Annotated in this window: 107 protein-coding genes, 4 pseudogenes and 1 riboswitch (2 of these 112 cut by a window edge); of the genes and pseudogenes, 64 read left to right on the top strand and 47 right to left on the bottom strand. The window is 37.7% G+C overall.

Features of this window, described 5'->3' with window-relative positions; genetic code table 11:
• From APS80_RS06350 to APS80_RS06370, 5 genes are all read right to left on the bottom strand, one after another.
• A protein-coding gene (locus APS80_RS06350) for a DUF4242 domain-containing protein (protein WP_059107441.1) crosses the window boundary here: on the bottom strand, positions 1 to 191 show its 5' end (the start). 322 nt of this gene lie to the left of the window's left edge; 191 of the gene's 513 nt are visible here — the first part of the coding sequence; it begins with the start codon at positions 189 to 191; the stop codon falls past the left edge of the window.
• A gap of 214 nt (positions 192 to 405) precedes the next feature.
• Complete coding sequence (lrgB, locus tag APS80_RS06355) at positions 406 to 1107, bottom strand: antiholin-like protein LrgB (RefSeq protein ID WP_059107442.1); 702 nt, start codon at positions 1105 to 1107, stop codon at positions 406 to 408.
• The gene (gene lrgA, locus APS80_RS06360) at positions 1104 to 1565 is read right to left on the bottom strand and encodes an antiholin-like murein hydrolase modulator LrgA (protein WP_059107443.1); all 462 of its coding nucleotides are present in this window, start codon (positions 1563 to 1565) and stop codon (positions 1104 to 1106) included. Before lrgA ends, lrgB begins: the two co-directional genes overlap by 4 nt.
• Positions 1566 to 1683: 118 nt before the next feature.
• Positions 1684 to 2436 carry a response regulator transcription factor LytR gene (locus APS80_RS06365; RefSeq protein WP_059107444.1) on the bottom strand — a complete coding sequence of 251 codons (753 nt, stop codon included), beginning with the start codon at positions 2434 to 2436 and terminating at the stop codon, positions 1684 to 1686.
• Between the two features lies 1 nt (position 2437).
• Positions 2438 to 4192: a sensor histidine kinase gene (locus APS80_RS06370; protein ID WP_059107445.1), complete on the bottom strand. Its 1755-nt coding sequence runs from the start codon at positions 4190 to 4192 to the stop codon at positions 2438 to 2440.
• Positions 4193 to 4704: 512 nt separating this feature from the next.
• On the opposite strand from APS80_RS06370, the gene APS80_RS06375 reads away from it, so the two are divergent.
• Entirely contained in the window at positions 4705 to 6096 is a 1392-nt protein-coding gene (locus APS80_RS06375; protein WP_059107446.1) for an MFS transporter, read from the top strand.
• A 166-nt stretch (positions 6097 to 6262) separates the two neighbouring features.
• Positions 6263 to 7870 (top strand): M20/M25/M40 family metallo-hydrolase, encoded by a 1608-nt coding sequence (locus APS80_RS06380; RefSeq protein WP_059107447.1) that lies wholly within the window; start codon positions 6263 to 6265, stop codon positions 7868 to 7870.
• Positions 7871 to 7957: 87 nt separating this feature from the next.
• On the opposite strand, the gene yidC is transcribed toward APS80_RS06380, so the two are convergent.
• On the bottom strand, positions 7958 to 8788 hold the full coding sequence (gene yidC / locus APS80_RS06385; RefSeq protein WP_059107448.1) for a membrane protein insertase YidC: 831 nt from the start codon (positions 8786 to 8788) through the stop codon (positions 7958 to 7960).
• Between the two features lie 241 nt (positions 8789 to 9029).
• Between yidC and APS80_RS06390 the strand changes: the two genes are divergently transcribed.
• The gene (locus APS80_RS06390) at positions 9030 to 9848 is read left to right on the top strand and encodes a metallophosphoesterase (RefSeq protein WP_059107449.1); all 819 of its coding nucleotides are present in this window, start codon (positions 9030 to 9032) and stop codon (positions 9846 to 9848) included.
• Positions 9849 to 9939: 91 nt separating this feature from the next.
• Here APS80_RS06390 and APS80_RS06395 read toward each other — a convergent pair whose 3' ends face one another.
• From APS80_RS06395 to APS80_RS06405, 3 genes are all read right to left on the bottom strand, one after another.
• Positions 9940 to 10563 carry a C39 family peptidase gene (locus tag APS80_RS06395; RefSeq protein ID WP_059107450.1) on the bottom strand — a complete coding sequence of 208 codons (624 nt, stop codon included), beginning with the start codon at positions 10561 to 10563 and terminating at the stop codon, positions 9940 to 9942.
• 323 nt (positions 10564 to 10886) lie between these two features.
• Positions 10887 to 12098, bottom strand: a complete 1212-nt coding sequence (gene tcaB, locus APS80_RS06400) for a putative multidrug effflux MFS transporter TcaB (protein ID WP_059107624.1) — start codon at positions 12096 to 12098, stop codon at positions 10887 to 10889.
• A 123-nt stretch (positions 12099 to 12221) separates the two neighbouring features.
• A complete protein-coding gene (locus APS80_RS06405) occupies positions 12222 to 13367 on the bottom strand; it encodes a glycerate kinase (RefSeq protein WP_059107451.1) in 1146 nt (381 codons plus the stop codon).
• Positions 13368 to 13547: 180 nt separating this feature from the next.
• On the opposite strand from APS80_RS06405, the gene APS80_RS06410 reads away from it, so the two are divergent.
• The 3 genes from APS80_RS06410 (at position 13548) to APS80_RS06420 (ending at position 15806) form a co-directional block, all read left to right on the top strand.
• On the top strand, positions 13548 to 13931 hold the full coding sequence (locus tag APS80_RS06410; protein ID WP_059107452.1) for a GtrA family protein: 384 nt from the start codon (positions 13548 to 13550) through the stop codon (positions 13929 to 13931).
• 210 nt (positions 13932 to 14141) lie between these two features.
• Positions 14142 to 15014 carry a cation diffusion facilitator family transporter gene (locus APS80_RS06415; protein ID WP_059107453.1) on the top strand — a complete coding sequence of 291 codons (873 nt, stop codon included), beginning with the start codon at positions 14142 to 14144 and terminating at the stop codon, positions 15012 to 15014.
• Positions 15015 to 15119: 105 nt separating this feature from the next.
• A complete protein-coding gene (locus tag APS80_RS06420) occupies positions 15120 to 15806 on the top strand; it encodes a 2,3-diphosphoglycerate-dependent phosphoglycerate mutase (protein WP_059107454.1) in 687 nt (228 codons plus the stop codon).
• Positions 15807 to 16163: 357 nt separating this feature from the next.
• Here APS80_RS06420 and APS80_RS10745 read toward each other — a convergent pair whose 3' ends face one another.
• Entirely contained in the window at positions 16164 to 16268 is a 105-nt protein-coding gene (locus APS80_RS10745) for a putative metal homeostasis protein (RefSeq protein ID WP_103170799.1), read from the bottom strand.
• A gap of 242 nt (positions 16269 to 16510) precedes the next feature.
• On the opposite strand from APS80_RS10745, the gene APS80_RS06425 reads away from it, so the two are divergent.
• The 9 genes and pseudogenes from APS80_RS06425 (at position 16511) to APS80_RS06465 (ending at position 24314) form a co-directional block, all read left to right on the top strand.
• Positions 16511 to 17959 carry an MDR family MFS transporter gene (locus tag APS80_RS06425; RefSeq protein WP_059107455.1) on the top strand — a complete coding sequence of 483 codons (1449 nt, stop codon included), beginning with the start codon at positions 16511 to 16513 and terminating at the stop codon, positions 17957 to 17959.
• 98 nt (positions 17960 to 18057) lie between these two features.
• Positions 18058 to 18462 carry a DUF4467 domain-containing protein gene (locus APS80_RS06430; protein WP_059107456.1) on the top strand — a complete coding sequence of 135 codons (405 nt, stop codon included), beginning with the start codon at positions 18058 to 18060 and terminating at the stop codon, positions 18460 to 18462.
• Positions 18463 to 18497: 35 nt separating this feature from the next.
• Positions 18498 to 19112: a thioredoxin domain-containing protein gene (locus APS80_RS06435; protein WP_059107457.1), complete on the top strand. Its 615-nt coding sequence runs from the start codon at positions 18498 to 18500 to the stop codon at positions 19110 to 19112.
• A 234-nt stretch (positions 19113 to 19346) separates the two neighbouring features.
• A pseudogene (locus tag APS80_RS06440) lies at positions 19347 to 20477 on the top strand (metal ABC transporter solute-binding protein, Zn/Mn family); the annotation flags it as partial.
• A gap of 364 nt (positions 20478 to 20841) precedes the next feature.
• Positions 20842 to 21360, top strand: coding sequence for a YceI family protein (locus APS80_RS06445; protein WP_059107458.1), 519 nt, complete (start codon positions 20842 to 20844; stop codon positions 21358 to 21360).
• Positions 21361 to 21549: 189 nt separating this feature from the next.
• Entirely contained in the window at positions 21550 to 22020 is a 471-nt protein-coding gene (locus tag APS80_RS06450) for an SRPBCC family protein (protein WP_059107459.1), read from the top strand.
• Between the two features lie 266 nt (positions 22021 to 22286).
• Entirely contained in the window at positions 22287 to 23117 is an 831-nt protein-coding gene (locus tag APS80_RS06455) for a formate/nitrite transporter family protein (protein WP_059107460.1), read from the top strand.
• 16 nt (positions 23118 to 23133) lie between these two features.
• Positions 23134 to 23682 (top strand): GNAT family N-acetyltransferase, encoded by a 549-nt coding sequence (locus APS80_RS06460; protein ID WP_059107461.1) that lies wholly within the window; start codon positions 23134 to 23136, stop codon positions 23680 to 23682.
• Between the two features lie 104 nt (positions 23683 to 23786).
• On the top strand, positions 23787 to 24314 hold the full coding sequence (locus APS80_RS06465) for a GNAT family N-acetyltransferase (RefSeq protein WP_059107462.1): 528 nt from the start codon (positions 23787 to 23789) through the stop codon (positions 24312 to 24314).
• A 138-nt stretch (positions 24315 to 24452) separates the two neighbouring features.
• Here the strand turns inward: APS80_RS06465 and APS80_RS06470 are convergent, their stop codons facing one another.
• Positions 24453 to 24887, bottom strand: a complete 435-nt coding sequence (locus APS80_RS06470) for an Hsp20/alpha crystallin family protein (RefSeq protein WP_059107463.1) — start codon at positions 24885 to 24887, stop codon at positions 24453 to 24455.
• Between the two features lie 54 nt (positions 24888 to 24941).
• Entirely contained in the window at positions 24942 to 25319 is a 378-nt protein-coding gene (locus tag APS80_RS06475) for an Hsp20 family protein (RefSeq protein ID WP_059107464.1), read from the bottom strand.
• A 396-nt stretch (positions 25320 to 25715) separates the two neighbouring features.
• Here APS80_RS06475 and APS80_RS06480 point away from each other — a divergent pair, with 396 nt between their 5' ends.
• Positions 25716 to 26075 carry a DUF3139 domain-containing protein gene (locus APS80_RS06480; protein ID WP_059107465.1) on the top strand — a complete coding sequence of 120 codons (360 nt, stop codon included), beginning with the start codon at positions 25716 to 25718 and terminating at the stop codon, positions 26073 to 26075.
• A gap of 75 nt (positions 26076 to 26150) precedes the next feature.
• On the opposite strand, the gene APS80_RS06485 is transcribed toward APS80_RS06480, so the two are convergent.
• Together APS80_RS06485 and rsp are read right to left on the bottom strand one after the other, a co-directional pair.
• The gene (locus APS80_RS06485; RefSeq protein ID WP_059107466.1) at positions 26151 to 26498 is read right to left on the bottom strand and encodes a DUF4889 domain-containing protein; all 348 of its coding nucleotides are present in this window, start codon (positions 26496 to 26498) and stop codon (positions 26151 to 26153) included.
• 132 nt (positions 26499 to 26630) lie between these two features.
• A complete protein-coding gene (gene rsp, locus APS80_RS06490) occupies positions 26631 to 28724 on the bottom strand; it encodes an AraC family transcriptional regulator Rsp (RefSeq protein WP_059107467.1) in 2094 nt (697 codons plus the stop codon).
• A gap of 960 nt (positions 28725 to 29684) precedes the next feature.
• Between rsp and APS80_RS06495 the strand changes: the two are divergent.
• A pseudogene (locus APS80_RS06495) lies at positions 29685 to 31126 on the top strand (sucrose-specific PTS transporter subunit IIBC).
• A 127-nt stretch (positions 31127 to 31253) separates the two neighbouring features.
• Here the strand turns inward: APS80_RS06495 and APS80_RS06500 are convergent.
• Both APS80_RS06500 and APS80_RS06505 read right to left on the bottom strand, forming a co-directional pair.
• Positions 31254 to 32192 carry a magnesium transporter CorA family protein gene (locus APS80_RS06500; protein WP_059107468.1) on the bottom strand — a complete coding sequence of 313 codons (939 nt, stop codon included), beginning with the start codon at positions 32190 to 32192 and terminating at the stop codon, positions 31254 to 31256.
• Positions 32193 to 32256: 64 nt separating this feature from the next.
• A complete protein-coding gene (locus tag APS80_RS06505; protein ID WP_059107469.1) occupies positions 32257 to 32880 on the bottom strand; it encodes a TetR/AcrR family transcriptional regulator in 624 nt (207 codons plus the stop codon).
• A 157-nt stretch (positions 32881 to 33037) separates the two neighbouring features.
• Between APS80_RS06505 and APS80_RS06510 the strand changes: the two genes are divergently transcribed.
• The 5 genes and pseudogenes from APS80_RS06510 to APS80_RS06530 all read left to right on the top strand — a co-directional run bounded on the left by APS80_RS06510 (position 33038) and on the right by APS80_RS06530 (position 38416).
• Positions 33038 to 34327, top strand: coding sequence for a YhgE/Pip domain-containing protein (locus APS80_RS06510; protein ID WP_059107470.1), 1290 nt, complete (start codon positions 33038 to 33040; stop codon positions 34325 to 34327).
• Positions 34328 to 34559: 232 nt separating this feature from the next.
• Positions 34560 to 36226: pseudogene (locus APS80_RS06515) on the top strand (Na/Pi cotransporter family protein).
• A gap of 141 nt (positions 36227 to 36367) precedes the next feature.
• Positions 36368 to 36781, top strand: a complete 414-nt coding sequence (locus APS80_RS06520) for a DUF2871 domain-containing protein (protein ID WP_059107471.1) — start codon at positions 36368 to 36370, stop codon at positions 36779 to 36781.
• 167 nt (positions 36782 to 36948) lie between these two features.
• Positions 36949 to 37980, top strand: a complete 1032-nt coding sequence (locus APS80_RS06525) for an NAD(P)/FAD-dependent oxidoreductase (protein ID WP_059107472.1) — start codon at positions 36949 to 36951, stop codon at positions 37978 to 37980.
• A 34-nt stretch (positions 37981 to 38014) separates the two neighbouring features.
• Complete coding sequence (locus tag APS80_RS06530) at positions 38015 to 38416, top strand: GNAT family N-acetyltransferase (protein WP_059107473.1); 402 nt, start codon at positions 38015 to 38017, stop codon at positions 38414 to 38416.
• A 114-nt stretch (positions 38417 to 38530) separates the two neighbouring features.
• On the opposite strand, the gene glcP is transcribed toward APS80_RS06530, so the two are convergent.
• Together glcP and APS80_RS06540 are read right to left on the bottom strand one after the other, a co-directional pair.
• A complete protein-coding gene (gene glcP / locus APS80_RS06535; protein ID WP_180991905.1) occupies positions 38531 to 39889 on the bottom strand; it encodes a glucose transporter GlcP in 1359 nt (452 codons plus the stop codon).
• Between the two features lie 335 nt (positions 39890 to 40224).
• Complete coding sequence (locus tag APS80_RS06540; protein ID WP_059107474.1) at positions 40225 to 41910, bottom strand: CDP-glycerol glycerophosphotransferase family protein; 1686 nt, start codon at positions 41908 to 41910, stop codon at positions 40225 to 40227.
• 304 nt (positions 41911 to 42214) lie between these two features.
• On the opposite strand from APS80_RS06540, the gene APS80_RS06545 reads away from it, so the two are divergent.
• Positions 42215 to 43816, top strand: coding sequence for an L-lactate permease (locus tag APS80_RS06545; RefSeq protein ID WP_059107475.1), 1602 nt, complete (start codon positions 42215 to 42217; stop codon positions 43814 to 43816).
• Between the two features lie 48 nt (positions 43817 to 43864).
• Here APS80_RS06545 and APS80_RS06550 read toward each other — a convergent pair whose 3' ends face one another.
• Positions 43865 to 45019 (bottom strand): glycosyltransferase family 4 protein, encoded by a 1155-nt coding sequence (locus APS80_RS06550; protein ID WP_059107476.1) that lies wholly within the window; start codon positions 45017 to 45019, stop codon positions 43865 to 43867.
• A gap of 223 nt (positions 45020 to 45242) precedes the next feature.
• Here APS80_RS06550 and mqo point away from each other — a divergent pair, with 223 nt between their 5' ends.
• Positions 45243 to 46784 (top strand): malate dehydrogenase (quinone), encoded by a 1542-nt coding sequence (gene mqo / locus APS80_RS06555; RefSeq protein ID WP_225310001.1) that lies wholly within the window; start codon positions 45243 to 45245, stop codon positions 46782 to 46784.
• Positions 46785 to 46871: 87 nt separating this feature from the next.
• On the opposite strand, the gene APS80_RS06560 is transcribed toward mqo, so the two are convergent.
• Both APS80_RS06560 and APS80_RS06565 read right to left on the bottom strand, forming a co-directional pair.
• Positions 46872 to 48254, bottom strand: coding sequence for a HAMP domain-containing sensor histidine kinase (locus APS80_RS06560; RefSeq protein WP_059107478.1), 1383 nt, complete (start codon positions 48252 to 48254; stop codon positions 46872 to 46874).
• Complete coding sequence (locus APS80_RS06565; RefSeq protein WP_059107479.1) at positions 48247 to 48924, bottom strand: response regulator transcription factor; 678 nt, start codon at positions 48922 to 48924, stop codon at positions 48247 to 48249. Before APS80_RS06565 ends, APS80_RS06560 begins: the two co-directional genes overlap by 8 nt.
• A 154-nt stretch (positions 48925 to 49078) precedes the next feature.
• Here APS80_RS06565 and APS80_RS06570 point away from each other — a divergent pair, with 154 nt between their 5' ends.
• The gene (locus tag APS80_RS06570; protein ID WP_059107480.1) at positions 49079 to 50131 is read left to right on the top strand and encodes an ABC transporter permease; all 1053 of its coding nucleotides are present in this window, start codon (positions 49079 to 49081) and stop codon (positions 50129 to 50131) included.
• Entirely contained in the window at positions 50131 to 50799 is a 669-nt protein-coding gene (locus APS80_RS06575; RefSeq protein WP_059107481.1) for an ABC transporter ATP-binding protein, read from the top strand. The genes APS80_RS06570 and APS80_RS06575 overlap by 1 nt, the downstream gene beginning before the upstream one ends.
• Before the next feature lie 97 nt (positions 50800 to 50896).
• Here APS80_RS06575 and APS80_RS06580 read toward each other — a convergent pair whose 3' ends face one another.
• Positions 50897 to 51874, bottom strand: coding sequence for a YdcF family protein (locus APS80_RS06580; RefSeq protein ID WP_059107482.1), 978 nt, complete (start codon positions 51872 to 51874; stop codon positions 50897 to 50899).
• Between the two features lie 274 nt (positions 51875 to 52148).
• Here APS80_RS06580 and tcaA point away from each other — a divergent pair, with 274 nt between their 5' ends.
• A complete protein-coding gene (tcaA, locus tag APS80_RS06585; RefSeq protein ID WP_142381990.1) occupies positions 52149 to 53543 on the top strand; it encodes a membrane-associated protein TcaA in 1395 nt (464 codons plus the stop codon).
• A 162-nt stretch (positions 53544 to 53705) separates the two neighbouring features.
• On the opposite strand, the gene APS80_RS06590 is transcribed toward tcaA, so the two are convergent.
• The gene (locus APS80_RS06590) at positions 53706 to 54344 is read right to left on the bottom strand and encodes a hypothetical protein (protein WP_373364590.1); all 639 of its coding nucleotides are present in this window, start codon (positions 54342 to 54344) and stop codon (positions 53706 to 53708) included.
• 281 nt (positions 54345 to 54625) lie between these two features.
• Between APS80_RS06590 and APS80_RS06595 the strand changes: the two genes are divergently transcribed.
• A complete protein-coding gene (locus tag APS80_RS06595) occupies positions 54626 to 55528 on the top strand; it encodes an alpha/beta hydrolase fold domain-containing protein (RefSeq protein ID WP_059107484.1) in 903 nt (300 codons plus the stop codon).
• Between the two features lie 99 nt (positions 55529 to 55627).
• Here the strand turns inward: APS80_RS06595 and APS80_RS06600 are convergent, their stop codons facing one another.
• Positions 55628 to 56092 carry a thioesterase family protein gene (locus APS80_RS06600; RefSeq protein WP_059107485.1) on the bottom strand — a complete coding sequence of 155 codons (465 nt, stop codon included), beginning with the start codon at positions 56090 to 56092 and terminating at the stop codon, positions 55628 to 55630.
• Positions 56093 to 56421: 329 nt separating this feature from the next.
• Here APS80_RS06600 and fni point away from each other — a divergent pair, with 329 nt between their 5' ends.
• On the top strand, positions 56422 to 57462 hold the full coding sequence (gene fni, locus APS80_RS06605) for a type 2 isopentenyl-diphosphate Delta-isomerase (RefSeq protein WP_059107486.1): 1041 nt from the start codon (positions 56422 to 56424) through the stop codon (positions 57460 to 57462).
• A gap of 42 nt (positions 57463 to 57504) precedes the next feature.
• On the opposite strand, the gene APS80_RS06610 is transcribed toward fni, so the two are convergent.
• Positions 57505 to 58113: a DNA-3-methyladenine glycosylase gene (locus tag APS80_RS06610; RefSeq protein WP_059107487.1), complete on the bottom strand. Its 609-nt coding sequence runs from the start codon at positions 58111 to 58113 to the stop codon at positions 57505 to 57507.
• 265 nt (positions 58114 to 58378) lie between these two features.
• On the opposite strand from APS80_RS06610, the gene APS80_RS06615 reads away from it, so the two are divergent.
• The 4 genes from APS80_RS06615 to rpiA all read left to right on the top strand — a co-directional run bounded on the left by APS80_RS06615 (position 58379) and on the right by rpiA (position 62634).
• Positions 58379 to 59278 carry an ABC transporter ATP-binding protein gene (locus tag APS80_RS06615; protein ID WP_059107488.1) on the top strand — a complete coding sequence of 300 codons (900 nt, stop codon included), beginning with the start codon at positions 58379 to 58381 and terminating at the stop codon, positions 59276 to 59278.
• Positions 59271 to 60506, top strand: coding sequence for an ABC transporter permease (locus APS80_RS06620; protein ID WP_059107489.1), 1236 nt, complete (start codon positions 59271 to 59273; stop codon positions 60504 to 60506). Before APS80_RS06615 ends, APS80_RS06620 begins: the two co-directional genes overlap by 8 nt.
• Positions 60507 to 60751: 245 nt before the next feature.
• Positions 60752 to 61774, top strand: a complete 1023-nt coding sequence (locus tag APS80_RS06625; RefSeq protein WP_059107490.1) for an aldose epimerase family protein — start codon at positions 60752 to 60754, stop codon at positions 61772 to 61774.
• Between the two features lie 170 nt (positions 61775 to 61944).
• A complete protein-coding gene (gene rpiA / locus APS80_RS06630) occupies positions 61945 to 62634 on the top strand; it encodes a ribose 5-phosphate isomerase A (RefSeq protein ID WP_059107491.1) in 690 nt (229 codons plus the stop codon).
• An 80-nt stretch (positions 62635 to 62714) separates the two neighbouring features.
• Here rpiA and sdpC read toward each other — a convergent pair whose 3' ends face one another.
• On the bottom strand, positions 62715 to 63953 hold the full coding sequence (gene sdpC / locus APS80_RS06635; RefSeq protein WP_059107492.1) for a peptidoglycan release complex CPBP-like subunit SdpC: 1239 nt from the start codon (positions 63951 to 63953) through the stop codon (positions 62715 to 62717).
• A gap of 346 nt (positions 63954 to 64299) precedes the next feature.
• Between sdpC and hutG the strand changes: the two genes are divergently transcribed.
• Positions 64300 to 65232, top strand: coding sequence for a formimidoylglutamase (gene hutG, locus APS80_RS06640; RefSeq protein WP_059107493.1), 933 nt, complete (start codon positions 64300 to 64302; stop codon positions 65230 to 65232).
• On the opposite strand, the gene APS80_RS06645 is transcribed toward hutG, so the two are convergent.
• Complete coding sequence (locus tag APS80_RS06645; RefSeq protein ID WP_059107494.1) at positions 65222 to 66097, bottom strand: LysR family transcriptional regulator; 876 nt, start codon at positions 66095 to 66097, stop codon at positions 65222 to 65224. The genes hutG and APS80_RS06645 overlap by 11 nt on opposite strands.
• A gap of 125 nt (positions 66098 to 66222) precedes the next feature.
• On the opposite strand from APS80_RS06645, the gene APS80_RS06650 reads away from it, so the two are divergent.
• The 8 genes and pseudogenes from APS80_RS06650 to APS80_RS06685 all read left to right on the top strand — a co-directional run bounded on the left by APS80_RS06650 (position 66223) and on the right by APS80_RS06685 (position 75709).
• On the top strand, positions 66223 to 67497 hold the full coding sequence (locus tag APS80_RS06650) for a YjiH family protein (RefSeq protein ID WP_059107495.1): 1275 nt from the start codon (positions 66223 to 66225) through the stop codon (positions 67495 to 67497).
• Between the two features lie 83 nt (positions 67498 to 67580).
• The gene (gene hutU, locus APS80_RS06655; protein ID WP_059107496.1) at positions 67581 to 69242 is read left to right on the top strand and encodes a urocanate hydratase; all 1662 of its coding nucleotides are present in this window, start codon (positions 67581 to 67583) and stop codon (positions 69240 to 69242) included.
• Positions 69242 to 70474: an imidazolonepropionase gene (gene hutI / locus APS80_RS06660; RefSeq protein WP_059107497.1), complete on the top strand. Its 1233-nt coding sequence runs from the start codon at positions 69242 to 69244 to the stop codon at positions 70472 to 70474. The genes hutU and hutI overlap by 1 nt, the downstream gene beginning before the upstream one ends.
• Before the next feature lie 166 nt (positions 70475 to 70640).
• A complete protein-coding gene (locus APS80_RS06665; RefSeq protein ID WP_059107498.1) occupies positions 70641 to 71762 on the top strand; it encodes an amidohydrolase in 1122 nt (373 codons plus the stop codon).
• Positions 71763 to 71840: 78 nt separating this feature from the next.
• A complete protein-coding gene (locus APS80_RS06670) occupies positions 71841 to 72722 on the top strand; it encodes an SDR family oxidoreductase (RefSeq protein ID WP_059107499.1) in 882 nt (293 codons plus the stop codon).
• A 198-nt stretch (positions 72723 to 72920) separates the two neighbouring features.
• Positions 72921 to 73349 (top strand): hypothetical protein, encoded by a 429-nt coding sequence (locus APS80_RS06675; RefSeq protein WP_059107500.1) that lies wholly within the window; start codon positions 72921 to 72923, stop codon positions 73347 to 73349.
• Between the two features lie 208 nt (positions 73350 to 73557).
• A riboswitch (SAM riboswitch) is annotated at positions 73558 to 73657 on the top strand.
• Between the two features lie 55 nt (positions 73658 to 73712).
• A pseudogene (locus tag APS80_RS06680) lies at positions 73713 to 75038 on the top strand (Na+/H+ antiporter NhaC family protein); the annotation flags it as partial.
• A gap of 155 nt (positions 75039 to 75193) precedes the next feature.
• Positions 75194 to 75709: an SRPBCC family protein gene (locus tag APS80_RS06685; protein WP_059107502.1), complete on the top strand. Its 516-nt coding sequence runs from the start codon at positions 75194 to 75196 to the stop codon at positions 75707 to 75709.
• A gap of 81 nt (positions 75710 to 75790) precedes the next feature.
• On the opposite strand, the gene APS80_RS06690 is transcribed toward APS80_RS06685, so the two are convergent.
• On the bottom strand, positions 75791 to 76552 hold the full coding sequence (locus tag APS80_RS06690; RefSeq protein WP_059107503.1) for a MurR/RpiR family transcriptional regulator: 762 nt from the start codon (positions 76550 to 76552) through the stop codon (positions 75791 to 75793).
• A gap of 224 nt (positions 76553 to 76776) precedes the next feature.
• On the opposite strand from APS80_RS06690, the gene APS80_RS06695 reads away from it, so the two are divergent.
• Positions 76777 to 78384 carry an alpha-glucoside-specific PTS transporter subunit IIBC gene (locus APS80_RS06695; RefSeq protein WP_059107504.1) on the top strand — a complete coding sequence of 536 codons (1608 nt, stop codon included), beginning with the start codon at positions 76777 to 76779 and terminating at the stop codon, positions 78382 to 78384.
• A gap of 114 nt (positions 78385 to 78498) precedes the next feature.
• Here the strand turns inward: APS80_RS06695 and APS80_RS06700 are convergent, their stop codons facing one another.
• A complete protein-coding gene (locus APS80_RS06700) occupies positions 78499 to 79029 on the bottom strand; it encodes a hypothetical protein (protein WP_059107505.1) in 531 nt (176 codons plus the stop codon).
• A gap of 251 nt (positions 79030 to 79280) precedes the next feature.
• On the opposite strand from APS80_RS06700, the gene APS80_RS06705 reads away from it, so the two are divergent.
• The 3 genes from APS80_RS06705 to APS80_RS06715 all read left to right on the top strand — a co-directional run bounded on the left by APS80_RS06705 (position 79281) and on the right by APS80_RS06715 (position 81145).
• On the top strand, positions 79281 to 80204 hold the full coding sequence (locus APS80_RS06705; RefSeq protein ID WP_059107506.1) for a bile acid:sodium symporter family protein: 924 nt from the start codon (positions 79281 to 79283) through the stop codon (positions 80202 to 80204).
• Between the two features lie 102 nt (positions 80205 to 80306).
• Complete coding sequence (locus APS80_RS06710; protein WP_059107628.1) at positions 80307 to 80951, top strand: HAD family hydrolase; 645 nt, start codon at positions 80307 to 80309, stop codon at positions 80949 to 80951.
• 2 nt (positions 80952 to 80953) lie between these two features.
• The gene (locus tag APS80_RS06715; protein ID WP_059107507.1) at positions 80954 to 81145 is read left to right on the top strand and encodes a hypothetical protein; all 192 of its coding nucleotides are present in this window, start codon (positions 80954 to 80956) and stop codon (positions 81143 to 81145) included.
• 131 nt (positions 81146 to 81276) lie between these two features.
• On the opposite strand, the gene APS80_RS06720 is transcribed toward APS80_RS06715, so the two are convergent.
• A complete protein-coding gene (locus APS80_RS06720; RefSeq protein ID WP_059107508.1) occupies positions 81277 to 81465 on the bottom strand; it encodes a hypothetical protein in 189 nt (62 codons plus the stop codon).
• The gene (locus APS80_RS06725; RefSeq protein WP_059107509.1) at positions 81462 to 81821 is read right to left on the bottom strand and encodes a hypothetical protein; all 360 of its coding nucleotides are present in this window, start codon (positions 81819 to 81821) and stop codon (positions 81462 to 81464) included. Before APS80_RS06725 ends, APS80_RS06720 begins: the two co-directional genes overlap by 4 nt.
• 430 nt (positions 81822 to 82251) lie before the next feature.
• Here APS80_RS06725 and APS80_RS06730 point away from each other — a divergent pair, with 430 nt between their 5' ends.
• A complete protein-coding gene (locus APS80_RS06730) occupies positions 82252 to 83640 on the top strand; it encodes an amino acid permease (protein ID WP_059107510.1) in 1389 nt (462 codons plus the stop codon).
• Between the two features lie 58 nt (positions 83641 to 83698).
• Here APS80_RS06730 and APS80_RS06735 read toward each other — a convergent pair whose 3' ends face one another.
• From APS80_RS06735 to APS80_RS06755, 5 genes are all read right to left on the bottom strand, one after another.
• The gene (locus APS80_RS06735) at positions 83699 to 84574 is read right to left on the bottom strand and encodes a MurR/RpiR family transcriptional regulator (protein ID WP_059107511.1); all 876 of its coding nucleotides are present in this window, start codon (positions 84572 to 84574) and stop codon (positions 83699 to 83701) included.
• Positions 84571 to 86025, bottom strand: a complete 1455-nt coding sequence (locus tag APS80_RS06740) for a PTS transporter subunit EIIC (RefSeq protein ID WP_059107512.1) — start codon at positions 86023 to 86025, stop codon at positions 84571 to 84573. Before APS80_RS06740 ends, APS80_RS06735 begins: the two co-directional genes overlap by 4 nt.
• Before the next feature lie 35 nt (positions 86026 to 86060).
• The gene (gene murQ / locus APS80_RS06745; protein ID WP_059107513.1) at positions 86061 to 86951 is read right to left on the bottom strand and encodes an N-acetylmuramic acid 6-phosphate etherase; all 891 of its coding nucleotides are present in this window, start codon (positions 86949 to 86951) and stop codon (positions 86061 to 86063) included.
• 3 nt (positions 86952 to 86954) lie between these two features.
• On the bottom strand, positions 86955 to 88019 hold the full coding sequence (locus APS80_RS06750) for a MupG family TIM beta-alpha barrel fold protein (protein ID WP_059107514.1): 1065 nt from the start codon (positions 88017 to 88019) through the stop codon (positions 86955 to 86957).
• A 210-nt stretch (positions 88020 to 88229) separates the two neighbouring features.
• Positions 88230 to 88925 carry a helix-turn-helix transcriptional regulator gene (locus tag APS80_RS06755; RefSeq protein ID WP_059107515.1) on the bottom strand — a complete coding sequence of 232 codons (696 nt, stop codon included), beginning with the start codon at positions 88923 to 88925 and terminating at the stop codon, positions 88230 to 88232.
• Positions 88926 to 89504: 579 nt separating this feature from the next.
• Between APS80_RS06755 and APS80_RS06760 the strand changes: the two genes are divergently transcribed.
• The 7 genes from APS80_RS06760 (at position 89505) to APS80_RS06790 (ending at position 97490) form a co-directional block, all read left to right on the top strand.
• Positions 89505 to 90296: an inositol monophosphatase family protein gene (locus tag APS80_RS06760; RefSeq protein WP_059107516.1), complete on the top strand. Its 792-nt coding sequence runs from the start codon at positions 89505 to 89507 to the stop codon at positions 90294 to 90296.
• Positions 90297 to 90374: 78 nt separating this feature from the next.
• Positions 90375 to 91334 (top strand): LCP family glycopolymer transferase, encoded by a 960-nt coding sequence (locus tag APS80_RS06765; protein WP_059107517.1) that lies wholly within the window; start codon positions 90375 to 90377, stop codon positions 91332 to 91334.
• Between the two features lie 317 nt (positions 91335 to 91651).
• On the top strand, positions 91652 to 94609 hold the full coding sequence (fdhF, locus tag APS80_RS06770) for a formate dehydrogenase subunit alpha (RefSeq protein WP_059107518.1): 2958 nt from the start codon (positions 91652 to 91654) through the stop codon (positions 94607 to 94609).
• Positions 94609 to 95076 (top strand): helical membrane plugin domain-containing protein, encoded by a 468-nt coding sequence (locus tag APS80_RS06775; RefSeq protein ID WP_059107519.1) that lies wholly within the window; start codon positions 94609 to 94611, stop codon positions 95074 to 95076. The genes fdhF and APS80_RS06775 overlap by 1 nt, the downstream gene beginning before the upstream one ends.
• Positions 95077 to 95274: 198 nt before the next feature.
• Positions 95275 to 95493, top strand: a complete 219-nt coding sequence (locus APS80_RS06780) for a hypothetical protein (protein ID WP_059107629.1) — start codon at positions 95275 to 95277, stop codon at positions 95491 to 95493.
• A 30-nt stretch (positions 95494 to 95523) separates the two neighbouring features.
• Positions 95524 to 96300, top strand: a complete 777-nt coding sequence (locus tag APS80_RS06785; protein ID WP_059107520.1) for an N-acetylglucosaminidase — start codon at positions 95524 to 95526, stop codon at positions 96298 to 96300.
• A gap of 65 nt (positions 96301 to 96365) precedes the next feature.
• Positions 96366 to 97490 carry an FAD-dependent monooxygenase gene (locus APS80_RS06790; RefSeq protein WP_059107521.1) on the top strand — a complete coding sequence of 375 codons (1125 nt, stop codon included), beginning with the start codon at positions 96366 to 96368 and terminating at the stop codon, positions 97488 to 97490.
• A gap of 80 nt (positions 97491 to 97570) precedes the next feature.
• On the opposite strand, the gene APS80_RS06795 is transcribed toward APS80_RS06790, so the two are convergent.
• The 4 genes from APS80_RS06795 to APS80_RS06810 form a co-directional block, all read right to left on the bottom strand.
• Positions 97571 to 98530, bottom strand: coding sequence for a 2-hydroxyacid dehydrogenase family protein (locus APS80_RS06795; RefSeq protein ID WP_059107522.1), 960 nt, complete (start codon positions 98528 to 98530; stop codon positions 97571 to 97573).
• A 168-nt stretch (positions 98531 to 98698) separates the two neighbouring features.
• Positions 98699 to 99013, bottom strand: coding sequence for a DMT family transporter (locus APS80_RS06800; protein WP_059107523.1), 315 nt, complete (start codon positions 99011 to 99013; stop codon positions 98699 to 98701).
• Positions 99013 to 99339 (bottom strand): DMT family transporter, encoded by a 327-nt coding sequence (locus APS80_RS06805; protein ID WP_059107524.1) that lies wholly within the window; start codon positions 99337 to 99339, stop codon positions 99013 to 99015. Before APS80_RS06805 ends, APS80_RS06800 begins: the two co-directional genes overlap by 1 nt.
• A gap of 225 nt (positions 99340 to 99564) precedes the next feature.
• Positions 99565 to 99948: a DUF4870 domain-containing protein gene (locus APS80_RS06810; protein WP_059107525.1), complete on the bottom strand. Its 384-nt coding sequence runs from the start codon at positions 99946 to 99948 to the stop codon at positions 99565 to 99567.
• A 209-nt stretch (positions 99949 to 100157) separates the two neighbouring features.
• On the opposite strand from APS80_RS06810, the gene APS80_RS06815 reads away from it, so the two are divergent.
• The 3 genes from APS80_RS06815 (at position 100158) to APS80_RS06825 (ending at position 103430) form a co-directional block, all read left to right on the top strand.
• Positions 100158 to 101228 (top strand): NAD/NADP octopine/nopaline dehydrogenase family protein, encoded by a 1071-nt coding sequence (locus APS80_RS06815; protein ID WP_059107526.1) that lies wholly within the window; start codon positions 100158 to 100160, stop codon positions 101226 to 101228.
• 49 nt (positions 101229 to 101277) lie between these two features.
• Positions 101278 to 102675, top strand: a complete 1398-nt coding sequence (gene nhaC, locus APS80_RS06820) for a Na+/H+ antiporter NhaC (protein WP_059107527.1) — start codon at positions 101278 to 101280, stop codon at positions 102673 to 102675.
• A gap of 269 nt (positions 102676 to 102944) precedes the next feature.
• Entirely contained in the window at positions 102945 to 103430 is a 486-nt protein-coding gene (locus APS80_RS06825; RefSeq protein WP_059107528.1) for a hypothetical protein, read from the top strand.
• A 145-nt stretch (positions 103431 to 103575) separates the two neighbouring features.
• Here the strand turns inward: APS80_RS06825 and APS80_RS06830 are convergent, their stop codons facing one another.
• Entirely contained in the window at positions 103576 to 104292 is a 717-nt protein-coding gene (locus APS80_RS06830) for a CHAP domain-containing protein (RefSeq protein ID WP_059107529.1), read from the bottom strand.
• Between the two features lie 589 nt (positions 104293 to 104881).
• Here APS80_RS06830 and APS80_RS06835 point away from each other — a divergent pair.
• A complete protein-coding gene (locus APS80_RS06835; protein WP_059107530.1) occupies positions 104882 to 105244 on the top strand; it encodes a hypothetical protein in 363 nt (120 codons plus the stop codon).
• A 310-nt stretch (positions 105245 to 105554) separates the two neighbouring features.
• Positions 105555 to 105902 carry a transcriptional regulator, SarA/Rot family gene (locus APS80_RS06840; RefSeq protein ID WP_059107531.1) on the top strand — a complete coding sequence of 116 codons (348 nt, stop codon included), beginning with the start codon at positions 105555 to 105557 and terminating at the stop codon, positions 105900 to 105902.
• A 115-nt stretch (positions 105903 to 106017) separates the two neighbouring features.
• Here the strand turns inward: APS80_RS06840 and APS80_RS06845 are convergent, their stop codons facing one another.
• The 4 genes from APS80_RS06845 to APS80_RS06860 are packed head-to-tail and all read right to left on the bottom strand — an operon-like array spanning position 106018 to position 109020.
• Entirely contained in the window at positions 106018 to 106719 is a 702-nt protein-coding gene (locus tag APS80_RS06845) for an amino acid ABC transporter permease (protein WP_059107532.1), read from the bottom strand.
• Between the two features lie 14 nt (positions 106720 to 106733).
• Positions 106734 to 107417: an amino acid ABC transporter permease gene (locus APS80_RS06850; protein ID WP_059107533.1), complete on the bottom strand. Its 684-nt coding sequence runs from the start codon at positions 107415 to 107417 to the stop codon at positions 106734 to 106736.
• A complete protein-coding gene (locus APS80_RS06855; protein WP_059107534.1) occupies positions 107414 to 108274 on the bottom strand; it encodes a transporter substrate-binding domain-containing protein in 861 nt (286 codons plus the stop codon). The genes APS80_RS06850 and APS80_RS06855 overlap by 4 nt, the downstream gene beginning before the upstream one ends.
• Complete coding sequence (locus APS80_RS06860) at positions 108271 to 109020, bottom strand: amino acid ABC transporter ATP-binding protein (protein WP_059107535.1); 750 nt, start codon at positions 109018 to 109020, stop codon at positions 108271 to 108273. The genes APS80_RS06855 and APS80_RS06860 overlap by 4 nt, the downstream gene beginning before the upstream one ends.
• A 159-nt stretch (positions 109021 to 109179) precedes the next feature.
• On the opposite strand from APS80_RS06860, the gene APS80_RS06865 reads away from it, so the two are divergent.
• The 4 genes from APS80_RS06865 (at position 109180) to APS80_RS06880 (ending at position 113144) form a co-directional block, all read left to right on the top strand.
• Entirely contained in the window at positions 109180 to 110331 is a 1152-nt protein-coding gene (locus APS80_RS06865; protein WP_059107536.1) for an acyl-CoA dehydrogenase family protein, read from the top strand.
• A gap of 270 nt (positions 110332 to 110601) precedes the next feature.
• A complete protein-coding gene (locus tag APS80_RS06870) occupies positions 110602 to 111531 on the top strand; it encodes an ABC transporter substrate-binding protein (protein WP_059107537.1) in 930 nt (309 codons plus the stop codon).
• A 272-nt stretch (positions 111532 to 111803) separates the two neighbouring features.
• On the top strand, positions 111804 to 112355 hold the full coding sequence (locus APS80_RS06875) for a biotin transporter BioY (RefSeq protein WP_059107630.1): 552 nt from the start codon (positions 111804 to 111806) through the stop codon (positions 112353 to 112355).
• A 30-nt stretch (positions 112356 to 112385) separates the two neighbouring features.
• Positions 112386 to 113144, top strand: coding sequence for a GNAT family N-acetyltransferase (locus APS80_RS06880; protein ID WP_083498185.1), 759 nt, complete (start codon positions 112386 to 112388; stop codon positions 113142 to 113144).
• Between the two features lie 12 nt (positions 113145 to 113156).
• Here the strand turns inward: APS80_RS06880 and APS80_RS10850 are convergent, their stop codons facing one another.
• Positions 113157 to 113306, bottom strand: coding sequence for a hypothetical protein (locus tag APS80_RS10850; protein ID WP_169791256.1), 150 nt, complete (start codon positions 113304 to 113306; stop codon positions 113157 to 113159).
• A complete protein-coding gene (gene fdhD, locus APS80_RS06885) occupies positions 113296 to 114099 on the bottom strand; it encodes a formate dehydrogenase accessory sulfurtransferase FdhD (protein ID WP_059107538.1) in 804 nt (267 codons plus the stop codon). The genes APS80_RS10850 and fdhD overlap by 11 nt, the downstream gene beginning before the upstream one ends.
• 230 nt (positions 114100 to 114329) lie before the next feature.
• On the opposite strand from fdhD, the gene APS80_RS06890 reads away from it, so the two are divergent.
• Positions 114330 to 115343, top strand: the 5' portion of a protein-coding gene (locus APS80_RS06890; protein ID WP_059107539.1) for a galactokinase. 159 nt of this gene lie beyond the right edge of the window; the window shows 1014 of its 1173 coding nt (coding positions 1–1014); it begins with the start codon at positions 114330 to 114332; its stop codon lies beyond the right edge, outside the window.

Here is a 115343-nt window from a genome sequence, read left to right on the forward strand (position 1 = left end):
TCTAAAAATTTTTTAGCTGTTGCTTCGTCATCAGCTTCCACGATGAAGTAACCGTGTGTTAAGTTTTCAGTCGCTTGAACTTCTACTAAAGTAGGTGTTTCAGAATGATTTAATGTTTTTGCTTTATCCTCAAGCTCTTGTTTAGATGAAGCAAAAGATAAATCGTTAGATTCTAATAAAAATAATGCCATAAATATAGCCTCCTGTTTCGTTGTATTATCGCTATAATACTATAATTCTTATCAAGTTACAATGGATTAAAAATAAGAATTTACTGAAAATTATCTATAGAATATTACGTGTATTGTATACGAAGGTAATAAGTTGAAATACCCAACAATAAAATGAACGAGACATATCATTTCTGAAAAAGATATGCCTCGTTCAAAGTATGTCCTGTTTGATTTACAGTAGTGCAGCTTGTAAGAATGGAACGATGATGACCACGATGACTCCGACTAACACGAGCGCAATACTAGCCATTGATTCTTCTGTTTCACCAAATTCTTGAGCTGAAGTCACACCTAATGAATGCCCACTTGTACCGAGCGCAAGTCCTCTTGCAACTGGATCGGTAATGTGGAACAGCCGGATCATTTTGGCACCTAAAGCGTAAATGATGACGGCATTCAATATGACAGCGAGTGAGGTTAACTCTTTGATACCGCCAATGTCTTCAGAGACCGGTAAAGCAATCGCTGTCGTTGCACCTTGTGGTAAAAGAGAAGCGATGATCGGTGTTGAAAATTGACACAGTGCTGCGATCATAAATATGAAGAGCAAAGCAATGGTTGTTCCAATTGTCATACCACCGAAGATTTGTAACCAGAATTTTTTCAATACGGCACGTTTTTTATACAGTGGAATCGCAAAACAGATCGTTGCGGGTTCGAGGAAGAAGTTAATGATATCTCCTCCGATTTTGTAATGCTCATAGCTGATACCCGTAATCTTAAGAAAAGCGACACCGACGACCATGCTGACGAACAGTGGCGCAAATAAGAAAAAGCCATTCGTCTTTTTGAATAAATAGGTCGCAATCATAAACGGAATGAGTGACAGTAAAATACCAAAATAGGGCGTGTTAATTCCTAATGCTTCAATCATAATTTATCCTCCATTGTGCTGTGAGAGGGTTTGTGCTCTCTTTTTGTGAGTTTGGTCATGAAAAATTGTGAGACAAAGCCTGTACATAGCAGTAATAAAATCGTTGAAACGATAATCATTAAGATAATGAGAATAGGACTCGTACTCAATGCGTCCAATGAATTAATGACTGATATTCCAGCAGGCACAAAGAGGAAACCGATATTATTTGTCAGTGCGGTGCCGACGGATTCGACTTCACCGAGTTTGACAATACCTGTACACAAAGCGATGAACAATAACACGAGACCGACCACAGATGCAGGCATAGGCACAGGAACGGCGTTTTCTATCATTTTAGAAATGAGTAAAATAATGGCTAATACTAAGACTTGATGAAAGAAATTATATGTTTTACTAGAGGTTGTTTGTTGATTCTTAGAGGATTGCGTTGTATTTGTATCTGAACTATTTCCCATAAGAGGTCCTCCTCAAATTGATCTTGAGGACATTATAATATGAAAATGAGAATTGCATGACGCTTTGTCGGTGAGATACAACATATGAGGCTGAAGTGCATAGATACGCACCTCACTTTCAGGATAAATGAAGTTGTTGTTTAAACGCTTTCATATAAGAGCGACTTACTTGGAATTTAAGCCCCTCTGTCATCGTTAATTGATACGTATAATTAAACCAAGGTTCAATGGTCTGAATATGATTGATATTGACTAACGTTGCACGATGAATGCGTATCAAGTCTTGTTGTTTGAGACGTGATTCATAATGGCTGAGTGGTTCAGTGGTTTCAAAAGTTCTGTCCGTGGTGTAGATCGTCGTCGTACCTTGGTTAACCGTAATAGCAATGATTTCATCGAAGTGAATTAAATGGATGCGCTCATTTTCCTCAACGGGTAAGACGGGAGTTTGCTGGGAAGAAGCGGAGCCGGTCGTTTGCTGAGGTGTTGTAGTGCTATCGGTATGAGTAGGAGTAGCTTGCTGTTCTACTTTTTGTAAGGCTTGTGCAATCCGTTGTTGTTCGAATGGTTTTAATATGTAGTCTGTTGCGTTTAATTCAAATGCTTTTACAGCGAAAGCGTGATGGGCGGTCGCGAAAATGATATGGGGTGGATGATCCATTTGTTTAATTTTGGTCGCTAAATCAAGGCCGCTTTCATCCATCAAATTGATATCGATAAAGACGACATCGAAAGTATGACATAGCAATGCTTCTATGGCAGATTGAATCGAATCTGCTTCGTCAATCGCTTCAAAAGGGCGTATTTCTGATAGTAAAAAGCTAAGTTCATTGCGCGCTAAAGGTTCGTCTTCTACGATTAGAGCTCTCACTTTATTGTTCCTCCTTTAATTGATGATAGGGAAGGGTACAATCAATTCGGGTCCCTTCTATTGTTGAATGAAAATGAAGATGCGCATCTTGACCAAATAATCCAATTAAGCGTCTATTTAAATTTACTAGAGCGCTCCCTGTACCAGATTCAGAAGGTACGACGCTTTGACCGAGTTGACCTAATTGAGATTCAGGAATACCTCGTCCGTTATCAGTTACACCAAGGTAAAGCTTTTGATTTTCGTGATGTGCTACAACTTTGATATGATTATTTGTCTTACGATGTTTGAACGCGTGTTTAATCGCATTTTCAACTAAGATTTGAATCACAAATGGGGGCACTTGTGCCTGTTCACAACTTTCATCAATATCAAATGTCACTTCAAAGCGATCAGGATGTCGGGCTTGTTCTAATGACAGAAACGCTTCTACTTGACGTAATTCTTGCTCCAGGGTAATGATATTATCTCTCGCACCTTGCAGATTAGAACGGAAGAATTGACTGAGTTGCAATAATAATTTTCTCGCTTTCTCGCTATTAATGCGAATGAGTGCAGAAATGGTATTGATCGCATTAAAGAAGAAATGTGGATTGACTTGTGCTTGCAATGATTTAATTTCAGCATCACGTAACAATGCACTCTGCATTTCGGCGTGACCGAGTTCGAGTTGACTTGAAAAGATGTTGGCTAAGCCAGCTGCCAGTTGTTTATCTGCATGGGTGATCGTATTCCCTTCAGTGAAATAGAGTTTTAGTGTACCGACCACAGCATGATGCATATATAACGGCACGACGATAGCGCCTTCGAGGAGACATGTTTCATGATCACATCCGATTTCCGCTTTCGAATGGGCTTCTTTCATCGTACCTGTGCGAATGGCTTCCTTAGACAGATGTGTAATGATTGCCTTTTGAGGTTTGTGATGATCGCTTCCAGCCCCGATATGCGTTAAGATATCATGACGATTTGTGATTGCGACAGCAGACACGTGCATCAAATCACGAATGATGGTAGCAGCTTCCTTTGCAGATTGTTCATTTAACCCTTCTCTAAAATAGGGTAACGTCGCATTCGCTAACTGTAAGACGTCATGTGTTTGAACGGCACGTGCTTGCTCTTCTTGTTTAAGCGTAGATAAAATAATAGATAAAAAGATTGCGGCACCAAGTGAGTTAACACAGATCATAGGTAGGGCAATGAAGCGAACAAGTTCCCAAGCTGCAGAGATGTCTTCTGAAAATATCAGAATGCACAGCATTTGAATGGCTTCACATATAGCACCGATGACGGCCCCTTTTAATACTGTGGGATAACGTCGATTGCGCATCGATTGTGCACCAAAATAGCCAGATAAAAGCCCGATAATGATTGAAGAAATAAGATAAGTATAGGCATCTGCTCCCCCAATATAGACACGGAATAATCCGGAGATGATGGCGACAATGACTCCGACGACAGGGCCCCCAATTAATCCTGCTACACTGATCGACAGCACACGGGTATTTGCCATTGAGGCATCGGGATTTAAGTGTTGATATAAGAAATCACTTAAGATGTGGTTTCCTTTAATTTCTACACCGGTAATATTAGAAACGAGTGCAAAGCACCCGAAGATGACGGTGAGTTGCCACTGCGCTCGGAAGGATTCCCGTTCGTTCATCATTTTTTTGAAATAAGGAATATTCATTAAGATATAAGCTAAGATGATGATTAAACCCACACGTTCTATTAATAATATAAATAAATTTAACATGGTTACACCTTATTTTTATGAGGTTCATTTTTACTTTAGACGTTCCGCACTCGATGAACCGTTACGCTCATTTTTAGAAAGTTGCATGCTAAGTGATGATTTATTTTAGTTCATTTGTGATGCGTCTTTAAATACATTATACATTAAATAAAAGATGTTAATTAAAGATATTTACAAAACAAATGAGATGATTTTAGTAAAATTTAATGACATTTATCAAAAAAGATATAATTTTCACAATTAATATACAGAAAAATATAGCAATATTTAAAAATAAGTGTTAATTTACAGATATAGGTTTTTGAAAAATTTGAAAATTTGTCATGTTTTTTGAAGGGGAGCATGGCATTCACTTACATATTGAATTACGAAAATCGTGATATCGATTTTACAGCATAAACGATTTGAGTTTACTATAGACATTTTAATTGTAAATTTCAGCTGTCATTGAAGGGTGTATAGTAGATTTGAATCTTTATATATAAGAGATTTTATTAGAGGGCAAATTCATCATGGATTCAAGTCAAACCTTCAAAGGAGACAATCGACTCCTTTTAGGTATTTTTTTAGCTGTTATTACTTTTTGGCTATTCTCAAACTCTATTGTCAATATCGTGAATGATGTGCAAACATCATTTAGTAGCAATGTTTCAACGATTGGTACCGCTGTAAGTATAACGTCACTGCTCTGTGGGTTACTCGTTGTAGGCTCTGGAGGTATGGCAGATCGATACGGGCGTGTGAAAATGGTCTATATTGGACTCGTCTTAAATATTATTGGTTCTATTCTCGTTATTTGTTCATCGTTTACAGTGTTATTAATTATAGGACGAAGTGTACAAGGCTTCTCAGCTGCATGTATCATGCCAGCCACGTTAGCGATTATCAACGAATACTATAAAGATAAAGAGCGCCAACGCGCACTGAGCTATTGGTCTATCGCATCATGGGGTGGTACAGGGATTTCAACCTTCTTCGGAGGTATCGTAGCTACCAATTTAGGGTGGCGCTATATTTTTGTATTCTCCATTATTGTTTCTATCGCTTCGATGTTATTGATGAAACATACACCTGAAACGAAAGGGGTCCAAACAGAAGCGTCACGAAAGGCACGTTTTGATATGGTAGGGTTAATCATCCTCGTCATAGCGATGCTCGGTGTCAATTTAGTGATCACACAATCCTCTACACTCGGATTCTTTTCTCCAGTTATTATTGGATTACTCGCGCTATTTATCATAGCAGGGGTGGGCTTTGTTTATTATGAAGATAAAGTTAAAAATCCACTGATTGATCTAAACTTGTTTAAGCATAAAGCTTATGTTGGTGCCACACTTTCTAACTTTTTACTGAATGGGGTGGCTGGTTCTCTCATTATTGCAAACACATACTATCAATCTGGATTGCGTTTTACATCCCAGCAATCCGGTTATATTTCACTCACTTATCTCTTCTCAGTACTCATCATGATCCGTGTTGGCGAGAAGATTCTCCAACATGTGGGACCTAAACGTCCGATGATGATTGGTGCCTTGTTAAATGCGATAGGAGTAATCTTACTGTGTCTCACATTTCTACCGACTCCATGGTATGTGTTGAGTAGTGTAGTTGGTTACTTATTCTATGGTATGGGGCTCGGATTATATGCGACACCATCAACAGATACGGCCGTGGCAGCAGCACCGAGCGATAAAGTAGGTGTTGCTTCAGGAATTTATAAAATGGCGTCTTCTCTAGGTAATTCATTTGGACTCGCATTATCTGTTACGATTTTCACGATGGTTGCGGCGCATTCATCTACAGAAATAGGCGCAATGGTAGGACAAATGTTTAATGCAGCGTTAGGCGTGATTGCTTTGATTCTCATCTTTGTATTCGTACCTAAACACTATATGAATAATTGAGTGATTCTGAATGCATACAATAAAACTTATGGTTGAGCGGATGTTTAAAATCAAGGTCGCTGATTCGCATATGAACCCTTCTTTTCTAAAAAATATTTAAAAATCATTGAAAGCGATTTCTTAAAAAGCTTATAATAAAACAAATGAAGACAAGGGGGATTAACGAATGGATGCTTTATGGCAAACACCTGAAACGCGAGAAACATTATTAAAACGTTTGATTCAACATCATACTGTGACTGACTCAGAGAGTGAGCGCACGTTTCCATCATTTGTGAAATCATTGTTGTTGGAACTCGATTATTTTAATGCACATCAAGACCAACTCCTAATCACTTATGCTAAGGATAAGAAGCCATTGTTATTAGCGCATTATCGCGCAGCGAAAGGATCTAAACGGACAGTCGTATTGATCAGTCATTTTGATACGGTAGGTATTGAAGACTACGGTATGTTTGAAACACACGCGATGTCACCAGATGCGCTATATCAAGCTTATCTTGAACATCCGTCTTATCTGGATTCGCAAGCGCAGATTGATTTAGAAAGCGGCGATTATTTATTTGGTCGTGGTAGTATGGACATGAAGGCAGGACTCATGTTGCATATGTCTCTACTCGAAAAAGCGATCATAGAAGCATGGGACGTCAATTTAATTTTAGTCACTGTACCAGATGAAGAGGTATATTCTTCTGGTATGAGAAAGGTTGTTGAAGCGTTGGCAACCATAAAAGAGAAGGAAGGATTAGATATCCAACTTCATCTAAATAGCGAACCGACGATGCAGGAAGATATGTCTTCTGATGATCATTATGTTTACAGTGGTTCGATTGGTAAAATGATGCCAGGTATCGTGTGCTATGGTAAAGCCACACACGTCGGTAATCCGTTAAGCGGATTGAGTTCGAATTATATGATGAGTTATATTAACCAAGCTATTGAATACAATCGTGCATTCAGAGAAACGTACGATCAAGAAAGTACACCACTACCCGTTTCATTAATGAATAAAGACTTGAAAGCACATTATGATGTCCAAACACCGTTTATTTCAGTCGGTTTGTATAATGTATTTTCATTCAAGCGATCACCAGAAGCGGTCTTTCGCTTATTTAATGATGAAGTGATTGCAGCAGTCGAACGTTGTGAACAAGATTGGTTAACTTTATTAGAAAACGAAGATTTACCATTTGAAGGCAAGATTAACGTCCTTACGTTAGAGCAATTGAAAGGCTATGCGATACAACAGTTTGGGGAAAGCCAAGTTGAAACGTGGATTGATGAAGCGATTGAAGAGATTCCTGAACTTTATTATCAAAATTTACACATCGCTAAACAGTTACTACAACGTTGTAGCGACATTACGCCAGCTGTCGTGACACTCTTTGCAGCACCTTATTATCCAGCAGTCAATGCTTCTGAGGATCCGCTTGCGCAACGTATCGTTAAGACAGTGCAACAGACATTAGAATCACAGTACCAAAGACCAAGTCACCACGTACACTACTTTAATACGATTAGTGATTCGAGCTATGCGCAACATCAAGGAGATCAGACACTGGGTGAAACATTTAAACGTAACTGTGCTAACTTCAATCGCACGTATCACTTACCTTTTGAAAGTATTCAACGTATTAGCGCACCGACAATCTTGTGTGGACCCGTAGGTAAAGATGCCCACAAGATGGGTGAAAGACTACATAAACATAGTGCGTTCGTAGAGTTACCTTATGTATTAGAAACAATTATTACTGAACACTTTATTAAAGAGTGACATGAGAGCAACTGTGTAAAATAAATAGAAATGATAGTAAAAAAAGGCTTGGAACATATCGAATCCAAGCCTTTTACTATGCTAAAGTTAGCTATTTGAAGTCTCTTCATCATCAGACAGTTGAATGTGATGATTTTCTCGTAATTGTTGAGCCTCTTTCACAGCGACTTTATGGTAATGACTGTGCGCAAAATGCATTTGAATGATTAAGAATAACCCACTGAATGTCCAATATAGACCAAGCGCAGAAGTTGAATGAAGGGATGCAAAGGAAATGAAGATGGGTGACGCAACCATCATAAAATAATAGGTACCGCGTTGTGATTTCGGATAGTGCATCGCATTCACTAACGGTTGGATAAAGTACATTACGGCTGCGATCAAGGTGATGGCGAGATCCGGTTCCATTAAGTTAAACCATAGGAAGTGTGGATGCTCAATAATGCCACCTTCTGAAGGGTAGCGTAATGCAGCGACGAGTCCAAGGATAATGGGTATTTGTATAAGTATAGGCAGGCAACCGACTAATCCTTTCCAAGGACTGATACCATATTTACTATATGTTTCAGTGAGGGCACGATTCGCTTGTTGTCTTTCCTCTGGCGTTTTTGCCTCTTTTAGTTTTTGATGCATCTGATCTAATTCAGGTTGAACGACTTTTGTTTTCTCACGTGTAATATGCATGTTTTTAGTTTGAATAAGCATGAAAGGGAGTAAGATGAATCTGACAAGCAGTACCATGATAATGATTGCTAAGCCGTATTGTTCATTGAATAAATGACCAAGTGCATGTATCAGTTGATCGATCGGTTGAACGAAAACATGATAAAAAATGCCAGTGCGATCTTCTTCTCTTGAGTAGTCACAACCTGTTAATATGAAAGATAAAAACAGGATCCCTATGATGAGTTTCTTCATTAATATCGTGCCTCCACTTCAAATTAAGAACACCCATACTGTACCATAATTCATTTCACGCAGTGTTTCGGTGTGCCACACTGTGCGAAAATCATGCCAAAGTGTAGGATTAAAGAGGTGTTTTGTGAAGTGTTGAGGGATAGAACATATGGTAATGAAGTGCGTGTTAAATCGTTTTGACACGATAAAATAAAGCAGTTGTTTTAAGATTATATGTAAGGCAAATGAAAGAAGGATAAATATGAGAATCGGAGCTATCGCAGACTTGCACGTGGATCGTCATGAGTCATTGACACCCAAAGATTATCTCATGAATTTAATAGAAGTCGTTGACGCACAACAACTAGATTTACTGATTATTGCAGGAGATATCTCAAATACGTTCGAGCTCACGCACAATTTTATCACTGAGTTTCAACAAATGTGTCGTATTCCAATACGTTTTATACCCGGGAATCATGATTTTTGGACGTCTGAAGTTCACACATCATCTAAAACAATTCTACAGCGTTATATGGAGATGGATGCCTGCTTAATGAACCGACCTTACATCATCAATGATCGCTGGGCGATTGTAGGTAACCCCGCTTGGTACGACCATCGATATGGGGACCATGAACGATTTTCAGAAGCGCGTATAGATCGCGGGAAATTTAAAGGTGCGACTTGGCAAGACAAAGAAAAAATTAATTGGGATTATAGTGATCGTAGTCTGTCTCAATTAGCAGCAGCACAGGCACGTAAAGACTTAGAAACATTGAGGGATAAACAGATTATCTTAGTAACACATATCGTCACGCATCCTCGTTTTGTCGTACCTACACCTCATCGTATTTTTGACTTTTTTAATGCTTTTATCGGGACACGTGACTTTGATGAACTCTATCAAGATTTCCCGATTCGTTATAGTATTATGGGACACGTTCATTTTCGAAAACAAATCGAAGAAAAAGGTGTTCGTTATATATGTCCATGTCTCGGTTATCCAAGACAATGGCGAACACCACATATTTCCCGAGAAATAAATGATACGCTAGCGATTATAGAAATAGAAGATTAAAGTTTGTGTCGTTGCTAACGCTAACCGTTCAGAGCTACAGTAGTTTGAAGCGGAGCCCAATTAAGCCATAACTAATAACAATTTCGATATTTTAGCGCGGAGATGGCGCATCAATATAAAAGCTCATCCGACCTGCTGCATCGAAACTACGTTGTAATTGCGCTTTTGGAATTCTATTACGTTGAAGTCGTCCTGGAAAGATAGCAGGGACATGGAGCTGATCACAAAGCTGAGCCCATAATGGATCGACATAATAATAGTATGTGTCATCAAACCCAGTGAGTACTGTGATATGAATATTCGATACTAACTGTTCTTGATGGTGATCAATTTTGAAGCGTTGTTTCACCGGACGTTTAGCTCGTGAGGTAGGATAGATTACGACAGGTTGACCTTGTTTGAGCACGTCTTCTAGTTCAGTTAAAGATGTACCAGAACTATCTTTAACCTGTGGGGTGAAACGTTTTAAATATGGTACAAATGCAGTGGGGAAGATGGTTTGATGATGCCCCAATTTGATGATTGATTGATGACCTACGTAACCTTTACGTGGGTTATTTGGATGTTTAGGCCAATGTTTCATGATTTTTGTGGCTTTCACATCGATATGGTTATACTGCAGAATCATGGCTGCAGATACACCTTCACACCCCATTAACATCGGAATTGGGAAGAGTTGACTGATGGGTTTTACAGGTAGTTGAATTGCGCGCATGGCGTCACCTCCAAATCATTACTCGTAGTATATACTGAATGATTCAAAAATGCACGATTAAGCACAGCGTATTGAGTTTATTTTCACTGCGTAGGTTTACCTTTACTTTTCTAAGGTGTTTCACTGCGAGGGATACCTAGTTCTCGCTTTCCCAGAGGACCTACCCAAACCCTATCGACTTTTTACGACCCTAAAATAAAAATCCCAACTTTGATTTTTTCGCAAAAGTTGGGATGAGTCAAACATCTATTCATATACATAGTAAAACACCTCTTATATAGATGAATAATCTACATAAGAGGTGTTGTTTTTAAGTTCTCTAATTATGCAACATACGTATTTGATTTATGAATATTACGTGTTAAGAAGACTTCTAATACAATGATTAAGACAGCTGTGATAGAAATAACGATTAAGTATGGTGTGGCACTTGCTTCCCCTTGTAAACCAACAAGTGGAGAAATCGTACCGCCTAAGATAAATTGGAATAAGCCGAGTAAGCTGGCTGCATTCCCGTTACTACCTGTACGTGCTTCAATCGCAAGTGCGAAGCTTAAAGGTCCAATACCTGTTACCGGACAAACATTAAGTGTGAAGCCGACAGATAATAACCATACTGGTAAATCGGCGACAATCACAGCGATGATTAATGCAACACCTGTTAATTGGACGATAGTGAGTAAGATCATTAGGAAGTTTCGTGGTACGTATTTTACGACGAAGGCCACGAGTTGACTCATTAAAATTAAGCCAATTCCATTAATAGACATTAATACACTAAATTGTTGCGGCGTCATATGATAAATATTTTGCGTGATAAATGGTGCTGCAGATGCAAAACAAAATAGCATTAAATATGTTAAACCTTGTAGCATCATCGGCATTAAGAATCTCGGTGTTTTTAAGAGTAAACCGAAATCTTTAAATACGCTTCTGAAGCTGACACGATCTGATGTATTTGTTTGTGTTTCTTCCATTTTTAAAAGTGAGAAAATAAATATCACTACGCTAATCACTGCGAGGAATATGAAGATCGTTCTCCAGTTTCCTATACTCAAGGCATAACCACCCAGTAACGGTGCTGCTATTGTAATAATACCGTTAACGACGAGTAGTGATGCGAGGGCTCTGGCTAGTGTTCTTCCTGTTTCAGTATCACTGATGCTTGCTTTGGCGATAACAATCGCGCCACCCCCAGTTAAACCTTGGGTGAAACGTAAAGCAAGCAGGAAGCCAAGCCCTGACGTAAATGCGGCAATGGCCGTAGCCACTGTGTAAACAGCGATTAGAATGAGGACAACTTTCTTACGTCCGAATATATCGGATAAAGGTCCAAAGATAAATTGACCGAGCGCTAATCCAATTGTCGCGAATGACATTGTGAGTTGGACACGAGATGTTGTCGTTCCCAAATCGTCTTGTACATTCGGTAATGCGGCACTAAACATATCAATGGTTAGTGGACCGAAAGTCGTCATGACACCGAGTACAATGATGACCATCAGCGACAGATGCTGTTCTGAATGACTGTTCAAATGATGTTGTTCTGAATGACTTTTCAAAAGTGGAACGCTCCTTTCAAATTGAGATACGTCCCATTATAGCACTTTTGTAAGTAATTGTAATTAAAATTTTTTCAAAGATAGTAGCTTTCAGATTTAAAATTTCAAACTCAACAATCGTGCAATATTTTCTGCAGTGTTTTCGATAAATTGTGGTCCGCTTAATAGGGCATCTTTAAGTTCAGTGGGTGCATTTAAGATGCTAAACACACTATCTATGCCATGCTGATAAACGGCTTCGTAACCTGTTCCGATACTGCCACAAATTGCGATCACTGGGCAGTGGAAAGGTTGAGCACTTTTCGCTACGCCAATCGGTGTTTTGCCAAAAATAGTTTGTGAGTCAATACGCCCTTCACCTGTAATAACGAGGTCAGCTTTAGCGACATGGTGTACGAATTGTGTTTCTTCTAATACGAGCTCAATTCCATTGGAAAGAGTCGCATCAAGGAAGGCGAGTAACGCGGTGCCCGTACCTCCTGCTGCGCCTGCACCTGGTCGGTCTTTCACGGAGATATGTAATTGTTGTTCAATGATGTCATGATAGTGACTGAGCGCATCTTCTAAGCGTGTAAAGTCTTGCGCGTTTAACCCTTTTTGAGGGCCGTAAACTGCAGTGGCTCCGCGTTCACCTAATAGAGGATTGGATACATCACTAGCGACGGTAATTTCAACATCGGCTAAACGTGGATCCATCAATGTTGTGTCTATCGTCGCAAGTTCAGATAAGTGTACCCCACCCAAAGGTAGTGGCTTGTTCTGTGCATCAAGGAAACGTACGTCTAATGCTTGCAACATACCGACACCGCCATCATTTGTAGCACTCCCGCCAAGTCCGAGAATGATACGTTTCACATCGTGATTTAATGCATCTAGAATCAGTTGGCCAGTTCCAAAAGTGGTAGTGTGACGCGGATCACGTTCGCTTTCTGTGAGTAAATCAAGTCCAGACGCCGCAGCTAATTCGATGACAGCAGTTTGTTTCGACGTTGATAAGCCATACTGCGCTTTGATTAATCGATTTAACGGATCCTTGACTTCAACAGTTTGCAGTGATGCACTTAAAGCTTCTATTAAAACGTCTGTAGTTCCTTCACCACCATCTGCCATCGGTATAATCGTATACTGAGCTGGCTGTTTAAACCCTTTTTCAAAGCCACGTTGAATCGCTTCAGCAGCTTGACGGGCTGACATACTTTCTTTAAACGAATCGGGTGCAATGATAATATTAAATGGCTTCATCTTTTCTTCATCCTCTCGTTAGATGATACAATTGATTGATTTTGATCTCTGTTTAATTGTAGTATAATTGCTCAAGTAAAAATATAGAAAACGATTATGAGAAGCGGCTCATATTAAGAAAAATGACAGTTATCATGAATGAAAATTATTGAAGATTGGACATAGAGGAGTCAACGCGTAATGAAATTAACCAAAACGCATTTTGAAATCATTAAATTTGTTATTGTAGGCGGCATTAATACATTAGTACATTATAGTGCTTATTTATTACTACTCAAGGTGATTGGTATACACTACATGGTGAGTTACATTATTGGATTTCTCATCAGTTTTGTTATTTCTTACTTCTTAAATTGTTATTTCGTATATAACGTTAAACCGACGTTACGTAAATTCATACAGTTTCCAATTACACAAGTGGTTAACATGGGATTACAAACGGCCTTACTGTACGTATTTGTAAATTGGTTCCACATTTCACCGGTTATCGCACCATTTATTGGTATTGTAGTTTCTATTCCAATCACATTCGCACTCTCTAAATATATCTTGCGAGATAGATAAGGTAAGGGTGTGCTTCAAAGTTTCCTATTAAATCTGCTTTAAAAATGTCAGGTTTAATAGGATTTTTTATGTCTAATTTTCGGATTAGGGGTAGCTAAAAATAAGTTTGGAGTATATTTATTTAATAATTTTGTTATATTAAAATATTGTAATTGAGTTTCGTATGGTTCATAATAGTATTCCAAACTAAAAAAAAGGTGGGTGTAAATGATGGACCAAACAGCAAAATTAAAACTCGCGCAACGTGGGGCATATGTCAGCTTAATCACATATATATTGCTTTCAATCATGAAATATAGTGTCGGTTTTATTTTTGATTCAGCAGCTATGCGTGCAGATGGTTTGAACAATATGACTGATATTATTGTGTCTCTTGCTGTCATTATCGGACTCAAGATTTCAATCATCCCTGCAGATAAAAACCATCCTTACGGCCATTTGAAATCAGAAAATATTTCTACATTAGTCGTTTCGTTCATCATTATGTTTGTTGGAATACAAGTTGTGATAGAAAACGTACCCAGACTCTTCACCCATGAGACGCACGTACCAAGTGCAATCACAATATATACGAGTATTTTAAGTGGGATTGTCATGTTACTTGTTTACATTTATAACAAACGGCTTGCAGCCAAAACAAAAAGCAGTTCCCTCAGTTCAGCAGCAAAAGATAATTTGTCAGATGGTCTGGTCAGTATTGGTACTGCGGTAGGGTTGATTTTTACACAATTTGGCCTACCTATCATTGATACGATTTTAGCAGTCGGTTTAGGTCTACTTATCGTTTACACAGGTTTCGGTATTTTTAAAGAATCTATATTCACATTGAGTGATGGTTTTAATAAACAAGAACTTGAAGCATATAAAGAAGAAGTGGCTCAAGTTGAAGGGGGCATCAGAGTGCAAAGTATCAAAGGACGTTACCACGGGAGTAGCGTCTTTGTCGACGTCTCTATTATTGTTAAAGCTGATATCACGTTAGAAACAGCACATCAAATCTGTGATCAAGTTGAACGTCACATGCATAAAATAGGCGTAACTTCGATCTACGTTCATCCTGAGCCGGATTCCATGTTAGAATAAGAACAGACTTCATATCGCTAGCTATTTCCGTGCGATTTATCGTAAAGTAACGATAGGGACATTGCATATTTAAATTGAATAGAGTAAATAGAAAGAAGGTATAATATGCCAAGACTTATTCTTTGTAGACATGGTCAAAGTGATTGGAATGCGAAAAATTTATTTACGGGTTGGGCTGACGTCGACCTTTCAGATCAAGGTCGTGAAGAGGCGATTCAATCAGGACAAAAATTAAAAGCACAACATATTGATATTGATGTCGTTTTCACATCACTATTACAACGTGCGATTAAAACAACGTATCACTTACTTGCAGAGTCTGATCAATTATTTTTACCTATTCATAAATCATGGCGTTTAAACGAACGTCACTATGGCGGCTTACAAGGGTTAAACAAAGATGATGCGCGTGAACAATATGGGGAAGATCAAGTACATGAATGGCGTAGATCATACGATACGAAACCACCTGCTCAAAGTGATGAACAGCGTGAAAGTTATTTAAACGATCGTAAATATGCGCACCTTGATCGACGCATTTTACCAGAAGGTGAGAGCCTCAAAGACACACTAGAGCGTGTGATACCGTATTGGAATGACCAAATTTCACAACAACTACTTGATGGTCGTACAGTATTAGTTTCCGCACATGGTAATTCATTACGTGCACTTATTAAGTATTTGGAAGACGTATCTGATGAAGATATTGTTGGATATGAAATTAAAACAGGTGCACCGTTAATTTACGAATTAGACGATGCGTTACAAGTTAAAGATAAATACTATCTATAAATGGAAGAAAGTCGCACGAATGATTGAAATTCAATGACGTGCATATATAAAAACAGAGGTTGAGACATTTTCGTCCCAACCTCTTCTTTTTATGTTAATATATGTAGATACGCTTATGCGAAAGGTTGTATCATTTTTAATTGTAAAACATAAAAAAATACACCTGACCTTAGACTATCAGGTGTATGAAATCATTTTAATAGGATCAGTGCTGTTGTGGACATCAGTAAAGATACAACACGTTTATTAAAATGAATAAGGAAAGTAAGACTAATTAAGCTATTTGCTTTAAAGTTGTATGTAAATAGCTAGTGACAAACAAAAGTAAAAATGATTGTTGATACAAAGTGCGTTAGGTTATTTATTTTTTTTATGTTGTTTAATGATCTTTAATGCGCGCTTACGCGTTTTAATGTTAGGGCTATTTAAATTGCGGCGCGCTGTTGGTAAATCGTTCTTCATAAATATACCTCCTTTGTATCCTAAAACGTATTATGCACTAAAAGTGATGATTTGTAAATAGGAATGACTACGATTTATTAAACTTTTTTTATCGACCTGAGTTGATTAAGTGTAAGTTATTTAAGGTAAATGTATAATGTATCATTGCTCAGTTAGTGGTTTGACCGTTTCGAACGCGTATAATGCTATGTTGCACTGAGATAGTTTAATCGATAAAACTTAAGAGGAAAGGATAAGTAATTATGACATTGAAGACGAAATTAATCATGATCGTAACAATGCTTCTAGGTGGCTTCTTTGGATTGTTAAATGAAACCCTCTTAACTACCGCTCTACCTAGCATTATGAAAGATTTTAATATTGATTTTACCCAAGTACAGTGGTTGACAACAGCCTTTCTATTAACGAATGGCGTAATCATTCCTTTATCAGCGATGGTCATTCAACGCTTTTCAACCCGCCAATTGTTTCTGTTTGCCATATTCATTTTCTTCATCGGAACATTAATCGGCGGTTTCAGTCCTAACTTTACGGTGTTATTGCTAGCCCGTATTGTACAAGCGATGGGATCAGGTATTATGATGCCGCTTATGATGACAACAATTTTAGATATTTTCGACCCAGATGAACGTGGTAAATATATGGGGATGTTCGGACTAGTCATCAGTCTCGCACCGGCCATTGGACCAACGTTATCTGGTTATTTAGTTGAGTACATTAACTGGCGTGCATTATTCCATGTCGTAGCTCCGATTGCAGCACTGACATTCTTAGCATCCTTCATCTTTGTGAAAAATGTAGGAGTGAATAAAAAAGAACCTATTGATTTAATTTCGGTCGTATTGTCCGTACTCGGATTTGGTAGTTTACTTTATGGTACAAGTTCGATTACAAGAGATGGCTGGAATGACCCGATTGTGCTAATAACCATTATCGGTGGGGTGATTTTAATCACTTTATTTGTCATTAGACAAACGCGTTTAACTTCACCGTTGTTAGATTTTAGTGTGTTTAAAAATGGTCAATTCAGTATTGGTCTGATTGTGATGTCACTCGTAATGATCTCGCTCATCGGTTCAGAGACGATTCTTCCTATGTTTGTGCAGACAATTATGGGTGAATCTGCATTGAATTCTGGCTTGATTTTATTACCTGGTGCGATTGTCATGGGCTTTATGTCTGTCATCTCTGGTTTCTTATTTGACCGTTATGGTGCTAAAATCTTAGCCATCATTGGTATGTTTGTTGTTGTCGTAACGACGTCTTACTTTATCTTCATGGGAAAAGACACCTCTACCACAGTGCTTACGACGGTATATGCGATACTTATGATTGGTTTAGCACTCGGTCTGATGCCATTAATGACACATACGATGAACCAATTAACGCCTGAAATGAATGCGCACGGTTCTTCAATGGTCAATACCGCACAACAAATCTCTGCTTCTATTGGAACAGCGATTTTAATTACGATTATGAGTCATGCGACCCGAACATTTACACCTACCATGAGTGATTACGAAGGTATGAGTAAACAAGTGATGACAGCTCAGATTAAACAGGATGCGTTGATAAATGGATATCATGCTGCATTTTGGTTTACGGTCATCATTGCGATAGTCGGTTTTGCATGCGTGTTCATGCTATATAATAAGAAAAAAGCCGACAAAACATTTAAAGTTTACGGATAAGATAATGAGAAGAAAAGTTAAAAACATTTTGACTTGTAAAGTACCATTAGTGCTATAATTTATAATAAGTATGATTGATTAGTTTAGGAGAGATACGTGTGAAGAAATTATTGTTCATCATCATTGCAGTATCTATAGTGATGGTGGGTTGCAGTAGCAGTAAATACGCAGATCAAATTGATAAAGCTGTAGATAAACAAGAAAGCTATCAAAAACAATATGCGAAAGAACACCAAGGTGATGTGGATAAATCATTCGATAAAAAAGACGCAAATATCTATGTTTTTGAAGAAGGTAAATACGTCATCATTGCATATAAACCGTTTAAAGACGATGAAGAAATCCATTATTACACTTACCATTTCAAAGATGATAAACCCGAATACGTCAAAGATTTCAACACACGCGGTTATGTTCAAGAACACGAACCAGATTATAAAGAAGAAAATATGAAAGATGGTAACGATTCATCGAAAGATTCGCCTATCTCTAATCAATGTTAAATGAATGGAACGATACATTGAGACAAGGAGATTTTATGAAAAAATTAATAGCCTTTTTAATGATGATAAGTATGACGGTATTATTGTCAGCATGTGGTGACACCTCAGATTCCGAACAGCAAGCAGAGAAGGGGACAAACGGTAAACCTAAGATCGTAGAATACGGTGATTTTAAATGTCCTTATTGTAAAAAAGTAGAAGACCAAGTGCTTCCACAGTTAAAAAAAGACTATCTCGATCAAGACAAAGCCGAATATGAGTTTGTAAACATGGCTTTTTTAGGCAAAGATTCTATCATTGGTAGTCGTGCGGGTCACGCAGTTAAAGAAGAAACACCTGAACAATACTTAACATTTCAACACTTGATGTTTGAACAACAACCAGATAACGAAAAGCCTTGGATTACAGAAAAAATAGTAGACGCACAAATTGATGAACTCGAGATATCTTCGGATTCTAAAGCACGTATAAAAGAAAATTATAAGACCAAGGATAGCAAAGCGTGGAAAGCTGCCAAACAAGATCAACAGCGTGCTGAAGATCAAGGTATCAAGAAGGCACCTACAGTGATCATTGAAGGAGAAACCCTTGATGATCCATATCACTATAAAGCGTACCAAGAACAGTTAGATGAAATACTAGAAAAATAATTTGATGATTAAAGATCGAAATCACTATTTGGATTAGATATGTATGAATGATGTGTTCGACTTGTAGAGCATAGTCAGTTAAAGATGACATATCACAAAATCCAATGTGTTTCGATCTTTTCTTATTTTATTGCGTTGTAAAGAATTTTTAAAAATAATAAAAAGGTATTGTAATTTCGGGAGAACATCTGTATAATTTTAAATCGTAATAATTACGGATGGAGGTCGAATGAAATGAAAAAAATATTTTCAGTGATTGCACTTACGCTCGCAATGCTTTTCTTATTTACTGCATGTGGTAATGGCGACTCAGATGAAGGCACTAAAAGCGACAGCGGCAGCGATAGCAATGACAAATTAACAGTGAATACAACTGTTTATCCTTTAAAATCATTTACAGAACAAATTGGTGGTAAACACGTAGATGTGAAATCTATTTATCCAGCAGGGACAGATTTACATACTTATGATCCATCACAAAAAGATATTGTAAACGCTAGTAAAGCAGACTTATTTATCTACACTGGTGACGACTTAGATCCAGTTGCTAAAAAAGTAGCAGATACAATCGACAATGATGATAAAAAATTATCATTACAAGCTGGACTTGATAAAAAAGATTTATTAAAAGATGAACATCATCACGACCATGAACATGGTGACGACGAACACGGCCATGATCACCATGAAGACGCAGACGAAGAACATAATCACGACCATCATGAAGATGCAGACGAAGAACACGATCATGACCACCACGAAGATGCAGATGAAGAACATGATCACGAACACGAAGATGGCGAAGGTGAAGAAGAACATCACCACCACCACGGTTTATATGACCCACACGTTTGGTTAGATCCTAAATTAGACCAACAATTCGCTAAAAACATCAAAGATGAATTAGTTGAAAAAGATCCTGACAACAAAGACTACTACGAAGACAACTACAAAAAATTAGATAAAGATCTTAAAGACATCGATAAAAAATTAAAAGATGTAACTGACGGTAAAGAGGACAGCAAAGTTTACATCTCACATGAATCTATAGGTTATTTAGCAGATCGTTATGGTTTTGAACAAAAAGGTATTCAAAACATGAATGCTGAAGATCCATCTCAAAAAGAATTAACAGACATTGTTAAACAAATTAAAGATGAAGATGCTAAATATATCTTGTTCGAAGATAACGTAGAAAACAAAGTGACAGACGTCATTCGCGACGAAACTGATGCTGAACCATTGAAATTCTACAACATGGAATCATTAACGAAAGAACAAGAAAATGACGATGATCTTTCATTCCAAAAATTAATGAACAAAGATATCGAAGCACTTGAAAAAGCTTTAAGCGGCGACAATAAATAATTAGTGAGCTACTGAAAATGTAGTTTAAAGTGTACATTAAGCGAGGATGACTTCTCAGGTTATGAAATGAACTTGAAAGTCTCCTCGCTTTTTGTTTTAATTCACTCTTCTTATTATTTTGTGGCCTCCTTTAGGCTCAATTCAAAATACACAAAAATCATCATTTATTTGTCTAGCGTATGTTTAAGCGGGTATGTCTTAAAGTGAAAGATAGATAGAAGTATGTCGATTGAGACAAATCGATTTTAAAGTTTTGTCGCTCGCATTTTAGAGATTGAAGAAGCAGCTTAAGCACAAAAATTGATATAATCATTTAACCTGGTATAATAAATATATCAAATAATTCGAGGAGGTCTTGATTATGACTCAATTTAATTTTGATCAAGCACATTCATCTGTAGATTTTTCTATCAAACACTTAATGATTTCTAACGTAAAAGGTAGATTTGAAGACTTCGATGGTCAATTCGAAGGAGATATCAATGACTTATCAACAATTAAAGGTACATTCACTATTAAAGTGAACTCTATTGATACACGTGATCAAAATCGTGATGAACATTTATTAACTGATGATTTCTTCTCAGCAGAACAATATCCAGAAATTAAATTTGAAATTGAAAAAGTAGAAGAAAATTCAGTAACTGGCCAACTTACGATTAAAGGTGAAACACATGAAGAAACATTTGATGGCCAATTTGAAGGTGTCAGCAAAAACCCTATGAACGGTGAACAAACAGCTGGTTATACTGTTAATGGTAGGATCGATCGTGAAAAATATGGTATGACATTTAACCAAGCACTTGAAACAGGTGGCGTCATGCTTGGGAAAGAAGTTAAATTCGAAGTGAGCGTTGAAGCGGCATTAGAAGACGAATAAGCTAGAAGTATAATTCAATTTAATAACGTATGAGAAAGGGAACAGGTGCATATCACCTGTTCTTTTTTAGTTAAAATAAACTATTTTGACAACATAACCACATCCAAACTTTAAATATTGGTGTTCAAGCGTGATTCATGTGAAAATAATGAACAACATACATTATTTCAAGAATGGGAGCGTAGAAGTATGGCAATCGAACAACAACACAATAAAATCGTTTTTACTAGAACGTTTGAAGCACCTGTACAAGCAGTCTATCAAGCGTATACTGACCGTACACAATTTGAACAGTGGTTCCACCCAGAAGGGGCTACGACAGAAGTTTATCAATTTGACGTTAAACCAGGCGGCAGAGCATTTTTCGCTATTAAAGCACCTCAAGGTACGAGTTATACCGTCATGAAATATAACAAAGTCGTGCCACATCAATGCATTGACTATTATGATTATTTTGCAGATGAAAAAGGCAACGTAGATAAAAATATGATTGGCATGCATAATATAATCGAATTAAAGGACTTATCAGATCGTACAGAGTTAACTTCAACTGCGGTATTACCAACAGAAACAGCTGCAAAAAAACTACTTGAAATGGGTGTGGAAGCAGGCATGGAAAGCACATTTGATCATCTTGAACAGTTACTTGCACGTAACTAAACTTACAGCTTAAGTACATCTTTTAACCTGTATAACAAAGGCAATGGACGTTTCTTTCGCGTATAGAAAGAGTGCCCTTATAATTCTGAGTAAAAAAGTATGAATAAATGTCGAAACGATATTGTCACAGTGACAGAGATATAATATACTATCTTTAACTATATTATACCTATCATTTAACTAGGAATTAAACAGCCTACATCAACGTAAAATCCTTTCTAGTTACTTGTGGTATGCCAATGATAAAAGTTAAAGGGGGTGTGTATATGAAAGTCACGAATCATAAGCAAGTAGAAGATACATATATGACGAAAGGGGTCGTCTCACAAATCCTCTCACAAGTCCAAATGAAAGATGTGATGTATAAACACACACCTGGAAGGGCAGTGTTAAAAGCCATCATGTCAGGTTTCTTTATCGGTATCATGACTGTTTTCATGTTAGTTGTAAAGACACAGTTAACAGGACTTAATGAAGGGGTCGTAAACTTGATTGGTGCGATTTCATTCAGCTTAGCGCTGGTATTAATCGTATTAACGAATGCAGAATTGCTGACGAGTAATTTCAGCTTTTTAACCATGGGATATTATTATAAAGCAATCAGTTTAGCACAGATTTTGAAGATAGTTGTGTACTGCCTCGTGTTCAATCTCGTCGGAGCAATTATCGTTTTTGGCTTAATGACATTCACACCGATCATTAATTCAAATGTGGTTGATGCGATTACGAAAGTGGTAACCGCGAAAACAGTCGACTCAACATGGTATCATATTCTTGTAAAAGGTATTTTCTGTAATTTTTACATTAATATTGGTATATTGATGTCACTACAATTTAAAGATGGTTTAGCTAAAGCCTTCTTCTTAATGAGTGGTGTAACGATATTTGTATTCATGGGTTACGACCACATTGTTTTCAATACTGGTTTATTTGCAGGCATGTTATTCTATAATGCTGGCGGTGCCGATTTGTTACACATTTTTAAAAACCTCGTGTTTTCATTTATCGGTAACTATATCGGTGGCGGTATTTTTGTAGGTTTAGTTTATGCGTATTTAAATGGTAAACGTGATCAATATGTAACCGAAAATAAATAAAAGGAGGTCACGGACAATGTCATTTCGCATTCGAGTAGCCGAGCCCAAAGATGCGGAAGCACTACATGCATTGATGCACGAAGCATTTACCCCATTGAGAGAAATGGGGATTGATTGGTCCTCAGTGAACGCGGATTTAGATATGGTGAGACGAAATATGGAAAAAGGAACGGTTTTCGTATTAGAACAAGAAGGAAAAATCATTTCTACAATAACAGTACGCTATCCATGGATTGGACAACGTCGTAATTCGATATATCCTTTTCTATGGTGGTTCGCGACAGATCCTGAATACGGCGGCCAAGGCTATGGAAGTGAATTACTGACGTTTGTTGAAGAGACATATCTAAGAGATACACTCAAAGTACCTGCAGTGACGTTAGGTACCTCAGCTAAAACACATCCATGGTTGCTTAAAATTTATCAACATCGCGGCTATGTCGTCTATCATGAACGTGAGCGTGATGATGGGGATATCAATGCATTTATGTATAAAGTGTTGATTCCAGATCGTTTTGATAAAGAGGTACTCGGCACACCACCTCCTAAAAAAAGAAAGTCGTAATATAGAATCAAATCAATTGACTGAAGCGGATGTAAACAATAAGGTTATGATTGTAATTGACTCTGACTGTCTATGATAAAGAGAATCTTAGGGGGCGTGAAATGATGTCTGATATCCATATTCGAGTTGCGAATCAAGATGACGCAGTAGAAATACAACAGTTAATGTACGAGGCCTTTACACCATTAAGAGAAATGGGCATTCAATGGCCATCTGTCAATGCGACAGTTGAGATGGTAGAAGATAATATTGAAACGGGAACTGCATTTGTATTAGAAAATGAGCAAGAAATTATATCTACGATTACTGTACGTTATCCATGGGAAAGTGAAGATCGAGTTTCTATTTATCCATTTGTATGGTGGTTTGCGACAAAACCTTCTTATGGAGGTCAAGGCATGGGAAGTCGACTCCTCACTTATGTAGAAGAGACATTTTTAAGAGATACATTGAAAGCGCCCGCAGTGACGTTAGGTACCTCAGCACGTAAACATCCATGGTTGTTAGATATTTATCAACACCGTGGTTATGAGGTTTATAAAGAACATGAGAGCGATGATGATGTAGGGGTATTAATGCGTAAAGTATTGATCCCAGATCGTTTCGATGAAAAAGTACTTGAAGAACGTTAGTTTATCATTGTTTATCTTTTTAGGAAAATGAGGCCGTTTTTCATTTAACCGTTATAAAATACAAAAATAGCCGACAAAGTTTTGAACTTTGTCGGCTTTCTTAAGGGATAAAATGAATAAATTATGATTTTGCTTTAATTAGTCGATTTGAATGTTGTGATTAGTACGTTTGTCTGCTTCGATTTTAGGAAGTGTAATGTTTAACATGCCGTTTTCGTAAGAAGCAGAAATGTTATCTTGGTCTACATCATCGAATGAGAATTGACGGCTCACGTTGCTAAAGCTACGTTCTCTATGGATGACACGGCCATTTTCATCTTCTTCTTTATTGTCTACTTCTTGTTTACCTTCGATGGTTAAAACATTATCTTCAAAGTTTAAGCTGATATTTTCTTTAGACATACCTGGTAATTCTGCTTCTACAACATATTTATCATCTAATTCAGTTATGTCTGTTTTGATAGATTGGTTACCTGGAAATTGTCCAGCAAGTTGACGTCCAAAATCTTTAAAAAAGTCGTTAGGATTAATATCGAAAAATGAATTGTTAAAAGGTCTCATTTCAAAGCCCATGATATCTCTCTCCTTTATTAATAATAGATAAGTTTATTGAGTTACATTTTATGATTAGTCTATATTGATTTGTGTTTTAGTTTGTTTTTTAGGAAGTGTGACAGTTAATATACCATTGTTAAATGTTGCACTAATATCTGCTTGATCTACGTTTTTGAAAATAAATTGTCTTTTTCGTGCGACATTTTTACGTTCTTTTAATATATATTGTTCTGCTGTTTCATTAGAGATTTCTTTCGCTTCGTTTCTAATAGTTAATACATTTTCATCAAAATCGATGTTTACTTGATCTTTGTCGATACCTGGAAGTTCAGCTTCTACTTGGTATGCTTGATCTGTTTCGAATACATCAGCTTTAAACTGACGATCAGTTGTAAATAATTCGTCTAATAAATCAAATGGAAGATTGCGATTTAAAGTATTTTCAGTCATTGCTGATCACCTCTCCTTTAACGTTACAATTACATTATATAACGAAGGTCAAAGAAAGTCAATATCAAAATTTGATTATTTTTGACTTTTTGATCTGAAATACGTAAAACCTTGCTATGACAGTGTTTAAAATGGTAAAATTCGTCAAAGGTCAAATCAAATGATTGTCATTTGTAGTCTTTAATAGTCAAAGTTTAGCTTGAATAACGTCTTATTTATTACATTAACGCTGACATAGAAGTTAAACATTATAGGTAAGGTATCAGCTCACGTCTTAATCTAGCGACTATTTTGTTACAAACAATGAATTACACTTTAATAATTGGGTTTCATCCGTCATAATAGAATGCATGTGATTAACTCAAAGTACGTAGAGCGGTAAAAGGAGAAATAGAATTGAAAACATTTTTAAAAGTATTAGGTATCCTGTTTGTATCATTAATCATAGCAGTGCTCTTTTTCTTTGGAATGCGTACGTATCAAGGGCACAAAAATTTAGAACTTGTTGATAAATATCTCGCAGAACAACATTTATCAGATCAAGTTGAAGCTGAAGAACAAAAATACAGTGCTAAAAAAGGACTATTTTATAAAGAGATTAAATTTAAAGACGATCCAGATAAAACCTATGTTGTTCAACCTGTAGCAACGTACGAAGGTATTGTTGTCCAAGGCTTTGACGATGAAACAAATAAAAATGTCAAAAAAGCCAAACATAATAAATTCGATCCAGACTATAAACCAAAAGATGATTAAGAAATAGCCTCTCCCTTAAACCTATGATGAAATAGGAAAGGGAGAGGCTTTTTATTCACATACTATTTTTATCGATTAATGAGAGTCATGACCATGCATGTCATGAATTTTTATCATGAGACCATGAGGCACGTCATCGTGTTCAACGACTTCCATTTTCTTAAATTCAGAATCGTTTTCTGTTTTCACTAATTTTACGAAATCACCTTGTTTCGGTGAGAAATCATCTTCTGTCGGTAATTTCACATTTTCTTCGATTTCGTGACTTTCTTCGCTGATCACTTTATCAGCGGTTGTACTGTTTTTCATATATCCATAATAGGTTTCTTGTCTTCCACCTGTAATCATCATAATGACAAGTACAATCGAAACAATGAGCATGACTCCGATGAGTACTGCTGCTAGTCCTTTACCTTTTTTCATTTTAGATAGCTCCTTTTTGTATACTATCTCGTTTATAAATGATTTTTCCTCAGAAAGCAATGAAAATCTGTCTAATGATCCTAACAAATACATATATGTGACAACTTATTGACGCTGTAAATTTAACTCAAACTACGATTCAATCGCACTGACCCGTACATATTTAAGTGCAGCTTGCTCTAGGACGATATCAAACGAAAGTTGATTTTGTGGCACGACAGTCACTTCCGCTTTCGGTCGATTGGCTTGTTTTAAATACGTTAATATTTCCTTTTCAATTGCGTGAAGATTTAAATGGTCGGGTAGGGTGTGTTCGATTGTGCCATATGATGCATTCAGTGTTTGGATGAACAGCATCAGACTGTGGTCACTCGCTGGATAAATTTTAAAACGATGTAATTGATTCGGTTTTAAATGCTTTTCATCGTCGTTAAACAGTAATAAATGATACATATGATTCTCGTAGGCAATCATATACTGCTTGTGCACTGCAATCGGCTTATCATAAAAGGGGCGCAATAAACTATAGACATGTCTCAGCGGATGATATAAACCATAGTGATTGACCAATGCAACGTCTTCCGCATGATGTGAATAGAGTGCATAGCCAAGATTAATGTCTGACATAATAAATTGTAAGAATGGGCGCATCATTGTGGGTAACGCATTCTTTTGCCCTGACTTATGATCATTTAAGTCTTGTTGTGTCATATCGATGTAGGCAATGCGGGCGGGTGATAATTTCAAAGATGAAATCAACGTGCTTATTTTATCAAAAGCAATTTGAGATGAGGTTGATTCTATAGAAAGTTGGTGTAAAAAAGGGCTATCGATAAAATAGTAGTCCATTTTTAAGCGGTTTAATATCAAACGTGCTTGAGCCATGTTTGATGTTTGGGACAGGATGCCATTTAACGTTACATCAAATTCAATCGCAGGGTATTTTTGTTTCAGCTTAGTATAAGATAGATGGATGTCCTTTTGTGTCATGTGTTCCGTATCGAAGAGTAACATAAATTTTACTTTAGTTTTGCGAGTTAAGTAACTCGGTTTATATTTTAGAAATTGGACGATTAAGTTTTCAATCAGTTCAAAATCTTCGACTGAGTGGATGGTGATCGTCAGGCCGAATTGTTTGTTGAATAACTGATCAATCGCATCATTAATCATGACAAAGTGAATACTATCTTGGGTTAATCCTTCCGTATGATGAATTAACAGGTAAGGGTTGGGCAACATCGATGTTTCGATTGTTTCTAACGCATTGATATTTTGTTGATAGAGTGAAATGAAGTTATTTAATGTGATAAATGTCTTAGTAGTAGGTATGCGTTCAGCTAATGTTTGTGTGGTTAATTCTATATTGATGTGTTGATAATGGATTGGGTTACTGTAAGATTTAGACTGAATTAACTCCAGATAAGGTGTGATATCTTTATTGCGTAATTCGATATGGTATTTAAGTCGTCCTTCATACTGTGCTCGATAAGCGGTAGGCGTTAAGCCAACATATGATTTAAAGTGCTTTAAAAAGCTTGCATTACTGGAAAAACCAGAGCATTCAGCTACCGTGTGGACAGCTTGGTGCTGCTGAATGAGTAAAGGGATCGATGCAGCAATTTTCAAGCTTGATAGGTATTGTTTAAAATTCATGCCGATATGGTTCTTGAATAATATCGAGATATAAGATGAAGAAATATAAAAATGTTGGGCGACTTCAGTTGATGTAATCTTTTGATGGTGGTGTGCTGAAATATAATCTGTGATGCGTGTTAAGACATCACCCTCTGATTGATAAGTGGCGACATAGTTAGAATTTTGACTAATAAATGCTTCTTCAAACAGTAACAGGACGATATCTTTAAATAATGTATCATTGTTTTGACTGGTGGATTTTTTGTTTTGGATGAGCGTTAATATCGTATCTTGTAAATAATCGACGGAATGTATAAGAGAAGCATCAAAATAGCCCTCAAAGATATCAGGATGTGTCTTGTACAAAGTCGATAATGTGATATTAAGCTCGATGACATGTGTCCCTTGGTGGATTTGATACATATCACTGTGATTAATGATGACCATTTCGTTAGAGAGTGCGTGATGTTTGCCGTTGATCGAAAGGTCTAACGAAAGATCTAAACTAAATAATAATTTGATATGTCCGATACATCGTTTCGTATGCGTTTGTAAATGATCATGAATTTGTATATTATCTATTAATTTCATTGTTACGGTAAATCCTCAATTGCATTGTAAATATATTGTTAAGATTAGATAGTATTATACAACAAATTTTGAAGAATTATAATGCCTAAAATATTAAAATTAAAATTATGAAAAAAGGGAAACCGAGAGTAATTTAATATTGTACACTATTAAGTGAGCATAAATTATAATTTTTGGAGACATATCGTAAAAATTGCGTACTGTGCAAAATGTGAAATTTGGCAATAATATAGGTAGATTTTGATGATACTCAGCGTAAGTGTTTAGGCCGTATATAATTGTTTGAGTGAAGTAGATTTTTAATTCAGTGAGTAACGTTAAAATCTATAGAATCGTGTTGAAGATGAATATAAGACAGCTCTTTTATATATGGCTACAACACTGTTTAGTATATTGAATTGATGCATATCCCCTGAGCGAATCAAAATGATTGATAATCAACGCTCATCTCCAATGTCTTAAAACCCGTCAAACTCATCAAAGCTATGGTATACGTAGATAGAAAGTCACCACGTATGGGCATAAAAGTATGTGCAGCTACTCATAAAGCAAAGGCACATACATTTAAAATGAGGTTGTCTTTTAAAACATTGTGAAATCCACGCCAATCCAAGCCATTCTTCCACAGAGCAACTGTTTTAACAACCATCATACCCATTTATTTATGGAGATAGTGGTTAGGCTATAAACAACCAAGAAATGTATACTCCTATAATTAAAGATACGTTAGCCATGCGCAATTCAAGTTATACTAAAGGTGGTCACGTAGCATAACCTAAACACTTACAATTTAATTGAATATATTCGGAAATGATTGATGAACAAATACGCGCTAATCTAAATCATAACGTGAACTTTGTTTGACGTGCATGAATTCACTATTGCGTTCTTGAGTGGAACCGGTTACAATTATGTTAAAGTATTTTGGAACCGGTTCTATAGTATAGAGGAGGCAACCCGATGAACTATAAGAAGTCAGCAGAAGAGATACTACAAGCCATTGGTGGTAAGGAAAATATCCACTCTATGACGCATTGTGCAACACGACTTAGACTCGTGTTAAATGATGAAAGTCAGGTGGATGAAGCGGCATTATCCGAGATGGAAGTCGTAAAGGGCACATTTTCTACAGGTGGCCAATACCAAATCATCATTGGCTCAGGGACAGTAAACAAAGTATATAATGAGCTTGAAAAGGTAGGAGGTAAAGCAGATACGTCACACGAATCCGAAGAAGAACCACAACGCAAACAACACATGAACCCGATACAACGTTTTGTGAAATTACTTTCTGATATCTTCGTTCCTATCATCCCAGCGATCGTAGCTGGCGGTTTATTAATGGGATTGAATAATATCTTAACGGCACCGGGTTTATTTTACGATAAACAATCTTTAATTGAAGTCCATGATCAATTTGCGGGCTTAGCTGGCATGATTAATACCTTTGCGAACGCGCCGTTCACACTCTTACCGATACTCATCGGTTTTAGTGCAGCCAAACGCTTTGGTGGTAATGCATTCTTAGGTGCGGCACTCGGTATGATTCTCGTACATCCTGATTTGATGAACGCATATGAATATCCAAAAGCACTCGAAGCTGGTAAGGCTATACCACATTGGAATTTATTTGGATTGAAGATCAACCAAGTCGGTTATCAAGGTCAAGTCTTACCGATGCTCGTTGCTGCATACATTTTAGCTAAAATAGAACGTGGTTTACGTAAAATCACGCCGACAGTTTTAGATAATCTCTTAACGCCGTTATTGTCTATTTTTGTCACAGCGTTCTTAACGTTCCTATTTGTTGGACCGATCACAAGAACAATCGGTTACTGGATTTCAGATGGTCTAACTTGGTTATATGATATCGGTGGTGCCATCGGTGGTTTAATCTTTGGCTTACTTTATGCACCGATCGTAATCACAGGTATGCATCACAGTTTCATTGCGATTGAGACGCAATTAATTGCCGACAGTAGTTCAACGGGCGGTTCATTTATCTTCCCAATTGCGACGATGTCTAACGTGGCACAAGGGGCAGCTGCACTTGCCGCATTCTTTATAGTGAAAGAAAATAAAAACTCAAAGGGGTTGCTTCAGCTGCAGGTATCTCAGCACTCCTTGGTATCACTGAACCAGCTATGTTCGGGGTTAACTTGAAACTACGCTATCCATTTATCGGAGCGATTATCGGTTCAGGTATTGGAGCAGCTTACATTTCATTCTTTAAAGTGAAAGCCATTGCCTTAGGTACAGCAGGTATCCCAGGATTTATTTCTATCAGCGCAACGAATGGCGGTTGGTTACATTATGGAATTGGAATGGTTATCGCATTTGTGATCGCCTTTATCGTAACTTACGCCTTGTCATATCGTTCTACTTATAAAAATGAAGCATAAAAAATCATATAAATGAAAGAGACACACTGTTGTTAAGTGAGTGAGAACTCATAAACAGTGTGTCTCTTTTTTGAATTAGTATTAGTGTGTGTTATCGAATGAGTTATCGATCATGTGTGTTCGAGATTCAAAATTTCTTTTTACGCCAGAGCACTAATCCGACTGCTGAAATCAATGTGACGGAAATGGCGATGATGATTACCCAGGAAATATAACTGTGGTCATCTATCGGTAATGGGACGTTCATACCGAAAAAGCTAAAGACGAGTGTCGGTAGGGTGAGCAATACGGTAAATAACGTCAGTGTTTTCATCGTATTGTTCATCTCATTAGATAATAATGAAGCATACGAAGAAGTGATACTTTCTAAGATGTTGGTATACAGTTCTGTCGTTTCTATTGCTTGGTTGTTTTCGATAATGAGATCTTCAATGAGCTCTTCATCTTCATCAAACCGCTTGATGGAAGGCAAACGGAATAGTTTCTTTATGACGTTATCATTACCCTTCAGAGCATCTAAGAAATACACCAAACTTTTTTCAACTTCCATCAGATTATAGAGTTGTTTATTGGTAATATTGTTTTTTAACGAACGTTCGATACGTAAGCGCGTTCTATTTAATAAACGCAAATTTCGATTAAAGTGATTGGCAATTGTAAGTAAAATCGTTAACGCGAACTGACTGCGATAGTTCAAGTTAATATTTTGTCGTGCGTAAAATTCTAGAAAGTCATTTTCTTCACTACATACGGTCATGATTTTTTTATTACCGATGATGATACCCAATGGAATCGTAATAAACGATAATACCTTTTGATTGGTTTGATTGACGATTGGTAAGTCGATAATGATAAGAGAATAACCTGTGTCATCATCAAATTCGATACGGGCGCTTTCTTCAGTGTCTAATGGATCGCGTAGAAAATCTTCTGGAATATCGTATAGACCTATTAATGTTTCAATTTCTTCTCGTTCAGGATCCACAATATTGAGCCAAGCGACGTCTTGATCGAGTCTCGTTTCCTTAATCTCAAGTGAATTTTCATGTTTGTAAGCAGTTATCATCCTCATCGCTACCTTTCTCAGAAATCTTTCTTATCTTACCTGAAACCCTCAATGATGACAATAACTATTTAATCGTGCTATTTAAATGTTCATTGGCAACAAGACGTAATAGACCATGGAATATAATTTTAAAGAGATAGGTGGTAATGACATCGATATTTTCTCTGTTAGGGTCATTCACCCAATGCTTAATAAATGAAATCATCGCGCCGGAAACATAACTGTGAAAGTAATCCACCGGTATATTCGAAATATGTTGATTAAAGGCGACGTGTCTTGACATATTATCATAGAGTAGTTGACTGACTTTCTCTTCAATTTGTGTTTTACGGTCTAAGTTCATAATGACACTGTAAAACGCGAGATTATCTTGTATATGAAGCAACACGCTTCTTAGAATGTGCTTTGTAAAATCTTTGGCAAAGGTTTCAATGTCCGTATCTTTAGAAAGCTTTTCGAAATAACCGTAATCCAATCTCTCAGATAGAGATTGAATATATTCATCCTCTATGCGTTCAAGTAGAATATATTTATCGTCATAGTGTAGATAGAAAGTGCCACGATTAATATCTGCAGTTTCTGCGATGTCTTGAACTGTGATCTTATCGAGGTCTTTTTCTTTTAATAATGTAACAAATGCATCTTTAATTGCATTTTTTGTTTTGCGTATTCTGCGATCTTCAGCCATCATTTTTCTCCTTTTCTAAACAAATATATTGAATCCGTTGATTAGCGGACAAAATGCTAAAAATTTGTCATTGAGATTTATTTCTTAACGCTATTATAATAGACGATGCACTGATTAATCAACACAATGTCCAAAAACAGAAAAAGGAGATGTAAGCATGAATATTTTAAAAAATAAATTACTCTGGATTGCACCTATAGCAGTCCTCATTATATTAGCACTTTTTGCATTAGCTTTTTATCCAGCTTTTAACCCTAAACCTAAAGAAATCCCCATTGCAGTCGTGAATAACGATCAAGGTACTGATATTCAGGACAATCATTTAAATATAGGGAAAAAGATCTCTGATAATTTATTAGATAGTGATTCTGATACAATCGCTTGGAAACAAGTAGATTCAGAATCAGCGGCACGAAAAGGTATTGAAGATGGAAAATATTTTGGTGTAGCAATTTTTGATAAAAACTTTTCAAAAGACGCCATGAGTCAGACACAAAAAGTCATCATAGATGCGAAAAAAGAGGAAATGAAAGACAAAGTGAAATCTGGAGAGATTCCTCCAGCTCAAGCAAAACAAATGCAACAAAAAATGGCTCAATCTGGAGCTGATAGTGATATCGATGTCACTCAAGCGAAACTGAAAACGATCGTGAATAGTGGGGCATCTATGCAAGCTGCTCAAGTTTCAACCAACGTACTCAGTGGCATGAGTGATCGTATTAATAATCAAATTACGAAACAAAGCATCGAGACATTAGAAAAACAAGATGTGAAAGTGGATGCGAGTGACATTAATGGCATCAACACACCAGTGAAAGCAGATAACGAAAAAATTCATGAAGTAAAAGATCATCAAGCAGGTGGTAATGTACCATTCTTAATGTTCATGCCAGTTTGGATTGGTTCTATTGTTGTCTCTGTGCTACTTTTATATGCATTTAGATCAAGTAATAATATCACACGCCCACAACGTTTAACTGCGGCAGGTATACAAATGGCAATCGCTGTAGTGACTTCATTTGTCGGAGCTTTCAGTTATGTGCATTTCATGGGCGGCGTTCTCGGATTCCACTTTGATGAACCGAACAAGATTGCATTATTTATCGCTATCGCAATGATTGGGTTTATCGGTTTAATCGTAGGTACAATGACATGGATCGGTCTACCTGCATTACCTATATTCTTAATTGCCATGTTCTTTAGCATGCAACTGGTCACTTATCCGAAAGAAATGTTACCGGATTTCTATCAAAAATATATCGTCGGTTGGAATCCATTTACGCATTATGCGAATAGCTTAAGAGAACTCATCTATATGAATCACAGCATTCAATTAGATAGCACAATGTGGATGTTTATCGGCTTTATGATCTTTGGTGTGATCGCGATTGTGACTGCATCACTTATTAGAAAACATAGCGATAAAAGTTATCAAGTTCCATCATAATCTCGGTTTTAAAGAGGGGAATAACCAATACCCTTGTATAGACGGACCGGTACCTGAGTAAAATTAAGTAAACATCTAAGGTATAACGGCTTAGTTATATCAAGGATATCCATCATGCACCTCGCTTTAAAAAGTGTCACAGACCCCGAATTTTAATCTTAAATTTACATTAGCTTAACAAACTTTAGTTAGAATTGTTGTTGGTCAGAATTTTATTTTGTGAGGTGCAGATATGGATGCTTCGGTTATGGAAATTATCTTTACCTTTATTGGTGGTTTAGGTATTTTCCTCTATGGGATTAAGCAAATGGGTGATGGTTTACAAGAGGCAGCAGGTGACAGATTAAGAAGAATCTTAAACACATTCACAAGTAACCCGATTATGGGTGTACTTACTGGTATGCTTGTTACCATCTTGATTCAAAGTAGTTCTGGGACAACGGTTATTACGATAGGCCTTGTAACAGCCGGCTTTATGACAATGCGTCAAGCGATCGGTGTTGTAATGGGGCTAACATCGGTACAACAGTTACAGCATTTATCATTGGGATTAACGTCGGAGATTATGCATTACCAATCTTAGCTATTGGTGCATTTTTAATCTTCTTTGTACAAAAACGCATGGTTAAAAACATCGGTATGATTCTCTTTGGTTTTGGTGCACTCTTCCTCGGTCTTGAATTAATGAGTAGCGCAGTTGAACCATTAGCAGATCTTAAAGGATTTAACCAATTCATGTTAAATATGTCTAGCAACCCTATCTATGGTGTCATTGCTGGTACATTACTAACATTAATTGTACAAAGTTCTAGTGCCACAATTGGTATTTTACAAGGATTCTTTGAAAATGATCTTGTATCATTACATGGTGCGTTACCAATCTTACTAGGTGATAACATCGGTACAACAATCACGGCTGTATTAGCAAGTTTAGCTGGTACACTTGCAGCAAAACGTGTTGCATTAGCGCACGTTACATTTAACGTTATCGGTGCGACCATCTTCTTGATTGGTTTACCAGTCTTTGAATTCTTAATGGAAAGACTTCAAGAAGCAATTAACTTACAACCTAAAATGGTTATCGCTTTCGCACACGGTACATTCAACGTAACGAATACAATCATTCAATTACCATTTATTTTCGTCATTGCTTGGATTGTTACGAAAATTATTCCTGGTGAAGACATCAGTGAAAAATACAGACCTAAACCAGTGGATAAAAACTTGATCAATCGTGCACCAAGTCTTGCATTACAAGAAGTGCAAGAAGATATCCAAAACATTGGTCGCATGACTTTAGACATGTTGAAACAAGTTAATTCAACAGATCAAAAAGTAGCTAAAGAAATTGAACAAAAACAAATGGCAGTTGAAAACTTAAGCGACAACGCAAGAGAGTATCTCAATAAGATTTCTGAGAAAAACTTATCGAGAGACGACGCGGAACGACTTTCAGTACTGTTAGATATGAACCGCACATTAGCTAAAATTGCTGGTTTAACTCAGTCTTACAGTGAAGACTTGCAACAAGAAGAACGCGATAACATCAAAATTTCTTCTAAAGCACAACAAAGTATTGATACCTTATATCAATACGTCACAACTTCTTTCGAAAAAACAATCGATACAATCAATGTTTACGATAGAGTTGAAAAACTAGAAATTATTGAACGTAGTCAAGAATCTTACAAACTAGAACATGATTTACGTAAGAAACATATTAAACGTCTACGTTCAGGTGAATGTTCAATGCAAGGTGGATTACTCTACATCGATATGATTGGTATCCTAGAACGTATTGGTTATCATTCACGTAATATTTCTGAAGCAATGCTTACACTTGGTGAAGATGAAGGTACGATTTCATCAGAATCAAATCCAGAATGGTCTTATCAATAAGATTCATTTAAGTTCATGTGATAGACATAACCCCGATAGTGGACCTCGTAAGGTTCTGCTATCGGGGTTTGTTTTTGTTTGCGATATTGTCATTTTTATTTCGTGCAAAATATCCTATAATAACATCGAGGAGGACAATGTATGCGACGAATTTTATATGCGTTTTTATTTTATACGATTGTTGGATTATTGAGCGGCTTTTATTACCGTGAATTGACAGTAGCATATCATTTCACAGGTGATTCACAACTGGTCGTCGTGCACACCCACGCCTTAATCTTGGGTATGTTCATGCACCTCATTTTAATTGTGCTCGAAAAAGTATTGCATTTAAGTCAATATTATTTATTCAACTGGTTCTTTATTATTTATAATTTAGGTGTTGTCATCACGGTGGGCATGATGTTTATGAAAGGGACGTTCCAAGTCATGGGTAAAACGGTTCCCGAATCATTTGCTGGATTTGCAGGCATAGGTCATATGACCATCACAGTTGGCTTCATTCTACTCTTTTTCTTATTGAGAAAAGCATTGATCACAAATCCAAAAGCATAAAAGTCATTTTAAAAAGGAATGTCGGGGTGAACATATTCATAGATGTTTGCGTCGACGTTTTTCATATTATAAAGACAATATCATATTCAAATACTAGGATATTATTGATAATCCTTCTCACTTAATGCATAATTGGATTAACGACATAATACGTGGGAGGCAATCTAATGAAAGACATTACAATTATTGGTGGAGGCCCTGCAGGATTATTCGCGAGCTTTTACGCTGGATTAAGAGGGATGGATGTTCAATTGCTCGACGTTCAAGATAAACTAGGGGGTAAAATGCACGTCTATCCTGAAAAGATTATTTGGGATATTGGAGGAGTGGCGCCCAAACCTTGTTATGAAGTGATTTCAGATATCATTGATCAAGGGCTTCATTTTAATCCAGAAGTGCATTTAAAAGAACGTGTCATTGATATAAATAAAGTAGCTGAACAACATTTTGAAGTGAAGACGGAAGCGGGTCATACTTATGAATCTAAAGCGGTCATCATTGCGATTGGCGGTGGGATTATTAACCCTAAACAGTTAGAAGTGAAGGATGCAGATCGTTATCACTTAACAAACTTACACTATGTCGTGCAATCGTTGAAAAAATTCAAAGATAGAGATGTGTTGATTTCTGGATCTGGTAATTCAGCGTTAGATTGGGCGCATGATTTATCAGGTTATGCGAAATCAGTGACATTAGTTTATCGCAAAGCAGAAGTGCGAGGTTATGAGGCGTTAAGTCAAAAATTAGATGAACTCGATGTAACCAAATTGCCGAATACACAAATTAAACAATTAATTGGTGATGAAACGGAACATCATATTGCAGAAGTGGTACTTGAACATGTGAAGACCGGTGAAACGACGACTCGTTCTGTAGATGATGTGATTATCAGTCATGGTTTTGATCATGAAAGTAAGTTATTAGAGGAAGCGACGACTGAGATTGAAATGTACGATCAGTACCGTATTAGAGGTTATGGCAATACTTCGACGAATGTGGATGGTATCTTTGCATGTGGTGATATCATTCATCATGAAGCAAAAGTCCACTTGATAGCAAGTGCTTTTAGTGATGCGGGTAATGCAGCGAATTTAGCTAAACAATATATTGAACCTAATGCTGCCCCTGAAGGCTATGTTTCAAGTCATAACGATATCTTTAAAGCTTCGAATAAGGAAGTCATGCAACGTTATTTATAACTTTATGCTATGATGCTTTTAAAGGAGGAATGTCATGGTTGAGATCACTTATCGTATACCTACGCCAGAAGACTACTGTAACTTACGACTCGAAGCAGGGATGAGTGCGCGGTCTTTAGCAGCTGCAAAAAAAGGATTGGCCCACGCTTGCTTCACGGTAACCTTATATGAAGATGAACGATTAATTGGTATGGGACGTGTCATTGGTGATGGCGGCACAGCTTTTCAAATCGTCGACATCGCAGTGACGCCAAGCTATCAGGGTTATGGATATGGTAAAAGGATTATGAAAGAAATCATGACTTATCTCGAAAGTGTCGCAGAAGCGGGCACTTATGTAAGCTTAATTGCAGATTATCCTGCAGATCAACTCTATCAACAATTTGGTTTTCAAAATACTGAGCCTGAATCAGGCGGTATGTACAAGCGTTTTTAAATCGTGATCGTTAAAATAGGATAAATAAAAAAAGCGTCGATTGAACAGTTATACGTTCAACCGGCGCTTTTCTTTTGGGAAACATGGACGTTTAATACCATGTTGTTTTCGTGATTATTTATTAATGTTTGCTTCATTCGCATTCCTTTTAGAACGTAACTCAGCTTCAATTTGTTCTAAACTGCGTCCGCGTGTCTCTGGTAAGAATTTGATGACGAATAACATCGCAAAAATACCGATCACAGCGAAGATTAAGAATACGTAATGAATTGGCAATGCTTCAGATAACATTGGGAAGAATTTAGCTACGAGTAAACTACCAATAGATACAACGAGTGCAGCTAAACCTGTTGCAGCACCACGTGCACGCATTGGGAAGAGTTCTGGTAACATAACCCAGAAGACAGGGCCCCAAGTGAATCCGAAGAATAAGATAAAGATGGTTAAGCATAGGATGATGATCCATGCGGCTGAACCGACACCTAAAAGTGCGATTAAGATAGCCATGATTAACAGTGAACCAATCATACCAATGTTACCTACGATGAGTAGGCGTTTACGGTCAAATTTATCAATGATCATAATCGCAAAGATTGTTACGAGCACATTTACTGTACCGATACCCACTGTACCTAGAATTGAAGAAGATTTGGCAAGTCCTGCTTGTTCTAGGATAGAAGGTGCGTAATAGATGATGGCATTGATACCAATGATTTGTTGGAAGAGACCGAATACACAACCAATGATGATTGTTGGTAGTAGCCAAGGAGATGTAATGACATTCCACGTGCTTTCAGATACTTTGTTAATTTCACGCATTTCATTGATTTCTTGGTTGATTTCATCAGCTGGGAATGTGTATTGCATCACATCACGCGCAGCTTTTTCACTTCTATTTTCAAGCAACCAACGGGGACTTTCTGGCATGAAGGCAACCCCAATAAGTAAGATGAATGATGGTACAACAGCTAGCCCTAACATCCATCTCCAACCTTCAATAGGTGCAAATGCATAGTTAACTAAGTATGAAGCAAGAATACCGATTGTAATCATCAATTGGTTTAATGAACTAAGTGAGCCACGTTGTTCGGTAGGCGCCATTTCTGACAGATATACTGGCACAATGGCTGTAGAACCCCCTACAGCGAGACCTATTACGAGTCGGCCGATGATTAAAACGGCTACGGATGGTGCGAAGGCTAAAATAAGCGCACCTAAGATATAAACAATTGCAATCACGAATACAACGCGACGACGTCCCCATTTATCGGAGAACGGACCACTTGCGGCTGAACCGAAAATGGCACCGATTAACATGGCAGCAACGATGGTTCCTTCTACAGAACTACTAATTTGCATATCATCCTTGATGAATAATAATGCTCCGGAAATGACACCCATATCATAACCGTAGAGTAAACCACCGAGTGCCCCTAAGAAGAAAATTAACTTCTTATTGACTTTTATTCCCATAAAATTTTACCTCCTGAATTTTTTTACACATCGTAAGTATACGCTTTCATAAAATAAATGTAAATATTATTAATTTTCCGTGAGGACAATTTTAATAAGGAATAGTTGTAAAAGGTAAATTTATCTGTATTGGATATATCCACATAGGGGATAAGAGTGGAAGTCGCTATTCTTTGTGAAGGTTAAATATAAGAAAATCAGTTATAAAGCATAGATATTGTATGTAAAAAAAGTGGGAGCACCATCTAGTATCTTGAACTGATTGGATGTTCCCACTTTGGATTTCGTGTTTGAAAGCGATATGACTTCTTCTATTTATTTGTCAGTTTCAATCATTAAGACTTAGCTGCTTTTTGAATGAGATGTGCGATCGTTTCAAAAGCACGGTTATCTTGATTGATGAACGCATTCGATTTAATCGATGACATTTGGTAACTGATTAAATCATTGAGTAAAGCTTTGGCATCACTGTAACGTACCATCGCTAGTGCTTGCATGACATTTTCATAGACGCCACGTTCTTCAAGATAGGCATCATGATGCGGTGTATATTGTGAGATTGTTTTATTAACAGTTAACGCATCAAAGATAATAGATGAGTAATCAGTAAGGACCACATCAGCGACTAAGATTAAATCTTGTGTTTCTAAATTAGCTGGCGCATGAATGACATTTTCTGGAATATAGTCATTATGAGATTCTGTATGTGCTTTATAAATGACATTGTATTTGTTGAGTAATGCATCACTGATTGGTAATAAGTCATCTTCATCTTGGTTAGATTTCCATGTCGGTGCATAGAGCAACGTTGGTTTTTCTGGATCGAGTTGTAATTCCTTACGAATAAATTCAATGTAAGGTTTATCGTTGAGTTTATCGATTAAATAACGAACTCTTGGATAGCCGCAACCAATAATGTGTAAGTTATGGTTAGGGAATGCACTATTAAAATAAGGAATGCTATCATCTGAATCACAAATTAAATAATCTTGTTGTAACCATTTATTGTATTTACGTGCACGGTAGTTATAAATATTTAAATTTTGATGGGGTTCATGACTGTCTAGGAATAATTTTTTAATCGGTGTACCGTGCCATAACTGTACGATGGTTCCATTCGGTTTTAAATCATCAGGAATGTAACTTTCGAGTACGACAACTTTAGCAGTTTCGATCAGCGATTTCGTATCAGGGTCGTCTGGTTTTACAAAATTTGGTCCTTTTACGTCTTCAGTGACAAAATAAATCGGCGTACGTGTAGAATGTTTTGCTAAGTGATTAAACAAATAACGTGAATTGCCTCTAAAACCATAATCAAAGCCTAAAAATACGATATGATTTTCTACTTTGCTAGGATCTTTTTCATAGATATAACTTTGTTTTTCATGTTTTGTTTGTAAGTGTGACTTCACAGGTTGATATAACCAATGCGGCGTGAAAAAGCGACTGTATTTTAATAATTTATCCGTAAAACGGAGGTGTTTCGGCGCTGTTGTTTCACTTCGTTTAAATGGTAATTTATGACGATGTTCATAGGCTAATTTATTCAGATTAAAGTTGGTCGTTTTTGATAACTGACGCTCAGCAACTTGGTCCCACAATTGTTGTGAAGTTTCAAATGTGCGTTGGAAATCAAATACGACATGGCTGTCTACTTTTATTTGTGAATTAAGTAAAGAAAGCACGGCAAGATCGAATAGGTTTTCAACATTATATTGGTCTAAGATTGTCATCACAGTCCCTATATGGAAAATCACATTTGGATAGAGGTTAATGTTTTCTATCCATTCATTGAATGTGACATACTCGTGACCAAAGTAGCGACAGTCATTGAGATATTGATGATTGATGGTGTAATCAACGACGATCGTTTGATCTTCTAATGAAACTGCCGCAAGCATGTCGGGATAAACACTGATTTCATCAGATACGATGGTAAAATGTGTGAACCCTTGTTGAATTGCATTATGAAGTTGTGATTTTAAAGATGACCAATCATTCAGTTCGATTTGTTTTATCATAATAGACATCCTTCTATTCGCTTAATAATACCTTTATTTTACCATGTTTGTACGTTCATATTAAACTTTCGATATATTTAACATGAAGATTGTTAGAGAATAAGGACCCAAAGTTGAAATATAATATTCCACTTATAACACCAAAAGTAAAATTTTGAAATTAAATTTTAACTAGGACAAAGATAGATAAAAAAGAGTAAATATGCCTTAAAAATATGATTGTAATTCGCAAAGAAGGGTGGTATATTAATAATGTGAAAAAATTCACAAATAAAATCAACAGCGAAAGAAGAAGTGAAGCAACATGTTAGTAGAGAGTTTCAACCCCTTTAATCATATTTTATTATCGAGTTTAGTGGCAGCGACGCCTATTATTCTCTTTTTGCTATGTTTGACGGTGTTTAAAATGAAAGGAATCTATGCGGCAATGATTACGGTTGTCGTTACCTTACTCATCGCAGTATTCATCTTCCATCTCCCGAGAGGTATGGCATCAGGTGCTGTGCTAGAAGGTTTCTTTCAAGGTATCATCCCGATAGGTTACATCGTGATCATGGCAGTGTTATTGTATAAAATCACCGTTGAAACAGGTCAGTTTAACGTGATTCAAGACAGTATCACGAGCATTTCACAAGACCAACGAATTCAATTATTACTTATTGGTTTTGCGTTTAATGCCTTTTTAGAAGGAGCTGCAGGGTTTGGTGTACCTATTGCGATTTGTGCATTATTGTTAACGCAGCTCGGTTTTGGACCATTACAAGCAGCGATGCTATGTCTCATTGCCAACGCAGCTTCAGGCGCATTTGGGGCGGTCGGTTTACCTGTAGGTGTGATCGATACATTAAACCTACCAGGGCACATTTCAGCGATGGATGTCTCACAAATATCTGTGTTCACACTTGCGATTATGAATCTCTGTGTTCCATTTTTATTAATATGGATTATTGATGGTTTTAGAGGTATCAAAGAGACCCTCCCAGCCATCCTAGTAGTCAGTTTTACATTTGCGATTAGCCAAGCATTCATTACGTATTTTATGGGCCCAGAATTAGCAGACATTTTACCACCGCTCATGGCTATGCTCGCATTGGCATTATACTCTAAATCACATCAACCGAAGCATATTTTCCGCATTCAACAAGATGCTGAAGTATCGACGCCTGCACGCCATAGCGGTAAAGCGATTCTTTACGCGTGGAGTCCATTTATCATTCTCACTGGAATTGTCATGGTATGGAGTGCAGCCTCATTTAAAAAACTATTCTTACCTGGTGGCGCCTTACATCATTTAGTGATGAACTTTACGATTCCAGGGACTTATAGTGAATCAGCAAATAAATCAATTGTGTTAACATTGAATATTATTGGTCAGACTGGGACAGCCATTTTACTTGCGATTATTATCACTGTGCTCATGTCTCGTCAGATTGGTTTTGGAGATATGGGACGTTTATTAGGTGTAACGGTCAAAGAATTATGGATTTCGATTTTAACGATTTGCTTTATTCTTGCCGTATCGAAACTTACGACGTATGCAGGCTTAGCAAGTGCCATGGGAGAAGGAATCGCAAAAGCGGGTGGTATCTTCCCACTGTTATCACCGATTCTCGGTTGGATTGGTGTGTTTATGACTGGATCTGTAACGAACAACAATTCATTATTTGCGCCAATTCAAGCTTCAGTCGCGCAAAATATAGGCACGAACGGGGCATTGCTCGTTTCTGCCAACACAGCGGGTGGGGTTGCTGCTAAGATGATTTCACCTCAATCGATCGCTATTGCTACAGCAGCTGTTAAACAAGTAGGTAAAGAGTCAGAATTATTAAAAATGACGTTACGTTATAGTGTTGTGATGTTGCTCTTTATCTGTATCTGGACTTTAATATTAAATACATTGTTATAATCATCAAAAAGAGCTGAGACCATTCGTGTCTCAGCTCTTTTTCATGTATTAAGATTTATCATTGATAGCCGTGCGAAATGCTTGGTACACTTGTTCAGGTTTATATAAATCAACGGTTTTACGGGCTTCATCAATGATTGGATTGTTCTTAAGTTCTTGATTCATTAAGCGACGTATTTTATAACCTAACGCTTCGCTGTTGCCATGTTCAACGAGATATCCATTAATATTATTATCAATGATTGATTCTGGACCTGTATTTTGGTCAAAACTAATGACAATACTGCCTTGATTCATCGCCTCGAGAATGACCATACCAAAGCCTTCATTTCGCGAAGGCACGATGGTCATTTCACTCTGTGCTAACTTTTCAGCTAACTGACGTGTATGAGGATGAAGCGTAATACAATCGTTGAGCTCATACTGGTCAATGAGTTGCTGTAAATGTTCACGTTCTGTGCCTTCACCATAAATAGAGAGGGTGTAGTTCAATTGACGCATGCTCTGTTGGATGACCCGAATACTTTCGATTAATAAATCGAAGCCCTTTTCATATTCAAGTCGTCCAGCTGCCACGATGCGCTGCGCTTTCGCCAGATTTAAGGTAGGTTCATCTAAAATATTAGGGACAATGTAGACAGGTGTCTTCACATATCTTTGATAACGCTTTTGATCGCTTGACGTTAAGGTTGTAATACGATCTAAATCTTGATAGGCATTCACAATTTCTTTGCGATATTCAACGGGATAAGCACCTAGGTTCATATGTTCCATTCCTACTTTTTCAATGTTGACCGCACCGTGTTTAGAGATGAGGATGTTATAGCTTGCGCGCGTGCCGACCAATACATCAGTGTTCGTGGAACGAATGGCTTTAATGATTTTTTTCTCAACGTGGTGGTTGAATTGTGATAAACCAGGTTCGTGCGAAGATAACCATTTTGTTTTCGAAAAACCAGTGTATTTATGGAGACGGTTTATGAAAATGTCTTTAAAGTTGCGCGGATCAGGTCGATAATCAGTGAGGTTTCTAATCTGAATGCGTGGATCGAGTTCAAAATAAGGTTGTTTGCTTCCTCTAAAAACTGAAATGATGGTCACTGCATGGCCTTTTTCAGCTAGTGTGTTTGCGAGCTGGGTGACAGACTTGACTGTACCGCCCATCGCGTAGATATTGTGCATTAAAAATGTAATGGATTTCATCGTGAACCTCCCGTGCAGTGTGTTGATGTCATTATATCAAAAAAATACGTAAGATCCTGTGAAATCCAATTACAAATGATAGGTTCTTTGATAAAATAAAAGAAAGCGGTTTCCGGTAATATAATAAAGTAGTTTTTTGCGAAACATAGCTCTATAGAGTTTGATCAAAAATCGCTAAAGATTCTTTTGCATAATCAAAGTATGACAATGGTTAAGGTCAGTTATTTTAAAATCGTATCACTGTCATTGTCTAACCGAAGTTGAAGGGAGTATTAATGTGATGCAAACACGACATAACAAGACGGATGTCATCTTGATCGGTGGCGGAATTATGAGTGCCACATTAGGTACATTGCTACAAAAATTAGCACCAGAGAAAGAAATTCGTATTTACGAACGTTTATCAAAGGTAGCTGAAGAAAGTTCAAATGCGTGGAACAACGCAGGCACAGGACACTCAGCGCTGTGTGAATTAAACTATACGAAAGAACAAAGTGACGGTTCCATTGATATTACGAAAGCAGTGAAAATCAATGAACAATTCCAAGTGTCGAAACAGTTTTGGAACTTTTTAGTTAAACGAGGTGAAATTGAAGCACCTGAAAACTTTATTAGACCTGTACCGCACATGAGTTTTGTTCATGGTGTTAAAAATGTACAATTCTTAAAAAAACGTGTCGAAGCGTTGCGCAACAATATTTTATTCCAAAATATGGAACTTACAGATGATAAGGCTCAGTTTGAAAAATGGGCACCTCTTATGATTGAAGGGCAACGTGAATATAACATTCCGATGGCGCTAAGTTACGATCAAACAGGTACCGATGTAAACTTCAGTGCGCTTACACAGAAATTATTCTCAAATTTAACTGAAAAACCGAATGTATATCCTAAATTTAACCATGAAGTACAAGACTTAACACAACAATCAGATGGCTCTTGGGACGTTAAAGTAAAAGATTTAACGACAGGTGACGTCGATACCATCAACAGTGAGTTCGTCTTTATTGGTGCAGGGGGTGCAAGCTTACCGTTATTACAAAAAACAGGTATTGAGGCGTCGAAACATATTGGTGGATTCCCTGTCAGTGGCCTCTTCTTGAACTGTACAAATGAAGATATCGTGAAACAGCACTGGGGTAAAGTATACGGCAAAGCTTCTGTAGGTGCACCACCGATGTCTGTGCCACATTTAGATACACGTTATATTGATGGTAAACGTATCCTCTTATTCGGACCCTTTGCAGGCTTTTCACCTAAGTTCTTGAAAACAGGTTCAAACTTAGATCTGATTAAATCTGTTAAACCGAATAACCTTGTAACGATGTTATCTGCAGGGATTAAAGAAATGAATTTAACTAAATATTTAATTTCTCAACTCATGTTGTCTCATGAACAACGTATCGAATCATTAAGAGAATTTATGCCGACTGCTAAAGCTGATGATTGGGAAGTGGTCGTAGCAGGGCAACGTGTGCAAGTCATTAAAGATACTGATGATAGTAGAGGTACGTTACAATTTGGTACTGAAGTGATCACGTCAGAAGATGGCTCACTATCTGCATTACTCGGTGCTTCACCAGGTGCGTCAACGGCAGTAGATATCATGTTAGATCTACTACAACGTTGCTTTAAAGATGAATTTCCTCGATGGGAAGCCCAAGTGAAAGAGATGATTCCATCATTCGGTCAAAAACTCTCTGATAATGAAGCGTTATATCAAGAAGTGAACGAAGAAATTAAACAGAATTTGAAATTAAATTAACGATAAACGCATATATATTTAAAGCAGTGGTTCTAAAATAGAGAACCACTGCTTTTTTGATTGGGATATGGGATAAATCATGTTCTATTATGCGTTGGGAGTAGGTGGTAATGGTAGTTCAATTGTAAAGGTTGTCCCTTCACCTATGGTACTCTCTACATGAATTCGACCTGCGTGTAATTCGATGATGGTTTTAGCGATCGCAAGGCCGAGTCCATTGCTGTTATCATGTCGACTTACTTTGTAAAAACGCTCAAAGAGACGTTGTTGTGTTTCTGTAGTCATTCCTTTGCCATTATCTGAAATACGACATGTAACGGTTTGTGCGTTCTGACCGAGTTCGACAGAAATCCAACCTTCATGTGGCGAATATTTAATCGCGTTCGTGATAAAGTTTTGTAGTGCTTGATGTAACAAGCGTAAATTACCTTGGTAACGGACGGGCTCCAAATCAGAGAGAACAACGATGTCTTTCTGATCTGCTGCGAATTGATTGTGTCGAATGATTTGAGTGAGTAACTGATCGAGTTGGACCTCATCTTCAAATTTTAAATGGTTCGCATTATCTAATTCGGCAAGTAATAGCAATTCTTTCGTTAAATCGCTCAGTTGAGATGTGACTTGGTATATTTCGTCGATATACTGCTCTCTTTTTGCTTGAGAAGTCGTGCGTTTTAACTCATTAAGCAAGTGATGAATATGGGTGAGCGGAGTCTTGATTTCATGAGAGACATTTTGCACAAAGTGTTGACGCATATCATCGAGTTGTTTCAATGACACACGCATAATGTCGAAATGGCGTTGTAAGATTCCTAATTCATCTTGTCTTGTGACACGAATTGGTGTGTCAAAATCACCTTCCATTAAATGTTCCGTTGCTTTCTTGAGTTGTTGCACTGGTTTAATAATGGCGTAGGTTGATGCGATGACAAGGATGATGGAAATCGTGAGTAACAGTATCAATAAGACGGCTAAGAATATACGAAATTCGCTAAAGGTTTGGCCTATGTCAGGCCGCATAAAGACTGCGATAGTTTTGCCATTGTCATAAAATGGCACACCTACTGTATTAGAAGTCACATTATCAAAGAAACCTGTAATAAATGGTTCATAGGGCTGGTTTTTTATCCCGTGATAATCGTGGCCGTCCAAGACTTGATGGATCGCTTCTGGCTTGATGTTGTCCTCTCTAAAATGTTCACCATAAAACTTTTTATCTCCATCTTCAGATACTGTGAGAAGTTGGTAATTCATTTCTCCGAGATGTTCAAAATAATGTGTGAGTGATGGGATGTCATTTTGCTCCTGATATTGCTTAGCTTCCTGTAATGTGCGGATGATTTTGCTATCATTCGAAGGCTTCAAATTAAAGTGATAATAAACGTTGGTTGCTAAAAAGCTGATGAGCGCACTGAGGAACATCACGGTAATCGTGTAGACTGCAATACGACTGTAGAGTGATTTAAACATGATGGATTTCCACCTTATATCCTAAGCCTCTACATGTATCAATCGTAATATGCGCCCCTAGTTGCTTGAGACGTTGTCGTAAACGTTTGATATGTACATCGACGGTGCGTTCATCTCCCTCATAATCAAAGCCCCATACTTTTTCAATTAATGATTCACGACTGTATATTTGTTTTGGATGTGACGCCATTAAGAATAACAGTTGAAATTCTTTATTAGGAAGGTTCATCGTTTTATGACCGACACTCATTTCAAGGTAAGCTTGATTTAATTGGACATTTCCAATATTAAGCGCGTCATTCGCATTGATCTGATAACGTCTTAACACTGCTCTGATACGGAAAATTAACTCTTCGACTTCAAACGGCTTAGTCAGATAATCATCTGTTCCTGTAATGAAAGCCTGAGATTTATCGCTTAACGCATCACGTGCAGTTAACATGATGACAGGTAAATCGAAGTCTTCTTTTAATATGCGGCAAAGTTCAAAGCCATCTATCCCTTCCATCATAATATCGATAACCGCAATATCAATTTGGTGTGTTTCTAAATAGTTTAAGGCTGCTTCACCACTAGATTGCGTCACGGGATGGAGATGGTGCTTTTCTAAGTGGTCAGCGACATAGTGTAATATTTTTGGATCATCATCAACGACTAAACAGGTTGGCATAACGTTTCCTCCTCATTGTCTATTTATTATATACACATGCAGCGACTCAGCTCAAATTATCATTTTAAAATTTTATCGTCTTGTTCATATTCAGTTCACATTTCCTTTCTACACTGTGATTAACAAATGATAGGAAAGGGAGGACAGAACCACAATGAAATTAGCGATAAAAGAAATGATGTTTTATAAGTTGAGATATCTATTAATCATGTTCATCATTTTACTACTAGGGGTGATGGTCTTATTCATCAGCGCATTAGCGCAAGGTCTTGCACGTGAAAATGTCTCACTGCTTCATGATTTGAATGCAGATCAGTATATTTTACAACAGAGTAAGCAACCCCAACTCCAAACGTCACAATTATCTCATGAGCAACAACAAGCTATCTCAGAAGTCACTGGAACGGAAGGGGCGCAACTCTCGTCTCAAGTATTATTAACGAAAGATAAAGAAGAAGATGTATTAATGATGCATACGGCGAAAGACCATCGACCTACGTTGAGTGAAGGGCATTATCCTACTCAGACAAATGAAGTAGCGGTCAATGAAAAATTAACCGGTGATGGGTTAGCAGTCGGAGATACGATGAAATTGAAGGGCGGTAAATCATTCAAAATTACGGGCATCTTGGATGACGCCATGTATGCCCATAGTTCAGTCGTTATGACGACGGAACAAGGTTTTGAGTCAGCATCTAAAGCAAGTGCTACTTTTTATCCAGTTTCGCAACTGAGTACGGACCAACAAACGAAATTGAATCAAATCGACGGTGTGAAAGTTTACGACGAATCAGAAATTACGGATGAAATTCCAAGTTATCAAGCTGAACAAGCACCACTGAATATGATGATCGTCAGTTTATTTGTCATCTCAGCTATTGTGTTAAGTGCATTTTTCTATGTCATCACGATTCAAAAAATGTCACAGATTGGTATTTTGAAAGCAATTGGTATAAAGACGAAACATCTCCTGTTTTCACTTGTCGCACAGATATTAATGGCTACGTTAGTTAGTATCGCAGTAGCCATCGCATTGATTTATAGTCTGTCAATGCTGATTCCGGTATCGATGCCATTCCATTTATCGCTATCCAATGTATTCATCGTAGTCATTGTATTCGTTATTGTAGCGTTAATCGGATCTGCATTGTCATTGATTAAATTATTTAAGGTAGATCCAATAGAAGCGATCGGAGGTTCAATGTAATGACTTTAACAGTTAACCATATTTATAAAAGTTTCGGAAAAGGCAGTTCCAAAACCCATGTGTTAAATGATGTGAACTTGAATGTTGAAGACGGGGAGTTTGTCATTTTAAATGGTGCTTCAGGTTCCGGTAAAACGACATTATTAACGATATTAGGTGGCTTGTTATCTCAAGATAAAGGAAATATTTTCTATCAAGATCAACCATTATATGAAGCTACAGGTCAAGTTGCAGCGACTAGATTGAATGAGATTGGCTTTATCTTCCAGTCAGCACATCTTGTCCCATATTTGACGGTGACTGAACAGTTAACAACAGTAGGTAAAGAAGCGGGAATGAAACGTCAAGAAGCAGAAACACGTGCGACACAATTATTATCACAAATGGGTTTATCCCATCGAATGAAAGCATATCCTCATATGTTATCAGGAGGCGAACAACAACGGGTTGCCATTGCCAGAGCGTTTATGAATGAGCCTCAAATTATTTTGGCAGATGAACCCACTGCAAGTTTAGATGCCGATAGAGCTACAGAAGTTGTAGAAATGATTCGAGGACGGATTAAATCTTCGAATCGCATCGGTATCATGATTACGCACGACCGACGTTTATTTGATTATGCGGATCGCGTGATTGAATTAGCAGAAGGACAAATAGTGAGTGCTTAATCTGGATGAAAGAATTTCTAATCGTCAGTAAATAAAAACGCTATTGAAAGTGACCCTAAGTGGTTGCCATCAATAGCGTTTATTTTATCGTATGAAATTATTGGAGAAAAGGCACGATGAGCAAGCTGTAAATACTTCCTGCAAAAAGTAATCCGAAGTAAAATGTGAGTAATAGTTTATATTCGTACATCAGCGCTAAAAAGTCACGCAGAAGTGAGATTTCAAGAAAATGGTAAGGTGTGTGACTTCCGATTCCTTCCATTGAGACATTTTCCATTTGGGTATAGCGTAACGCACGTAAGATGTGAAATTGACTCGTAATACATAGAATGTTGGGTTTTGTTTGATACTGGCGTTGAATGATGCGATGACTAAATTTTAAATTCTCATGGGTGCTGACAGAATTGGGCTCTCTCGTAATATGTGAGGATGGTACACCCTGTTCAATTAAATAATGTTGCATCGCTCTTGCTTCTGAGATTGGTTCATCTGGACCTTGTCCTCCTGAAACGAGGAGGTGTAACTCAGGGTTTTTCTCATATAACGCGACTGCGATATCTAAGCGTCGAGCGAGTAAAGGTGTCACACGTTCTGAAAAAATGCCGGCACCAAGTATGAGTAACAGGTCAAAGTCAAAGGCATTTCGCTGATGGATGAATCCTGAGCACCAGATACAGAAGCTGATAAAGCTAAACAACATTGTAAACGTGATGGCACTCATCCATAAACCGGCCACGTTGATAATCATCGGTCCATATGCGATGTAGAGTCCTGAAATGGTTAATAGAACCATGATGTATACCATGTGATATAATCGTTTCAAAAATGACCGACCGTCTTGATCATTTAGGATATCACGATGTTTCAATTGGAGTAACACGACACCAATGAGCGATACACCGATCAATTCATAAGGAATAGAGCGGTCAATAAGATGATAAAGTATGATGATGAAGCCGAGTATGATATGTATCAAAAATACGTTGATGTTGAGAAGATAAGTTTGTTTGAAAAGGACGCCTAAAAATAATACGACCATCAACACACTTATAATAATGAATAATATTTGCATCATGGGTTCTGTAAATTCCTTCCTAGTTCATTTTGGGTGTATACATTTGGATAGTTGCGTGTTCATCGCTCATTAAACCGAGCACGTTTTCGTAAAATAAGACGATCAGTTATGAAATGACATGATCGTCTATATTGAGATACAATAAATCTAATTTAGGACCAAATAAGTATATCTTTACGTTTAACGTCCTATTATAATGAAACTATATCATAGGTTTAACACAATTGAGTAATTTAGTGGGTAATGATATAGCGAGAGATAAAGAGGTGAGATCATGCAGAGACGTTCTAACAAGAAGGAGAAGGACACAATATCTGAAAATCGACAACAGCCCCACGAAGCTAGACAGCACAACGTGACTTCTCATTCACCAGAAAGTACTCACTCTGACACAGAAGCAACGCAGCAACGATCTAATATATATCGAATTATCCCAATTGGTATCGCATTATTTATTATCATTTTACTATTACTGATTTTCTTTTTATTACGTAATTTTAATTCACCTGAAGGGCAAAGTAAATTATTAATCAATGCAATTGATAATAACGATACACAAAAGTTATCCAGTGTACTTAGTACGAAAAATAATACAGTGGGTAAAGATGAAGCGGCTGCCTATATTAACTATATAAAAAAAGAGATAGGAATGAAGTCATTTCAGCAGGATGTGTATGACGAAATTGAACAGCTCAATAATCATTCATCGAGCGTAAATGGTTATATCAAAGAGAAAAACGGTGACAATATATTAAAAATCATAAAAAATGGGACACGGTATCTCTTTTTTGACAATATGAACTTTACCGCACCGACCAAAGAAGCGATTATTAAGCCAGGTATGACAGCAACGTACGAGTACAAAGCAGATGATCAGAAAAAACAAGTAAAAGCTGAAAAAAATCATACTACTTCTTTAGGGCGTTTTATTCCTGGTAATTATGAATTGAATGCGACAAAAGAAACGGCCAACGGTACCTTTACAGGTCATATCAATTTCGATTTTGCAGAGAGTAATAAAGAAACTGTTGATGTAAAGGAACATTTTAATGAAGCGTATGTCACTGTGAAATTAGAAGGCGATCGTCATGTTGATCGCGATTCGGTTAAAGTGAAAATCAACGGTAAGACATATGATTATCAAAAAGGGAAAGCATATGGCCCTTATCCTGATACACAAAACATCAATGTTTCTGCAACAGGTCAGGCGAAGAAAAAAACATTCGACACCAATGAAACGACGCTGAAAACAGATAATATTAAAGAAGACACCGAAGCCATGTTACATTTTGATGATAAAGAAATTGATGATTATGTAGCGAAAAAAGAGAAAGAAGAAAATAGCTTAAAAAATAAAGTGACACAATTCTTCAGCAAGTATACGTCAGCCATCAATTTAGCCCAAAGTAATGACGATTTCAATCTCGTTGCTGATTTTTTGAAGGAAGACAGTAGCCAATATAAAGATGTGAAACAAGATATAGAACAAGATGGTTTCACATGGATGCAGCCACCGGTTGTGACAGAGATTATTCGGCAGGGCCATCGATACGATATCACTGCTGAAGGATTCAAGGCGAATGGTGAATATGGCGAGTTAAACTACCAATTGGAAGATGATGGTACATCAGCAAATGATTTAGTGTTAGTCCATGCAGAAGAACAATAATTGATGCGAAAACGATGACTCATGCGAAACCCGGATGGGTTCATTGTATAGATAACGCATCAGTAATCAAAAATATGATCCCCTTACATCGATGGTTAACAACCGCTGTGTAAGGGGATTTCGTGTGATATGAATATAAAATTTTCAACATAATCTGACCGCTTATTCAACGCGACGGCGTCTATTTCTAAAGAACAAGCTGATGAACAGTAATGCAATGCTACAACCGAGTAAGATGAGTGAATTGTGGATGGCATCTGCTTCAGTCAATATCTGTTCAGGTTTAATCGTAATATAATAATTTGTCAGCTCGTTAGAAATATGTGAACTGATGCGTTGGATAATCATAGAAAAGAAAAATGTGATGACGAGCATAATCGCAAGCGCAAAGATATTCAACGCTTTTAACGCTGTTCGATTAAAAATGGCAGTCAACACAGTGAATATCAGACTAATGATACAAGCGATAAAGAACACATAAAACACGATGATTAAACGATCGATGCTTGTTTGTAACTGATCTATATCACTGAGATTAAAGTTTAACTCAGACGCTTGATTAATCGTATCTTGGAGTTTAGTGAGCTCTGTAAAATTAATAGGCTGATCTGCAAACACGAGATTAACAATCGGTTCGCGATACATGCTGTAACCGGTAATTGCGACGAGCACAAAGACGATGATTTGTATAATCAAACTGATCCAAGAGCGTTTTTTCTTGCCTGTACGATTGCTCCGATACATGCGTTCTTGTTGAAATTGTTGTTCAAATTGGGGTGAAGGTTGCTGATTATTCATAATACTCCTTTCTATAGTTGCAAATATCAATAGTGCGCATCTCAATTAAGTATAGACACATCCTGATTTAAAGCGACTAAATGATGATTTTTAAGTTGGGTCTGTTATAATGTGTATGAAAATGACTTAATGATAGGGATGTTTAATTAATAATAAATTGCAAGTATAGACATCGTTAATTGATAGATTTACCTTTATTATAACATATTGATAAGACTTACGATGAGACAACTTGATAGGTAGCTACATGATGGACACAGAATTACGATAGGTGGGTGAATCAAATGAGGGAAAAATTATTAGGCAAATTTTTAGATCGTTATATTTTACCAAGTCGAACAATGAATTTTAAAGATGAACAACGGTTCAATACTTTTGTAGATAAACAAGCAACTAAAAATGACAAGAAACATAAACAACCTGAATCATTGAACGTTAAATCTAATTTAGAAAAAGAAGAATTGGATGGCATGCAGGTGTTTCGTTTTAATTTTAGACATAGTACAGCTAAGAAAATTTTATATATTCATGGTGGTTATAATATTCTCCAACCTTCCGTCTTTCACTGGCGTTTTATGGACAAGCTCGCATTGAGCATGCTTCATGAAATTGTGATGCCTATTTATCCGAAAACACCTACATATCATGTCGCAGATACATATGAGGCGTTAAATAAAATATATCAACAATTATTGAGTGAAGTGGAACATTCAGAAGATATCGTATTGATGGGTGATGGCTCAGGTGCTGCGCTCGCATTAAGTTTCACTCAGCAACTCGTTGAGCAAGATCAACCGTTACCACGTCAGCTATATTTAATTTCGCCACTGCTAGATGCGACGTTATCTAATGAGTTGATTACGACAGAGCTTAAAAAACAAGACATTTTAGTGAATACACATTATACGACGAAAGTGATGGAAATATGGGCAGATGAATTATCATTAGACGATCCAAAAGTGTCTCCACTTAATGGGCACATGATTGGCTTACCGCCGATTTTCATATTTGGAGGCAGTCGAGAAATTTACAATCCAGATATGCAAGTGCTTGCGGATATGTTAAAAGCGAAGTCGCTGGATGTACAGTTCTTCGAATATAAGAAAATGATTCATAATTTCCCATTGTTTCCGATTCGAGAATCTCATAAAGCATTGAATCAAATTCTGTATTATTTAAATCATTAATGTTGGCAGACATTTTGCATACAAGCCAAAAGACTTTGAACCTTTAACCGTTGATTGCGTTAAGTTCAAAGTCTTCTTTATATTGAGTGAATATACGTTTTATGACACGCTGATGCGATGTCCAAGTTGTTTAGGCCAGTCGACTTGTGGTTGAGCGTGATGGGCCTGTTCAAGTTGTGAGAAAAAGGATGCTGGAAATGGTGCGGTTTGATTCGTTGAGCGGTCAATACCAATCATCATAACTTCATTGGTTGCTGCTAGGGTGTCATCATCTTTATACAGCATGAGGAAAAAGTGGATACGTTTTTTATCATAATCATAGATATAGACATGAATATTAAAGTGGTCATCTTTTGCTAACTCAGACAGATAACTCGTATGTACTTTTGCTGTAAACACTGTATAATTGAGTTGGTCTCGCGCAGCTAACGACAGGCCATGCTGATAGTGAAATTCATTAATCGCTTTACTGAATACGATGTTGTAATCTGAATCGTGCATATGACCGTTATGATCAATCATATCTTCTGTGACTTGATGGTGTGTGATAAATGGATACTGCATGGGTTCGACCTCCAATGTCTCATATTTGTAGATATCATAGCATATTCCATTCTTTTTTATGATAAAATAGAATCGTTGCACATTAAATGGCTTGAATGAATGCGCATTGATGTATCAGGTATCTCAATGTGTCATAGTTGAGTTTCATCTATGACAACACGTTATGCTATAATAACTGACGTGAAATCGTTCGAGTCATGCATTGTCGTATAAAGCGCAATATATCTCATGTAAGCATGAGTTTTAATATTAAGGAAGAAAAAGAGTAATTGAACCGCGTCAATCAGTATCTATGACGCGTATGAAACAGTAATGAAAGTAGGAACAATATGAGTGATGAAATAAGAGAACGACGTAAAAACGAGCACGTAGAAATAGCGATGGCTCAACAAGATGCAAAGATCTCAGATTTTGATCGATTACGCTTTGTCCACTATTCTATGCCTTCCATCGATGTCTCAGATGTACAATTAAAAAGTGAACTCGATGATTTTACGTTGTCATCACCAATTTATATCAATGCGATGACAGGAGGGAGCGACTGGACGAAGCAAATTAATGAAAAGTTAGCAGTGATTGCAAGAGAAGCAGGCTTAGCTATGGCAGTCGGTTCTACTCACGCTGCATTGCGCAACCCGAATCAGCGCGATTCATTCAAGGTCGTCCGTGAAACCCATCCTGAAGGCATCATCTTTAGTAATGTTGGCGCAGACGTGCCTGTAGATAAGGCAGTAGAAGCAGTAGAGTTACTCGATGCACAGGCGCTTCAAGTTCATGTGAATGCACCCCAAGAATTGGTGATGCCAGAAGGAAATCGTACATTTTCTGCTTGGAAATCCAATCTGGAAAAAATTGTTAAACAAGTCCACGTGCCTGTCATCGTAAAAGAAGTCGGTTTTGGTATGAGCCAAGCCTTTATCGATGATTTATATGAATTAGGTGTGAAGTATGTTGACGTCAGCGGACGTGGAGGTACGAACTTTGTCGATATTGAAAATGAGCGCCGTTCATTAAAAGATATGTCTTATCTTTCACAATGGGGCCAAAGCACGGTAGAGTCTTTATTAGAAAGTAAGCACGCTCAATCCTATATGACGGTCTTTGCAAGTGGGGGCGTCCGTACACCTCTAGATGCTATCAAATGTTTAGCGTTAGGCGCTAAAGCAGTTGGCATGTCACGTCCATTCCTAAATCAATTAGAAAATAAAGGGATTACGGCGACGCTCGAATATGTAGAACAGTTTCATGAGCAACTGACACATATTATGACGATGTTGAATGCGAAAACTATCGCTGAGTTGCCTGAGGTACCTGTCATATTTGACCTACAATTACAGAATTGGATTGCACAGCGTCATTTAGACATATAAGAATGAAAAAGGTTCGAACTTATCATGAGTTCGAACCTCTTTTTATTGCCAGGTAGATGAAGCATCTTGCATTTCTGATTTACGCATGTGAGAGACATAAGGATTGCCTTTAACCGTAAAACGTAACGGTTTCTCAGTCCATTCGCCTTTATTAGGAATCCCTATACGCGGACTTTCTTCGATTGATTTAGGATATTTGCGATGCTTCGTATCAATTTGTAAAGGAGCACTTGTTAAGTGCTTGCCATTAATGTCCCGGGGAATATGAAATGCTTTGGTCCATTTACCTGGTCCATTTGTCACTTCAATTCCCGTTTTATTTCTATTTTGTTCCATATATTCGATACCTTCTTCTGGTTCTATGCCGCGGATTAAAACACCTTCAGGTACATCCTCTTCTTGTGTAACGAAATTAACTAACAGTTGTGTGTGTATCGAATGACCATAGATAGTACCTCCGCGTTGATATAAAGATTCTACGCTCGGAGTTCTTCTATGATTATAGCCATGAGCAGCACGATCGCTTGCACCAAGGTAAGCTTCCGTTTCGACAATATAGCCACTATAAGTGATGTTACCCTCTTGATATATCACCCGTACACCGAGTAAATCTTTTGCAATATCTGTAGTTTGACGATTTAAAAAGTCCATCAATCTGTTAGCCCCCCATTCAATAATACGCTCATCAGTTCATGTAGATGGTTCGATTACTTACATATTATAAAGTAAATGACAGCGCGCGTCGATGATAGCCAAATGAGTGTCATCACATGTTAATTGAGCGTATATATGTCATTTAATTATGTGGTAAGTAAATTAACTTTAAAGTTAATTTTTTGATTTATGAAATAGTTAAAAATACGAAGTAGAAGTATGCTATAGTAAAGGTACCAAATAAGAGGATAGGAGAGAATCTATGACTTTAAGCATCGATCACGTAACGAAACGTTACAATACGAAAGTAGCTGTAAATGATATTTCTCTAGAGTTAGATCAAGGGAAAATGCTAGGGTTCTTAGGACGAAATGGTGCAGGGAAGACCACGACTTTTCGCATGATTTTAGGCCTAACCCCTATGAGTGAAGGACGTATTACATATAATGGTGAGAAGATTGGTCCCCATATGTATAACAGAATTGGTTATCTTCCTGAAGAACGCGGTTTACATCCGAAAATGAAGGTCGAAGAAGAACTGCGTTATCTAGCAACGCTGAAAGGCATGAAATCTAAAGCCATATCTGAAGCGTTAGATTACTGGCTTGAGAGATTTAATATAACTGAAAATCGCAACAAAAAAATAGAGAAGTTATCTAAAGGGAATCAACAGAAAATTCAATTGCTTGCGAGCATGCTTCATGAACCCGAATTGTTGATTCTAGATGAACCATTAAGTGGACTCGATCCAGTGAACGTAGAGCTCTTAAAATCTGCAGTGTTAGATTTAAACAGCAAAGGGGCAACGATTATTTATAGCTCACATAGAATGGAACATATTGAAGCACTTTGTGATGACGTGTGTATATTGAATAAAGGTGAAATGATTGTCTCAGGGACACTACAAGATGTGAAAGCAAATCATGGGAATAAACGGATCGTGATAGAAACAGAACATCCGATGCCTGAGATAGATGAATTGCCAGGCGTGTTAAACGTTGATAGAGAGAAAAATGAACTCCAAGTTTCAATTGAAGATGAGTCTGTTGCAGAATCCGTCTATCAAGTCGTGACCCAATATGGTTTTGTTAGACGTTTCCAATTGATGGAGCCAACGTTAAATGAAATCTTTATTGATAAGGTGGGTGAGCTTGATGGATAAATTTTTAGCAACGTTTATGTTGACATACAAGAATAAAGTGAAAGCAAAATCATTTATTATCTTTACAACTGTCGTTGTTCTTTTGATAGTATTACTCGCTAATGTGAATAAGATTATTGAATTCTTTGATGATGGAGAAGATAAGATTGGTGTGGCTGCACCTACAACGGAATTATATGAAGCGGTGAAATCACAAAACAAACAGTTCGGTGATGATGTGCAGTTTGTAAAAATTTCTGAAAAAGATGCTAAATCCCAAATCAGAGATGAAAAGATTGATGACGCATTTGTGATTAAAGAAGGACAAGATCAACAGTTAGAAGGTAAAATTTTAAGTCATTCGACCGTTTCTGCTGAAGATGAACAACTATTGCAAACGGTGCTCTCGCAAATTCAATCGCAAATGAGAGCAGCTCAAATGGATTTAACACCGAAGCAATTAGCAGATTTACAAGCACAAAGTAAAGTTTCTAGTGAAGTCGTATCCACAAGTTCAGATGGTTCATCATTGAGTCCATCACAACAAGCGTTGAATAGTATCATTATTAATGGCGGCGTCTTTTTAATGTTTTTCATCATCATTAATTACAGCAGCCAAGTCGGCATGGAAATTGCTACTGAGAAAACATCCCGTGTCATTGAAATGATTATTACGAGTGTCAAACCCGTCACGCATATCACAGCTAAGATTTGTGGTATTCTTGCCGTCGCGTTTACGCAAGTGTTTATTTTCGTCGCTACTGCCGTGATTTGTTTCTTCGTATTTGATGTCAGTGATTTATTAGATGGATTTGAATTTGAAACTAATCCAGAGACAACGCGGTTAATTGTTGTAGGTATCATTTTCTTAATTCTTGGGATTATCTCATACGTACTACTTTCAGCCTTGCTTGGTTCAATCACAGCTCGTATTGAAGACATCAACCAAACTTTCATGCCTGTGACATTGATCTCTATTGTCGGGCTCTACATTGGTATATTTAGTTTTATTAAACCGGAAAATATGCTGGAAAAAGTAACGAGCTTTATTCCACTATTATCACCATTTATCATGTTTATTCGATCAAGTACACCAGATGTATCATGGATTGAGATTTTCATTAGCATGGGATTATCAGTTATCGCTATCGTATTGCTCGCTTGGTTAACATTGAGAAGTTACAAAGACAGTGTCTTACGTTTCGATAAAGGATTGATTCAAAGTTTCAAACGGTTATTTAAACAATAAAATGCGTCTTGTGCTGTAAATTTAGTTGATATTACGCAAAGGCGGTTCTATAATTGGGAATAACGTGTAATCTAAGGGAGATCACGCAGTAAGTTATAAATAAAGGGAAGTAAGATGGTTAAAAAGGTTGGGACTCGTCGCTTAGCTTTTTGAAGGTGTTCAGATAGTGATGCGAAAGCTTCTAGAATAATGGTACTCAACCTTTTGCCTTAAAGTGGATCGTACGGAAAGGATTTATATTGAATATGTTTACAAAAGTCGAACACCAAAGTAATGGTTTTGATTTAATTAAGATTAACAACGACGAAACGACAATTGTGTTTACGAATTATGGGGCCCGTATTGTTTCATGGAAATACAACGATAACAATATCGTTTTAGGAAATGTAGTTGAAGCAGACGAATTTTATCTCGACAATCCGTTTAACTTTGGCGCAACAATTGGACGTTATGGTGGTCGTATTGCAGATGCTACGTTTGAGTTAGAAGGACAAACGTATCAATTAGAAGCAAATGATGACCCACACCATATACATGGCGGCTCAAATGGATTAGATACGACATTTTTTGACTACGAAATCGTAGAACAAGTGAATCAAACGAAGATTATTTTCACAACGGAACTGACAGAAGCACAAGACGGATATCCTGGTGATATACGTATACAGGTGACCCATACGTATGATATCAACTATTGTTGGACGGTTGAATACGAAGCGACCTCTACGAAGACCACATTATTTAATCCGATGAATCACGTGTATTTCAATTTAAACCGTGATAATAACGTCGTAGACAATCATGTGTTATCGAGTGAAGAGCTGAAATTGTATCCTCTCAATAAACAGCATCTTGTCGATACTGAGGAATCGATTGATTTGGTTGAGATGTTAGGCAAAGATAAGATTGCATTAGCAGAGTTATTCCAAAGTGATGCGCCTCAATTAGCTGAACAGATGGCACAATGTGGTGGGTTAGATCATCCTATTGAAGTGTCACAAGGTCAGTTACAATTATGCAATGATCAGTTTGTATTAGATGTTGAAACGGATATGCCGTATGTCGTCATATTCACGTTCAATGATCCTTCAAGCTGGGACAGTGATTTTAATATTTACAAAGCACACTCTGGCGTGACATTAGAAACGCAATGCATGCCAAATGATATCAATCCATATGGTGAAGATGCTTGTTCCGTTTTAGAACCGCATCAGCCATTCTATTCGAAAACGACGTATAAGATTTCAGTGAAAAATGAAGATGAATAACCATATTTGAACGATAAAGCAGTTCATGATGCAAGAGATGTCATGAATTGCTTTTTTATTCGCGATAAACCGCTTATAATTTAAGTAAGAGAGATACATAAGATAGAGCTATAGATTTCATGCATGTTCTTGTACAATAATAATTAGAAAACGTGACGTAAAGGGGCAACATAATGGATATGAATGAGTTAAAAGCGCTAACCTTTGATGATGCAATCAAGCAAATTGAAGACGGGATGATCGTAGGTATTGGTTCAGGTTCTACGATAGAACTATTAATTCCAGCACTTGCGAAACAATTAAGAAATCAACAAAAGCACATTACAAGTGTCTGTACATCTAAAAAGACCGCGATGCTCGTAGAAAATGAAGGCATTCCAGTCATGGATGTTAATGAGGTAGAACAGATTCATCTTGCGATCGATGGTGCAGATGAAGTTGACCCTGAACTCAATCTCATCAAAGGTGGGGGCGGTGCCTTGTTTAGAGAAAAGGTCATTGATGCGAAAGCGGATCGATTCATTGTACTGATTGATGAATCCAAGCAAGTTGAATATCTTGGTGCTTCGTTCAAACTACCTGTGGAAGTAGATCAATTCAATTGGATTATGTTATCCAAACAATTAGAAAAAGATTTATCATCTCATGTCGAACGCCGTATGATGGATGACGAACCATTTGTGACGGACAATGGGAATTATATTTTAGATATTCAGCTTGAAAAACCGATGAATGTCTATGATTTACATGAATATTTGATTCATTTGGTAGGCGTGCTAGAAACTGGATTGTTTTTAGATGTAACCGACCAAGTTATCGTTGGTACGCAACAGGGAGTTAAAGTTTTAAACCGTGAATAAAATAATTAACAGATTAAAAAGAACCCCTTCACATCAATGTGAAGGGGTTTGTTTATGTTTGAAACGTCATCTTAAATGGCTTAACGGCGGTGAGAGTGACGATGCGCAGCGTTAATTTCTGATTGAATGGCGTCGTTATCGTCATCGTTGTCCGTTACTGTTTCTTCTGTAGTTTCATTATCAGTTACATCTGTTGGTTGCGTTTCTGCTTCATTTGGAACGTCGGTCTCTGTTTGATCTGTTGTAGATTGAACGGTGCTCTCTGTTTCAGTATGATCTGTATCTACAGTTTCATTTGATTCTGTTTCTGTTGATTGTTCATTTTGATCACGAGATGAGTTAGGTGTTTCGTTTGTTGCTTCGTTCGTTGGTGTGGCATCTGTTTCTTGTGAAGTGTTTTGTGCTTCGGTTGTTGCGTATGTAGATGTTGCATTTAATGCATCGTCATTGTCGCTTTCAAGTGTACTTTCATTATCACTGCGATCATTGACGTGATCTAAGTAATTATTTTCTTCTACTTCATCTAATGAACGTTTCGTTGTTAAATATATGATTAATCGAATGATTAGACTCAATGCAATGTATACAACAGTCACACCTGTAGTTGCAAGTGCAATGACTTTCATCGCAAACACATTTCCTAGTTCTTCATTAAATAGGAAAACAAGTGGTATAGACATTGCTGCATGGAAGATGGTTGCAATATAAATTGTACGTCCTTCTGTGTTTCTAATTAATTCTCCAACTAATAGAGAGAATGTGAAGGAATAAAGTACGTTATACATTGTATATTCCATTGAGAACGACATGTTAATATTCCATATTGCAAAGAGCACACCTACAACGATTGAAGCGAAGAATGTGTTCATCTTCATTTCAATAATTTGTTGTAAATAACTACGGAAACCAAATTCAACAATGAATGCCATCACAATTTGTCCAATAATAATCGAACTGATTGAGACAGATAAGTCATTTGGTTGAAGTAAGATAAAACTATCAGCATACGTATTAAACGCAGTCATGCAAATAATTAAGATGATGATAGGTAAGATAAGCGCGAGAAGTATGCGCTCTACAACTTTAAGATCTATAGTGAATTTTAGCCCTTGGAGTTGTAAATCTCTGTGTTTAAAAACGAGAATACAGAAGATTGCAGCTACAAATGGTGCGAGATAGCTCAAATCAAAAACAAATGTTTTGAATGGTGTACTGCCCTGAAGATCTTTGAGGATAATTGGTAATAACAGCTGTGCAATTACTATGAACACAAAGATCATCATTGCCCATTGGAATTTTGAAATACGTTTATTGTCCATTGCTAACCTCCAATAAGGTTTATAAAAAATCATTTATGGTTCATTATACAAGTTAAAGTTCTAAAAATAAATTATTCCGTGATAAATATCTTCGAAATGTAGTAGTTGTAACATGATATGGGTATATTTGAAAGAGGTTGTATTACAAAATATGAATTTTTACAGATAAAACAAATAAAATGAATGATGCTGGCCGGGTTCTATCATTGTGTCACCATATTGAGCTCATTTTTTCGAAATCCGACGTCATTGCTTAAATGGTTGGTTCATTATAGAATTGTATATGTGAAATCGCTAACTAACACGCGTGATATTTGGTAATTCTAATAAGAGAGGGGACAAACCAATGTATCAATTAGCCAACACTGATCTATGGAAGGGTAGAGTGGATAGTGAGACAGACGAAAGTCAATTTCGCTTGTTTCAAACGGTCAACTTTAAAGATTTAACAGAATCAGCTGATTCAAAAGGACAAGAAGGTATTGGTATTCTAGGTTATGCTGTAGATAAAGGTGTAGAGTTAAACAAAGGACGTGTCGGTGCTAAAGAGGGACCAGATGCGATTCGTAAAGCTTTTGCAGGGTTACCGAAGCAAAAAGCAACCTCTGTAACGGATTATGGTAATGTGATCCATGATGCAGACCAATTAGAAGAGACTCAAGAGGCTTTTGCAGATCTCGTTAACGCATCGATTCAACGTCATAAACAAACCTTCTTATTTGGTGGCGGACATGACATTGCTTATGCGCAGTATTTAGGACTACGCAAAGCTTATCCTGATGCGTCTATCGGTGTGATTAATATCGATGCACATTTTGATACAAGACAAGCGGATTATTCCACATCTGGAACAAGTTTCCGTCAAATTCTAGACCAAGACGATAATGCGGATTATTTTGTACTAGGTATTCAACATGGCGGTAATACACAAAATTTATTTGATTACGCTGAAGCGAAAGATATCAGCTATGTATATGCTGATGAATTATTTTACCAAGTGGCGCCACCGGTAAAAGATAAAGTAGAACGTTTCATTCATGATCACGATGTCATCATGTTTACAATCTGTATGGATGTGATTGATAGTGCTTATGCACCAGGTGTGAGTGCCTCATGCGTCCTCGGATTAAGTCCACAGATTGTGCTAGAAATCGCGAAACGTATTATTCCAAATGATAAAGTCTCTACAATTAGCATTGCAGAGACAAATCCAACTTATGATATTGATTCACGCACAGCCAAATTGGCAGCGACATTCTTCTATCATTTCATGTCTTAAAATTCCAATACTGTAAACATTGATCGATGAGCGAAAGGACCTGAGTCGGGTGCTTTCGCTTTTTTAAATAGTTGATGTAAATTGTACGTGACAGCTTAGGTCTAATTTGTACAGCCTCGAGTCCTGTCGTATTAAATGATTGATAATAAATTTGTGGAATGACGGCGTAACCGATCCCTTTATGCACGAGGTTCACAGCCGTTTCAAAACGATCAGTTTCAGCAGTGATGTTGGGATGGAATGTCATGCGATTAAAGTAGTCATCTAAGTGCTTTCTCACTTGTGAGCCTTTGTTCGGAACGATGAGGGGCATATCTTTCAGCGACGTTGATTTTTGGTTCGTAAAGTTTCCTTCAGGTGCAATCAAGATATAGGATTCCTTGTACAAACGTTTAGACATGATATCTTTATGCTTGATTTTATCATTGGTTAACGCAATATCTACGTGATAGTTAAGTAGTTGAGACGTTGATAAACTTTGATCATGCGTTTCGACAATTTGATAACGCGGTGTTTCATGTGTGGTTGCATGTTGTTGAATCATCGTAGATAACCATTGCGTAGTAGATTCTAGCACAGAAATTTTAAGTTTCGGTTGTTGATTCGTATTGAGATCAAACATTTTCTCCATTGTTTGATGATATTCGTTTACGAGCGGCACGGCGTACTGATAAAATTGAATTCCTTTTTCAGTGATTTTGATATCTTTGGTTGTACGTGTTAACAGCTGATAACCTAGTTGATCTTCCATTTTCTTGATCATAGCCGTGAGTGAAGGTTGACTAATATGTAAGTATTGAGCTGCCTTAGTAAAACTGTTAAAACGCACGATGGCTATGAAATATTCAAGGTGAAGAATTTTCATAGGATCACCCCTTTTATAGCTTTAAGTTATATATAATTAGTTTATTTATATTTGTTACCTATATAGTAACATAGTACAATATGCTTCAGAAGGGGTTCGTACTTTCTGTAAGGGGAGGAAAGTCTATGTGGAGGTTTTTTGTATATAGTTTAATCGGTATTTTATTTTTCTTTGTACCTGTAACCATTCGAGGAAAGTCGACGATATTAATTGATCATGTCGTACAATGGGTCAGTGGCATTGCGCAACCGGTTTTACCATACTATGCATTGTTATTAATTGTCATTGGCGCACTTTATCCATGGTATAAAGGAACCTGGCGGCAGTCGAAAACAGACTTTATTTTTTCAATTTTCAAACTAGTCGGTATTATCATTGGTGTAATGGTCGTGTTTAATATCGGACCAAAGTTTATTTTAAATCCCGATATGGCACCGTTTTTATTCAATAAGCTTGCCATTCCATTGAGTGTGCTGATTCCAATTGGAGCGGTATTTTTATCATTGCTCGTTGGATATGGGTTACTCGAATTTATCGGGGTTATCTGTCGACCTATTATGCGACCGATTTTTAAGACACCTGGAAAGTCAGCTGTCGATGCGGTTGCTTCCTTTGTGGGTAGTTATTCGATCGGCTTACTGATTACCAACAAAGTGTACAAAAATGGTCAGTATACACATAAAGAAGCAGTCATTATAGCGACAGGATTTTCAACAGTGTCAGCTACATTCATGATTATTGTCGCAAATACATTAGGCATCATCGAACATTGGAACCTATATTTTTGGTTTACACTCATAGCAACATTTACCGTAACAGCGATTACGGTACAAATCCCTCCTATTAGAACAGAACCTAATACAACATATGAGCAACAACCTTACCAAGAAGAAGTTAAGCGCGACATGCCTATTCTTAAAGAGGCCTGGTATGAAGCGAGGCAAGCGTTAGCACAAGCCCATACGCTATGGGAAAATGTGAAATTAAACGTTAAAGATGGCGTGAAAATGACGATGGCTATCGTACCGTCGATTATGTCGATTGGGCTACTTGGCTTGTTAATTACAGAATATACACCAATTATTCAAATTATTTCGTATATTTTCTATCCATTTATCGCAATTTTCCCTGTAGAAAATGTGGGGTTGCTTGCAGAAGCATCTACCGTCTCAATCATAGAAATGTTGTTGCCAGCAGCAGTGGTCGGTGATGCAGATATCGTCACACGTTTTGTCGTTGGGGTGGTCAGTGTCGGCGCGATTATCTTCTTTTCAAGTGTGGTGCCAGTCATTTTATCTACTGATATTAAAATTTCAGTAGGAAAGCTTGTCATCATATGGTTTGAAAGAGTTGTACTCTTATTATTAATTACGATTCCGTTTGCGCTCTTCATTTTCTAATGAAGTGTGCTGGAACACAAGTTTTAACAGTAAAATGATGGATGAAATTGACTAACTATTTAAAAAATAAGGAGCGAAGGGTAATGCGAAACATTAAAGCGAAAAAAGGTTATGAATTAGAATGTAAAGGTTGGGAACAAGAAGCAGTACTACGCATGTTATATAACAACTTAGATCCAGAAGTGGCTGAACGTCCTGAAGATTTAGTGGTTTATGGAGGTATTGGTAAAGCAGCACGTAACTGGGAAGCATTCGAAGCAATCGAACGTACGTTGAGAGAGTTAGAAGCAGATGAAACGATGCTCGTGCAATCCGGTAAACCTGTAGCCGTATTTAAAACACACGAAGAAGCACCACGTGTGTTAATTTCAAATTCAGTTCTTGTACCAGAATGGGCCAATTGGGATCATTTTAACGAACTCGATAAAAAAGGGTTAATGATGTATGGACAAATGACAGCAGGTAGCTGGATTTATATCGGTTCTCAAGGGATTGTACAAGGCACGTTCGAAACGTTTGCTGAATTAGCCAACCAACATTTTGATGGGAAATTAAACGGCACAGTCACACTCACAGCAGGTCTCGGTGGTATGGGTGGTGCACAACCGCTCGCAGTCACGATGAACGGTGGGGTAGTCATTGGTGTCGATGTGGATGAATCACGTATCGATAAACGTATCGAAACAAGCTATTGTGATGTGAAAACACATGATTTAGATGAAGCATTACGTTTAGCTGGAGAAGCTCGTGATAAAGGTGAACCTTTATCAATTGGACTTGTAGGTAATGCGGTTGATACGCACCGTGCGATCATTGACAAAGGATTCAAAATTGATATCGTTACTGATCAAACAAGTGCGCATGACCCATTAAACGGTTATGTACCAGTAGGTTATAGTGTCGAAGAAGCTAAAGCATTCCGTGAAAGCGATCCAGCGCAATATGTAAAAGAATCCGAAGCTTCAATGGCGAAACATGTCGAATTAATGCTTGAGTTACAACAGTTAGGTGCTGTGGCATTTGACTACGGTAACAACATCCGCCAAGTTGCGTATAATAATGGTGTTGAAAATGCATTTGATTTCCCTGGTTTCGTACCGGCTTATATTCGACCATTATTCTGTGAAGGTAAAGGTCCATTCCGTTTTGCAGCGTTAAGTGGTGATCCGAAAGATATTCAACGTGCAGATGAAGAAATGAGAAAATTATTCCCAGAAAATGAAAAACTAAATCGTTGGCTTGATTTAGCTGAAGAAAAAATCGCATTCCAAGGTTTACCATCTCGTATTGCATGGCTCGGCTATGGCGAAAGAGAAAAAATGGGATTAGCGTTAAATCGTCTCGTACGTGAAGGTGAAATTTCAGCACCTATCGTGATTGGACGTGACCATTTAGATTCAGGTTCAGTTGCGAGTCCTAACCGTGAAACTGAAGGTATGAAAGACGGCTCTGATGCAGTAGGAGACTGGGCCGTATTAAACGCATTGATAAATACTGCAGCAGGTGGTTCATGGATTTCATTCCACCATGGTGGCGGTGTAGGTATGGGTTATTCACTTCATGCTGGTATGGTCGTCGTCGCAGATGGTTCTGAACGTGCAGATCGACGTCTTGGAAGAGTATTAACGACAGATCCGGGTATGGGTGTAGTAAGACATGCGGATGCAGGTTACGAATCAGCCATTAAAGTGGCAAAAGAAAAAGGTATTAAAATTCCAATGATTACAGAGAAAGGTGATAAATAATGAACGATTTAATCATTCAAAATATCGGACAACTGCTTCTACCTAAAGCGACAGATAAACCGTTAAAAGGAAAAGAATTAGATGAACTCAACATCGTAGAAAATGGTACTGTTGTCATTAATGATGGCAAGATCGTTTATGCTGGACCTTACACAGATGAATATGAAGCACAATCTGTCATTGATGGTTATGGAAAAGTCGTATCACCTTCACTGATAGATGCGCATACGCACCTCGTATTCGGTGGATCAAGAGAACACGAAATGGCTTTAAAACGACAAGGTGCCGATTATTTAGAAGTTCTTGAAGGGGGTGGCGGTATCTTATCTACTGTTGAAGCTACACGCCAAGCGTCAGAAGAAGCGCTCTTTAACCAAGCAGCGAAAAACTTAACAACGATGATTCAACACGGCGTCCTTGCGGTGGAAAGTAAAAGTGGCTATGGACTCAACCACGAAAATGAACTTAAACAGCTCCGCGTATCACGCCGTCTCGCAGATCGCTTTAACTTAGATATGAAACATACATTCTTAGGACCGCATGCAGTGCCTAAAGAAGCGGAATCTAATGAAGCCTTCTTGCAGCAAATGATCGATTTATTACCAGAAATGAAAGATTATGCTGATTTCGCAGACATCTTTTGTGAAACAGGCGTCTTCTCTGTAGAAGAGTCTAAACGTTACATGCAAGCAGCGAAAGAACAAGGCTTTAAAGTGAAAATACATGCAGATGAAATCGATCCTTTAGGTGGTCTTGGTTTAGCGATTGATGAAGGTGCAATTACAGGGGATCACCTCGTCGCTTCAAGCGAAGAAGATAAAGCTAAATTGAGCGACAGTGATACGATTGCAGTGTTGTTACCAGGCACAACTTTCTACTTAGGCAAAGAAGATTACGCAGATGCACGGGGTATGTTAGACAACAATGGTGCGATTGTGATTGCGACTGACTTTAACCCAGGTAGTTGTGTGACGAATAACCTTCAACTCGTGATGTCTATCGCTTCATTAAAATTAAAACTTTCAGCGAATGAAGTATGGAACGCAGTCACAGTAAACGCTGCAAAAGCGATGGATATCGATGGTGGTACATTAAATGAAGGCGATAAAGCCAATCTCGTATTATGGGATGCGCCAAATCATGAATATATTTTATATCATTACGGTGTGAACCATGCTGAAAAAGTCATCCATCATGGACAAGTTCGTGTAGATAATCATTTAGAACTTTAATTTAAGATAGTAAATGAGTGAACACCGAAACGCTCTGACTGCGTGAGCTTCTTTGAATAGAAGCCGAGTAGTCGGAGTGTTTTTATACATAATAAACAACTTAGTTGTTGCCACCCATTAGCTTGTCGTGCATATAATAGGGTGAGTGTTAGAAAGGATGTTGGATATGGTTCAAACAGAAGATTTAGTGAAATGGAGACGGATATTTCATCAATATCCAGAATTGTCCGAACATGAATTTGAAACCACGAAGCGCATTAAAGAAATTCTCGAATTATATGATATACACATATTAGATTTACCTCTCAAGACGGGTCTCGTAGCTGAAATAGGGCGAGGCGATGAGTTTGTAGCAGTGTGTTCAGATATTGATGCACTACCCATTCGTGAGCAAGTGACACACGCGTTCACCTCCCAACAGGACGGTGTCATGCACGCATGTGGACATGATATTCACATGGCAAGCATTCTTGGTACAGCGATTAAATTGAAACAAATCGAAGACCAATTACCTGGGCGTGTACGCTTTATTTTTCAACCTGCTGAAGAATTAGGTTATGGCGCAAGCTATATTACTGAAACAGGTGCTGTTGACGGTGCGAAAGCAGTCGTCGGCTTTCATAATTTACCTTCATTGAATGTAGGAGAATTTGCGATTAAATCAGGACCGATAACTGCAGCAGTCGATCGATTTGAATTTAACATTAGAGGAAAAGGTGCTCATGCTGCAAAACCAGAACAAGGAAATGATCCAGTCATTGTATTAGGGCAATTGATCACAAGCATACAATCTATCGTGAGTCGAAATATCTCTGCCTTTGATTCAGCAGTCGTGACGATTGGTGAAGCACGTTCAGGGAATACATGGAATGTCATCGCGGATGAAGGTTACGTGCAAGGAACGGTTCGTAGCTTTGATGAAACGATACGTCAACGTGTTGAAACACGATTACAACAGATCGCAGATGGATTATCTGCTACATTTGATGTTGAAATTGAGTTGAATTATGAACGTTTGCCTGGTGCAGTGAAGAATGATGAAGCATTAACTGAAGAAGCAATCAAAGCAGCAAAACAAGTGGGATATAAAGTGACGGAGTTAGATCAAACGCTCACGATTGGCGAAGACTTTTCGGGTTATTCTGACTTGTATCCAAGTGTCTTTGCACTGATAGGTTCACAAAGTACGCATGATTTACATCATCCAAGGTTCGATCCAGATGAACAAATTTTAGACAAAGTACCAGATTATTTTGTCACATTGGTTCAACAGCTATTAGCAAAATAAATTTTTCATCCTATGTATATGACCACAGTATTATTGGGTATGTCTAAACTATAAACAGTTTAAATAGGAGTGATCAATATGGGTAATCAAGATCCAAGAACAAAATATTCAAGTGAAGATATTCCTGAACAAGAACAACCGGTACCTGGATTACAAAGTAAATTAGATCCTCAACCTGATTGTGGTGAGACTTCATATAAAGGCAATGGACGTTTAACAGATTATAAAATGCTCGTAACAGGTGGCGATTCAGCTATCGGTCGTGCTGCAGCGATTGGTTATGCGAAAGAAGGCGCAGATGTTGCGATTAACTATTTACCTGCAGAACAAGAAGACGCAGAAGATGTGAAAAAAGTGATTGAAGCTGCGGGTCGAAAAGCAGTGCTCATCCCTGGTGATTTACGCGATGAACAATTCAATTACGACTTAGTAGAACAAGCGTACAATGAACTTGGTGGTTTAGATAACGTCACTATGGTTGCAGGACATCAACAATATCACGATGATATTCATGGTTTTGATACAGATTCATTTAAAGAAACATTCGAAACAAATGTTTATCCTATCTTCTGGACTGTTCAAAAAGCATTAGAATATCTACAACCGGGCGCAACAATTACAACAACTTCATCTGTACAAGGTTTCTTACCTAAACCATTACTTCATGACTATGCAGCTTCAAAAGCAGCCATTGTTTCACTTACTAAAAGTTTAGCAACAGAATTAAGTGAAAAAGGTATTCGCGTGAACTGCATCGCCCCAGGTCCATTCTGGTCACCACTACAAATTTCTGGTGGACAACCAACAAGTAAAATTCCTAAATTCGGTCAAAACTCACAAATCGGCCGTCCAGGTCAGCCAGTAGAATTAATTGGTGCTTATGTGCACTTAGCAAGTGAAGAATCTAGCTTCACAACAGGCCAAGTATACGGTGTAACAGGTGGTTCACAAATCAACTAAGTGTTAGTGAACATCTAATAAAAGTGATTTGAATAGATCAGCTGCATCTCTGTATAGAGGTGCATTTTTTTAATGTTTAAATTTCTTAAATTGTTATGTTCATTTTTTAATTAAAAAATTAATTATTATAAAGCTAAAGAGGAAAGCATGGTATAATATAAGGAAAATAAAGCTGCATGAAAGCGAGGAGTTATGTTTGTGAAGCACAAAAATCATAAAATAATACTGTTTATTATATTGATTGCTGTTATTTTAATCATGTCTGTGGTAAGACCTCTTTGGATACAAATAGTGTTAAATATAACGCTTTGGTTAGTCTATAGTGCAATAGAATTCAGTGATTTACGTCAGCAAATTAAATCGAATGATATAAAATTGTCTCCTCTATTATCCGTAATTATTTTTGGAACGAGTCGTTTAATCGGTGGCGTGGCTATTGTGATGTTAACGATGACTGCAAGTATCGACTCTGGTTATCAAGATACGTGGGTTCCTTGGATAGGTTTTTTATGTATGTTCATCTTTCTACTCATAAATACTTATTTTGTAAGTAAGAACACTGATAACGAAATAGCTTCAGAGCAACGTTCAATATCTAAAAAACGCATAACTCAATTTATATCATAGCCCTTGTTGTACTTATTCCATCCGTGATTCTTACTCTAACAGGTGTAACAATATCAAGTCATTTTCTTTTAGTAAGTGGGATCGCCTTACTTATAATAGAGGTGATTGGTTTTATCATCCTTGAACGTTATTTTGTAGTGGTAAAAGATAATGAATAGTCATTGACCCATAATGAAATATGTTGTAACGTTATTACAAACAATTTTATAACTTATCAAGAGAAGTGGAGGGACTGGCCCAATGAAACTTCGGCAACATGGTTAAGCGTGTGCCAATTCCAGAAGCATGTCAGTGCTTGAAGATAAGAATGAAGCGGAATAGTTAACTCTTTTCTTCAGTTATCGATGACGAAGAAAAGAGTTTTTTAATTTATATAGGAAAGTTGGCGAAACTATGGAGGAGACAAAGAAAAGTAATGCATGGGCGCTATTTCCCTTACTCGCTTTTGTGTTGCTGTTTTTAGGTATTGGGATCGTCACAGGCGATTTCTCGACTATGCCGTTAAATGTAGCGATTACCATTGCCGTCATTATCGGCTTATTACTTAATCGAAAAGAAAAATTTGTACATAAGGTTGAGGTGTTTACGCGTGGTGCAGGTGAATCGAACATCATATTAATGGTGTTGATCTTCTTACTCGCCGGAGCATTTTCACAAACGACAGAAGACATGGGTGGCGTGACTTCGACAGTTAATTTAGGTCTATCACTCATTCCACAGAATTTACTTATCGTCGGTCTCTTTGTCATTTGTATGTTTGTGTCTATCTCTATGGGTACATCTGTCGGAACGGTCGCAGCGATTGCACCGGTAGGCTTTGGACTTAGTGAAGCGACTGATGTTTCTGCTGCCATTACGATGGCAACTGTTGTTGGTGGTTCCATGTTCGGTGATAATCTCTCTATGATATCTGATACGACCATCGCTGCAGTACGGACACAAAAAACGAAAATGAGTGATAAATTTAAAGTCAACTTTCGTATTGTTTTACCAGGGGCGCTCATCTCTATTATCGTCATTTGGCTGTTGACTCATAGTGCCCACGTCGATCATACGAAGAGCTATGATTTTAACTTTATTAAAGTTATTCCGTATCTCTTTGTGCTCATCTTAGCTATCGTCGGAATTAACGTCATTATCGTACTTTTAGGTGGAACATTATTATCAGGAATCATCGGTTTAATCGATGGTTCATTTAACTGGAAAGAACTGTTGCAATCTATATCAGAAGGAATCATCGGCATGGAAGACATTGCCATTATAGCCATCCTCATCGGTGGTTTAGTTTCACTGATTCAACATAATGGCGGAATCAATTGGCTGCTTAATTTTGTACGGAGTAAAGTGAAATCCAAACGCGGGGCAGAGTTCGGTATTGCGAGCTTAGTCAGTGTGGCAGATATTTCAACAGCGAATAATACGATTTCTATCTTGATGTCAGGTCCATTAGCGAAGGATATCTCAGATGAGTATAAGATTGACCCAAGAAAATCAGCCAGTTTACTCGATATCTTTGGTGGCTGTTTCCAAGGTTTATTACCTTATAGTCCACAACTGATTGCGGCAGCTGGCGTCGCAAGCATTTCTCCATTTGAACTCGTACCTTATAGTATTTATCCGATCGTTCTTGGTCTATCTGGTATCGTTGCGATTCTGTTCGGTTTACCGCGTTTAAAACCACGTAAATAAGTGTTAGTCTTTAAAAACAAAGCGAGCCAACTTTTTGTCATAGTCGGATCGTATGCCTATGTTCACTTTATCTACTTGTTAAAAGTAAATACTTATAGTTTAGCAACAGCTTATAATGCGTTAAAATAGAACTAATATGAAAGTAGGTGACATACGTGGCAAAATATAATATAGAAGACGAAAATATCGAAATTAATTTAGAACGCCTGTTCAAACAACCATCCGAAGACGTATATCGTGCATGGACAGAAGAAGCGTTTTTAAAACAATGGTTCATGACAACAGAAAGAACCAATCAATCGATCAAATTAGATATCGACGATAATGGATCGTATGAAATTGTCGATCAAATTAACGGTAAACGCAATCTCGTTAAAGGTCAATTTTTAACATTATCACCATTTGAATATATAGAAATGACTGTAGGCATGCCTGAAATTAGTGATGATGAAGATAAAATTGAAGTGGAAATTTTTGAAAGAGAACCTGGCGTAACGCAAATGAATGTCACATATATCGCGTTATTACCAAAAGAACGCCGCCTATCAACATTAGAATATAAACAGAAGAAAAAAGAATATCATGATTCCACGAAACACGGATTTGAAATCATGTTTGATCGCATGCAACAAGCGTTGATCGACGAAGAACAAGAGGACGATTTCTCTTAAGCTTGGTTAATGTGATTCTATATACTTAAAGCCTTATCATTACGGACTGCCGCTCTATTGGCGTTCGAATGGTAAGGCTTTTTATTGTAGTTCTCCATTTTCAATGCGTCGATTATAATGACGCAATACGGTTTCAAAGAAGATGTGGTAATTGATAAAACTAGAATAGTCCGTTCCATCATTTAAATAGAATGTATTACTAGAGACGTAAATATTATAGTCTGCTTTTTGCGCGAGCGTATTGTCTTTCAAAGTTGTGATCGACATAAAGTATTTTTGGCGTAATTGGAGCAAGTTTGTTATTTCAGGGAGTTGTGGTGATTCCCCTGAAAGAGAAATAACGAAAAATAAATCCTGGTCTGTCGCTTTATTTAAAACCATTTTAAGTTCGTGTACGTCATGTAGCACGATGATGTTTTTATGCATCGTTAACAAGATCCGTTGCGCTTCTTCTGCGACATTCATCTGTGCTAAGCCTGTTCCATAGAGATAAACCGTTTCAGCTTCGTGTATTTTATCTGTCACGAGATCATAGTCTACGCGATCTAAATAGTTAAATGTATTTTCAATTTCTTGTTTAAAACTTTCTATTAAATCTGTGGACTGTTCATGCTGATGCGCACTTTCAAATTTGAGGTACGATTTAAAGTCGCTGAAACCATCAAATCCCAGTTTACGTGTAAAGCGATGAATGGATGCATTTGACGTGTGGGTCTGTCTAGCTAATTCTTGAATCTTCATCGATTTACAAGCTTCAAGATGCGTATTGATAAAATGAGCGATATGTAAGTCATTTTCATTTAACGCATTAAAATGTGTGTTTACACGTTGATCTAGTATCATGGTGCCACCTCCTCAGTGTTGTTGAAAATATTTTCAACATTTGAAAATATAATCTAATTATACAAAAGGTTTCTGAATGGCGTCAAACAGTTGTAGTAATGTAAACGCTTACGGTAGCATGATAGTTAAATGATGCGTTGTCAATGACACACTGTCATCTTGTTTTACCGAAGAGGATGGCATTGTGGTTAAAGAGGGAAGACGCTGAGGAGGAGAAAACGGAAATGAATGCGATTAAACGATTTGGGAGTGCAATGATTGTTCCCGTACTCATGTTTGCATTTTTTGGGATTGTATTAGGGTTTGCGACTTTATTTAAGAACCCATCAATCATGGGCAGCATTGCGAATGAAGGCACAACATGGTTCAAAGTATGGTCAGTCATAGAGAGTGGTGGCTGGACCATCTTCACACGTATGGAAGTAGTGTTTGCGGTTGGATTGCCTCTATCTTTAGCTAAAAAAGCACCAGGACATGCTGCATTAGCTGCTTTAATGGGCTACCTCATGTTCAACACGTTTGTAAATGCGATTTTGACACAATGGCCACACACATTTGGGGCGAACCTCGAAAAAGGGGTAGAAAACGTCACAGGTCTAAAAGCTATTGCGGGTATCGAAACATTAGATACGAATATTCTCGGAGCAATTATTATATCTGGTATTGTGACGTGGATACATAATCGATTTTACAGTAAGAAGTTACCTGAAATGCTAGGCGTATTTTCAGGCCTTACATTCGTCGTGACGATCTCATTCTTTGTGATGTTAGTATTAGCGGTCATCACTTGTATGATTTGGCCGACGATTCAAAATGGGATTTCATCTTTACAAGGCTTTATCATCGGTTCAGGTTATGTCGGCGTGTGGTTATACCACTTCTTAGAACGTGTATTGATCCCGACAGGCTTACATCACTTTATTTATGCACCGATCGAGGTTGGCCCTGTCATTGTGAACCATGGCCTAAAAGCAGAGTGGTTTAAGCATATTAACGAATTCGCAAGTAGCGCGAAAGCGTTAAAAGAACAATTCCCTTATGGCTTCATGTTACAAGGTAACGGGAAAGTATTTGGTGCAATAGGGATCGCATTAGCGATGTATGCGACGACACCAAGTGAAAATAAAAAGAAAATTGCAGCACTTTTGATACCTGCGACGTTAACAGCTGTCGTCGTTGGGATCACGGAACCATTAGAATTTACGTTCCTATTTATCGCACCTTACCTATTTGTTATTCATGCTTTACTTGCAGCGACAATGGATACCTTGATGTACGGTTTTGGACTCGTGGGTAACTTTGGGGGTGGACTGTTAGACTTCATCGCTACGAACTGGATTCCGCTCGGTCAAAATCACTGGCTCACATACGTGATTCAAGTTGGTATTGGTTTAGCGTTCACAGTCATTTACTTCTTCTTATTTAGATTTTTAATTGTGAAGTTTGATATTCCACTGCCTGGTCGTAAAAAAGATACCGAAGACGTTAAATTATTTAATAAAAATGACTATAAAACGAAAAAAGGACAACAAGATCAAGATAAAAATGCTCAAGCAACGACTGGCAATGAGTACGAAGATAAAGCGCAATATTATTTAGCGGGTTTAGGCGGTAAAGATAATATCGTCGACGTGACGAACTGTACGACACGTTTACGTTTAACCGTGAACGATATCGATCAAGTTGAAGAGAGTGATTATTTCACGAGAGATCAAATGGCACACGGACTTGTTAAAAGCGGTAAAAATGTACAAGTCGTTGTGGGTATGAGTGTACCTCAGGTAAGAGAAGCATTTGAAGCGCTCGTGAATGAGGAAGAAGATAAAGAGTAACTGTTGTTTAAAATACACGATATAAAAAGCTGAGACATGAAGTTGTCTCAGCTTTTATTAATTGCATATATGGATTAATCGATAGCCCAACTTGACGCAAAGGCAACCTCATTTCTATGAAATATGCGCTTTACTCAATACACTGCAGCAATGATAAGCAGCTAAAATATCGATATGATGTGTAGCAAGGCAGCGAATTAAAGTCGCAAAAGTAGATGGCGTACAAGTGACATCCATTCTATTTTTGTGGAATATGTAGTTGAGCTCTTCTCGATGCTCGATCATATTTACGATATCGATGATTTTATCTTTGATAAATAAATCATTGAGTCCGTCAATACGTATAGAAAAATGTTTAGAAGATTGACTTAACTGTTCTGGATCAATGATGGTATTGTTACGTGTAGTATCAAGAATTTGGTAAATTGTATAGTTATGGAAGCTTAAAAAGCTAATGATATAAGGTAATTCTCGCTTAGGAATGGTAATCTCCAACACATAGATGTTATTTATATTTCGTATGGCTGCTTGAACCGGATCACAAAATTCAATCTGTTTACATAATTTGGATAGGCGTTTACGTGTCGCACGTTTATTTAAATGAGCCATGTTTAACTGATATGTCTCTGTTTTATCTATAAACATCTTATACCTCCTAAGTCTAAAAAATGGAACACGTGTGGATTTTCGTATGTGACTTGCATGATATTTTTACACGTTTTAAGTTCAATTAAATTGTACCATGCTTTCACCGACATTTCACTAGGTCTATGGAATGAAGTTGAAAAAATATTGAATCAATCAAAAGAAAAATGTGAATTATTTGAATAGTGTTATTGTTTATATACTATAAATATGCTAGCTTATTATTAATATCAATTGAAAGGAGTGACATGATGTTATCTAGAATCAGTCAATTTGCAACGAATACCTTCTTAGTATGGATGCTTGTCGCTGCTTTGTTAGGTTTTTTATTTCCAAGTCTATTATCTCAATTAGGTGGATGGGTGCCATATTTACTTGGTATCGTAATGTTAGGGATGGGGCTCTCCATTAAACCCGAAGATTTCAAAATCGTCGTCCAAGCACCAAGGGCAGTATTGATCGGCGTGATATTACAATATACGATTATGCCAATTACCGCGTTTTTATTAGCTATCATTTTTCAACTGCCAGATAAATTAGCTGTCGGTGTGATACTTGTTGGTTGTTGTCCAGGTGGAACATCGAGTAACGTGATGAGTTATCTCGCAAAAGCAAATGTCGCTCTATCTGTTGCGATCACAACAGTTTCTACATTGTTGGCGCCAATATTAACACCATTACTTATTTTTGTGTTTGCACATCAATGGTTACAAGTGTCATTTATCGATATGTTATTGTCAGTCGTGAAAGTGATTTTAGTGCCAATCTTGCTCGGGCTGATCATTCAAAAAGTGGCACGACCCGTAGCTGAGAAGTCTGCTGAAGCGTTACCGATTGTTTCGGTCATTGCCATTTCACTCATTTTAGCTGCTGTCGTAGCAGGTAGTAAAACAGTGATTTTAACATCTGGGTTATTAATATTCCTCATCGTCATTTTACATAATGTAACGGGTTATAGTTTAGGTTATCTATGTGCGAAAATATTGAGATTAAACTATTCTGATAAGAAAGCCGTTTCTATAGAAGTAGGCATGCAAAATTCCGGACTCGCCGTTTCTTTAGCTACAGCGCATATTAGTCCATTTGCCGCATTACCTGGCGCAGTATTCAGCTTTATTCATAATATTTCGGGACCTATATTGGCGCGCTATTGGGCAGGAAAAGAAGGCAGATAAGATAGGCGCATTCTCATCTATATGTTACACTGAGCACAATGTTCGTAATGAGAAATATATCGACAATCGATGAACAACATAACAGAGAAAGAAGGTGAAGCAATGTATCGAGCAGTCATTTTCTACTTCGATGGCACACTGATTGATAGTGAAACACACTTATTTGAGGTCATGAATAAACAGTTAATCAAATACGGGGCAGAACCTGTGTCGAAAGCATTTTACCAACGTTCCATTGGCGGAGCAGCAGAAGAGCTTCAAGATTACTTGACGCAAGCGTTAGGAGAAGAGAAAAAAGCTGAAATATATGATATTCACCATAAAACGATGGATGAATTACCGCTTAGAACGGGTATAGAAAAGTTGTTGCAACAGTTAAAACAACACCATATCCCTATGGCGATTGCGACGAGTAGTTATGCGAAGGATATTGAAGCGGCTTATCGATCATTAGGGCTAGACCAATACATAGATGTAATGATTGGAAGAGAAGCTGTTTCAGAAGTTAAACCCAATCCTGAGCCCTATTTAACAGCGGTTCAAGCACTTCATTTCAGTCCTGAACATTGTTTGGCACTCGAAGATTCAATCAATGGAGCGACGGCCGCTATGCGAGCGGGACTTGATGTGATTGTAAACACGAACCTGATTACTGAGAGTCAAGACTTTAGTGACATCACGTATTTAGCAAAAGAAGTACCAGCTTCAGACATATTTGAAAAATATATCCGACAAGGGAAGGAATAAAGATGAATGGTTATATCATACTCTTTTTTCTAGCGGGACCTATTATTTTAGCAGTGAGTAATTTAGTACTCGGTCCTTTATCCAAAAAAGGGATTCCGTTTCGCATTCATTTTCGCGCATTTATGATCAGTTCAGTGATTTATTTATTATGCGCGGGCTTACTTTATTACTTTGTATTACGCCATCAATTTTGAATAGCGAAGGAATCGAAGCAGTAAAAGGGGATTCTATTAATTTTATTTAAAATAACGCATTAAAAGTGGGACAGAAACGTTCGTGTTTCTGTCCCACTTGTATGTAAATGAGCTTGTGTAGCATCATTGCATTAATGTTGAACAATGTTAAAAATCAACGTCACAACAATGAGCACGAGTAAAATCGCATCTACACCAAACATCAATTTCGCACGTTTATTATTTTCACCATTTGCTTGTGCTTCTTTCATCACTTTATAATTTGGAATCATGCTTAGTAGAAGTAACACAAGAATGATTAAACCGATAACGATCGTCATTTGTTATCCTCTCCTCGTTTAGATTTAACGATCCATTCCCATATATATCCAGCTATTATACCGACGATTAAACCGACAATAATGCCGGTTTTCATAAAATCAAATATTGCACCTACGATCATGCCAATCAGTAATGCTACAGGAATCGCAATTCCCATACGTATTTTACGTTCTGGCGTATTCATCATAGAAAATAATGTGAAATACAATAAGCCAAAAACGACCATCGCTAAAATTGATTTTCCGAAAACTGGCCAAAACGCTGCATCATCTTGCGTAAAGTAGTTCAGCAAGAAGAACAGGATACCGATAATGATTGATAGTACAACGGTGCGTGACAATAAATGTTTTTGCATATAATCTTCCTTTAATGTAGCTTATTAAAATTATATCATATCTCACAAGTGCGGCGACAATCAAACCCATAAGTTCATGATGTACAGACTTTCAGCCTTGCCACAGCACCATAGTGTTATTTTTCAATAAAAGAATCGTAAGCTTATTATGCTTACTTACAATAAAGCAATAAGTGAAGTTATAAGTAAAAGTGCACTAAATTTACTTTGCATTTTGCCTGCGAATAACATACAATTGAAAACAGTTATGAAAGCCTTTACATATAGTTTTAAAACTAATTATTTCAATTTTTCGAAAACGTCGTATCATAACTTATAAATTATTAAACAAAGATGGGGAGAAATGGGCTTCAATTCTCATGTGTGACATGAACGACAACTAATAAGAGGATTTCATAGAATTATCATGATGAGAGAAAGGGTTTGAATTATGAGTGAGAATAACGAATTAAAAAGGGGATTAAGTGCGCGTCAGATGCGTATGATTGCGCTCGGAGGAACAATCGGTGTTGGATTGTTTATGGGTGCGACAAGTACGATTAAGTGGACAGGACCGTCAGTTATTTTTGCGTATTTAATCGCAGGACTATTTATCTTCTTGGTCATGCGTGCGATGGGTGAAATGGTTTATGTGCATCCAACGACAGGTTCTTTTGCTTCATTTGCTAGCGACTATATCCACCCTGTAGCAGGATACTTAACAGCATGGAGTAATATATTCCAATGGATTGTTGTAGGGATGAGTGAAGTCATTGCCGTAGGTGAGTATATGAATTACTGGTTCCCTGATTTACCTCAGTGGATTCCAGGTGTCATTGTCGTCTTACTCTTACTCGCAGCGAACTTAACTTCCGTTAAAGCATTCGGGGAATTTGAATTTTGGTTTGCGATGATTAAAGTCGTAACGATCATCTTAATGATCATCGCAGGATTTGGATTAATCTTCTTCGGCCTCGGTAATGGTGGAGAAGCGATTGGTCTCTCTAACTTATGGGAGCACGGTGGTTTCTTACCTAATGGCTGGATAGGTTTCTTCTTTGCACTTTCAATCGTTATCGGATCTTATCAAGGTGTGGAATTAATCGGTATCACTGCGGGTGAAACGAAAGATCCACATAAAAACATCAAATCAGCAGTCAATGGTGTAATTTGGCGTATCCTAATTTTCTACATCGGTGCAATCTTTGTCATCGTAACGGTTTATCCTTGGGATGAGCTCGGTAGCATTGGTAGCCCGTTTGTTGCGACATTTGCGAAAGTCGGTATTACGTTTGCTGCAGGTTTCATTAACTTCGTTGTGTTAACAGCAGCGATGTCAGGATGTAACTCAGGTATCTTTAGTGCGAGTCGTATGACATATACGTTAGCGAACTATGGCCAATTACCTAAATTCTTCACACGTGTGATGAAAAATGGTGTACCGTTTTATGCTGTATTAGCTATCGGTACGGGTATCTTAATCGGTGCATTATTAAATGTGATCTTACCGTTATTCATTGAAGGTGCTGAGAGCGTCTTTGTATACGTCTATAGTGCATCAATCTTACCTGGTATGGTGCCATGGTTTATGATTTTAATTAGTCATTTGAAATTCAGAAAAAATCATCCAGAAGAAGTGGAGGGCCATCCATTTAAAATGCCAGGTGGCGCATTCACAAACTATCTCACAATGGCATTCTTTATCATGGTATTAATCGGCATGTTATTTAATAAGGAAACAGTTGTTTCTGTAGTGATTGGCTTTATCTTCCTAGGCTTTATGACTGCATTTTATTTCTTAAAAGGCTATCACAAATTAGATGATAAAAAACAAATATAAACTAAAAAACCGCTATGTAAGGTAAGGCACCTTGCATAGCGGTTTTTATGTTGATTGATTAGTGTTTGTAGTAAATATTAGATAAATGTTTGTGGTAATTTCCGAGTGATAGTTTAGATTGTGTAATCGTATCGAGTGCAGTCCGGAAATTCAGCGCGATGTAGCGATAGAATAACACGTCGATGATGAACAGTTGCGCAAACATGGATGTTGTCGCAGCCATACGAAAGTCATTTTCATCTGTAGGGCCGTGTACTAATGTCACATCTGACAACTCTGCAATAGGATTTTCATCGTTGCTAGAGATTGTCACCATCGGAATATGGTGGTCATTTGCGACACGCGCCATAGATAGTAATTCACTGTGTTCTCCTCGATTTGTAATAAAGATGATACAGTCACGTGCATCATGAGATGACAACGTCACTGTAAATAGATGTGTTTCTGTGATGAGTCGCACATTAATGCCTAAACGCGTTAATTTTTGGTATAAATCTGTCGCAACAATTGCTGAAGAACCATATCCAAATAAGAAGATGGTTCTGGAAGCCTTGATCATGTCGTAGATATAATCCACTTTGAGGGGATCCACGTATTCAGACACCGTGTCGACGGTCCGTTTCACACGAGAAACCATTTTCGAAGTGAGTGATTCCACCGATTCATTGCTCGAGATTTCTAAGCGGTTGTTTTGTGTGGCATGCTCAGGAATATAGTGAGAAATCGAATTTTGTAATTCGCGATAACCGCCATCTGTTACTTTTTTAAGAAAACGAGCGATCGAAGTAGGACTCGTATCTGTCGCTTTTGATAAGTCGATCGCTGTCATATTAATCACACGGTGTGGTGCGTTTAAGATATAATCTGCAATTTTCTGCTCACTATGCGTAAAATTGTTATATTCTTGACCTATAGTATAAAGTATATTTTTCATGATTGACCGCCTAGCGTATCAGATTGTCGCATTGCTTTCGTCGTGCCAAAGAAATAGGTGAATAAGAAGCCGCCTGCATAAGCCGCTAGTAATCCAGCGATGTAACCTAAATATTGATGATGTGCAATTAATGGTAATAAAGAAACACCACTCGGGCCAATGGCAATCGCACCAATATGACCAATACCAGCGATAACCGCACCACCGATACCGCCCCCGATACATGCGGTAATGAATGGGCGTCCTAACGGTAAAGTGACTCCGTAAATAAGTGGTTCACCAATACCGAGTATGCCGACTGGAAGTGCACCTTTAAGGATTTCACGCAACGTCGTATTTTTACGACAGCGTACCCATAATGCTAATGCGGCACCGACTTGTCCAGCACCTGCCATCGCAGCAATAGGTAATAAATAAGTTGCGCCTGTTTGGTTGATCATTTCGACGTGAATTGGTGTGAAGATATGATGCAATCCTAACATGACGAGTGGTAGGAAGAATGCACCAATAATAAAGCCGCTGAAGACGCCACCAATATCGATGACCCAGTTCACTACATAGACGAGTCCGTCAGAGACGAAACCTGCTAAAGGCATGATAATAAATATAGTTAATAAACCAATACACAATAATGAAATCGTCGGTGTAACGATAATGTCAATCGCATTGGGTACGACTTTATGTAATCGTTTTTCAACTAAGCTTAATAACCAAACTGCAAAGATGACGCCGATGATACCACCTTGACCAGGTTGTAATGCATCGCCGGTGAAAATGTTCATGATGACATTTTTATCATCGACACCGGTGAGTAAGGTTGTACCGCCGATGACCCCACCTAAACCTGGTGTAGCACCGAATTCTTTAGCGGCATTAATACCAGTAAAGATTGCTAAATATGCGAGCATTCCATCTTTAATGACGTTTAATACGGTTACCAGTTGGGTCACCCAATCTGCCGTGATGACTTGCGCTGATAACATGTTGTCTAATATGGCACCAATACCCCCAATCAATCCAGCACCGATAAATGCAGGGATTAACGGGATGAAAATGTTTGCGATACTACGCAAAACGCGACTCACTGGGCCACGTTTATGTTTTTGTTGGAACTTTTCTTTTTGAGTTTGTGCATGTGCTTCGGCTGTGGCTTTATAGTCGTGTTGTTTGGTCATCTGTTCAGGTATTTCTTCACCGAGTGGGGCACCGCTCTCTTCAGTGATAGCATTTGCGACCTTTGTCACGACCCCAGGACCTAAAACGATTTGAAGTTGTTCGTCCTCAACAACGCCTAACACACCTTTAATTTGTCTCAACGTTTGATAGTCTACTAAGGATTGATCTTTAACTTTGATTCGAATGCGTGTCAAACAATTGATGACACTGTCCATGTTATTTACACCACCGACAGCATCGATAATTTGATGCGCAAGGGTTTGTTCTTTCGTCATAAAATGCCTCCTCGACATATGTTCTGTTACACGATTTAGTTGTCTTTGAGCGCTGCTTTGATTTTTCCATGATGCGCTGTGAGACGCTGTCTAGCCTCATTGGCAGAACAGTCACGCATATGCATCACAATCGCAACTTTTAAATCATGGTTTGCAGCTTCATATAAATCTTGAGCTTCTGTTTGTGAGACCTCACATATTTCTTCAATAATATGAACGGCACGTTGTACCAATTTTTGATTCGTAGGCTTAACGTCGACCATCAAATTATCATAGACTTTTCCAGCACCCACCATAGTTAACGTTGAAATCATGTTTAAGATCATCTTCTGTGCAGAACCTGCTTTTAAGCGTGTGGAACCTGTTAGAACTTCTGGCCCTACAGGTATTTCCAATGGATATTGCGCAAGCTTGCCTATAGAAGTATCTTGATTACATGCAATCGCAACTGTGTAAGCGCCTACATCATTAGCAAAGTTTAATCCACCGACAACATATGGCGTCTGACCACTCGCAGCAATACCTATGACGACGTCTTCAGGTTCTAAGTGAAGGTCTTTTAAATCAGCAGCGCCTTGTGATGGGTCATCTTCAGCACCTTCGACAGCTTCTTTCATGGCTGAAGGTCCGCCTGCGATGAGACCAATAACCTGGTCATGGCTGACATTAAAGGTAGGTACGCATTCCACAGCATCAAGTACACCTAAACGACCACTTGTACCAGCCCCCATATAGATAATGCGACCGCCAGCATTAAATTGTTGTGTGGTCATTTTAATGATTTCAGTCAGTGTCTGTAAGTGTTCAGAGATTAAACTGGGTACTAATTGGTCTTCAAGATTCATCACTTTCAATGCGTCGTAGATTGACATTTCATCTAGATGCATCGTTGCACGATTTCTCGCTTCTGTTGTTAATTTTTTCATTATTCATTCCCCCATTGCTTGTATTAAACGAAACGTATCATTCGGACGTAAACAGTCGATTATATCAAGTTCATGGGGTTGGATGCGACCGACAACATTGATGTGAGAATGGGCAGGTAAGTCTGATTTGATGAGTTGTAACTCTCCTTCATAACGCCCATTGCGCACGTTGTCGATCGTAATGTCTCCCTTCTTACGTAATGTTGTATGAGAAGGGGTAATGTGGTGTGAACAAAAGCGACGTGCTTCTGCTGAACGAATGACTTTAGCAGCAAGATCTGGTCTTACTGTGTGCATTGGTTCTAATATCGAACGAATCGATGTTTCTATTTCATCTAATGCGTTAAGTTCGATGTGGAGATCGAAATGGCGTTGTTGTAACACCGCGCTTAATTGCTTTGCTTGGTGTCGTGCTAATTCTGAATCTCCAATTAAAATATGTGTGGTATCACAATCTTGTAGCCGTTGTGCGGCAACAATTGGATGTACATATCGCACGCTTTCCAGTGAAGGTAATCCTTTAAAAAGCGGTCCACGATATGTCGTGCCAGGTATAAAGCCAAAGATTTGTGCGTCACTATTGAAAGATCGAATCAATTGATTCTGAGCTGACATGTGGGATTCACTGATCCCTGTGTCAGGACGAGGATAGTAATTATGACAATAAATAAGATGTTGAAAATCTTTTGTATGTTGTACTAACGCTTGTAATAATGACGCGTCGATTGTACTTGCATTTAAACAGCATGAAAAGCCTGCTTCTAAAATACGATTGACGACTTGAACAGAGGTATCATTATCGATGCGTAAGACATATCGTAAGTTTGAATCATTGTTAAATAAACTGTAAAAACGTTGATTAAGTAGGGAAGGGTTAACGTCTAGAATGACTGTTACATCGGAATCATTGCATAGATTTAATAACGTTTCTAACCGATCATAAACCTCAGTCGCATCTTCTTCTGGAATTTGTAATGAGGTGAATATCGTGGTGAACCCTAAATCAATCATCTCCCTTATATATGACTGATTTAAAGTCGTACCTAAATAGACGGAAAATCCATGCATCTAACTCCTCCTTCGCATACTATAATCGCTTACATTATACAATATATTTAATTGTTTTACAATTTAATATAAAGTGCTAAAACCATGTAAAACACTATATTAGAAGCGCTTACAATTTCGCTTAAATTATTTTGAAAAATGAAAATTTTAAATAGATAGTGTGGATGAGGCTAACAGGAGAGGGAAAGACAAATTAAAAAGCCCTCTGCATTATTCGGTATCAGAAGGGCTTAAAAATTCGTGATAATTATGGATGTTAATATCTTGTGTTTTGATGGTCTTTTTGAATGAATATGCAATGTCTTGAATGATGTCTATTGGGATGACTTTCGTACAACCGGAACCAATTTCGAAGATGACCACATACCAGATGGCATCGTCACAAATGAGACCGATGAAGATGACATTATCTGTTTCAATGGTATGCTCATTTAAATATTCTAGCGCCATCACATTGCGTTCTGCGCAATAGATGAGGATATCGGAAAACAATGAAGGTAATTGAGGTGCGCGCGACGTTTCGAACTTAATGTAATGATCTAATGATCTTAGCGTATTACGTAATTTTGTGTGAGATAAGGATAAACATTGTTTCAGTATGTGTTTGATTTCGTCTTTGTAAGGTAATGCTGAAGTGGCTTCACTTTCCTTTAACGTTAAAAATAAAGCCGACAGTTGCTTCTCATTTAACTTCAGTGTGTATTCATGATGTTGGGATTGAATTTGATAGCCGCCATGCTTACCGTGATGTGCGATTAATTGCACGCCCTGCTCTTCTAACTCTTTAATGTCTCGTGTAATTGTGCGTTTAGATACGTTTAAGGCTCTGGCTAACGCTGCGGTAGATTGAATGTCTTGGTTCCGAATCACTTCAACTAACTGTTGCTGACGTTCACGTTTTTTCATTCGAAAGTCACCTCCATAAAAAGGTAGTACATAGTCTTAAGTGTATTATATCATATCTCGTACTATGACAACATTTAGGCGATATTTAGTTTGTGTTTAAGAAACGGTTGTGAAAGGTGTGATGAATTATCATTTTGATCATACTATAACCACAAGGTTTATAAGGCTAACTTCACCATTTACCGAGAAAAATAAATTTATTTTTAGAAAACGCTTACATTTATAATAGCTTTGTGTTATCATTGAATTAGTAACAAGGGGATAGCGAATTGAGTTGTACGACGGGCCCTCATTCATGGGTTTTGAACACAGCTGTCGATTCGCAGGGTTACTATATATAACATCTTCAATATTTATTACTTACTTTCCTTTCTGTTTTGAGGCTGGGACATTCACGTGTCTCAGCCTCTTAATATTGCTATAAACTATTTCCATCATTTTAACAATGATAAAACTGTCTTGAGAAAAATGAAATCATTTTTGATAGTGGAAGTGCGAGGCATCACGTCAGGCGAGGCATTCCCTAACAAAGTATGAATGTGATAAAATACAGGAAAATACATGAACGAGGTGTCTGAGATGGATAAACAACAATTGTTTGATATAGATGTAGCGGTAAGATCATGGTTTTCTACTTTGAATGTAACGATTCCCCGTTTAATCGAACATATGGAAACCGATACGAAACAAAATCGCTTTGATTTAGTGACAAATGTCGATCGTGACATTCAACAAAACTTTGAACAGTTCCTCCAACATTTTTATCCGTCACACCAATTGCTCGCTGAGGAAAAATCGAATCAGCAGATTGATGCCTATCACGGACATGTTTGGGTGATGGATCCCATTGATGGCACGATGAACTTAGTTAAACAACAAACCGATTATTGTGTCATCTTAGCTTATTTTGTGGATAGTGAGCCGATGTTGTCCTACATTTATGACTATCCAAACGGTATCCTTTATAAAGCGATTAAAGGTGAGGGGGCCTATGCGAATGACCAACCATTAAAGCCACCGCATACGATGGATATAAAAGATGCGATTTTATCATTTAATGCGCAAGTCTTAAATTTAGAAACTGTTAAAGCGCTATTTGATGCGTCATTTAGCTATCGCATTATCGGGTCTTGTGGCTTAGATTCGATGAGAGTAATTAAAGGCCAATTTGGTGCGCATGTGAATACCAATCCTAAACCATGGGATATCGGCGCACAATTCCTCTTCGCTTCAGAGCTTGGGCTTAAAATGACAACGCTCAACAATGAATCTGTTGATTTTGCGGAAGGTGGACCGTTCATCATCAGCAATAAAGGTTGCCACCAACAAGTGCTCGATATATTAAACGACGGCGACGGTTATCAAAAATAAGACTTTAGTACAATGTATAAAATCAAAATATCGCTATAATTAAATCAAATGCAACAGAAGAGATAGGATGTGCTAACGTTGAAGCGTTCAGAATATAGAACAAGATCAAAGATGAGCTTGCCTGCAAAAATATTATTGTGGATGGTAGCGCTCATCCTAGTTATAGCGATTGTCGCTGTCGCTTATTTTTCTTATAAAGTATTTGTAGTTGGAGATTCGATTCATAATCCTTTAGATCGCAATCACTCTGAGTTGAGGGATAAAGAAGTCAATTTATCCAAGGGAGATCCATTTACGATTGCGCTATTTGGTGTAGACTCTGATTCAGAGCGAACAGCAAACGGTGGCGGAGAACGCAGTGATACCATCATGGTGCTTGCCGTAAATCCTGAGCGTAAAACGACCGAAATGATCAGTATTCCTCGGGATACACAAGCAGAAATGGTCGGTAGAGGTACGACTGAGAAGATTAATCATGCCTATGCATACGGTGGACCGGACATGGCGGTTAAATCTCTTGAACAGTTATTGAATGTCCCGATTGATCATTATGCGACAGTGAATATGGATGGCATGAAAGAAATGATTGATACTGTCGGTGGTATAGATGTGACAAGTAATGCCTCATTTTCATACAATGGACAAACCTTTAATGAAGGTGAACAAGTTCATTTAAATGGGGAAGCGGCGATGGACTTTATACGTAGCCGAAAAGAAGCGGGTGCTGGCGGTGACTTCGGTAGACAATACAGACAACAACTCGTCATCCAAAGCTTGGCAGATGAACTCACAAGTGTGAAATCACTCACGCACTTTAATGGCTTGATGAATCACGTGCAAGATCACATTCAAACGGATTTATCTATCGGTGAGTTAAGAAAGATTGCTTCTCATTACAGAGATGCGAATGAAACCGTGAATAAATACCAGTTAGAAGGTCAAGGCGGTATTCAAAGTGACGGACTCTATTACTTCGTGCCTAATGATGACGCCTTACAACAGGTAGAATCACGCATTAAAGAAAATATTAATTTATAAATGAGAATGAAATGGGATATAACCGTTGTGAAGTGTCTACGGTGATATCCCATTGTTGTTTATATATGAAGCAAACATAATCAGATAAAATTGTTACAGATATATTACAAATGATGATATAGTGCGCGATTATAAAAGTTATTATAAATTTTGATGTAATCCCTTAACATTATAATGATTACAGTATAGAATAGTATTAACATTGTTCTGAAAAGTGTGGGGCTTTTTAGAATGAGTGTAAATGAATCATGTAACTAAACGAAAATCATAGATCTACCATGCGGGTATGGTGAATTAATATATTAAGGGGTGGTTGGATGCAACAGCATTTGATTGTCACGTTAGATGGCAAAGATTATCTTGTTGAGCCAGGAACAAATTTACTAGAGTTCATCAAATCACGAGATACGTTTGTCCCTTCCATTTGTTATAACGAATCGTTAGGGCCAATCCAAACTTGTGATACATGTACTGTAGAAATAGATGGTCGTATTGAACGTGCGTGTAGCACAACAATAGATCGACCAATGGTAGTGAATACACAAAACGATCGAGTACAAACAAGCCAAAAAGAAGCATTAGATCGTATATTAGAAAAACACCAATTGTACTGTACAGTGTGTGACTACAATAATGGTGACTGTGAAATACATAATACGATGGATCAATGGGGCTTACAACACCAAACATATGAATATAAAGAAAAACCATATGAAAAAGATTACGGCCCATTTTATCGCTATGATCCTAACCAATGTATTCTTTGCGGTCGTTGCGTAGAAGTTTGTCAGGACGTTCAAGTTAATGAAACATTAACCATCGATTGGGAACGTCAACAACCTCGTGTAATCTGGGATAACGATACATCTATTAACGATTCATCATGTGTCGGATGCGGACAATGTGCTACCGTTTGTCCTTGTAACGCAATGATGGAAGTGAACATGGAAGGTAACGCAGGTTACATGACAGACTTAGAACCTGGATCATTAGCTGCAATGATTGATTTAACTAAAAAAGCAGAACCAGGTTACGGTCCGTTATTCGCAGTTTCAGACTCAGAAGCAGCGATGCGTGAAGAAAGAATTGAAAAAACAAAAACCGTTTGTACATATTGCGGCGTAGGTTGCTCATTTGATGTATGGACGAAAGATAGAGAAGTACTTAAAGTACAACCTCAACCCGAATCACCTGCTAACCACATTTCAACTTGTGTCAAAGGTAAATTCGGTTGGGACTATGTCGATTCAGACGAACGCTTAACGCAACCACTTGTACGTAAAGGTAATGAATTCGTAGAAGTAGGATGGGAAGAAGCAATCAACGTCATCGCAGACAACTTCAAAGATATTCGCGACAATAAAGGTTCAGACCACCTCGCATTTATTTCTTCTTCAAAAGCGACAAATGAAGAATCTTACTTGATGCAAAAACTTGCACGCCAAGTTATCGGTACAAATAACGTCGACAACTGTTCACGTTACTGTCAAGCACCGGCGACAAAAGGACTCTTTAGAACAGTAGGTCATGGCGGTGACTCAGGATCAATCGACGACTTAGAAAAAGCAGATATGGTCGTACTCATTGGTACAAATACAGCTGAAGCACACCCTGTTATCGCTTCACGTATCAAACGCGGTCATAAACTTTATAACAACACATTAAACGTCTTTGATATCCGTAAACACGAAATGGCACAACGTGCGGATAACTTCTATCAACCAAAACCAGGTACCGACTTAGTTTGGTTATCTGCTGTAGCGAAATACATTATCGATCACGATAAACACGACAAAGCGTTTATCGACGAATGGGTTGATGACTTCGATGAATACTACAGCACACTAGAAACATTCACAATGGACTATGCTGAAGAAACAACAGGTATTCCTAAAGAAGATCTCATCGACTTCGCTGAACAAATGGCAGCAGCCAATGCCGTTTCAATTTGTTGGGCAATGGGTGTTACACAACAAGATATCGGTAGTGATACATCAACAGCAATTTCAAACTTACTCTTAGTCACTGGTAACTACAGACGACCAGGTACAGGTGCTTATCCATTACGTGGTCACAACAACGTACAAGGTTGCAGTGACATGGGTAGTATGCCAGACAAATTCACTGGTTACCAAAATGTAACAGACGATGAAGTTCGTGCTAAATTTGAACGTGCGTACGGTACGACATTACCTAGTGAAGTCGGTAAAGATAACCATCAAATGATGGAAGGTATTCACGCAAATGAAATCAATAGCTTGTACTTATACGGTGAAGATACAGGTATCGTTGATTCAAATATCAACTTTGTTCAATCTGCATTAGAAAAAGTTGATTTCTTAGTTGTTCAAGATGCATTCTTTACTTACACAGCATCATTCGCAGATGTGGTATTACCTGCAAGTCCTTCACTTGAAAAATCAGGTACCTTCACAAATACAGAACGCCGTATCCAACGCTTATATCAAGCGTTAGATCCAAAAGGCAACTCTAAACCTGACTGGCAAATCATCCAAGCGATTGCTAAAGCATTAGATCATGATTGGGGTTACACAGATCCTTCAGAAATCATGGATGAAATCGCAAGCTTAACACCGTTATATTCTGGTGTGAACTACGATCGCTTAGAAGGATACAACAGCTTACAATGGCCAGTAGCACCTGATGGTTCAGACGAACCGACATTATACATGAATGGTTTCAATTTCGATAACGGTAAAGCGAAATTATATCCATTAACATTTGATAACTTCTTCAAACAAGATGATGTCTATGACTTACATGTGAATAACGGTCGTTTATTAGAACACTTCCACGAAGGTAACATGACATATCGTGTGCCTGGTATTTCTTACAAAGTTCCAAATGCTTTCGTTGAAATTTCACCAGAACTCGCTGAAGATCGTGACATTCACGAAGGTGCAGAAGTTAAATTGATTTCTGACACAGGTGAAGCGGAACTTACAGTCCATGTAACAGATCGTGTTAAAGGTAAAGAAATTTATATTCCATTGAACAGTAACTCATCACTCATCGGTGAACAAGCAGGTGCGATTAACTTACTTACAAACAGTGATGTAGATAAAGATTCAGATACACCGTCATACAAACGTACTTCATGTCGTATGGAAGTGAAAACACGTAGAGGTAAATCACCACTTAACCCTACAAACTTCCGTGTAGATAAACAACGCAAACCACAATACAGTGTTCGTGTACAAGATAAATGGGAACGTGGCGATTACATTTTCCCAGGAAATCAGGTGAATAAATAATGGCAGAAAGAATTACTAATATTAAACGTTATGAAAAGACGCCAGAAGAAATCAAACAAGACAACATCAACGAAGTGATGGATGCCATCAGCGAAAATAAAGACGCCATTTTAAAAGCCATCAATCTCATCACGGTATTAGATAATAAGAAAATGCTTGATGCGACAGCGGGTATGGTCAACAGCTTAGGTACAATCGCGAATAAATTCTCTGTTGAGTTGAATAAAGAACAATATAATGGTCTCGTTACTAACATGTCATCACTTGTGTTCTTACTCGGTGATTTAAATGTCGACGACTTAAGCCATCTATTAAATAAAGTCAACAAAGGTTTACGTGTTGCGAACCAAGCAAGTCCAAATCAGAAAACGTCGATTACCGGCTTAATGGGTATCTTGCGTGACGATGAAATGAACCGTAGTTTAACTTATATGTTAAACATGTTACGAGGTATGTCTAGAGACTAAAGCCACCTTGTTTTAAGCACTTCATTAAAGGTACGATGCAGTGATTGCATCTACCTTGGTGAAGTGCTTTTTTAATTGTAGTCGTACATGAATTCAAACTGGGATAAATATGGTACAATTTGATTGATACATAAAATGGACATGTAAGAGTTAGGTAGGAAGGAGTGAGCAACTATCAATCCGAAAATGATCAAGCTTATGGCGCTCATTTCAAATGTCTTTTTAGTGATCGGTATAATTAGTTTATTTTTCCTTAATCTAATCTTAGCGATCATTATGTTTGCGATCTCTTTAGCGATTAGTTTAGTGATTTTTAATACGATGTTTAGAGATCGAACTGGCATGAAGATCGTGATTAACGTATCATTCGCTATCGTCCTTATCGCGATTATATTTGCTTTCATGAAGTTATCTTAATCTTAAAGACGTTGAGGAGCAATTTGTGTTATGGATAAAAAACAAAAGAAACAATTTTCTATTGGTATCGTCATTTTGCTGGTTGTCATCTTTGCTGTTCTGTTGATTATTAATGAAACGTCGTTATTTAATGGTAGGGAAAAGCATCCTTTTAACGAGGCCTATGAACAACAAATCGGGACTGATGTAATCAATACAAAAGAAGAAGACGATGCATTCGTAAAAGCGAGTGATGATGAGGTTAAAGCAGCGATGAAGATTGACCACGAACATCATAACCTACACTATATGGATATTTCACAAAAGGTATCTATATCTGAAGATGAAGCGAATGCTTTACTGAAGGACAAGGGTATTCTGAGTGGTAAAGGCAAAACCTTTTTAAAAGCCCAAGATAAATATAAGGTGAACGTCATTTATCTCATTAGCCATGCCCTTGTAGAAACTGGCAATGGCCATTCTAACCTTGCAGATGGGATTAATGATGGCACCCAAACCTATTATAATTTCTTTGGTATCGGCGCGTTTGATGAAGATGCTTTACAACATGGCACAAGCTATGCAAAAGAGCAAGATTGGACGACACCTGAGAAGGCCATTATGGGTGGCGCGAAGTTTGTACGTCATCAATATTTCGACAACAATCAACGGACATTATATGAAATGCGTTGGAACCCTGAACATCCTGGTACAAACCAATATGCGAGTGATATCGATTGGGATCATCACATCGCTTCCTTTATGGATACATTCTATCAAGACTTGGGCATTAAAAAAGATGATATCGAAAAAGATTTATATCGATAAGAATAAGATATAAAGTAGACTCATAATCAATGACATGAAGATGAAAATGTGAGGTGGAGAGATTAATGAAGATTGCGATTGTTGGGGCAGGTATCGGTGGCTTAACTGCTGCTGCATTACTCTATGAACAAGGACATGAAGTGAAAGTATTTGAAAAGAACCCTCAAATTAAAGCGATAGGTGCGGGCATCGGCATTGGTAACAATGTGTTAGAAAAACTTGGGAATCATGATTTGGCAAAAGGGATTAAAAACGTCGGTCAACTCGTGAGAGAACTAGAAATACGTGATCATAAAGATACGCTACTTTCAGGTATACAATTCAAGAAAAATACTGTGAATTTAACAATGAAACGACAAGATCTCATCGAAGTAATTCAATCCTATGTTCCGGATGATGCGATTTACCTAAATCATTTAGTGACACAGGTAGACAATGGAGATATGAAGGTGACGTTACATTTTTCTGCTCAAGAAAGTGAGACATTTGATCTATGTTTGGGTGCCGACGGACTCCATTCTGAAGTTCGAAATCAAGTGACGAAAGATGCTAAAGTACAATATCAAGGTTATACCGTCTTCAGAGGTATGGTAGAAGATATGCCGTTTAAAGCAGACCAAGTAGCCACAGAGTACTGGGGTAGTAAAGGCAGAGTAGGGATAGTTCCACTACTGAATAATCAAGCTTATTGGTTTATTGCGATCAATACCAAAGAACGTGATTTAACGGTACAATCATATGGGAAACCCCATCTTCAAGCGCGTTTCAATCACTATCCCGACCGAGTAAGAGCTGTCTTAGATAAACAGAGTGAAACAGATATTTTACACCATGATATGTATGATTTAAAACCGTTAAAAACATTTGTATATCAACGAACAATCTTGCTAGGTGATGCCGCACATGCGACGACACCGAACATGGGTCAAGGTGCTGGCCAAGCGATGGAAGATGCGATTGTCCTCAATCAGTGTTTAGCTTCCTATGATTTTCAACAGGCACTTGAGCGTTATGATAAACTTCGAGTAAAACATACGGCTAAGGTTATCAAGCGTTCACGTCGTATCGGTAAAATCGCACAAATGCGCAACGGATTAATGGTAGGGGCACGTAATACAATTGCTAAACGTATTCCTCAGTTCATGCTAAATCGACAAGTTAACTTTTTATATAAATCTAAATTAAAATAAAACAAAGTCTCAATCTTACTGAAGATGGTTATATCATTCAGTGTAGATTGAGACTTTTTTACTATAACAGTATCAAATAGCTATTGATTTACGATATATTTCGGATCTTCGCCGTTCATTTTACGAATCGTATCTTCAGCGACAATACGTGCCATCATATCTCGAGATTCATATGTGGCATTTCCGATGTGTGGTGTGATGACCACATTGTCCATGGATTTGAGTTCGTCATTGATTTCAGGTTCAAATTCGAATTCATCGAGTGCAGCACCTTCGAGTTCTTTCGCTTTTAAAGCATCAACGAGTGATTGCTCATTAACGATCGGGCCACGTGATGCATTGATTAAATAGCTCGTCGGTTTCATTAATTTGAACTGAGGTGTATCGATTTGGTGATGTAAGTCAGGATTGTAAGCAGCGTTGATTGTTACAAAGTCTGCTTCTTTTAATAAAGTTTCTAAATCAACATATTTCGCATCGAGCACTTTTTCTTTATCTGGTTTTTGATGGGGACCTGTATATAAAATGTCCATATCAAACGCTTTTGAACGTTTAGCAACAGCTGTACCGATTTCACCTAAACCAATGATACCGATTGTTTTACCGGATACTTCACGACCTCTGAAGAAAAGGGGTGCCCAACCATCGAATCCTTTCGTACGGCATAATTGATCGCCTTCAGGAATGCGACGTGCTACAGCGAGTACGAGCGCAAATGTAAGCTCTGCAGTAGAAGCTGTAGAAGCTTTAGGTGTATTCGTCACGTCGATGTCTTTTTGACGTGCATAATCGACATCTACGTTGTTAAAACCCGCGCCGTAATTTGTGATTACTTTAAGGTTAGGTGCAGCATCGATGACTTCTTGATCGACTGTAGTTGAAAGCAAGCGAATTAAAGCATCTGCATCTTTGACACCTGCTTTAAGTGTCTCTTTATCTACGAGTCCTGAACCGTCATACATTTCAATGTCGTAGTTTTGTTCTTTGAGTAAGTCGAGCCCAACTTGAGGGATTGCACCTGCGATATAAACTTTTACCATATCATCACTCCTTTTTGTTAAGTATATAAAATAAAGTTAATTCTAACAATAGAAAGTAATTGTACCCGTGTTAAATGTGGGGAATATAAAAAAGTGATATGTGCTTCATAAATTTTTTATGATAGCCATATCACGTGAAAAATGAGATTTTATTTTTACATGTAAATCCTATTCTAAGAGTCGCAAACCGATGACAGCTACGATAATTAATGCGATAAAGAAAATACGTTTGGCACTGTGTGATTCGTTATAAAACAGCATGCCTACGAGCGTGCCACCTGCTGTACCGATACCTGTCCATATCGCGTAAGCTGTACCCATAGGAATATCCATCATAGCAAGTCGTAGTGCACTGAAACTACAGATGAAGCCAAGACCTAATAAGACGATGAGGCTTGTGTTTTGTCTACGTGTATATTCATTAAGAAGCACGACACCTGCGACTTCAAAGCCTCCAGCAAGTAATAGAAAGAACCAAGCCATTAGTTAGTCTCCTCCTCTGTAGATAATTTGAGTCCAATAATACCGCCAATCAATGCGACGATTAAAATAATCTTAAGGATGTTCGTTGATGCGCCGAAGAATATCATATCGACAAGTACAGTACCTGCTGCACCGATACCGGTAAATACCGCATAAACTGTGCCGACAGGTAAGTGTTTAGACGTGTTAATGACGAGATAAAAGCTCAATCCAATTAAGATGAAGGTGATGGCCCACATGATCCAATTCGTTGAATGTGTGAGTCCCACAACCCATAGGATTTCACAAATACCTGCAAGGACAACCTTCAACCATTGCCACTGCATTGCGCATGCCTCCCTTTATAATACAACTCTAATATTATCTCAAATGAAAATGATTCACGCAATTAAGGCAGTTTCACGTATTGCGCTATGAACTTCCTGTCTTAATGCAATTAAAAAAGCTCAAACATCTATATCGATATAGACGCTCGAGCTATTAAATACTTGAGTCAATTAAACGACGTATCCCAAACCCACGCTTTACCGTGAGAACAACTATGCCTTTCCTCATTTGAAGAATGGGATTGATAGAGGGATAAGATAATCCTTACCTTTATAGGCTTTCACAGCTGCCACAATTCTAAAGATAAAATCTAAGATTGCGATGACAGGTAATGCGATAAAGCCGATAAGTACGAACAGTAAGATACCACTTAAAATATACCAAATCACATAAGAAATGAAGAAATTAAAGTAGTTTTTACCTGCACGATCTACGAACTCTGATGTATCACGTTTAATCAACCAAATGATTAATGGTGCAATAATAGAAGTGAAGAAGCTTAATACATAGATAAGCACGACCATTAATCTTTCTTCAGACGTGGGTTCTGTCGTCGGTGTGGAAGCGCTGTTTTGATTCACTGTCGTATTTTCTTGTTCTGATGTCATCAGGCATGCACACTCCTTTCTGTGATGTTTTAAATATAACAAATTTTTAAGAAATGTCTAAAAATTTTTAAATTATTTGTCGTATGCAACTATTATGGAACTCATTAGCAAAACGATTTTCGTGTTTATAAATGGTGAGATACGGCTATATCAATAGGTGTATGAATTATATATGACGCTGATTTATTGTTAGGAAAGAGGGGATATGTATGAAGATCGCAATTGTAGGTTCAGGTAACGGTGCTGTTACCGCAGCTGTAGACATGTATAAACAAGGGCATGATGTCCGTTTGTATTGTCGTAATCAATCGATACACAAGTTTGATCAAGCCTTAAAAGAAGGTGGCTTTCACTACAATGAGGAAGGTGACGAAGAGTTCGTACCTTTCACAAATATTAGTGATGATATGGGTTATGTGCTCGATGGGGCAGAAGTCATTCAACTTATTATTCCATCCTCATTTATTGAGCATTATGCGAGTACGATGGCTGACTTTGTAGAAGATGGACAACTCATCCTCTTTAATATGGCAGCAGCTATGGGGTCTATCCGTTTCATGAATGTGTTGGAAGATAAGCATATTAAGAAAGACCTTAAATACGCAGAACTCAATACACTCACTTATGGGACACGTGTGAACTTCGATGAGGCGCAAGTGGATTGTTCATTGAAAGTGAAGAAAGTATATTTTTCAACTTATGATAAACAATATTTGAGTGAAAGCTTTGAGAAAGTGGAACAGTTTTACCCTTACATTGTAAAAGAAGAAAGCTTATTAAAAACGAATCTCGAAAATGGTAATCCAGAAGTCCATCCAGGACCCACATTATTAAATGTAGGTCGTATCGACTATAGTAGTGATTTCGCTCTATACGAAGAAGGGATTACTTCTCATACTGTACGATTGTTACACGCTGTAGAATTAGAACGCTTAACACTCGGACGTAAGTTAGGCTTTGAATTATCTACGGCGAAAGAAGCGCGCATCGAACGCGGTTATCTCGAACGTAAAAATGAAGATGAACCACTCAATCGCTTGTTTAATACAAGTCCAGTCTTCACGCAAATTCGAGGACCTCACAGTGTGAACGTTCGTTATTTAACTGAAGATATTGCTTATGGTCTCGTGTTCTGGTCTAGTTTAGGTCGTTTGATAGGGGTGCAAACACCGAACACAGATGCTATCATTACTATTGCTTCTACTATTCTTGAAAGAGATTTCTTTGAAGAAGGTCTAACAGTCGAAAAATTAGGGGTCGAAAAGTTAGGTTTAGACTAAGTGAAGCACAGAATAAACAATGAATCATTAAATAAAAGGAGGGCGTTTTATGAAAAGAAAACCAACTTTGCTGGAAGCGTTATCGACTATTATTGTAATGATAATTATTGTCATAACTGGCTTTACTATATTTGAAATACCAATTCAAGCATTGTTGATCTTAGCTTCTGCCTATGCTGCATTTATCGCAAAACGCGTAGGATTGAGCTGGAAAGATTTAGAAGAGGGGATTACGAAACGGCTCGCGACAGCGATGCCAGCGATATTTATTATTCTAGCTGTCGGTATCATCGTTGGTACATGGACGTATTCAGGTACAGTGCCAGCACTCATCTATTACGGGTTAGAATTTTTAAATCCTACATTCTTCTTAGTTTCTGCATTTATTATTTGTGCAATCACTTCTGTAGCCACAGGTACTGCTTGGGGTTCAGCATCAACAGCAGGGATTGCCTTAATGGCGATTAGTACGAACTTAGGATTGAATCCAGGTATGACTGCTGGTGCGATTATTGCTGGAGCAGTATTCGGTGATAAAATGTCACCACTTTCAGATACGACAAACTTAGCAGCACTCGTAACGAAAGTGAATGTTTTCTCACACATTCGTGCGATGTTATGGACAACGATTCCAGCCTCACTCGTCGGTATTGTCGTTTGGCTCATTGCAGGGACACAAGCGAGTGGTAATACAGATGAAAAGCAAATTAATGGTTTGATGGGAGAAATCGCATCTATTTATAACATTAATTTCTTAACATGGGTTCCGGTTATTGTCATTGTCGCTTGTCTTTTATTCAAAATATCAACCGTGCCATCCATGCTTGCTTCTGGCTTGAGTGCCATTATCGTAGGTGCCATCAACAACGGCTTTTCAATCGTCGATGGTTTCCAAGCTTCATTCGACGGATTTAAACCTAAATACATACCAAACCATGGCGACCTTTCAGATAGAGCCACTGATCTCGTGACTCAAGGTGGTATGATGAGCATGACCGAAATTATCGTGACCATCTTTTGTGGTTACGCCTTTGCCGGTATTATCGAACGCTCTGGTTGTCTAGAGGTCATTTTACGTAGAATTGCAGCTAATATACACACCGTTGGACAACTCATATTAGCTACTGTAATTTGCGGCTTAATGATGGTATTAGCAGCAGGTGTAGCCTCTGTTGTCATCATCATTGTGGGTGTACTCATGCTTGAAATGTACGATAAAATGGATCTCGACAGAACCAACTTATCACGTACACTCGAGGACTCTGGTACTATGATTATTCCTTTAATCCCTTGGGGTACTTCAGGTATTTATTATACACAACAACTCGGAGTAGCATTTGATCAATTCTTTATTTGGACCGTACCATGTTATCTCTGTGTCGTATTCGCATTGATTTACGGCTTTACAGGTATCGGTATTAAGAAAAAACCATCATCTTCAAAATAAAATACAGCACACTTAGATTGTGAGTGGAACAAATAGGCTGGGACATCGACATGTCTCAGCCTTCTTTTATATCGGTTTAGCATCAATCGCGCTTCGTCCATCTTTGAGTTCACGTGAAAGGGGTATAATAATAAGATGCTTCACAGATTGACACGATCATTTCCTCTATGAATAAGGATGATGTTATAAAATGAGTTTTTGGACGTGTTGTGTTTTAGGTTTTAAAATAGGTTTTAGTGATAAACAAATAGTAGATAGAGGTGAAGCCAATGATTTATATATTAACGCTGATTGCTGCTATTGGTGTATCCATCGCAGTAGATCAATATTTTAATAATAAAACGCCATTTAATGCAATTACGATTACTTCAGGACTCATTGGTTTAGTGTTTTATGTATTAAGTTTTATTTTTGTTCAAATGACATGGGTGGACAACACGAATGCGCTTCATGAAAGCATATTAGTAACGCTATTTGTCTTTGCATTGTTTTGGGTGTTATCACATCGGAATTCAACGTATGACACGATATTTTATACGATAGCTATCGTGTTATTGACGATTGCACTTGCGGTGATTAACGTAACGCAACCTTCATTATCGATGTTGATTGTAAGAATTATCTTCACAGTCATCTTTTTAGGCCAAGGAATTTACGTTGTCTACAAACAAGTTAAAGATAAAGTCTCTGAAAGTTTCCCATTACTTTATTTACTCGCATTTGTATATTGGGTTTCAGTGGCTTATGGCTTTTAAGTAGCAAGTTAGAATGAAAGTCTATTTAAGCATAAAAAAATGAGGTAGGGATGACTTCTCCATGCCAGTTATGCATGACTGAGAAGATTGAATCCTTACCTCATTTTTAATATGTGAATATGAGTTCACGTTATTTTAATTTATATTAGTGAATGTAGTTGTAAGAAGCAGCTTCACCTGCTGAGATTGTACGTGAAGATACAACACCAGGACCGTGACCGAAGTTCATTTCAGACACGCGGATTGAACCGTCGCTGTTTACACTTTCAACGTATGCAACGTGACCATAAGCACCTGCAGTTGATTGCATAACCGCACCAGCTTTAGGTGAGTTATTTACTGTGTAACCTTCTGAAGCTGCTGCGTTAGCCCAGTTGTTTGCGTTACCCCAAGTTGAACCAACTTTACCGCCTGTACGATCAAATACGTAGTAAGTACATTGACCAGCTGTGTAAAGGTTGTTTGCTGAACCTGAGTTGTTAGCGATTGAGTTTGAACTGCTTGATGGTGCAGCTTGTGTAGTTACTTGGTAGCTACGGTCTGAAGTAGTTGAAGTTGGTGCTGCGCCTCTACCACCTGTTGAGTTAGCTTGGTAAGATTGAGTGTTTGCTGAGTAGTTGCTGTAACCACTGTTGTAGTTGTCGTAGTTATTGTATTGGTAAGCTTGGTCTGGACTCCAATTACCTTGCCAAGTGTAGTGATAGTTACCTTGTTGATCGATTGTGTAAGTATAGCTGTAAGAAGTAGGATCGTTAGGGTTGTATCCACCTTGGTTGTTTTCTGCTGCATCTGCATCGTTATGAGCAAATGCTAAAGTAGCGATTCCTGCAGTAGCGATAGTAGCTGTAGCGATTTTTTTCATTGTAAAAAGTCCTCCTATTATTTACATCGATAATCATTCGTTTTTTGTTAGTCCCAAGTTACTAGCGTCACGACATTATTTTTTCCTCGTTATTTAACGACAAGCAATACTTTAACAGAAAAATCATGGCTTGTGTGGGATGTTACCGTTTTGTAATTTAGTTCTAATATTTATGTTTATCATGTAATAACAGTGAATTGTACGGAAAGGGGGGCTTAGCTTGTAGCTGTGCTGTTTTTGCTTATATTTTTACGAAAATCATGACACGTTTATTACAGCGTTGTAAAAATATAGAAATATAAATGACTCCTGTGAAGGCGTTTCAAAGAGGTTGGCTATGTTCAACCCTTAATCTGTGTCATTTTGATACAAAAGGTTAAATCTGTGGCAAAAACCAGCTATTATAATGAAAAAAGCAGGCACATTAGATTAAATTAACAGTCTAAAAGTAGCTTGTTAAGCATACGTTCTATAAGAAGAATGTCGATTAAAGTGATAAGAAATTAAGTTATCAAAGTTTAAACAAGCCTTCTAAATGGTAAGTATATATGTATAAGATTAATATCATAAACGAAGGAGTGTATTGATTATGATTTTACGTTATGCGACAAACTTACGCGTAGCTAAAGATTTATATGAAGCTGCGAAACCTAAATTACAAGGTGATGAAAATGTCATCGATAACTTTGTAAACGAATTTGACTTACCACAAAAAGCAGTACCTTTAGCAGGAATAATTGAAGCACTTGCTGCTGGAAGCTTTGCACTTAGCTTCTTAAACAAAAATGTATCACGCTTAGGTTCAATATTTACATTATCTGTACTTAGCGTAGCTGCATTAAAACACTTCCAAGCTGGTCACGGTAAAGAAGGCGCAGACCATGCGTTAAGATTAATGGGCTTAGCTTCATTAAGCTTCGCTGATACATTTTGTGAAAAAAACAATAAATAAAATAAGTGAATCGTGGTAACGTTGACGTATGTATAGTTGCATACCGCGTTATGCAGAAATCACATCTAATATCAGAGTATGTGTGGAGAGAAGTTATTCTTGTTGCTACACTGCTCTGATTTTTTTATTTTTCCTCATTATAAAGAAGGCAAAATGACTGAAATCAACACACAACAGTAGCGCACGATAACATGTCTAAAAATTCAAACAATTTACTAAAAAACTATTGCAAAAATGTTAAGCTTTAGTATAAAATAAAAATGTTAATTCTAGAAGTACAGCTAGGGTAGGCAGCAGGAGGAAAAGTATCATGGAAAAAATTGAGATTAAAAAAATCGATGATGTGTTGGTAGTAAGTCAGTATGTGAAACGGTTTTACAGAGAGGTTAAAAAAGAACTTAAACTTTCATATGAAGAAGTTATCATTTTAAATTATTTGTATAATGCAGATTCAAATGAAGTTTCTGCACGTGAAATTAGTCGCGCTTCAGGTTTGGAACCTTATTTTCTCACTAAAGCAATGCAACGCTTAAGAGAAAAAGGCTACATTAGTAAAAAACGTAATACTGTAGATGAAAGAACCGTAATCATTGAGGTCGATGAAGCACAACGCCTTAAAGTTAACGAAATGATTGATCGTGTGAATCAATTTATTTAAATGCACAATATACTTAGCTAAGACTTCTCAGTATTTATATAAAATAAATGGGAGTAAGTATCTGGACTTTGATTAAAAGTGTGGGTACTTACTCCCTTTCTATTATTTAAACGTATTATCGCGCTTGGCTAGAGTCTAAGTAACGGCTTGTATGCGCTTCTGTTTTGTGGAATATCATTTCGAGTACGATGGCGAGTAACCAGTATAATACAGCAGCGACGGTATAGACTGGAATAAATTGATAACTTTCGTTTGCGATCGTTGTACTTCTCGCCATAATTTCAGTGACTTGGATGACAAACGCAAGAGATGTCCCTTTCAGTAACATGATAAATTGGTTTTCAATATTGGGTAACGCATAGCCTAATGCTTGAGGTAATACAATGCGTCGATACGTATTCCATTTAGATAAACCGATGGATTCTGCTGCTTCAATTTGAGTCGTTTCTACGGATTGAAGGCCGCCACGCATGCTTTCAGATAAATAAGCAATCGCGTGTAATGAAAAGGCGATTAAAGCAATGGCGAGCAGTGAGAATACATCTGGATCGAAGCCCAAGCTAAACGTATCATTCAGTAATAAAATAAAGGCTGGAATACCGTAGTAAAACATCAACAGTTGAACGATTAATGGCGTACTTCTAAAAAAGGAATTATAGACCACGATGAGTTGTGAGAGTACAGGAATATGATTCAAACGAATGATCGCAAATAACGTTCCAACCAGTAATCCTACAATCATCGCGACAATCGCAATCACTAGAGTAGAAGGCACGCCTTTCATTACTTCGATAATAATATGTAATAAATGATTCATAACTTCTACACTCCTTAAACTTGATACGGTCTTTCTGCACGTTTGTAAATGACTGTGAAGAAACCTTGCACGATCAATGCGAGTGCCCAGTAGATAACCGCAATGACGACGTATACTTGGAACATACCAAGGCCGTAATTATTACCGATAATTAATTGAACTTGGCCCATGATGTCAATAATGCCTATCGTAAAGGCGAGTGACGTATCTTTGATTAATTCGATGATTTGCGTCGTCACATTCGGAATACTATTACGCAGCGCTTGTGGTATCACGATATCCTTAAGAATGCGTGGATATGATAATCCAACTGACAGACCCGCTTCGATTTGCGCATACGGCACAGAAAGGTAACCTGCCCGCATGATTTCACATAGGTAAGCAGCTGAGTGTAATGAAAATGCGAGAATGACAAAGAATAATCGACTGAAGTGATTGATATCAATATGCACAAACAACAACAGCTGAGGTAGCGCAAAGTAGACTAAGAATAACTGTAATACGAGTGGCGTACTCCGCATAAATGAGATATACAGACGAACGAGAGGTGCTAAAACCTTTGTCTGCTTAATGCGAATCACTGCTAGAAAAAAGCCTAGGATGAATGCGAAGATCAATGACAACACAATCATCACTAAAGTGAGTGGTAACTGTTGTAAGACTTGTTGAAATAGATCAATCCAGTTTGTATGCGTCATGAGGCCACCTCCAATTTCGATTTGTCTTTGTTAATTTGGTCTAAATCTTCAAATACATTGATATCAAAGTACTTTTCAGAGAGCTTTTGTAATTCGCCCTCATCAATGAGTTCTTGCGTTGCTTTATCAATATCATCATGTAGTTGTTGGTTTTGTTTGTTATAAACGATGTGAAGCGGTTCTTTTTTAACAATGCCGCCGATTTTCACATCTGCGTGGAGCGCTTCTTGAATCGCTTTATAGGTATTCCAGTTTAAAAACATAGCATCTCTTCTGCCTTGACTTACCATTTTCAAGTTATCGCCGTTAGAAGGAGCCTGAATCAAATCAAGATCAATTTCTGGTGAATGTGTGTCATTATAATGAGATAAGATAGAGTACAGACCGCCACTTGGTGCTACTGGTGTTAGACGTTTGCCCGGTAAATCACTCAACGCGTGAATGTCATCGGTATCTTCATGTACTGCTAACATTGGCAAGGCATAACTATAGGGAACATCTTGATATAGAAATTGCTTTTCACGTTCAGGTGTCTTAAAGAACCAATTAATTGCCATGTCGAACTTTTGAGCACCTAATCCGACGAGGTTTGATTCCTCTTCACCTAGTTCGTACTCAAATTGATACTGTGGTAATTTTTGTTCGAGTTTTTTCATATAGTCCATATCTAAGCCAATAAATTCATTGTCTTTATTCGTGTAAAGATAGGGTGGGTTAATTTCAGCAGATAATGCGACTTTTATGACTTTTTTGTCATCTTTTTTGGAATTCGCTTCATTTGATTGCTGGCAGCTCGCGAGTGTTGTGACTGACAGTAATAGAATCAATGTTAAAAATAGTGCGCGTCTCCATCTCATTCACGATCACGCTCCATTTCCATCTGACTTAAGAAGCGTTGGATGCGTTCTGACTCACTTTCTTCTAAAACTTCAGTAGGTGTACCGCGTTGGATGATACGACCCTGATCAATGAATAGGATTTGGTCTGCGATGGCTTTAGCAAATTGAATTTCGTGGGTGACGAGCGTCATCGTCATGCCATTTTGAGCAATGGATTGGATGAGTTGTAGCACACTTTGGACAGATTCAGGATCGAGTGCTGACGTGGGTTCGTCGAGGAGTAAAACGTCAGGATTGAGTGCGAGTGCACGAATGATACCGACACGTTGACTTTGCCCGCCAGAGAGTTGAACCGGATATTTATCTTGATGTTCAAGCAAGCCTACACGTTCTAAATAATCATGGGCGATCGTTTGGGCTTTGTCTTTTTTCATTTTTTTGCCGTAGATTAAACCTTCCGTAATATTGTCGATAATGGTCTTATTTTTAAACAAATTATAATTCTGAAATACCATTGCTGATTTGTCTCTTAATGTTTTGATATCTTTCTTAGTATGATTTTCACTATCAAAAGTAACATCGTTGAGCTGTATAGACCCTGACTGAGGTATAGATAACGCATTTAAAGTACGTAGTAAGGTGGTCTTTCCAGAACCGCTTGGGTCGATGATTGCGGTGACGGTCCCCCTTTGTTGTTCAAAGCTCACATCATTCAGCACTGTTGTGTCGCCGTAATGAAGATGTAAGTGGTTGGCTGAAATCATGTTTACCATCTCCCTAAAATATATTACAGTTAAAATATCACATTAATTCCTATCGGTAAAGTAGGGATTTAACAGATAAAACCTTTTAATCGTGAATACTGAGTGATAAACTAAGAATGAAGTTAGACAAAATGTAAAGCATATGTATGAGGTGATAAAATGAAATACTCTGCGCTCATCCATTCTGATATACAACGAAAATGGATAGAAAAGTTAGATGGTGTGAAAGCAACGTTTCAAGAGCGAGCAGAATATAACGATTTAAATTCACGTTTTCCTTATGAAAATATTGAATGGCTCGTCAATGAAGGTTATACGTTACTCACTTTACCAAAAGCATATGGTGGTGAAGGAGCTACTGTAGAGGATATGGTAGTCATTCAATCTTATCTCGGCAGCATTGATGGTGCCACAGCCTTGTCCATTGGTTGGCATGTCAGTGTCGTTGGACAGTTGTATGAACAAAAATTATGGGACGAAGCGATGTTAGATCGTTTTGCGGAAGCAGTGAAAAAAGGTGCGTTAGTGAATAGAGCAGTGAGTGAAGCGGACACAGGAAGCCCAACACGTGGCGGTAGACCTGCAACGAATGCTGTTGAAGAGGATGACGGCTATGTGTTAAATGGTGTGAAAACATTTACCTCTATGAGTAAAGCATTAACACATTTTATAGTAGGTGCATACATGCCAGATAAAGATCAAATCGGCTTTTTCCTTGTCGAACGTGATGTGCCAGGCGTTGAAATTGCAGACAATTGGAACATGCTTGGTATGAGAGCTACAGAAAGTCATGATTTAGTGTTAAATGATGTTCATATTCCTAAAGAAAACTTTGTTGAAGTAAGAGGTGCAGGCCCTAAAAAACCGAACGGCTGGATTCTTCATATTCCGAGCGTTTATCTCGGTATCGCACAGGCAGCACGAGATTATGCGGTTGATTTTGCTAAAACGTATAGTCCAAATAGTATAGAAGGTTCTATTGGTGATTTGACTACCGTTCAACAAAATTTAGGTAAAATGGAAAGCTTATTACTTTCTGCACGTCATTTCTTTTGGAGTACCGCAGCGTTATATAACGTCACTAAAGACGGCGCTAAACTATGGAATGAAACTTCTGCGAGTAAAGTTCTCGTCATGAATCAAGGGTTAGAAATCGTGGATATCGCGATGCGTATTGTCGGAGCTAAAAGCCTTGAAATGGAACGCCCATTGCAACGTTATTACCGTGATATGCGTGCTGGATTGCATAATCCACCGATGGAAGATGCTGCATATACTAATATTGCGCACAGTGTACTCGGACATTTTTAGTTACGTAAGCTCATGATTGAGTCATTGATTTATGATAAAAAAGTGTCCTTTAATTGAAACAGTGATTGTTATTCGTTTGCGTAACAGTCACTGTTTTTTTCGTTTTAGAGATCTTTGAGACGGTAAAAAAGCAGATTTAGTTTCTTTATGGATGTTACTTTAAAAATATACCGTAAAAAATGTTGAATACAATGAAATTTCCATTGCAAAATATTAAATGAATCGCTATACTGTTTGTAGATGATAATCATTTTCAATGGAGGGACATTTATGAAAAAATTAATATTTCCACTGCTTGTGCTCGTATTAATACTTGCAGCATGTGGCAATAATTCAGATAAAGATTCTAAAGATTCTTCTGATAAAGAAAATAAAAAAGAAGAAACTAGATCATATACGCAAGATAGCGGTAAAAAGATAGATATTCCTAAAGATCCTCAACGTATTGCAGTGGTAGCACCAACATACGCAGGTGGATTAAAATATTTAGGTGCAAACATCGTAGCAGTTAACGAACAAGTAGATCAAAGTCAATTACTTAAAGATAAATTTAAAGATGTGACTAAAGTCGGTGAAAATGATGTAGAGAAAGTCGCTAAATCAAAACCAGACTTAATCATCGTTTACTCTACAGATAAAAACATCCAAAAATACGAAAAAATAGCGCCTACTGTTGTATTTGATTACGCTAAACATAAATATTTAGATCAACAACAAGAATTAGCTAAATTAGTTGGTAAAGAAGATGAAGAGAAAAAATGGGAAGAAGAATGGAAATCTAAAACTGAAAAAGATGGTCAAGAAATCAAAGACCAAATTGGTGCTGAAGCAACAGTTTCTATCTTCGACGAATTTGATAAAAAATTATACAGCTATGGTCCAAACTGGGGTCGTGGCGGTGAAGTCATCTACCAAGCTTTCGGTCTAAACATTCCTGATAAACTTAACGATGTCGTTAAAAAAGAAGGTTGGGCTGAAATCAAACAAGAAAAATTAGCTGACTATGCGGGTGATTACATCGTTTCTACAGGTGAAGGTAAAGCTACTCCAAGTTATGAAAAAACTGACTTATGGAGCAATCTTCCTGCAGTGAAAAACGGTAACGTGATCGAAGTACAAGCTGAAACATACTGGTACAATGATCCTTATACATTAGAGTACATGCGTAAAGACTTAAAAGACAAATTCTTGAAAAAATAATTTAAAGTAAAATGAAAATGACATCAGTAGAATTGGGGAATGTTATATCTCATGACATCACCGTTCAAACTGTCTACAAAATTAACTTTTTGTAGGCAGTTTTTTTATGCGCAAAAATGGAAACCTAGCGACTTGATCCACTTCCAAATGAACTTTTATAAAGAAGCGTTTAACATCGAAAATATACCTTAATGTAAACTTATATTTTTAAAGGTTAACATTTATGCTATAATAATTTCATTAAAGGAGGTTTCACATTGAAAGAAAATAGTATTTCAACCAGACATTTAGTTTTCACCGCATTGATGACAGCCATCATTGCGATTTTAGGTATTGTACCTGGTGTACCGCTACCAGGGATACCCGTGCCGATTGTTTTACAAAACATCGGTATATACTTAGCGGGAATCGTGTTAGGAAGACGTTACGGCACATTAAGTATTATTGTATTCTTATTACTTGTTGCAGCAGGATTACCTATCCTCTCTGGAGGTAGAGGTGGCATCGGTGTCTTTGCCGGACCATCAGCTGGATTCCTGTTCTTATATCCTGTCGTATCGTACTTGATTGGACTTGTCCGTGATGTCATGTTTAATCGCTTAAACTTTGTTGTATTATTTGTAGCGACGCTCATCGTTGGCGTGCTTTTATTAGATATTGTCGGAACAATCATCATGGGTCTTATTACGAATATCCCAGTCATGAAATCTGTTCAAATTTCACTCGCTTATATGCCTGGTGATATCATCAAAGCGATTTTAGCGAGTCTCATTGGTAATATATTACTAAATCATAGCCGTTTCAGACAATTAATATTAAAATAGGGGTAATCACCATAAAGGAGGCATTACCCTATGTATCACGTAACCATGGCGGATATCGCACATGATGGAACGATAGTAGATGAAGATGAACGAAGAACGATTTATCTCACACCACAGCATCCTTTATCGTTTCATGAAAATCAGTGGGTCTACCATCGCGTGCCATCCGTCACTCAGTGGCAAGAAGATTTAGCGTTGCAACGTCAGCAACATCGTGCACAACAATCAGACCACATGTCGTTTCTCTTCCCTCAAAATGTGATGCTAGAGGGTGCTTTACTCGATACAATTCATGCACATGATTTTGAAGTAGGATATTTAGAATTGTATGTAATTGAGTCTAAAGCATGGGATTCATATCAGATACCTGATGACTTAAAGATTCAATGGGTAGACGAAACGAACATCGAAGATTACATATCTGTATATAGTCATTTTTCGCTTCCTTTTGGAAAAGATTATATGAAAGAAATGAACGCAGCAATCAGACAAAATTACCTCAAAGATTCTAGAGCGCGTGTCATTGCATATCAGCATCAATTGCCGGTAGGGGTTGTGGACCTCATCATGACAGAGCATACCGTTGAAATAGACGGGTTCGGTGTTATCGAGTCACATCAACACCAAGGGATCGGATCAGCCATCCAAACCTTCGCAGCTCGAGCAGCAGGCACGCGTCCACTTATCTTAGTTGCAGATGGGGAAGATAGCGCAAAAGACATGTATATAAAGCAAGGTTATGTGTACCTCGGATATTGTTATCAAATTTTAAAAGAATCACTAGCGTAAACGAAGCGGTCTTTATGAAGCATAATCCGCTTCAACTAGTATCATAAAAGCCATGAAATGATTTAATGTCATTCCATGGCTTTTTGTATATAAAATGGTTTCACTGTGCGAATGCACACCAGTAGAAACCTTGTTTTCCATTGTAGGAGTCTCAATCTTCATCTGAGTGGGCGACGATACGTTCTGGATGACTATAGACATTAAAGTTACCCTCACGGATGAAGCCGACCGCAGTGATATTTAAATCGTCAGCAAGTTTTACCGCTAACGTCGTAGGTGCGGACTTAGATAAAATGATACCGACACCAATTTTCGCAGCTTTAATCAGTATCTCTGATGAGATGCGGCCACTAAAGATTAAGATTTTATCTCGAACAGGGATATGGTGTTGAATACAATAACCATATAATTTATCCAGTGCATTATGCCGTCCGATATCTTGGCGATGTTCAAAGAATGTCTTGCCATCGCTAATGGCAGCGTTATGGAGACCTCCTGTTTGTTTGAAGACAGTACTAGCACTTTGGAGTTTCTCCATCATAGTGATAATTTGTTCTGGATGCAATGTGATTTGTGTCACAGAGGTTTTCGCGATAGCAGCATCATTTTGAAAGTAAAACTCACGGCTTTTACCACAGCAAGAAGCAATCATGCGTTTAGAAGAATATTGGAAATGATCGCCCAATGCTTTTGTTAGTTCGACATGTGCAAAGCCTTTACTATCATCAATTTGGATTGATTTTAAATCGGATAATTTTAAGATCGCACCCTCTGATGCTAGGAAACCTAATGTTAATTCCTCAAAACGGTTAGGACTGCAAATGACCGTCGCAAATTCTTCACCGTTTACCATAATGGTTAACGGGAACTCAGCCGCATAACTATCTTCAGTTTCTATTAATTCACCATCCTCGTAACGAACGATGGTTTGATTGTTTAGTACATCTTCACTCATGATCTCACCTTATACTTTAATTGTGCTTACATTTTAGCGCATTTACAGGTGAATGTGAAAATATACAACTCAACTTCACAATGGATCAGCTTCCTGGAAAAGTATATGGGAGAATGAAATACTTCTTCATTGCGAATTGTAAGAACTATAGTAAAATTAAATTGAGAAATAATAGTAAATAAAAAATTAATAATAATGAAACATGAGACATGTTATAAAGAGGGGATTTTATGCTGCAAAGATTGACTGCACAGTTCAAAACATTGTTTAACACTCAACCAGACGTGAGTGCGTTTGCACCTGGAAGAATCAATTTAATAGGGGAACATACGGACTATAATGGTGGATATGTTTTTCCTGCTGCGATAGAGCTTGGCACTTATGGCTTAGTGTCAAAGAGAGACGATAAACACATTCGTATGTACTCTAATAACTTTGAGCAACAAGGCGTGCTTGAAATGGAGTTGGACGCACTCGATTATGATGCACAACATGATTGGGGCAACTATCCTAAAGGAATGGTGTATTACCTCAAACAGCAATTTCCTGAACTCGATCATGGCTTTGACATGTTGATAGAAGGTAATATTCCAAATGGTGCAAGTTTATCTTCATCAGCATCTATTGAATTGTTGACGGGGTGGTTGATGAAGTCACTATTTGAATTAGATATCGATCGCCTTTCACTCATTAAAATGGGTCAACGAGTTGAAAATCAATACATCGGTGTGAACACAGGTATTATGGATCAGTTCATCATCGGTATGGGTAAACAAGACCATGCGATTTTACTCGATACCGCTTCATTAAATTATCACTATGTGCCAACTGAGTTTGGTGACTATGTCATTTCTATCATGAATACGAACAAACGACGTAGCTTAACAGAGTCGAAATATAATGAGCGCCGCGCACAATGTGAAGTGGCACTTGAAGACTTACAACAACAGTTGAATATACAATCCTTAGGAGAACTATCTGTAGCACTATTCGAACAGAATAAGCAATTGATTCAATCCGAGGTCAATCAACGCCGAGCACGCCATGCCGTTTCTGAAAATGAACGTACAAAACGGGCTTATGAAGCGTTGAAGACCCATGATTTTGATACATTTGGTGAGTTATTAAATGCCTCACATCAGTCATTGAAAGAAGATTATGAAGTCACAGGTATAGAGCTTGATACATTAGCAGAAACAGCACAACAGGTACCAGGAGTATTAGGTGCAAGAATGACGGGTGCA

Origin of the sequence: Staphylococcus auricularis (assembly GCF_001500315.1) — a bacterium.
Lineage (GTDB): Bacteria > Bacillota > Bacilli > Staphylococcales > Staphylococcaceae > Staphylococcus > Staphylococcus auricularis.

Bases quoted from the DNA above. Each gene is read 5' to 3' on its own strand.
- lrgB (WP_059107442.1), bottom strand. From the start codon at position 1,107: ATGATTGAAGCATTAGGAATTAACACGCCCTATTTTGGTATTTTACTG.
- lrgA (WP_059107443.1), bottom strand. From the start codon at position 1,565: ATGGGAAATAGTTCAGATACAAATACAACGCAATCCTCTAAGAATCAA.
- APS80_RS06370 (WP_059107445.1), bottom strand. From the start codon at position 4,192: ATGTTAAATTTATTTATATTATTAATAGAACGTGTGGGTTTAATCATC.
- APS80_RS06375 (WP_059107446.1), top strand. From the start codon at position 4,705: ATGGATTCAAGTCAAACCTTCAAAGGAGACAATCGACTCCTTTTAGGT.
- APS80_RS06380 (WP_059107447.1), top strand. From the start codon at position 6,263: ATGGATGCTTTATGGCAAACACCTGAAACGCGAGAAACATTATTAAAA.
- yidC (WP_059107448.1), bottom strand. From the start codon at position 8,788: ATGAAGAAACTCATCATAGGGATCCTGTTTTTATCTTTCATATTAACA.
- APS80_RS06390 (WP_059107449.1), top strand. From the start codon at position 9,030: ATGAGAATCGGAGCTATCGCAGACTTGCACGTGGATCGTCATGAGTCA.
- APS80_RS06395 (WP_059107450.1), bottom strand. From the start codon at position 10,563: ATGCGCGCAATTCAACTACCTGTAAAACCCATCAGTCAACTCTTCCCA.
- APS80_RS06405 (WP_059107451.1), bottom strand. From the start codon at position 13,367: ATGAAGCCATTTAATATTATCATTGCACCCGATTCGTTTAAAGAAAGT.
- APS80_RS06410 (WP_059107452.1), top strand. From the start codon at position 13,548: ATGAAATTAACCAAAACGCATTTTGAAATCATTAAATTTGTTATTGTA.
- APS80_RS06415 (WP_059107453.1), top strand. From the start codon at position 14,142: ATGGACCAAACAGCAAAATTAAAACTCGCGCAACGTGGGGCATATGTC.
- APS80_RS06420 (WP_059107454.1), top strand. From the start codon at position 15,120: ATGCCAAGACTTATTCTTTGTAGACATGGTCAAAGTGATTGGAATGCG.
- APS80_RS10745 (WP_103170799.1), bottom strand. From the start codon at position 16,268: ATGAAGAACGATTTACCAACAGCGCGCCGCAATTTAAATAGCCCTAAC.
- APS80_RS06425 (WP_059107455.1), top strand. From the start codon at position 16,511: ATGACATTGAAGACGAAATTAATCATGATCGTAACAATGCTTCTAGGT.
- APS80_RS06435 (WP_059107457.1), top strand. From the start codon at position 18,498: ATGAAAAAATTAATAGCCTTTTTAATGATGATAAGTATGACGGTATTA.
- APS80_RS06445 (WP_059107458.1), top strand. From the start codon at position 20,842: ATGACTCAATTTAATTTTGATCAAGCACATTCATCTGTAGATTTTTCT.
- APS80_RS06450 (WP_059107459.1), top strand. From the start codon at position 21,550: ATGGCAATCGAACAACAACACAATAAAATCGTTTTTACTAGAACGTTT.
- APS80_RS06455 (WP_059107460.1), top strand. From the start codon at position 22,287: ATGAAAGTCACGAATCATAAGCAAGTAGAAGATACATATATGACGAAA.
- APS80_RS06460 (WP_059107461.1), top strand. From the start codon at position 23,134: ATGTCATTTCGCATTCGAGTAGCCGAGCCCAAAGATGCGGAAGCACTA.
- APS80_RS06465 (WP_059107462.1), top strand. From the start codon at position 23,787: ATGTCTGATATCCATATTCGAGTTGCGAATCAAGATGACGCAGTAGAA.
- APS80_RS06470 (WP_059107463.1), bottom strand. From the start codon at position 24,887: ATGGGCTTTGAAATGAGACCTTTTAACAATTCATTTTTCGATATTAAT.
- APS80_RS06475 (WP_059107464.1), bottom strand. From the start codon at position 25,319: ATGACTGAAAATACTTTAAATCGCAATCTTCCATTTGATTTATTAGAC.
- APS80_RS06485 (WP_059107466.1), bottom strand. From the start codon at position 26,498: ATGAAAAAAGGTAAAGGACTAGCAGCAGTACTCATCGGAGTCATGCTC.
- rsp (WP_059107467.1), bottom strand. From the start codon at position 28,724: ATGAAATTAATAGATAATATACAAATTCATGATCATTTACAAACGCAT.
- APS80_RS06500 (WP_059107468.1), bottom strand. From the start codon at position 32,192: ATGATAACTGCTTACAAACATGAAAATTCACTTGAGATTAAGGAAACG.
- APS80_RS06505 (WP_059107469.1), bottom strand. From the start codon at position 32,880: ATGGCTGAAGATCGCAGAATACGCAAAACAAAAAATGCAATTAAAGAT.
- APS80_RS06510 (WP_059107470.1), top strand. From the start codon at position 33,038: ATGAATATTTTAAAAAATAAATTACTCTGGATTGCACCTATAGCAGTC.
- APS80_RS06520 (WP_059107471.1), top strand. From the start codon at position 36,368: ATGCGACGAATTTTATATGCGTTTTTATTTTATACGATTGTTGGATTA.
- APS80_RS06525 (WP_059107472.1), top strand. From the start codon at position 36,949: ATGAAAGACATTACAATTATTGGTGGAGGCCCTGCAGGATTATTCGCG.
- APS80_RS06530 (WP_059107473.1), top strand. From the start codon at position 38,015: ATGGTTGAGATCACTTATCGTATACCTACGCCAGAAGACTACTGTAAC.
- glcP (WP_180991905.1), bottom strand. From the start codon at position 39,889: ATGGGAATAAAAGTCAATAAGAAGTTAATTTTCTTCTTAGGGGCACTC.
- APS80_RS06540 (WP_059107474.1), bottom strand. From the start codon at position 41,910: ATGATAAAACAAATCGAACTGAATGATTGGTCATCTTTAAAATCACAA.
- APS80_RS06545 (WP_059107475.1), top strand. From the start codon at position 42,215: ATGTTAGTAGAGAGTTTCAACCCCTTTAATCATATTTTATTATCGAGT.
- APS80_RS06550 (WP_059107476.1), bottom strand. From the start codon at position 45,019: ATGAAATCCATTACATTTTTAATGCACAATATCTACGCGATGGGCGGT.
- APS80_RS06560 (WP_059107478.1), bottom strand. From the start codon at position 48,254: ATGTTTAAATCACTCTACAGTCGTATTGCAGTCTACACGATTACCGTG.
- APS80_RS06565 (WP_059107479.1), bottom strand. From the start codon at position 48,924: ATGCCAACCTGTTTAGTCGTTGATGATGATCCAAAAATATTACACTAT.
- APS80_RS06570 (WP_059107480.1), top strand. From the start codon at position 49,079: ATGAAATTAGCGATAAAAGAAATGATGTTTTATAAGTTGAGATATCTA.
- APS80_RS06575 (WP_059107481.1), top strand. From the start codon at position 50,131: ATGACTTTAACAGTTAACCATATTTATAAAAGTTTCGGAAAAGGCAGT.
- APS80_RS06580 (WP_059107482.1), bottom strand. From the start codon at position 51,874: ATGATGCAAATATTATTCATTATTATAAGTGTGTTGATGGTCGTATTA.
- tcaA (WP_142381990.1), top strand. From the start codon at position 52,149: ATGCAGAGACGTTCTAACAAGAAGGAGAAGGACACAATATCTGAAAAT.
- APS80_RS06595 (WP_059107484.1), top strand. From the start codon at position 54,626: ATGAGGGAAAAATTATTAGGCAAATTTTTAGATCGTTATATTTTACCA.
- APS80_RS06600 (WP_059107485.1), bottom strand. From the start codon at position 56,092: ATGCAGTATCCATTTATCACACACCATCAAGTCACAGAAGATATGATT.
- fni (WP_059107486.1), top strand. From the start codon at position 56,422: ATGAGTGATGAAATAAGAGAACGACGTAAAAACGAGCACGTAGAAATA.
- APS80_RS06610 (WP_059107487.1), bottom strand. From the start codon at position 58,113: ATGGACTTTTTAAATCGTCAAACTACAGATATTGCAAAAGATTTACTC.
- APS80_RS06615 (WP_059107488.1), top strand. From the start codon at position 58,379: ATGACTTTAAGCATCGATCACGTAACGAAACGTTACAATACGAAAGTA.
- APS80_RS06620 (WP_059107489.1), top strand. From the start codon at position 59,271: ATGGATAAATTTTTAGCAACGTTTATGTTGACATACAAGAATAAAGTG.
- APS80_RS06625 (WP_059107490.1), top strand. From the start codon at position 60,752: ATGTTTACAAAAGTCGAACACCAAAGTAATGGTTTTGATTTAATTAAG.
- sdpC (WP_059107492.1), bottom strand. From the start codon at position 63,953: ATGGACAATAAACGTATTTCAAAATTCCAATGGGCAATGATGATCTTT.
- hutG (WP_059107493.1), top strand. From the start codon at position 64,300: ATGTATCAATTAGCCAACACTGATCTATGGAAGGGTAGAGTGGATAGT.
- APS80_RS06645 (WP_059107494.1), bottom strand. From the start codon at position 66,097: ATGAAAATTCTTCACCTTGAATATTTCATAGCCATCGTGCGTTTTAAC.
- APS80_RS06650 (WP_059107495.1), top strand. From the start codon at position 66,223: ATGTGGAGGTTTTTTGTATATAGTTTAATCGGTATTTTATTTTTCTTT.
- hutU (WP_059107496.1), top strand. From the start codon at position 67,581: ATGCGAAACATTAAAGCGAAAAAAGGTTATGAATTAGAATGTAAAGGT.
- hutI (WP_059107497.1), top strand. From the start codon at position 69,242: ATGAACGATTTAATCATTCAAAATATCGGACAACTGCTTCTACCTAAA.
- APS80_RS06665 (WP_059107498.1), top strand. From the start codon at position 70,641: ATGGTTCAAACAGAAGATTTAGTGAAATGGAGACGGATATTTCATCAA.
- APS80_RS06670 (WP_059107499.1), top strand. From the start codon at position 71,841: ATGGGTAATCAAGATCCAAGAACAAAATATTCAAGTGAAGATATTCCT.
- APS80_RS06690 (WP_059107503.1), bottom strand. From the start codon at position 76,552: ATGATACTAGATCAACGTGTAAACACACATTTTAATGCGTTAAATGAA.
- APS80_RS06695 (WP_059107504.1), top strand. From the start codon at position 76,777: ATGAATGCGATTAAACGATTTGGGAGTGCAATGATTGTTCCCGTACTC.
- APS80_RS06700 (WP_059107505.1), bottom strand. From the start codon at position 79,029: ATGTTTATAGATAAAACAGAGACATATCAGTTAAACATGGCTCATTTA.
- APS80_RS06705 (WP_059107506.1), top strand. From the start codon at position 79,281: ATGTTATCTAGAATCAGTCAATTTGCAACGAATACCTTCTTAGTATGG.
- APS80_RS06710 (WP_059107628.1), top strand. From the start codon at position 80,307: ATGTATCGAGCAGTCATTTTCTACTTCGATGGCACACTGATTGATAGT.
- APS80_RS06715 (WP_059107507.1), top strand. From the start codon at position 80,954: ATGAATGGTTATATCATACTCTTTTTTCTAGCGGGACCTATTATTTTA.
- APS80_RS06720 (WP_059107508.1), bottom strand. From the start codon at position 81,465: ATGACGATCGTTATCGGTTTAATCATTCTTGTGTTACTTCTACTAAGC.
- APS80_RS06725 (WP_059107509.1), bottom strand. From the start codon at position 81,821: ATGCAAAAACATTTATTGTCACGCACCGTTGTACTATCAATCATTATC.
- APS80_RS06730 (WP_059107510.1), top strand. From the start codon at position 82,252: ATGAGTGAGAATAACGAATTAAAAAGGGGATTAAGTGCGCGTCAGATG.
- APS80_RS06735 (WP_059107511.1), bottom strand. From the start codon at position 84,574: ATGAAAAATATACTTTATACTATAGGTCAAGAATATAACAATTTTACG.
- APS80_RS06740 (WP_059107512.1), bottom strand. From the start codon at position 86,025: ATGACGAAAGAACAAACCCTTGCGCATCAAATTATCGATGCTGTCGGT.
- murQ (WP_059107513.1), bottom strand. From the start codon at position 86,951: ATGAAAAAATTAACAACAGAAGCGAGAAATCGTGCAACGATGCATCTA.
- APS80_RS06750 (WP_059107514.1), bottom strand. From the start codon at position 88,019: ATGCATGGATTTTCCGTCTATTTAGGTACGACTTTAAATCAGTCATAT.
- APS80_RS06755 (WP_059107515.1), bottom strand. From the start codon at position 88,925: ATGAAAAAACGTGAACGTCAGCAACAGTTAGTTGAAGTGATTCGGAAC.
- APS80_RS06760 (WP_059107516.1), top strand. From the start codon at position 89,505: ATGGATAAACAACAATTGTTTGATATAGATGTAGCGGTAAGATCATGG.
- fdhF (WP_059107518.1), top strand. From the start codon at position 91,652: ATGCAACAGCATTTGATTGTCACGTTAGATGGCAAAGATTATCTTGTT.
- APS80_RS06775 (WP_059107519.1), top strand. From the start codon at position 94,609: ATGGCAGAAAGAATTACTAATATTAAACGTTATGAAAAGACGCCAGAA.
- APS80_RS06780 (WP_059107629.1), top strand. From the start codon at position 95,275: ATGGCGCTCATTTCAAATGTCTTTTTAGTGATCGGTATAATTAGTTTA.
- APS80_RS06785 (WP_059107520.1), top strand. From the start codon at position 95,524: ATGGATAAAAAACAAAAGAAACAATTTTCTATTGGTATCGTCATTTTG.
- APS80_RS06790 (WP_059107521.1), top strand. From the start codon at position 96,366: ATGAAGATTGCGATTGTTGGGGCAGGTATCGGTGGCTTAACTGCTGCT.
- APS80_RS06795 (WP_059107522.1), bottom strand. From the start codon at position 98,530: ATGGTAAAAGTTTATATCGCAGGTGCAATCCCTCAAGTTGGGCTCGAC.
- APS80_RS06800 (WP_059107523.1), bottom strand. From the start codon at position 99,013: ATGGCTTGGTTCTTTCTATTACTTGCTGGAGGCTTTGAAGTCGCAGGT.
- APS80_RS06805 (WP_059107524.1), bottom strand. From the start codon at position 99,339: ATGCAGTGGCAATGGTTGAAGGTTGTCCTTGCAGGTATTTGTGAAATC.
- APS80_RS06810 (WP_059107525.1), bottom strand. From the start codon at position 99,948: ATGACATCAGAACAAGAAAATACGACAGTGAATCAAAACAGCGCTTCC.
- APS80_RS06815 (WP_059107526.1), top strand. From the start codon at position 100,158: ATGAAGATCGCAATTGTAGGTTCAGGTAACGGTGCTGTTACCGCAGCT.
- nhaC (WP_059107527.1), top strand. From the start codon at position 101,278: ATGAAAAGAAAACCAACTTTGCTGGAAGCGTTATCGACTATTATTGTA.
- APS80_RS06825 (WP_059107528.1), top strand. From the start codon at position 102,945: ATGATTTATATATTAACGCTGATTGCTGCTATTGGTGTATCCATCGCA.
- APS80_RS06830 (WP_059107529.1), bottom strand. From the start codon at position 104,292: ATGAAAAAAATCGCTACAGCTACTATCGCTACTGCAGGAATCGCTACT.
- APS80_RS06835 (WP_059107530.1), top strand. From the start codon at position 104,882: ATGATTTTACGTTATGCGACAAACTTACGCGTAGCTAAAGATTTATAT.
- APS80_RS06840 (WP_059107531.1), top strand. From the start codon at position 105,555: ATGGAAAAAATTGAGATTAAAAAAATCGATGATGTGTTGGTAGTAAGT.
- APS80_RS06845 (WP_059107532.1), bottom strand. From the start codon at position 106,719: ATGAATCATTTATTACATATTATTATCGAAGTAATGAAAGGCGTGCCT.
- APS80_RS06850 (WP_059107533.1), bottom strand. From the start codon at position 107,417: ATGACGCATACAAACTGGATTGATCTATTTCAACAAGTCTTACAACAG.
- APS80_RS06855 (WP_059107534.1), bottom strand. From the start codon at position 108,274: ATGAGATGGAGACGCGCACTATTTTTAACATTGATTCTATTACTGTCA.
- APS80_RS06860 (WP_059107535.1), bottom strand. From the start codon at position 109,020: ATGATTTCAGCCAACCACTTACATCTTCATTACGGCGACACAACAGTG.
- APS80_RS06865 (WP_059107536.1), top strand. From the start codon at position 109,180: ATGAAATACTCTGCGCTCATCCATTCTGATATACAACGAAAATGGATA.
- APS80_RS06870 (WP_059107537.1), top strand. From the start codon at position 110,602: ATGAAAAAATTAATATTTCCACTGCTTGTGCTCGTATTAATACTTGCA.
- APS80_RS06880 (WP_083498185.1), top strand. From the start codon at position 112,386: ATGTATCACGTAACCATGGCGGATATCGCACATGATGGAACGATAGTA.
- APS80_RS10850 (WP_169791256.1), bottom strand. From the start codon at position 113,306: ATGAAGATTGAGACTCCTACAATGGAAAACAAGGTTTCTACTGGTGTG.
- fdhD (WP_059107538.1), bottom strand. From the start codon at position 114,099: ATGAGTGAAGATGTACTAAACAATCAAACCATCGTTCGTTACGAGGAT.